This is a genomic window from Providencia sp. PROV116 (genome assembly GCF_028482485.1).
GTDB classification, from domain to species: domain Bacteria; phylum Pseudomonadota; class Gammaproteobacteria; order Enterobacterales; family Enterobacteriaceae; genus Providencia; species Providencia rettgeri.
This window is the reverse complement of the sequence record NZ_JAMPQO010000002.1, coordinates 173,015-288,357: the sequence shown is the minus strand read 5'-3', so window position 1 is coordinate 288,357 and position 115,343 is coordinate 173,015. Positions and strand designations below refer to the sequence as shown.

Genomic DNA, 115,343 nt, shown 5'->3' with positions numbered 1-115,343 from the left:
CTTTACTGACCAGTACTATTAAAATGGTAATTATGCCAACGGAATATTTTTTTCAAAGTGGTACTATTGGGGATGTCATTTATATGAGCTTATTATTTTTGAATTAAAAATACTGAGAGTGCCATTATAACGAGATTAACCCACGACAAATGAAGGAAGGGCTAGCTTCCTTCATAACGGTGAGTAATTTATGGTACTAATGAGCTAGCTTATCACATAATTTTTGTAATTCAGTTAAAAATTTACCAACATGGAAGCCATCGCAAACAAGCATGATGTACCTGTACTGCTAGAGGCAGCCATGTTTTATTGTTGTCATTATAGTATTTTCCCATAGTAAATATAGGGGTAAAGACATTAGTAATATCTGCAATATTTAGATTAAAACTGTCAAATGAAACCCAAGGTAAATATGACACATAGAATACATTCTCAATTTGCTGTGATTGAGGATGCAAACTGAGATTATCTTTATACAACGTTAATTGCTGGTGATAACTCTTGTCTAAGTCCTATATTTAACCCTTTCAATATAAAGCAAAATTTTTGTGATAGTACAATATATTCAGGCTCATGGTTGTGCGTTGACGTAGATATCAAATAATGTTTTGACATCTATATTGAGTATTTTAGATAGCATTACAAGGTGGTCAATAAATATTGAAAGAGTTCCATCTTCATATTTTATGTATGATTTTTCAGAAATAGATATTAGTTCAGCCATTTTTTTTGTCGTAATTTGACGTTCTATACGTTTTTGTTTAATAAATCCGCCTAATACAACATTACCAACATTATATTTATACATAATAACCTGTCAAAAATTTAATCTTAATTTTTTTATTATCTTAGATGAGAATTAATATTCAATGGGTAATAATCTGTAAATTTAATAAAAAACAAATCTAAGGTGGTTAAGTTAAACTAACTCTTATAAGAATAGAGTTAGTGCAATAAACGATAAAAAATAGCATTATTGTATTTTATAATCAAAAGGTGAGAATTGGCTAATATTAAATTCTATTTAATAGTGCAAAATGTGATTTTTAACTAGATGATATGTCAATTTTGCTACCATTATTTAACAGAAACTATCTTAACAATAATTATTGAAGACAGCGTCTGTTATTAGATAATAATGATTAAGCAGATAGCGCAACTTCAATTGTTTTTTGTGCATGAATGGCGGTGGTATCAAATATGTTTACTGTAGTATCATGTTGATTAACAAGTAATGTTATTTCAGTGCATCCTAAAATGATACCTTCAGCACCTTTTTCTACCAGAGATGTCATTATACGTTGATATTCCTTTTTAGATTCTTTGTTTATTTTTCCTAAGCATAGTTCATTATAAATAATATTATGAATTATTTTTCTATCTTGGGCGCTAGGTACTAGAACATCCAAATTAAACTTATCAATCAACCTTTGTTTATAGAAGGGCTGCTCCATCGTAAACGCAGTTCCTAAGAGTCCAATTGTTTTTATGCCTGACTGTGTTATCCGTTCACCTGTTGCATCAGCTATATGTAATAATGGAAGACCGGTTTGAGATTCAATTAGTGGTGCTACTTTATGCATAGTATTGGTGCAAAGAACCAGAAAATCAGCGCCTGCAAGCTTTAAACTCTCTCCTGCATCTGCTAAACATTGTGCTGCCAAATCCCATTGCCCATTGGACTGATACTGTTCTATTTCAGCGAAATCGACGCTATATAAAACAATTTTAGCAGAATGTAGGCCACCTAACTGCTGTTTCACTCCTTCATTAAGTTGTTGGTAGTATAGTAATGTAGATTCCCAGCTCATACCGCCAATGAGGCCTATTGTTTTCATTTTTCAACTTCCTATTATCATGTAGTGTTATTATTTTCTTACTATACTGATTGTTTACAGAGGATCACAATAGAAACGGGAAATTTTCTAGGGGATTAAGAGTAAAAAACAGTTGTAATATTAAACTCAACTTAACATTACACACAATAAGGTTTTAATGTTGAACTTATTTAAATAACAAAATGATAAATATAAGAATATTTACGTTTTAAAGATGGATTTTAATTGATATCTGGTTATCATCATAATGAACATTATTTCAATAAATTTGGTCATATATGGCGAGAATAAAAATGAATTTTTTTAAAGTAATCATTGCGATACTTATTTTTGGTGCTGCATTTCTGTTAGGGGCACTATATATGAAACCAACTCAATTGAGTTTAGTTGAGCAAGTAAAAAAGAATGTTTATGATGTTTTAGCGTACCCACAAGCAGCAAAATTTAGAAATATTGAATATCATTTTTCTCGCTACACTGCGGATAATGGTAAGGTTGGTTATGTTTGTGGGGAGGTGTATCGATATAAAAATGATAAGCCTGACGGATTTAAGCGTTTTATTGTTAAATCTTATACCAATGATGAAGGCCGCATGGATATTTCTATTCCGTTTATTGACGGAGGACATGAAATATTATTGCCTGAACAGGTTAACCAAATTTGGAAAGATAAGTGCTCAAGTCCTGCTTCACCGCTCGAATAAGGAACTACGTGTGCTAAAATTTTGTAGCACACGCTTTTAGGTTATTTGTTATGCGGTCTGTTGGTTTATACATTTTAATGCTGCAGGGCGATTTATCATTTTTTTATAATAGTCAAGTAAAAATGGTGTGTTAGGGCGTTTTATCGGGGTTAATAGCCAACGTTGGATTGATAATGTGATAACGATATCCGCTAGAGAAAAATGGTTTCCATAGAGATAGTTCTGATGATTTTTTTGGGGCTGATTTTTTGATAACACAGATTCAATTATTTGCATTTTTTCATTCCATAAATGGATGCTTTTTTCCACGATTTCAGGTTGTTGTAGAAAAAAAGAATCCTGTCTTACTAGTGCCATAAATGCAGCTCGCCATGCTGGGTTGAGCTCTGAGATTTGCCAATCCATCCATTTTTCTATTTCAGCCCTAGCAAGTGGCTCTTCGGGTAATAAATCCGTCCGTTGGGATTTTGCCACTAGATACCGACAAATTGTGTTGCTCTCCCATAATGAGCCTTGTTCATGAACAAGGACTGGAATAAGCGCATTGGGGTTTAATTTTAAAAAATCGACTTGAATTAAATTCTCATGATTTCCCCAGTGATCTTCATGAATAAATTTAAGATCAAGCTCATGTGCAGTCCATAATACTTTTCGGACATTAATTGACGAAGTGCGGCCTAATATTTTTAACATTTACACCTCTGCTTAGTCGCATGAAATAACCCAATAACATGTTTTTTATTAAAATAGCCTTTCAAGCAAACCGAATATAATTTTAACGTAAAATATATAGTAACTATTGGGAACTAATAAATAAAACTGGATTATATATTACTAGTTTAGTGTTATACTGATTAAGTTACACTTTGTTTTGTTATTATTATGAAACAAAAAAGCCTTTGTGGTCAACGATGACTATGTTTTTTGATGTTCATTTTTTTAATGAATTTTTAATTTAGTAGTTTAAGGAGTCGATAATGGTTAGTAATAATAATGCACGTCGTTTGTTAGGTATGCCTTATAAATTAAGTCGTTCTAAGAAAAACATACGTGTTTCGCTAAGTTCTAAAGATAATGCCGCAGTTGCAGTACAAAAGAATAAAGCGACAGAAAAGAAAACATATCATTCAGTAACTGTTTTTTACCCAGAATATGTTATTAGTTAATTGAATGAATGTAACCCTCTAGTATTCACTAGGGGGTTGATGCTATTTAATTAAAATTGGATTTTTCTTATTAACTTACATTAACTCACTTCAATATACACCATTCCTACGCGTAACATTCAGAGCCTCTTATTATAAAAATAAACGGTAGTCATAAAATAGATTAAAGGATATTATCTGCATTAATTAAAAACTAAAAAGAAAGATCACTATTGGGTGTTGTAGAATGAAATTTTATTGTTGCCTACTATTTTTATTTTGTTTTTCTCTTTCAGGGTGTTCTACTCAATTTAAATCAGATGAAGAAACTAATCGCTTAAAATTTAATATTCAACACGCAAATACGGTTCCTATTGAGGATTCCGTTGAACCGTTGGCAGTTTCTGATATGTTGCCCGGAGATATTCTTTTATCGTCTGCTACAGGGTTAAATTCATGGGGAATTCGGTTATTTAGTATTAGCGGAGTAAGCCATGCATCTATTTATCTAGGCTTGGGCGAAGTTGCTGAATCTGTGGGAAGTGGCGTTAGGATCATTACCTTAGACCAAGCAGTGAAAGATTCTAATAACATGGTGGTATTGAGACAAGCAGGCTTAACATCATTACATGCAGAAAAATTACGCGAATTTTCAGTTCAAAATAATGGAAACAAGTATAACTATAAAGGCATTGTGATGATTGCTCCTTGGATGATCACTAAAAGAGTATGTGAACTTCCGTTAATTGGTGAAACGATACGTAATTTTTGCTTAAAAACCTTAGCTAAAGTTCAGTTAGGCGATGATGTGGACCAAGCTAATGGTTTCTTTTGTTCGCAGTTTGTCCTAGATGCTTATAAGTATGCGGGTATTCCCTTATTTGAAGGTAATTCATCGTGGATAACACCTGCGGATATATTGCATATGCGAACCGGTGATGTGCCGACTTTCATGCCCACTCAACGCCTAGCATATGTTGGGCATTTGAAATCATGGAGTTTTAGTAGTGCAATACGCAGAAAATAATAGATTATTTTAAATAAAAAAAAGGCCAACATATGAAGTTGGCCTGCTAAACTGGAAGCAATGTGAGCAATGTCGTTTGTGATAAACTTGAGTGATTTACTCAAGTATTCACGAGGTAAAAGATAACCATTCTCATTTAAGAAATCAACCCTTTTTTTTATGCAGTTACTTATTCACTCTCCCTGTTTATTTTCATTTTTTGTTTATATAAAACAATCTATTGTGTATTTATTTCTCATCAAAATTGTTTTTTTAACAAAAAAAATTTTTTTAATTGATATTAATGAGATTATTCTTGCAGAGATTAACCATTAACAGGCGTGTTTACGATGCGAAAATTAAAGGTGGGTGTAGTTGGTTTAGGTTCTATTGCACAAAAAGCGTATTTACCAATTTTAACTAAAGAGGAAAACTGGGAGTTGGTTGGTGCTTTTTCTCCAAATCAATCAAAGGCAAAATTGGTGTGTGATAGTTATCGAATGCCCCTGTTTAGCAGTATTAACGCACTAGCACATCAATGTGATGCTATTTTTGTTCACAGTGCGACCAAAAGCCATTTTGAGGTAATCAAGCTGCTATTAGAGGCTGACGTTCATGTCTATGTTGATAAGCCATTGACTGAGTTAATTGAACAATCGGAGCAATTAATTCAGTTAGCAGCGCGACGTCAAAAAATGTTAATGGTTGGATTTAACCGCCGTTTCTCGCCGTTTTATTTGGCAATTAAACAAGATATTAAAAATATAGCGTCTATTCGTATGGATAAACACCGTATGGATAGCGTAGGGCCGAATGACTTCAGGTTTACGTTATTAGATGATTATTTGCATGTCATTGATACTATAATGTGGATTGCACAAAGTAATGCAAAACTGATCAGTGGTAGCATTCACAAAACAAATACTGATGAATTGTTTTATGCCGAGCACCATATGCAAGCTGGCCAATGTTGGCTAACAACATCGATGCATCGCAAAGCCGGAAGCCAACAAGAGCAACTTGTTGTCATTGCTGAGGACAGTATTTATCAAATAACCAATATGAACCATTGGTGGAGCGAAAATGCCGTTGGGATCAGCGAGAAAAAGCCAGCTAATTGGGACTCCATTTTGGTTCAACGCGGTTTTGATGGTGCAATTCGGCATTTTATTGATTCTGTTTCAAACCAAACTCAACCTTTGATCAGTGGAGAAGAGGGCTTGAAGGCTCAAAGAATGGTTGAAAAAATGATCTCTACAATGAATAAAGTCAGTGGTTAATTATCTTATTTTGTAAAAGTAATTATCGATTTTATTAAACGGTAAAATTTTAGTAGCTCATCACTTTATAGGAACACAGGATGATACCTTTCCAAGATAGCTCTGATGTATTATTTGTTGCAGGGTTTGGGCCGATAGTGACAGATTACAAAAAAAGTCATTCTTTTTATCTTGAGTTGTTAAAGTTACCTTTGAAGCCAATAGAAGAAGGAAGCCAATATTTAACTTGTGAGCAAGATGGGCTAGAAGGTGTTAAACATTTTGCACTTTGGCCTATAGAGCAAGCTGCCCAATCGTGTTTTAGTCAAAATGAGTGGCCTGAAAATATACTCACTCCGCAAAGTTGGATGGAGTTTGAGGTTTCAGACATCGAAAAGATCACGGATATTTGTCTGAAAGAAGGCTATGTCTTATTAGTTAATAATCGCATGGAGCCTTGGGGGCAAACCGTAACAAGGTTATTAAGCCCTGAAGGCATGTTAATTGGTTTAACTGTGACGCCATGGCTAAGAGAATAGTCTGCCTTTATTTGTAGTTAGAGATCTCATTTATCTTTGTGGATAAGAGACATTTATTAGTAATTGTTTATAATTTTGTTGTAGAACTTCATTTTAACTATTTTAGGAGGGGTTATGTATAAAACGATTCTGGTCCCTATCGATTTAACGGAAGATGAATTAACCAGTAAAGCCGTTCGTCATGCTGTTAATCTTGCAAAGCAATCTAGTGCTAAAATTCATCTTATTCATGTTTTGCCAATTTCTTCAGCAATTATTAATGCGTATGCTTTAGGTTACATGGAAATAAAAGACCGTGCGACGGTGAAAGCGGAAGAAGACATGAAAATGTTAATGGATTCAATTGATTTACCTCATGATGACGTTAGTTATACTATAACGTTTGGTTCTCCACGAGATGAAGTGATTAATACAGCAAAAGACATTAATGCCGATATTATTGTCATTGGCTCTCGTCGCCCAAATATTACAACTCATCTTTTAGGGTCAACAGCGGCGGGTATAGTACGTTACGCTGAAACATCAGTGCTGGTTGTACGTTAATAATTAGAGAAGAGCCTGCTCAATGGGTAGGTTCTTTTTTATTTCATTATTTGTATTGCCAATTCAATCAGTTTTAGCACTCAAGTTAATTGATCTTACTTATAACAAGGTGAATTTGAGTCAGTATGGAAAAGTTTTCACAAGAATTACTGCGTGTTGAACACTTTGTTCTGAGAGTTTTACGTTTTTATTTACTCGGGCTTTTGATTTTTTTTCTTGGGTTATTACCCGGTATAATCGGTTTTTATTTTATTGAAGGCCATTCAGCTGTTGAGTCAATGCTTAATGCGTTGTCTATGTTGAGTGGGCAAGCTATTGAGCCGGCTCCAATTACACGGGGAGGCCGTTTCTTTATCGCTATTTATGGTTTATTTTTACAAAGTGTTTTTATTATCAGTATTGGATTAATTGTAACTCCTTTTATTCATCGTATTTTGCATAAATGGCATTTAGAAGAATAATTTTTTGTTGTAATAGTAAGGGGCTTCACAGCTTTTTTAGTGCAGTAAGGCTATACTTCTAAAGACTAAAAAGGAAAATATTCACCCGCTACGCCTAATAACCAAGTTGTAAAAATACGCAACAATATAACTTGAATAAAAACGTCAACATAATTAATAAGGGGCATCATATGTATCAAACAATTTTGGTTCCCGTGGATATATCTGAAGATGTACTAACAGATAACGCATTAAAACATGCTATTTATTTAGCAAAAATTTCAGATGCGAAAATTCACTTATTTCACTCAGTTCCAGATGTTTCAAGATTTTCAATGAGTTATAGTTATCATTATGATTTACTGTCTTCATTTGCTAAAAAAGCACTTGAGCGCTCTGAAGAGCAGCTAAAAGAAATTATTGAAAAGATTGATTATCCGTCAGATAAAATCTCTTATAAGGTGGAGTTTGGTTCACCAAGAGATAAAGTTTTATCAGAAGCTGAGGCTATTGATGCTGACCTTATTGTTATCGGCTCACGCAATCCAAGTATTTCAACCCATTTATTAGGTTCAAATGCTTCTGGGATTGTTTCCTATGCGAAGATCTCGGTTCTCGTGGTTCGGTAAATAAAATAGCCTGCTGAGCAGGCTATTTTTTTGTCTATTAAAAGCGAACAATTCTAGGGTGTTTTTACCGCTTCTTTGGCTTGCTCAATTGCTTTAAGTGCTTGGCTGCAAGCTTGCTCTTGTGCATCATCTGGGTAGCTAGCAAGGGCTTTTTTCGCTTCCTCTAATTGTGACTTCATTAATGCAATTTGTTCACCTGCATTGGCTTCATCTTTATATTGTTCTTCAGCTTGCTTAACAAGGTCATTCATTTCTTTGAAATAAGTATCACAGGTTGCACCTGCATTTGCATTAAATGCAGTGAAAGCCATTAAAAGGCTAAACGCAATTGGAAGAGTTTTTTTCATCGTATTTTCGCTTTTAAAATTCATAATATCGTCAGAATAACATTCCATATTCAAAAACGCACCACTCGAACACGTGAATGTTTTTAACTAATAAACTTTTTCTGCATATTGAGAATATTCCTGTTAGTCACTGTCAGAAATAGCATAATTTGCAAAATACAAATGATAATCATTATTGACTATGGATGATACAAAAGTGTACATTCAAGTACACTTTAATTAATGATGACAACAGAGATGATTGTGATGAGTAAAAATATGATAAAAACAGAAAATTGGCCAATCTGCGAGATGAATATATTTCCATCAACTATGGATGAAACACGTTTATGGTTAGAGGAAATGGATATGTTATTGGCGAGAAGAAATGAATTTGTATTGATATATCCTCCAGTGGTTAAAAAAGAAAAACCATCATCAGAAGATATGCAAAGTATGAAATATGTGCGTCGTTGGTTGAAAGATGCAAAAGAAGCAATGGAACAGCATTGTCGCGCTCTAGTTGTTACGCTACAACCTGATGGCCGAGATAAAGAGGAGATGGAACGCATGGCTCCCATGTTGTCTGCGTTGTATGGCCCTCAAGTTTTAATCGCAATGGATGCAATAGCTGCAAAAGAGCAAGCCCAATCAGTTTTAGCTTAGTCGATTGTGGTTTTACTGATTTTACGGATATAACTGGCGATGATATCGACGGACATAGCAATTTGCTGTTGAATAAATTCATCGCTGGGTTTGAAATCGGCAACACAAAAAGTGGTGATAAACACATCCGCTTTTAGCATTTCTAGGTAGCGTGAAGAAATACTTAATAATGTTGTTTCATTTACTTTAACATCAGGAAGTAAAGCCAATTTCTGTGTTAACAAGCGATAGCTTTTTACAGGGCCTTGCTCAAAAAATGCATGGGTTATTTCAGGGAAACGGTTGTATTCACCTAAAATTAACCGGTATAACCCGATAGATTCAGGTTTAAGAACATTCAATAAAAATCGAGAACCATAAAAAGAAAGTATGGACTCAATCGTATTTAGTGAGGGTGTTTTTTCGTTAGGTTCTTGAAAAATATCATCAATCATAGATGCAATAACAGCGGCAAATAACCCTTCTTTATCACCAAAATTTTTATATAAAGTCGTTCGAGAGCCTCCAGCACGTTCAATAATCATATCCAGAGTTGCACCTTCAAACCCATATTGCAGAAAAATTTCAGTTGCGGCAGTGATCAAAGCCTGATGACGACGTCGGCCTTTTGGGGTTTTAGCTGTAAGCGTGCTACTCATGAATGGCTAATCCTACTCTTTGTCTTCAAATAAGAAAATAACATAACAAATTTTACCAAATAGTTTAAATCACGTTACCTCAATCACAGATTTACCTGAAAGAGATCATCATTTAAGCTGATATTTGTCTTTATGATATTTATAAAGATTAACATGTTTAGGATGATATCTGAATGGTTGTCACAATATTGGGGGCAAGATGGCAGAGCATGCATTGAATGAACAAAAAATAGACCAAAATGATCCTGTTGATCAGCAACGTGAGGTAACTCGGCTATGTATTGAGTGTGGCTTATTGTTATTGCAACATGGCGCTGAAAGTATGCTCGTTGAACAATTGACAACCCGTTTGGGCATTGCACTTGGAGCAAATCAAGTTGATAGTGCAATCTCATCTAACTCATTAGTTTTAACCACCATAATTGATGGCCGCTGCCTAACGTCAACACGGCGTATTATTGACCGTGGTATTAATATGCATGTTGTCACCGAAGTCCAGCATGCGGTCATTCTCGTCGAACATCATTTACTAGACCGAAAACAATTACACAAGAAATTATCATCGATTAAACCGTTGCGATATCCTCGATGGTTAATGGTTTTGATGGTGGCTTTATCTTGTGCTTGTTTCAGCAAGTTGAATGGAGGGGGATGGGAAAGTGCATTAATTACATTTTTAGCCAGTGGCTGTGCAATGTATGTGCGACAAGTGTTAACTTCTCATCAAATGAACCCATTGATTAATTTTTGTATCACGGCGTTTGTTGCGACAACGGTCTCTGGATTATTACTGAAAATACCGTATTTAGCAGTCACTGAAACGATTTCTATGGCTGCCAGCGTATTGCTTTTAGTTCCGGGCTTCCCATTAATTAATGCAGTCGCTGATATGTTTAAAGGGCATGTTAATACAGGTTTAGCGCGTTGGACAATGGCGAGTCTCCTTACTTTAGCTACCTGTATTGGGGTTGTATTAGCAATGACAATCTGGGGTTTAAAAGAATGGGCATAGAATTTCTGTTCTCCTTATGTGAGAAAATGCTACTAGCGGCTATACCAGCAGTCGGGTTTGCTATGGTATTTAATGTGCCTGTTAGGGCATTGAAATATTGCGCTTTATTAGGTGCTATTGGCTATGGCTTTAGAATGATATTGATGACACTAGGGCTGCAAATCGAGTGGGCGAGTTTTCTTGCAGCAATTTTAATCGGTATTATCGGTATTCAGTGGTCGCGCTGGTGGTTAGCTCATCCTAAAGTGTTTACTGTTGCTGCCGTGATCCCAATGTTTCCAGGTATTAGTGCCTATATTGCAATGATTTCAGTCGTTAAAATATCGCAATTTGGCTATGATCCTGAATTAGTTGAGGTTCTAGTGACTAATTTCTTAAAAGCGTCTTTCATTGTTGGAGCCTTGTCTATTGGTATTTCTTTACCTGGTTTATGGTTATATCGCAAAAGACCAAGCGTGTAATTTTTAAGGGATGGCTTGCTGGTATTCTTGCTATATCCGTAAGCCATACTTTTTTCTTTTACTAATAAGAGTTAGATATTCTATTAAAGCTGCATAAATTCTGATGTGGGTGTTAACCATAAAATTGAGTCATCGCTGATATCATTAATGCTACTATTTGATTAGAATATGTGATATTTCTTCTTATGCATTAATGTGTTAGAGGAAAAACTAACACATTCATTTCAATTCTTCGAATATATTCTTATTAGTGGTGTTATTTTGAAACAATTTAGCTTGTCCAAATATTATCAATTCGTTTTTTCGATTCTATTATTTATTTTTTCTGCTTTTTCATTTTCTGCACCAAGTTCATTTACTGAAGCCAAAGCACTGAGTAAAACTCAGGTTTATGCAGATCAAAATCACCAAGGTGAGGGAACAATATACTGTGGGTGCCAGTGGGAATGGGCAGGAAAAAGCGGAGGAAAAGTCGATTTAGCCTCTTGTGGTTATCAAGTGCGTAAACAACAGAACCGAGCCGAACGCATTGAATGGGAACATATTGTTCCTGCATGGGTGTTTGGTCATCAAAGACAATGTTGGCAACAAGGTGGGCGAAAAAACTGTGTGTCTAGTGACCCTATTTTTGGCCAAATGGAAGCCGATCTGCATAACTTAGCGCCTTCTATTGGTGAGGTGAATGGTGATAGAAGCAATTTTAGTTTTGGGCAATTACCCGCTAATACGCCATATCCATACGGAATGTGCCGCAGTCGAGTTGATTTTAAACAAAAAGTCTTTGAACCAAGAGATGAGGCCAAAGGGCAAGTAGCCCGAGTATATTTCTATATGCATGACCGCTATAACTTATCTATGTCACGTCAACAACAACAGTTACTGATGGCTTGGGATAATAAATATCCTCCAACCCCTTGGGAAACCCAGCGTGATAATCGAGTCGCTAAGGTGATGGGCCATCATAACCCATTTGTGACAGGGGAGAAAAAATGGAGTTTAAATCATAAAAATAGCGCAGATGGTGTTAATATTTCACCAGTTTTACCTTTAAATCAGCCTCAAGTAATAGAAAGTAAACCTATTGTGCCAAATACGGTTGAAATTAAAGGTAATCGTAATTCTAAAAAATATCATTTTTCACATTGTGCTAGCTTCAATACCATCGCTGATAAAAATGCCGTCATCTTCACTGACGAACAATCGGCTAAAGCCGCAGGTTTTGAGTTAGCGGGAAATTGTAAAATACGCTAATTATCCTTTAAAACCGCAATAGTTAACTAACTGATTATTGCGGTTTTATTTTTTTATTTTTATGTGTGATAACGAAAAATTTTAATAAACGCCCAAAATTTTGTTAGAAAAATGTTGCTTTATCAAAAAAAATGACGCTATATTTAAAGCAGATGAAAACTGCAATAAAAACATGGACTCATTGAGGCACTAAAAATATTGCTGCTTGTCATATTACTGTCATATAGATTCATTAGTTTAAAAGTATCGCTGTTACAGGAGAAACTAATGGGAAATAAGTGTTTATACACGCGAGTACAAAACCGGTTACCACTCCATCATGAAATTTCCATGGTGAGATTGGTAACCGGTTTTTTTATTAGCCGAGTTATTGCATGGAGTTACAGCCACATAATAGATGTTTGATATTAACTTTGAGCTTGAAGGGAGCTCACCTCTGTTTTGAATAGTCCGTCATTTGAATTGACATCACTGATACCTGGAAGGGTTAATACTATGAGTAGACAGAAAGCTGCAACAAAGGCACGTCGTGAAATGAAACGTTCATCACGCAAAGATCGCTCAGGTCGTTTTGATATCAATAACGTCGCATCATTTGCTGAATTTACTGGCATTGAAGCTATCGGTATGGCAAAAGAACGTCGTGATGAATCCCCTATATTGCCCAGAAATGAAGCTCAAAAACTCTATATTAATTCCATTAAACATAAGCAATTAATTTTTGCGAATGGCGAAGCGGGATGTGGTAAAACCTATATCAGCACTGCACTTGCAGCTGATGCGTTAATTCATAAAGATATCAATAAGATTATTGTGACAAGGCCCGTTCTTCAAGCGGAGGAAGATCTCGGTTTTTTACCGGGTGATATGTCAGAAAAGTTTGCGCCTTACTTTCGTCCTGTCTATGACGTATTGGTGAAAAGGCTCGGCGCATCCTTTTTGCAATATTGTTTGCGCCCCGAAATTGCTAAAGTGGAAATCGCGCCATTTGCTTATATGCGAGGTCGAACATTTGAAAATGCCGTCGTGATATTAGATGAAGCGCAGAATGTCACTGTCACGCAAATGAAAATGTTTTTAACTCGGCTTGGTGAAAATGTGACGGTGATTGTCAATGGTGATGTGACCCAGTGTGATTTGCCTGAAGGTGTGTCCTCAGGGTTAGCCGATGCATTACAACGTTTTAGCACTGATGAAATGGTTTCGATGGTGAATTTTACTATTGAGGACTGTGTGAGATCACAATTGTGCCATAAAGCCTTATTGGCTTATAACTATTAATTAGTCTTGTTATTAATGATATGCCCCGCGATTTGTTCGCGGGGCATAGGTTAAATCTTTATAGAGGCAATTGATTAGTGGTAGAGCATTTCATGTACGATTTGCTCATCTGTGAGGGTATATGGGTAATAGGTTGGCCAATTTTCTAGTTGGCTTAATAATTTTTCCTGAGATTCGTTTCCCATATACAGGTGGAAATGCCCCGAGGCCTGTGGCTCAATAATATGGTCACTAAACTGGATAAATTTGGGCGCTTTTGAGTTAGCATCTTTGCATTCAAACAAGTAACGGACGCCTTTTTTCCCTGAAGTGTAATGAAGAATTTTGTAACCGGCGTAGTCATATTTACAGCTGCTTACGGCACCGTTTTGGGTAAACTCAATAACATCATTTTCAATTCCAATGCTGTCAACATCGGTGGCATAGCCTTTTTTATAATATTCACGATACTGTTCAACCGTTTTATCTTTATTTTTCTTTGCTTTACTTTCTAAAACGTCATCGAGCTTTCCATTTAATAGTAATGGATTAACCGATTCCCAGATGCCTTGCCAATCGCTAAGAGACCTATCTTTGACGTCAGCATCTTCAAAAATCCCTTTTGAAGCTTGGAGTGCTTTCTCTGATTGTGGATGAGAGTGACTATGTGAGCCATGAGCAGCTGCTGTATAGCTAGTGAGAGCTAATGCGACATAAAGACTGGTTTTTAAAATTGCCATTTTGTACACAGTGGTTTTCCTATTTTTGTAGTGAATATAACGACCATAAAAACCATTATGTTATAACATAACAAATGTGAGAATGAAAAGTATTTTAGGAAGTTTATTGATGAGGAATGTAATGACTAAAAACGTGATGAAGGCAGATAGGAGCTCGCTTAGTCGAGTTTATAATCAATAAGCGAGCTAACTATTTGAACCGAAGTTAGTCGTCAGGGTTGTCCATCACGGCATGGCGTTCATGGTGATAACCTTCCTCATCATAACCATATCGCCAGTAAGGAATTGCATAGATATCATCACGACCAAAACCTTTTTCACGACGAATATAACGACGCAAATCACGAATAATTTGGTCTTCACCCGCAATCCAAAAAGCGCAATCATTGTTTGGAATGTCCCAAGACTTAAACGTGCTAATTAATTCAGCTGTTTTGGTGATATCACCACAGATCCAAATTACGTCAACCTGTTCAGGTTTTTTCAGTTCTCGCACGTCTTTTGGGCTATCTAACCGTAGTACGACTTTACCTTGGGCATTTGCTGGCATTTTTTCCAATAATGCGGCAATAGCGGGTAGAGAACTTGAATCACCGGCCATGAAGTAATGTTGTCTGGCAGGCAATAATGGGTCTGGGCCACCTGGATTGGTAATCCCCATCCAATTTCCTGGTTTTGCATCACGTGCAAATAGGTATGCAGGGCCAGTTGTGCCATCATGCATAGCAAATTCAATATCTATCTCGCTAACTTCAGGGCGGATGGCTCTGACGGTATAGGTACGAACAAATGGACGAGGTTTGTCTTCTGGCCAGCTACGACCTTCTTTACTTAGGATAGGGAGTGCGGGCTGGCTGATTAAATCAGGGGCTAAAAATATTTTCAGGTGCCCACCTTCACAATCAGTTGGGTATGTATTGAGTCTTTCGCCGGTGAAAGTAATGCTGCGAATAGATGGGCTGATATCGGTAATGGATTTGACTTGAATGAGCTGTGGTGGAGCCGGGCGGTAGATGTTTTTTTCAACGGGTTGTTCAGTGGCCACGGACGATCTCCTTCATTAATGATAATTTTATTATATGGTAATTATTATCATTATCATGAATAACTTTGTAAGTTGCAACCGCTAGTGAGTGATTGGAAGAGGATATTTATAAAGAGAGATTTTCAACAGTAGGGAGGCAATTTACAGTGATGAATTGTTGATTTTAATAAAAATGCCGTATGATTTTTAGCATACGGCATATCGAAAGGTAGATTACTTCACTTTCATTCCGGCTGCGGTCATCATCAATTTAAACACGGAAGAGAAGGCAAATAGCGCCAATACACTTCCGAACCAGATAATGGCCATCCAACCGAGTTTTTTCCACCAAGGGGAGGTTGCCACGTTATCAGTGGTAACCTTGTTCTGGGGTAATTTTTCCTCTGAAGACATAGTAACTCCAATAGGTATAAACCAAAATAACAGGAATAATGAATAACGCACCGACTAACATAAAGCCTAAACTTTCGGATGGGCCAGAGGCATCACGGAAACTGACTGCGGGTGGAATGAGCGTTGGCCAGATACTGATACCTAGGCCAGTAAACCCAAGGAAAATCAACATTAAAGCCGCTAAGAATGGCACGCTATCGAATCGTTGGCGCTTAGCACTTTTTAGGATCAACCAAGTACAGCCTAATACCAGTAACGGAACAGGTAAAAAGAAGAACAGGTTTGGCAGAGAGAACCAACGCTCAAAAACGGCCTCATTTAACATCGGAGTCCAGAGACTGATCACCGTAATTACCGCTAACATCAGTAATGTTAATGGCCGTAGAACACGATACATCGTGCTACGTAAGTGGCCCTCAGTTTTCATGATCAACCAACCACAAGCTAATAGTGCATAAGCCACAACAAGGCCAAATCCGCAAAATAGTGGGAAAGGCGCGAACCAATCGAAATAACCCCCCATGTAAACACGGTTTTCTACATGGAAGCCTTGGATAAAGGCACCAACGACCACTCCTTGAACAAAGGTGGCAAAAATTGAACCCCAAATAAAGGCGTGATCCCAATGGCGGCGGTGTGATTCATCCGCTCTAAAGCGAAACTCAAAGGCAACACCACGGAAAATCAAGGCCAATAACATGAAAGTTAATGGAATTGACAGGGCATCAAGGACAATCGCATAAGCGAGAGGAAAAGCACCAAATAAAGCGGCTCCACCTAAAACCAACCAAGTTTCATTGCCATCCCACACTGGGGCAACGCTGTTCATCATCAGATCACGGTCTTGGCTGTCTTTCAGCGCAGGGTAAAGGATCCCAATGCCTAAATCGAACCCATCCATGACAATATACATCAACATACTAAATACGATGATGACAAACCAAATGAGAGGTAAATCAATGCCCATGAGCTGCGTCCTCCGCGATACCTTTACGAATTAATTTCATCATGTACATATAGCCAATCCCGAAAACACCGCCATAAACGACAAAAAAGGCGATTAAACTGATGCTCATGTGCATTTCACCATGTGCACTGACCGCATCAGAGGTTCGTTGTAGCCCATAAACAACCCATGGCTGGCGGCCAATTTCTGTTGTAAACCAACCTGCAAGGATGGCTATCAGCCCAGAAGGTGCCATTAAAAACATAAAACGTAAGAATGTTTTCGACTCATAAAGGTTTTTACGGTAGCGAAGCCATAAACCCCAAACTCCAGCCGCTATCATTAATAAGCCGAGCCCGACCATTACGCGGAATGACCAAAACACCATAAACACGTTAGGCCTATCTTCTGGGGCATATTCTTTTAGCGCGGGGACTTGTTTATCAATACTGTGTGTTAAAATCAGGCTTGCTAAATAAGGGATTTCGATAGCGAATTCTGTTTTTTCCTTTTCTTGGTTTGGAATACCAAACAAGATCAGCGGAGTGGCTTCTCCGGGTTTGTTTTCCCAGTGACCTTCCATTGCAGCCACTTTAACCGGTTGATGTTTAAGTGTGTTTAGGCCGTGAGCATCCCCGATTAAAGCTTGAACAGGGGCTAAAACTAAAATCAACCACAGGGACATGGAAAACATTTTTTTCATGGCACTGGACTTGTTGCCTTTGAGCAAGTGCCAAGCGGCGGAAGCCCCAATAAAAAATGCTGCAGCAAGGAAAGCTGCTGTAGTCATATGCAGTAATCGATAAGGGAAAGAGGGGTTGAAAATAACGGCAAACCAATCAACGGGAACAATGCGTCCATCAATAATTTCAAAGCCTTGTGGTGTTTGCATAAAGCTGTTGGAGGCCAAAATCCAGAATGTGGAAATAATCGTTCCTAGCGCAACCATGCAAGTAGCGAAGAAATGCAATTTTTCACCTACACGGTTCATCCCAAACAACATAACACCGAGGAAACCAGCTTCTAAGAAGAAGGCCGTAAGAACCTCATAAGTGAGTAATGGCCCTGTAATACCTCCCGCAAAATCTGAGAAAAAGCTCCAGTTAGTGCCGAATTGGTATGCCATGACCAAACCAGAAACAACACCCATTCCGAAATTAACCGCAAAAACTTTCGACCAAAAATGGAACAGTTTTATATAGTCTTCATCACGAGTTTTAAGCCATAAACCTTGTAGCACCGCAAGGTAACTTGCGAGCCCAATCGTAATGGCAGGAAAAATAATATGAAACGAGACCGTAAACGCAAATTGTATACGGGCAAGTTCCAGCGCAGTTAGTCCAAACATATTGACCCCTGAGTGGATATGTTAATGACACACAACATTCAACGTTTTGATGAGAGCAATTGAGGCGCTAATCCTTAGCAAAAGAGATTGCTCACACCTGAGTGCAAAATAATCGCCATCCAACGAAAAATGTTTTGTGCTTATAGTTAAAAAAAAGTCAGGTGAATGTGTGGATAAGTAGAACATGAGACGATAAACTATAATAGTAACAATTATTGAGATATTAACTATAACAGTTGAGGCGGCTATGACGAGATACGAACAATTAGCAGCGCAAATTCGTCAGCAAATTGAAGACAATATCTGGCAAGTGGGCGACAGATTACCTTCATTGAGGGAAAGTGTTAAACAGTCTGGTTTAAGTTTAATGACTGTTGTGCAAGCATATCAGTTGCTTGAAAGCCAAGGATGGGTCGTTGCTCGCCCGCAATCAGGGTATTACGTGGCAAACCGCAATAACGCATTTGCTGCCGCAAAAGGAGGTAAAGGGCTACATTTGAATGAAAATGTAGAGATTAACGCCTCTATTTTTGGTGTCTTACAAGCTTGTAAGGACCCGAATATTATCCCATTTGGCTCCGCATTTCCAGAGCCCGCCTTATTAGATGACCCAAAACTCGCGAAATCACTCGCGTCTGTCGCTAGGCGCTTATCGAAATTTAATACACCAGCTAATTTGCCGCCTGGTAATGAACAACTGCGTCGAAACATTGCTCAGCGTTATGCAACTCAAGGGATCCATGTTGCTCCTGATGAAATCGTGATTACAGCAGGAGCCATGGAATCTTTAGTTCTGAGCTTACAATCAGTCACTCAGCCCGGGGATTGGGTCGTTATCGAATCACCTGCATTCTATGGTTCACTTCAGGCAATTGAACGGTTAAAACTCAAGGCAATTGCTATTAAAACAGACCCGCTATTTGGTATTGATCTTGACGCGCTAGAGGATATTGCAAGCAAATATCCAATTAAAGCCTGTTGGCTGATGACACATTATCAAAATCCATTAGGCGGTACGATGCCGCAAACGAACAAAAAACGATTGGTCGATATCCTGAATAAGCAGCAAATTGCATTAATTGAAGACGATGTCTATGGGGAACTTTATTTTGGTAACAAACAGCCAATACCCGCAAAGGCACTAGATACTAAAGGAAATTTCTTTCATTGCTCTTCGTTTTCGAAATGTTTAGCGCCAGGGTATCGAGTGGGTTGGGTTGCCGCGGGTCAACACGCGACAAAAATTCAACATTTACAAATGATGAGCACCGTTTCTGCTAGCGTTCCCACGCAATTAGCTATTGCTGAGTACTTATCATTAGGGGGATATGATAACCACCTTCGTAAACTGCGTTTAACGATGGAACAACGTCAGCACCAAATGTTGAGTGCAATAGCAAAATACATGCCTCAGTCAGTAAAAGTTAATACACCAAAAGGTGGGTATTTTTTATGGCTAGAATTTGAACCGCCATTTAATGCTATTCGTTTGTACCAACTCGCACTAAAAGAGGGGATCAGCATCGCACCGGGAAGTATGTTTTCCACCAGTGATCAGTTTAATCATGCATTTCGTCTTAATGCATCGTTTACATGGAGTGAAAGGGTTGAAGAAGCAATGAAAACTTTAGGCCGTTTATGTCACTTTTTAATCAATGAGAGGCGTGATTAGTCACATTATCATTGTTAATTCATTGCCTTGAAAGATTAACTTTGCCAATCTAAGTATAAATCTAAATGTGTTAGCAGCAATAAATGGGAGGTAATGTGAAAATAAAATGTTTTGACACAATGGAGTTACCTATCCTGGATTGGCATGATGGCGGGGGGGCCAGCCAAGAAGTATTTTGCTGGCCAGTAGCATCGGACTATTCACTACGCGCAAGTATTGCAACCATTGAGCAAGAGAGCTATTTAAAACGTTATGCGGAAGGAGAAAGGTTGGCAGTATTGTTGAATGACCAGCCGCTTCTGTTAACCGATACCAAAGCATTTGAGTGCCGATTAGAGCATGCAGGTGATCATGTCCAATTTTCAGCCCAGCAATTTTGTGTGGTAAAAGTCCCAAAGCCATCAGTTAAGTTAATGAATTTTATTTTTCTAGATGATAGGTGGGCGGTTAAAAACTACTTCATCACTGGAGATTGTAAATTACCAGCTAACCAAGCAGGGTTAGTCTATGTGCTCAATGGTGAATGGGAAATTTCAGGCGCAAATTGCCATCTTATGGCGCAAGGACAAGGAGCCTGGTGGCTACCTGATATCGGTGAAGGGGTGATAAAACCACTTAGCACCGATAGCAAGTTAATCTGGATTGAATTATTGCCTCGCTAACTAGTAGCTAAACCAATAGCAGCGAGTGTTAGCATACCGCCTGCAACCCCCTCGGTTATACGGCGTTTTTTATCATTATAAGTTCGCTTATTATGCATGGAAGCAAATAATGCACCTATCACACCATAGATTACGACACACGAAAGTATAAAAGCAGCTGAAAGTATCAAAGACTGAACTGCCACACTTTCTGTCAGCTTAATGAAATTCGGCAAAATAGCGAAGTACACCAATAACCCTTTAGGGTTAAGAAAGCTCGTCAGAAATGCTTTAGCTATTACTGCCTTTGTTGACACCGTTTGAATTTTTAAGTCTCCCGCTTTCATCGCAGATAACACCATGCGGATAGCAAGATAAGTGACATAAGTCACTCCAACCCATTTAATGGTGTGGAAAATCATAGGGGAAGCCGCAACAATCGCCGCTAAACCAAGTGCAGCCAGAATCGCATGCGCCATATAGCCCAGTATAATACCTAAATTAGCTTTCAAGGCAGCAGAGGTGCCTCCTGATAATCCTTGTGCGGAAATAAAAAGAATATCTGGGCCTGGTGTGCAGACTAAAGGGACTACGGTTGCGCTAAATAAGAGCAAGGTCTGTAACTCCATTTCAATTCCTCATTATTGTTTATTGTTATTTCACGCAACTGGCCAGTAGCAATAAAATTATAGCGATAATCCAGTGATATTGGATTTTTTTATTGCTTTAAAATAAACAATAATTGGTATTTAATATCAAAAATTAATATTAAATTGAGGTTGAGTACCAATGAAAGAAAATAGGCTAAAATTGGATGCCATTGATAGACGCATCTTACAGATTTTACAAAGAGATGGAAAAATTCAGAATATTGAATTAGCTAAAGAAGTGGGGCTTTCCCCGTCCCCTTGTCTGCGTCGTGTGAAATTGCTTGAAGAAGCCGGGGTTATCAAACGTTATGTGGCCGTATTGGATGGCAGTAAAATTGGAGCCGGTCTTTCTTTATTTGCACGTATTTGGTTTAAAACACAAGATGCCAAGACCATCAACCAATTCGTTGAAGACATTAAACAGATGCCTGAAGTCGTTGAATGCCATCTAATGGCAGGGGAATGTGATGCTTTGATCCGTATTGTAACGCAAGACTTAGCCTCTTATCGTCGATTTCATGCAGATCATTTAACGCAAATTAGCAGCATTCAGAGTATAAAGACGGAGGTGCCAATGGAAACGGTTAAGGTGACTTATGCTTTACCACTTTGACGATAATGACCAACCGCGTGATAGTGACGAGTTGGGAGTGTCTAACGATGAATTATAATTATATCTTTAATTATGATAAAAAGATAAATAATAACTATGCTGTATTTATTAGAGAGGTTTATAAAATAAAAGAAATTAAATATGATAAATATGAATAGCTGAACATTTTTTGAAGTTTAATTTTACAAATTGAAATATTATTTCCTCTCTTTTAATGTTGAAAGGTTAGTTTAATATTATTTTAGAATGCTATTAAATGAGGTATTTGAATTTTATATGGCGATTTTTAAAGAGATAATTCTCATATAATGAGAACATGATTGAGTAATAACCTAGCCATAACGACAGCGATAGCTAATTATTTGATATATAAATAATGAAAGGAAAGTTTTTTTGATCCTGCGCAACACCATACTACGTCACTTACCTATACTGATATTAATTAAAAATCAAAATAATATAATGCGAATGTTTCTTATTTAAAATTATTTTCAATTTGCTCGGTAATGATGTGAGTATTTATAAGCATATTTCTAATTGTTATTGGCATTATAATGACAGTCTATTAATTGATTATTTACATTCTGAACCTAATTGAAAATTCACTGAATAATAGGAACTGTTTGCTCATAAATTGAAGGGAAATTTATGATCTATCCTATTACTGATAGAACAATATCGACAGTAAATAATCAAAAATTTAAGCGCTACGCTATTCGCTATTTGGATATCGAACAGCAAACACAGCAGGCAATCATAGAATATGGCCTTAATTTTGAAGCCCCTTTTGCACAGCAACATGAAATTGAGAAACTCAAACTAATTATAAAGAATAATGGCGCAATTTTTGCCAATAATGGGAAGAGTATACATTGCAATTGGCTCTCGAGTGCTTGCGTGCAATGTCGTACGGGAGAAGGGAGTTATACGACATTTTTGTCATTAAAATGCCACCGCGATTGTTATTTTTGTTTTAACCCAAATCAAGAAAACTATCAGGGTTATCAACAAGAAATGCGTGATGCGATTGGGGAGGTTGATGCAATTGCAGAGCAAGGTTACCCTCTGACCCATATCGCACTAACAGGCGGGGAGCCTCTACTTTTTCGCCAAGAAAGTATCGAATTTTTCCAAGCTGTCCAACAGAAATTACCTCAGGCTCATAGCCGTTTATATACCGCTGGTGACCCATTAGACCGTAACACTGCATTAGCTTTAGCGAAGGCAGGTCTACAAGAAATCCGTTTTAGTATCAAAATTGATGATTCAAAAGAACGCATCACCAAAGTTTTGCACCGCATCGCGTTAGCTCGTGAAATTTTTCCAGCGGTTATGGTGGAAATGCCGGTGATCCCCGGTACAGAACAGCAAGTGTATCAGTTATTAACTCAGCTTGATGACATTGGTATAGATGGTATCAATTTATTAGAGTTTTGTTTCCCACTAACAAATAGTGAAGCGTATCAAGCTCGAGGCTTCGAACTTAAAAATCCACCTTATGAGGTGTATTACAACTATTGGTATGCTGGTGGATTGGCGGTTGCACAGAGTGAATTAGCTTGCCTTCGAGTGCTTAATTTTGCACTCGAAAATAAATTATCGCTTGGGGTGCATTATTGCTCTTTAGAAAATAAACATACGGGGCAAGTGTACCAAAGTAATGCTTTTTTTGAACACAATCAAAAAATATTAGGAAAACATTACTTCTTCTCTTCTCAAGATTATTTTTTTAAAAGCGCCAAAGTTTTTGGTGATGATTGTGAAAAGGTGGCGGTTTTACTGAAACAAACAGGCGTTTCTTATTATCAAGATTTGTTACATGGGTTTTTGCAATTTAACCCTGAAGCAATTTACTTATTAACCTCGCTAGACAAACTACCTATTGCGTTGACCTCTCACATTGTTGAGCCCGATGAACAGGGCAATCCTTTAATTAAAGAAGTGCAAATTGAACTCACTACACCCGCTGAATTTTTACTGACTGACCTGTAGGGATACATTTATGACTAATGACGACCAAATTTTAGATTTTCTGTATGCGCGTCAATTTGCTTATGACGTATTACGGCGTTTATTTATGGAAGAGCCAACGCCAGAGTTATTAAATTATTTGAGAGACTCAGGGTTGCTGTTATTTCCCTGTGATGAAGCATTACCCGCGATGAGAAATGCCATAAATGACATGCATAAAGACTTAAGCAATAGGCAGCTACAAGCCAATACTGAGAGTTTTGAAAACTTGCATTGGGATTTTACTCGCTTATTTATTGGCCCTGAAGCCCCGCCAGCAGCGCCATGGGAGTCAACTTATGTTTCCCGTGACAAACTGTTATTTCAAGAAAGTACCTCAGCAGTGAAATCCTTTTATGAACAGTATGGCGTTCATTTACCGGAAGGGGATAGGGAAGCCGCTGACCATATTGGTTATGAGTTGGATTTTATGTGGCATTTAAGCCTGCGTATTACTGAACTTATTGATAGCGAAAATGAAACCGTTGATTGGGTTAACGTAAACGCGTTGTTGCTCGGGTCTGCCACATTTTTAAATACCCATTTATTGGCGTTTATTACGCCATTTTGCCGCTCAATGCATAACCATGCAGACACATTATTCTATCGTCAATTAAGTTCATTAGTTGAGCTTTTCTTACGCAATGATATTAAAAAAATCAATGAATTAGTCAATTTATAATAATAAACAAAATGAAGAGGTAAGAGCAATGTCAGAAAGACAAAAAATAGCCTTGAGTCGCCGTTCATTTATAGCTTGGACATCGGCGGCATCAGTGATGGCTACGTTACCGCTGAGTAAGCAATTATATGCGGCAACACCTGAGGAAGAAAAAGCGGTTGAGCAAGCAACTGATGCGGTCACTCAAGGGAAATGGAAGCCCGTGGCCTGCTGGCATAACTGTGGTGGTCGCTGTGTTAATAAAGCATTGGTGGTTGATGGCGTAGTTGTTAGGCAAAAAACCGATGATGTGGTTGCGGACTCACCTGATTTCCCACAACAACGAGGTTGTTTACGTGGCCGTTCACAACGTAAACAAGTCTTTGGCGCAGATCGCTTAAAATATCCAATGAAGCGTAAAGGCTGGGCTCCCGGTGGTGGAGATAAAAGCTTGCGAGGCCGAGACCAATGGGTACGCATCAGTTGGGATGAAGCATTAGATATTGTGGCATCAGAATCGAAACGTATTAAAGAAAAATATGGGAATGAATCGATTTGGATCACTGGCGGTAATGGTGTTGATATCCAAAACGTTTATGCGAAAGCTGGGGGATTTGTTGGCGATTGGGGGACAACCTCATGGGGAGCATGGTTTGAAACACCAGCCCATTTAGGGTTGCTTGAAGGGTTTTATACGTTTGGTACCAATGATCGCTTTGATATGCGTAACTCCCAGCTAATTGTGATGTGGGGAGCAAACCCGGCGTGGAGTAGCCCTGGTAGCCCAACCTATAATTACTATCAAGCGAAAAAAGCGGGAGCGCGCTTTATTAGTATTGACCCAAGTTATACGACCACGGCAGAGTTAATGGATGCAGACTGGTACCCCATCAACCCCGGTACTGACCATGCTTTAGCTCTGGGTATCATGTCTGCGTTATTAGAAATGGATAGCCCTGACAACCCATTGATTGATTGGGATTTCTTACGTCGTTGCACGGTTGGTTTTGATGAAAATAATATGCCAGCTGGCGCTGATCCAAAAGGTAACTTCAAAGATTATCTGTTAGGCACCTACACGGGGGAGCCGAAAACACCAGAGTGGGCCTCTCATATTTGTGGTCTGTCAGCTAGCGATATTCGCAAGTTAGCGCGTGAAATCGGCGGCACTAACCGAGTCGCATTGCTTACCGGTTGGGCGCCTGCTCGGATCCATAACGGTGAAGGATGGGTGCAAGCATTCTCAACATTAGGCTTTATGACTGGCCATATGGGAAGGCCTGGTCGCATGACTGGGGTCAGCTGCCACTTCGCAGCTGGAAATAATGGCACGCGGCTCGTAATGGCCGGAGCAAGTGGGTTACCTTCAATCCCAAACCCGGTTAGCTTGAAAATTAATCACAATGAGCTTAACCGTGCATTATTAGAGAAAAGATTCCGCCAACGTGGTGTAGGGGATGTCGATGCAAATATCCAAATGATAATTCACCCGTTTAATGCGACACTGCAAACACGAGCTAATATTTCGCAAAGTGTTGAAGCTTATCGTAAAGATGTGGAACTGATTGTAACTGCAGCATATGTTCCACATACTTGTGCTAAATATTCGGATATTGTCTTACCCGTGACGACAGAGTGGGAACGAGAAGGAACCATATTAAATCCAAGTAACCGCGAAGTTATTATAGCTGCGGTGAATGTAACTCCGCCACTTTATGAGGCGAGAAGTGACCAGTGGATTGCCAAAGAAATAGGTAAACGTCTGGGGATTTATGTCGATGAGGTTTTTCCTGTTTCGGAAAAACAACAATTTTTTAATAAACTCAATGGCGCAACGATTATTGGTGAAGATGGTAAGACGACAGAGCCATTAATCACCATTACCCAAGCGGATATTGATGAATGGCAAGTAACAGGTAAGCCACAGCAAGGCCGAATTACCCTCAACGAATTTCTTACTGTTGGGAAATACCAAGTCAAGCGTACTTCTGGTGATAACTATGGTTATATTGCCTATGAAGATTTTATTCGCGACCCTCAAGCCAATCCACGACCAACACCGAGTGGTAAGTTCGAAATTTACTGCCAAACATTAGTCGAAAAAGCCGATGAATGTGGTTGGACGAAATTACCTCCAATTCCTGAATATATCCCATCCGCGAGCGGTTATGAGGCAAGTTTTAGCGACTTCTCGAAGAAGGAAAAAGGGGATTATCCATTCCAAATCTATAACCCACACTACTTACGTCGCTCTCACAGCACGCTTGATAACGTGCCTTGGTTGCGTGAACAGTGGCCAAGTCCAATTTATATCAATGCGTCTGATGCTAAACGTTTAGGTATTAAACACGGTGAAACTGTGTTGATAACGAGCCCACAGGGAAAAATTGTGCGTCCCGCATTGGTGACACAAACGATGAAGCCGGGTGTGGTGGCATTACCACATGGAAGTTGGACAAATGTTGATGAAAAAACAGGGATAGATATGGCGGGAGCCGACAATACGCTAACCATTCAAGTCCCTACAGGGCTTGGGACGTCAGGGTGGAACACGATGCTATGTAATATCGAAAAATGGCATGGGGACCAGCTAGTTCCAGATGCTGCAATTCCACAGCGTATTATTTTTTAGGGGGCAATAAGAAATGGATAAACAAGTTGGATTTTATATTAATGTTGCCACTTGCATTGGTTGTAAAACCTGTGTTGTTGCATGTAAAGACAAAAATGATCTTGAGGTCGGGCGCAACTTTCGTCGTGTGTATGATATTGAAGTAGGTGAATATCCACGTCCTCGGACTTGGCATTTGTCTATTGCCTGTAACCATTGTGATGACCCGCAATGCGTCAGCCATTGCCCTACCACCGCAATGCATAAACGAGAAGAAGATGGGGTTGTATTAGTCGACCATGATAAATGTGTGGGGTGCCGCTATTGCACATGGGCTTGTCCATACGAGGCACCTCAGTTCGATGCCAGTATTGGAATGATGACTAAGTGCGACACTTGTCTTGATCTTCGTGAAAAGGGCGGGAATCCAATGTGTGTTGATTCTTGTCCTATGCGTGCGATTGAATTCGGTCTAATTAGTGAGTTACGTAAAAAATATGGCTCGAATGCAGATATTGCAGGGTTACCTAGCTCAAGTATTACCAAACCGAACCTGGTTGTCGGTACAAAAGGATAAGGAGAATTATCATGCATGAATTTCCATTGGTGGTTTTCACCTTATTTATGCAAGCTTCTGTAGGGTGCTTGCTAGTTTCATTGGTGTGCTATTTTCGTGTACTTGAAGGCGGAAATAACCGACAAAGCGTCCAGTTTATTAAACTGCCTATTTTAGCAAGTTTTATTCTGGGCTGTGTTGGGTTGTTAGGCTCACTATTTCATATGGGGAACCCGCTACACATGTTTTACACCATGTTGCATGTGTCGACCTCATGGATGAGCCGTGAAGTGTGGGCGACGGCAATCTATATGGCGCTCTTGTTTTTCAGTATCGCACTGCTATTGCTTAAACAAAATGCGAATGCGTTGCTACTGCTGCTGAGTGCGTTAGCCGGTATTATCTATATGTATGCAATGTCAGCATTATACGCTAACACCTTGTTTAACCTCTGGAATGGTTTATTTACCTACGCCAGTTTCTTTGGCGCGGTGTTATTGCTTGGTGGTGTAGTTGCGGCATTATTACTGGTAGGTTCTTTACGTCGCCATGGCAAAGAAGCGCAATTAAAACGTGTGGTCAAAATTGCGCTAGGTATTGGTGTTATAGGAATTTTACTTATGTTACTGGGCGCATTATCTCTGCTAGGGAATATGGGAGAGCCGATTTATATGGGAATGACGCCACGTGAACTCCCTGATGGTTTAGTGAACTTAAGTATTGTTAGAATTATACTTATTGCATTAGGGGTATTGTTTGTTGGTCGTTTACTGTGTCAAAAAAATGGGCACAATGTGAATGCAACATTCGTGATGTCACTGGCAACACTCTGTATTTTTGTTGGCGAGGGAGTTGGTCGGGTAGTGTTTTTCTCACTAGGCGGTTAGTTCTTATTAGAAGCGAAATATTATCTGTTTTGCTTTTAACCATATGATGTCGTTAAGTAATATGCTCCGAGGGGAAATTTTCCCTCGGATTTTTTAGTTTTCTTCAGTTCTTTTCATTCTAAATCAAAAACAATAACCCTTTATATAATAAGGAATTAAGCTAGAGTAATTTCAAAATAAATAGTAAATTAAGTTGATTATCTGTAATAATTCTAATTATCATTATTACTCTTAATCTCCTTTGTTACGTATCCCTTATGAATTTAAAAACTAGCAAGTTACTCATACCATTAGCAATTTCAGCTGCATTAGCGCCTTATCATGTTTTCGCTGTTGATAATTCAAAAAATGATCAAATTACAGTTACAGGCAATTGGCTTGAAAATACTGAAGATGGTGAGGTGGTATTTAATCACCCAGGTGCTCGGACAGTAAGATCTCAACAGCAAATTAAAGAATTAGGCAGTGAAACCATTGGGGATGCTTTAAAAGGGATCCCAGGGGTGCAGGTACGCGAAAGTAATGGGACAGGGGGGAGCGATGTTTCCTTAAATGTAGGGGTACGAGGGTTAACCTCACGTCTTTCACCGCGTTCAACGATTTTACTCGATGGTATGCCATTAGCCGCTGCGCCTTATGGTCAACCTCAGTTGTCGATGTCACCATTATCACTAGGTAGTATTGAATCTATTGATGTGATCCGTGGAGGGGCTTCTGTGCGTTATGGGCCGCAAAATGTGGGTGGCGTAATTAACTTTGTGACTAAGCCTATCCCGAAAGACTTTTCTGGGGGTGTTTCGCTACAAACTCAAGGAGCTAAAACGGGAGGGCTAAAGACACTGGTGGATGCGTCCGTGGGAGGCTCAAAAGCGGATGATTCAGCGGGAGCGCTATTGCTGTATTCAGGGTTACACGGGCAAGGCTACCGTAAAAGCAACGATAATACTGATATTGATGACCTGATTTTAAAAACCCGTTATGCCATAACAGATAACGACGAACTACTGGCTAATTTTCATTACTATCATGCGATGTCAGGTATGCCTGGAGGGTTGACTCAAGCGCAATATAATGCGGACCCTTTCCAATCAACACGGTCTTATGACCGTTTTGAAGGCAATCGACAAGATATGTCATTGAAATACAAACATGAAGAAGATGACAAGCAATTTGAGTTAATGACATGGTTTAGTAAAAGTTATCGGGGTAGTTACATAGAAAGTGAGCATAAAGATAAAGCGAATGAAAGGCGTTTAGTTTCTTACCCTCGTCACTATACCGCTTATGCCATTGAACCGAGTTATTCGCAATTATTCCGTTTTAATGATATTTCACACGAAGTAACAGTGGGGTATCGCTATTTAAATGAGACCGCAGACGAAAAAGCTTACCGTTCAAATTGGTACCAAACGGGTACTCAAAGTTCGCGGCCGAGTACCAATGATTATTATCAACACACATCGGGTGGAACAGAAGCCCATGCGATTTATCTTGATGACACTATTGATGTTGGCAACTGGACAGTGATCCCCGGGATCCGCTATGAGAACATTAATATTCATTTAAATGATAGTTTTAAAAACCAAAATAGAAGTAAGCGCTATAGCGAACCACTTCCTGCGCTGGCCGTGATCTATCATATTGATGATGAATGGAAGCTATTTGCCAATGCGAGTACGTCATTCGGCAGTTTACAGTACTTTCAATTGAATACTAAAGGGGTTGGGAATTCCCCTGCGAATGGGTTAAGTGCAGAAAAAGCCCATAACTACGAAGTGGGGACTAAATACGATAATACCGCGCTATCCCTTGAGGCGACCTTATTCTATATCGATTTTGATGACCAACTGCTTTATGTTGAAAATACAACGGGTTGGACAAATTTGGGCGCCACAACTCACCAAGGTGTGGAATTGGCGGCAAGGTATAACCTGTCTGACCTGAGCGATAAATTGGATGGTATCAGTGTATACAGCACCTATACCTACACGAAAGCGGTTAGTAAAAAAGGTGACTTTGCCCATAAAGATTTACCGTTTTATTCACGACAGGTCTTTACCGCAGGTAGCCGTTATGAAACGGGGAATTGGGTATGGAACTTAAATACCTATGCGCAATCTACCCAAGAATCGCCAGGAACATCAAGCCATTATGTAACAAAACCCAGTGCGGATGGTCGATACGGAACAATCCCCGGTTATATGGTATGGGATGCACGAGGTGAGTACCATTTTGGTAAAAGTTTATCTGATTTAACGTTATCTGCTGGTATTAAAAATCTTTTTGATCAAACCTATTTTACACGTTCTACTGATAATAATTATGGTATCTATGTGGGGCAGCCAAGAACTTACTATGTTCAAGCATCCGTAAAATTTTAATAAATACAAGGCAAAACAATGATAATGAGAAAAATTATCAATATATTCGTGCTGATTCTTGGCGTAGTTAGCCTACTATTTTCGACTAGTAGCTTATCCGCACCTATCACGGTGACGGATATAGCGGGTAGGGACGTAACCGTCAATGCGCCGGTATCTCGAGTGATGCTGGCAGATAGCCGCGTTTTGGTTGCGCTGAATATATTACATCCACAAGATCCACTAAAAGGGATTATTGCTTGGGATGATGCGTTAATAAAAAAAGCGCCTGACCTGAGTGTGGCTTATAGTAAAAAATTCCCAGAATTAAGCAAGATCCCTGTTTTCCCAAACCCGTATACAACGGACTTTAGCGTTGAGAAAGCGTTGGTTGCACAGCCAGATTTACTCATTTTTGATATTGGCTTAAAGAGTAAGCTCACAGAAAATGGCACTTTATCATTATTGGAAAAAAGTGGCTTACCTGTCATTTTTATCGATTTCAGACAATATCCACTGAAAAACACTCTGCCGAGTATGACGTTATTGGGCCAAGTATTTGGTGAGGAACAACAAGCGCAAGCATTTAATCAGTTTTACCAGCAAAAGTTAGACTTAATCCGTTCAAGAGTGGCTAAACTTAGTCAAGAGCAACGCCCAAGTGTATTTATTGAACGGGCCGCTGGTATTCAAGGGGAAGATTATTGCTGTAAAACCTTTGGTAATGGCAATTTTGGTGAGTTTGTTGAAACGGCAGGGGGAAATAACCTCGGTTCGCAATGGTTTAGTATTGGCATGGGTGGGGAAATCAGTGAAGAACAACTGATTCACAGTAACCCTGATTATTATTTAATGACTGCCGCTGATTGGGACAGTACTCGCAAAGGTAGCGCCTCTGTGCCATTAGGTTATACGGGGGATAAACAAAGGTCTTTAGCCCGCTTGAATAAGCTAATGGATCGCCCTAAATTTCGTTCATTATCGGCTTTCAAAAACAAGCAAGTATTGGCGCTCTATCAGCAATATTACGATACGCCATTCAATATTATTGCAGTGGAAGCGATTGCAAAATTCATCCATCCGGAACTTTTTGCAGACCTTGACCCGCAAGCGGATAGCGATTACTTACATAAAACGTTCACTGCCTTAGAAGGTGATGGTGTGTTTTGGGTTCAAGCGGAATAATTATCTTCTCATGTAGCCCGCTTTAGCGCTGTTGGCAGCTAAAGTGGGCAAATAGTTTATTAGCTAATAATAGTTTAAGCCTCGTTGATCACCGGCAAAATAATTTTTGACGGGTGCTCACTAGAAAAATGTAGGCTATTACAGGCTATTTTCCATGTTCTGTCACCTGCGATAGTTTTACCTGTATTTGTATTGAAGTCATACTTAGGGAAGTTGCTACTAGAAATATCTAATCGGATACGGTGCCCTTTTGCGAAACGATTTGCACAGGCAAAGGGCTTAATTTTCACTTCGACAATTTCATTTGGTGTTAATAATTCCTTTTTCTCATATCCATGCCGAAAACGGCAACGAATAATGCCATCTGTAATATTCATGGCATAACCTTGTGGGTAATCGGCACTAGGTGGGTAAACATCAATAAGCTTTGCAGTAAAATCTGTATCTAAAGCATCACTACTGATCCAAAGTGACACCTCTATTTCACCGGCTAAACAGACATCTGTTTGCAATTCTTCCGTTTCGAAAACTAAGACATCACAACGGGCAGAAAGAGGTAGGTTATTTTGTTTGCTACCAAAAAATTGCGGTAATTCACGTTGGTTAAAAGCTCCTCCCCAAAATATCGGTTGGCCTGAAGTTAAGGCTCCGCCAATGGTAGGGACTGGGTGCTTAGGGTCATAACAATAGGATATTGAGGCTGTTTTAGTGTAGGGGTGAAGATATAATGTGTTATCTGGCCACAGATAATATGCAGTTTTTTCAGTATTTGCTAAAGGCCATTGATGGCAGTTAAGCCATTTTCCACCATGCTCTATACGCCCTTGTTGGTTACGTTTACCGCTTCCACCACCCATCATAAATATTGTTACATCTTCATGATTGTTTTTGGAGTTTTCATCTTTTAAGTGAGCTTCAAACCAGTTCAACCGGCAAGAAAGCCAACTTTCACTGACATTGTTATCAAATGCGGCGATATAACCGAACTCTGCGTCACCACTATGAGTGATATTGCGGTCACCATGGAGCCAAGGGCCCATGATTAATTTTTGAGGTGATTGTTTTTTAGTAACAAATGCATGATAGTTATCTAATGTTGAACTGACATAGGCATCATACCAACTGGACATGAATAATACTGGGATATCAGGTATTTGGTCATAATATCCTTCAGCATAGATGCCGATTTTCTGCCAATAATCGGAAAAACACTCTTCTTCCCATTGTTCAAATAAATACGATTCATATTCAGGGACGTGTTTAAGCAATGTTTGTCCTTGATACCATGGCATTGTTGTGAACCATTCATGGATATTTTCTTGTTCGAGTGCAGCTAAAATATCGGGAGATTGCTGGGCGACTGGGCTTAGTTTAGCTTGTTTAAATGCCCAAGTAGCTTGTTTGAGTTCAAAAGCGCCTCCTTGACGGATCCCACATTGATAGGCGTTGGCAAATCCACCGGAATCCAGCACCATCGTGTGTAAACCTGGAGGGTTTAGACACGCCATGGCTAATTGTGTATGAGCGGCATAAGAGAGGCCCATTGAACCTATTTTGCCATTACACCAGGGTTTTTCCATAATCCATTGTAATGTATCAAAACCATCCTCGGCTTCATTAATATATTTTGTGAACTTTCCTTCGGACTCATAGCGTCCACGGCAATCCTGATACACAACAATAAAACCATACTCATTGAAGTATTTCGCCATTTCTTGGCGTGTTATTTGCTGGCCTGATACCGTTTTTTCCGAACGAGAAGGTGCGCTTTTATCATAGGGGGTTCGCTCGATAATAACGGGAAAAGACGTAGTTGATTGAGTTTGTGGAAAATAAACATCAGTAGATAGCATTATTCCATCACGCATTTTTATCCGGTAATTCTTCATATCCATTTTATTAATACCCTATGGTCACGGCGATAGTCAGTAAGCCGATACTGATTGCCATAAAAATTAAAAATAGCGGTAAAATATACTTCGCCCAAGTAGTCCAACTTACGCCTGCCGTAGCTAAGAAGATTAATAACCCACTGGATGTTGGTGTGATCATGTTAGTCAGCCCATTACCCATTAAAAATGCAAAAACGGTTGTTTGAGGAGAAACACCAGAAATTTCACCAACGGGGCCTAAAATTGGCATTGTGACAGCGGCTTGCCCAGAAGTTGATGGAATGGCAATGTCTAATAATAGTTGAGAAATAAACATGCTATATGATGAAACATAAGGACCGTGATTACCGACTAGTCCAACTAATTGATGAATAATGGTATCGAGAATTTTACCTTGAGAAAGAATAATTTCGACCGCTGTCGCTAACCCAATTAACACTCCTGCGATGAGGACTTTTTTCATTCCACTGACAAATGCGTTAGCGGCGGCACTTGCAGTTAAACCACTACAAAAAGTTAAAATGACACTTAAGAATAAATAGTAAGCAGATAAATCATTATTTTTCCAATGCCAGCGATTAGAGGCATAGACTAAAAATGCAACACCGATAGCTAAGACAATTAACATAAGTTTATGACGATGGGTTAATTGTGTGGTTTGATTATGTTCTTCAACCACATAGCTTGTGAGTGTCGTTTTACGAATGCTATAGAAAACAAATAAAATACCGAGTGTAATAAAAATAAGGTACGCTGCAATCCGCATACTTAAACCACTAAAAACCGGTAGACCAACAAGCGGTTGTGCGATAGAAAGTGCATATGGATTGGTGATGGAGGCGAGGTATCCTACCTTAACCGCAATCGCTACAATGGCAAGCCCAATAAGTTCATTCAACCCAACGCGTTTCACTAAGGCAATAACCATGGGAATAACCAAAAGGTACTCTTTGGCTAACCCCATAAAGGTACTTCCCATGGAAAATACAATCATTAAGAAAGGGATCAACAAATAGATATTGCCTCGGGTGACGTGAAGCAACCGTTCTAACCCTGATTCTATTGCCCCTGTTTTATTGAGAATTCCAAACATTCCTCCGATGAATAGAACCATATAAATAAGCGGTGATTGTTTAACAATTCCTTCGGGGATCGCTTTAAACAGTTGAGGTAAACTGACGGGAGCGGCAGTACCTTCTTCTGATTTTTCAGTACCTAATAATTGCTCTAACGTGATGTCTTTAGTGATAGTTTGGTAAGAGTCCGGAATGACTTTTTTACCATCGCGCTCATATTGGCCTGAATTAACAAAATAAGTCATTAAAAAGGCAATGATAACAATAGTTAACATTACTAAAACTGGATTCATTTGCCAGCCTGGTGGTGACGATGGAGTTTGTATAGTGTTGTTTGTTGGTTGCATGGTGTTGTCTCTTTTATTGTATTAATTATGAGTCGTAACCGAGCTGCCTTGATATGCGTAAAGCAGACAGAAGCAGTTGTTCAGTCATATCTTGTTCTTTTTCATCAGAAAAACGGCTTAGTGGTAAGCTAATGCTCAGTGAAGCAATGCATTCCCCGTGTTGTGAAAAGATAGGTGCGGCAATAGCACCGATACCTGCGGTTAATTCGCCTCGGGTAATGGCAAAACCTTGTGAGCGTATGGTGGCAATTGATTTTTCAATTGAGGGGTTCTTTTCAATAAAATGTGCTTGAACATCTTTAGGGGAGTAAGCCAATAGTACTCTGCCTGACGCTCCAGATCCTAACGGCCGGCGATTGCCAGCTTCACTGCGTACTTGAAGTGATTGCCCTGATGGCTTATGAAGAACTTGTAAAATTTCACCGTTGTCACGTATACGCATTTGAATGTTTTCATCAAAACGTTGACGGAGTTGCTCTGCTTCAACTTCTGCGACTTGGATATAGTTTATTTGCTGGCGAGCGCAATTCCCCAAGCTTAATAATTGATGGCCTAAATGATAGGTCACTGGGTTTTCATTTTTTTGCACGAAATGACGGTTTTCTAACGTGCATAATAAACGGTATACCTTGGATTTATTCATGCCAGATAAGCGTGCAAGTTCACTTAATCCAAGATTGTTTTTTTCACCTAATAGCATCAATAACAATAAAGCATCATCAACGGCAGTGACAATATTCTCTTTCATCTTAACCTCGGTTGGTTTATACAGTAAACCATTGGTTTATTTAATAAAATTAGCATGGAGAATAATAAAAAATGATTCAAGAGAGTTGTTAATAAATTGTGATGTGAGTTAGGGTTTTAAAAAGGTTTATGTCAGTGAAAAAAAAGAGAAATAAAATATTTATAAGATAAAACAATTGGTTATATAAAACGTGAAATGAGAAAGTTTTGCTTACAACGTGAATAGAAATTATTGTAAATGGGAAGCTAATCGTCATTTATGGCGGTTATTTGGTTCACCTAGTGAAATTGGTTAGTACACCAGCAATAAATAAAAGAACCTCCAGTGAAAAAATGCGTCGTTTTTATTGAATTTTTAAGGGGAAAATACGGAAATGGCAGAGGTTATCAAAAAGCATCGAAGGCATTTCTTAAATAATGAGCCTTATGGCAAAATGAAATTCACTTTTCTTAATGGATAATAGAGATGAAACTAGCGCTGGTCGGTTCTGGAAAAATAATCATGTCGGCTCTTGATGCTTTAATACAGGTGCAAGGGATAGAGCTAGTCGCACTGTGTGTTCGGGCGGAAAGTATTGAAAAGGGACAGGTTATTTGCCAACAATTCGGTATAGCAAAGTTGTATACTGATTATCAAAAGTTGTTACAAGACCCTGATGTTGAGGTGATATACATAGGTTTGCCAAATCATTTACATTATCAGTATACCTTTGATGCATTAATGGCTGACAAACATGTGGTATGCGAAAAACCGTTTACACCAAATTGGCAACAGTTGCAGGCGTTAATTTCCATTTCACAGACTAGGGGGCTTTTTTTGTTTGAAGCCATTACGTCTATTCATACCCCTGAATTTCACTTTATCAAGCAAAACATTGATAAAATAGGTGAAATCAAAGTGATTCACGGTAATTATTCCCAATATTCAAGTCGATACAATGACTATTTGCAAGGCCGTATTCATGCTGCTTTTGACCCACAGCAAGCAGGCGGTGCGCTCTATGATATTAATTTATATAACATTTATTTGTTATCAGCCTTGATGGGAGCACCCAATAGTAGCCACTATATTTGTAATAAAGGGTTTAATGGAATTGATACATCAGGGGTGCTAACGGCCCATTTTGAGCATTCAGTTGCATCGTGTGTGGGAGCGAAAGATTCGGCGAGCCCTGGCTACTTTATTATTCAAGGTACTAAAGGGCATATTTGTATCACGGGAGCCCCAAGCCTCTGCCAGTCAGTTGAGGTTTGTATTGATGGGGAAATATCCAACGTATCTCGGGATGCAACAATCAATCATATGGTCTATGAGTTTGCATTCTTTCGTGAGCAAATTGCTAGTAAAAACCATGCTAAATGCGATGAATTGCTTGAATTAGCATTAATTGTCTCAAAAATATTGCACCAATCACGAAACGATGTAGGGCTGGTATTTACATCATAAAGACATTGGCAGCGCAATGGCTGCCATAATTTGTCAATTTAAAATGAATATAAAGATGCTACTGATTTACCAAGTTTTTCTGCAAGCTCAGATGCGGCATATCTATCCATAACTACCTCAATATAGGCCGCATGGTTCGATAGTTCGGCCTGCTTAATCGCATTGTCTAATTCATTGCAGTTGGTTACACGCTGACAATACCAATCATTACAACCTAATGCGGCGGGGAGCTGTGCATAATTCCATTGGGGTAAGTCGTTGTAATAGGCTTCAGGATTTTTACACAGAAGTCGTTCAATTAAATAGCCATCATTATTTAGGACGAAAATAATCGGTTTTAAACCAAAGCGGGCAAACTGGCTAATCTCTTGGGCCGTGAGTTGGTGAGAACCTTCCCCAGTCACTAAAATAACTCGCTTCTGTGGCTCTGCAATTGCTGCACCAAAGGCTGCGGGAGTTGCCCAGCCGATAGATCCCCATAATGTTTGGTTGTGAAATTGTGCATTTTCAGGTAATAAAGCAAAACCTAACCCCATAGATGCTGTTCCCGTTTCTGCAATAATAATGTCGTCCTTACGGAACATTTTTTCTAGGCGAGGGTACAAATATGAGGCGGTAATTTGGCCATTTTCACCTTGCTGCGGTGATCCTAATCCTTGAGCTTTGAGCCCGGCATGGTTAAGTGAGGGCGCAAGTTCTTTTAATTTATCTAACACATCTTTCATCAATACATTCGGGTAGATAGCGGAACCCACTTTCACATGGTCAGAAAGAATGTTAATACAGCTTTCAGGGGCAATCGTTGCGGTAAAGCTGCCGGTGTTGAAGTCCGTTAATACTGCACCGATCCCCATAACACAGTCACAGCTCTCGACGAATTCTCGCACATCAGGGTTCATTAGTTTTCCATTATAAATCCCCATATATTGAGAGTTAGATTCGCTTAATACCCCTTTATCCATAAACATGGTGGCATAAGGTAGGCCAGTTTTCTGAATAATAGCCTCAACATCAGTCGTTAAGCCGAAACGAGCCGTTAAAATCCCAGGAATAATACAGGCTTTTGTACTCGATGTGAGTTTTTCAACAATAGCGGTAACTGCAGCTGATAATGACTTGCTATGACTTTTATTTATAGTGATAGTTTCAGGTGTTTCATCTGCTTTAATTGGCATAACAGCATAGTCAGAAGGGAAACCTAAATAAACGGGTCGAGATTCTTGTAAAGCGGTTGTAATTAAACGTTCTGTTTCGGCAATACAATTTTCAGGCGTTAAAATAGCGTGAGCACAGCTTAAATGTTGGCTCATTTGATAAAATACATCGAAATCACCATTTCCTAGGGTATGGTGAACTAAACGGTGGTTTTTTTGAACTCCGCTTGCTAGCATACCAACAAGATGAAAAACGGGAAGATGTTCGGCATAAGCGCCAGCAATACCATTTAAGGCACTGAGTTCGCCGACACCAAAAGTGGTTGATAACGCTGCGGCACCTTTCACACGGGCATAGCCATCCGCAGCATATGAGGCATTGAGTTCATTGCAGTTGCCAATCCAGCGCATATTTTCACTTTCACATACTGCATCTTCAATAGGGAATGCGTAGTCGCCAGCAACACCAAAAATATCGTGAATACCGATTTGGTAAATTCTATCTAATACGTATTCGATAACCGTCTTATTCATCATGCTGATCTCCATTAATCGTCTAGCTTATAGTTCTAAGTTGAATTATTTTTATCGTTTATTATGCTTTAAAGGAAATCACTTAAACTCATTCTATCTATAACTAAAAATTATAGGGGGCGAAATGGACATTCGTTCATTACGTTATTTTGTTGAAGTTGTGCAGCTCAATGGTTTTAGCCGCGCGGCAGAAAGTTTATTTGTAACGCAACCAGCGGTTAGCCGTAGTATTAAAAAATTAGAAGATGAACTTGGTTATACTTTGCTGATTAGGGAAGTCGATGGCGTTAAATTAACGGAGGAAGGGGATATTTTATTGGCTCATGCTAGACAAATTCTTTCACAATTTGGCAGTATGAAAAAAGCGTTACTGGAAAGGTCAGGCCCTATATCTGGAGTACTACCCGTGGGGCTACCACCCGTGATAGCATCGACCTATTTTGCTGATATTATTATGGCCTTTAGCCGACGTTATCCACAGGTGGAACTGAAAATTCTTGAGTTGGGTACACGCAAAATGCGAGAGGCAATGCTAAATGGTGAAGTTGAAACTGCCGCCGTGATGTTACCTTTTGCTGATGACCGCTTTGAAGTACACCCTTTTTCAACCGACCGATTAATGCTATTGGTTAGCAACCAACATCCACTTGCAATACGTGAATTTGTTAAATTTAGTGAAATAGCCGATGAGCCTTTTATTTTCTTTTCTGATGATTTTCTGATTAATGAACTTGTTGTTAGTGCTTGCGGTGTTTATAGTAAAAAACCCACTATTTCTGGGCGTAGTAGTCATTTAGATTTGGTGACAGCCATGGTAAGAGCTGGGGTAGGGATAACGCTACTTCCGGACAGTATGTGGCAGAACACCAGTTCAGTGGGGTTATCCGTTATTCCAGTTATTGAGCCAATATTGGCTTACGACATTGCTTTAGCGACAGTAAAAAATCACCATCAAAGCCGTCGTGCACAAGCATGGCATGATTTGGCTTTGGATATGTTAAGAATAAGGAAAGTGTGAGCGAGGCTAACATAAAATTTGATACCCAATCGGGTATTTTCTTATGCAGCCTTCACGTTTTGTCAGCCACTACGGATAAAATAGAATAAGCCCAAATACAGCAAAGATGGCAAGGTGCATCCAACCTTGAATGGGAGATGTTTTCTGACCATTAAATGAAAGCATAGTCAGTAACATGGTGATTGCGAATAAAACAATTTCCGCGTTAGAAATCCCCATAATGACTTGTTTACCGGTAATAATGCCGATAATTAATACTGCTGGCACAGTTAAACCTACCGTTGAGACAAATGCGCCTTGGCAAAGGTTTATCGCTCGTTGCATTTCATTATTCATTGCCGCTTTTACTGCTGTGATTGATTCAGGTGTAAATACGATAATGGCGATCAGGACACCACCGACTGCTGCTGGTGCTCCTAAGGCTTCAATTCCGTAATCAGTCACGATGGCTAAGTAATGCGCAAGTAACACAATAGGGAGTATCAGCCCAATTAACACACAAGAACGAATAATAATCGTTTTTTTGTTTGACTCAGCGTGGTTATCTTTCTTTTCGACATTATTGTCTGCCAAAGCATCGCTAGCTGAAATGTATTGTTCTGGGACATTCATCAGCCCTTTAGGCGGCTGGATAAAAAATCGGCGGTGACCTCGCATCTGCATCCACAAGAAAGCACCATAGATAAGTATAGTAATACCTGAAATACCAATGGCTTGCGTATGGGAATACTCCCCTTGGCTAGAGGTATAATTTGGTAGGACTAACGCTAAACCAGTCAGTAATACGATCATTGAAAGATAACTGTTGGTTCCTTGCGTATTATATTCTTGTTCACCATTTCTAGCTGAACCTGCGAGTAAGCAGATACCTACGACGAGGTTCATGATAATCATCATCACGGCGAATATGGAATCACGCCCAATAGTTGGAAAATCACCGGGACCTAGTAGAACAGAGGCAATAAGAATGACTTCAATTAAGACAATAGATAAAGTCAGGATCAGCGTTCCGTATGGCTCACCCAATTGTTCAGCAAGATGGTCAGCCTCTTTAACGACACCAAAGGAAGCGGTGAGAATTGTAATGAACAGCAGTAAAAAAATCCAAGTTGCACTAAATGCAGAAAGACTGTCATTAAGTAATGTTTCGCCACTTAAAATAAAGAAAATGACGACTAACCAAGAGCCGATTAACCGGCTCCAAGTTGTTAACGGGATGAGTGGACTATTGAAACAGAAGCGCCCCATATTGTTTTCCTTTAGAAGAAAGGGCCGTCCCTGTTGCTGATACGCACTTGAGGTCGTCCTCAAGCCGAAAGAATATTAATCGGTCATTACTATAGCATTCATCTATTATCTTGCAACTCCTGCATGGAAATAAGCTTTATAGTCGCTGATAACATCGAAGGGGATTGTGACTCGCTTAAACACGATAAAATAAGATATTTCTATATGACAGATTACTTATTAACTAGCTATAAACATTAATTTATTAATAAAGATTGGATTAGGTTTAAGTATTGACTTTGCTTAAAATTTTTCTTGAATAAACAATCTTTATTTAGAGCCAATAATAATTACATAAGAAATTATTTTTGATTTAAATCACATATGTGGAATATTGTTCATACATTAATGAATTAAAAGCGCTATTGTTAAAAAAATGAAAATAAATTGTTTATTTTATTTGACGGGGTGACAAATGAGCGCAGTAAAATATGATTATATTATTGTAGATGCGGGTTCTGCCGGTTGTGTTCTTGCTGCTCGGTTGATCCAAGAGACGCAATCCAAAGTATTACTTATTGAAGCGGGTGGTAGCGATAACCACTTGTTTATTCGTATGCCAGCTGGCGTGGCGAAAATTATTGCCCAAAAAAGTTGGCCTTATGAAACTGAGCCAGAGCCTCACGCGAATAACCGTAAAATGCAAATTGCCCAAGGGAAAGTGTTGGGGGGAAGTAGTTCTGTCAATGGAATGATTTATATCCGAGGCCAGAAACAAGATTATGATAATTGGGCTCTAAATTACGGCTGTGAAGGCTGGGGATACTCGGATGTATTGCCATGGTTTAAAAAGGCAGAGAGTAATGAAAGCCTGACAGGAGAATACCATGGAACAGAAGGCCCACTTCCTGTCAGTGAAAATAGATACCGGCACCCATTATCAATGGCATTTATTCGTGCAGCGCAAGAGCATGGTCTTCCTTATGTCAATGACCTTAATGGGGAAAGCCAGCAAGGAACAAGCTTTTACCAGACAACAACGCATAATGGAGAAAGAGCCAGTACATCAAGAACCTATTTAAAATCAGTGGAAAAGAGTGATAAGTTGACATTAAAGCTTGGCACTCAAGTGAACCGTATCATCATTCGCGATGGCCGCGCGATTGGTGTTGCCTATCAAGGGAAAAATGGCCATGAAGTTGAGGCATTTGCCAGTTGCGAAGTATTGGCCTGTTCGGGTGCGATGGGCTCTGCAAAATTATTGATGCTATCAGGTATCGGGCCAGAGGAGCACTTGTCTTCGTTGGGGATCCATACTCATGCGAATCTACCTGTTGGTAAAAATTTTCATGACCACCTACATATGTCAATTAACGTCACGACTAAGCAGCCAATAAGTTTATTCGGCGCAGACCAAGGTTTAAATGCAATTAAACACGGGGTCGAGTGGATGGCATTTCGCAGTGGACTGCTCACCTCTAACGTTTTAGAAGGCGCTGCATTTAAAGACAGCTGCAAGCAAGGCCGTCCTGATGTACAAATTCACTTTTTACCTATTTTAGATAGCTGGGATGATGTTCCTGGTGAGCCTCTGCCCGCAGCCCACGGCTTTTCATTAAAGGTCGGGTACTTACAACCTAAGTCCCGTGGTGAAGTTTTATTGCGCAGCACAGACCCACAAGCCCCACTAAAAATTCACGCTAATTATCTTGCCTCACCCGAAGATATGGAAGGTTGCAAGCGTGCGGTTAAGTTTGGCTTAGATGTATTGGACTCCCCTTCATTACAAGTGCTAAGCAAAGAGGTTCTAATGCCACCCGCTTCTGTACGTCATGATGACGCTCAACTTGAAGAGTTTGTCCGAAATTTTTGTAAAACGGTTTACCATCCTGTGGGAACTTGTCGTATGGGAACGGATACCACAACATCAGTGACTGATTTGCGGTTACGTGTACATGGTATTGAAAACTTACGTGTCGTGGACTGTTCTGTGATGCCTGAAATTCCAAGTGGCAATACCAACGCACCAACGATAATGATTGCAGAACGCGCCGCAGCGATGATTATGGAAGATAGAAACGCAAATTAACCTTGTGATAGGCTGATATAGAAAAAACAGCATAAAACCAAGGTAACACCTGAGCTTTATGCTGTTTCAATAAACTTAAGGTACGTTATAGACCAATTGTGGTACTACACATTAAACAAGAAGTTCAGCACATCGCCGTCTTTAACGATGTAATCTTTACCTTCTGCGCGCATTTTACCGGCTTCTTTTGCGCCTTGCTCACCACGGTACTGGATAAAATCATCGAATGCGATGGTTTGCGCACGAATAAAGCCTTTTTCGAAGTCAGTATGGATTTTACCTGCGGCTTGTGGTGCCGTTGCACCGACAGGGATAGTCCATGCACGCACTTCTTTAACCCCAGCAGTAAAATAAGTTTGCAGGTTTAATAACTGATAGCCGGCACGAATAACACGGTTAAGACCCGGTTCTTCAATACCTAAATCAGCCATAAACTCATCGCGCTCTTCGTCTTCAAGTTCTGCAATATCAGACTCAATCGCTGCACAGACGGGAACAACTACAGAGCCTTCGGCTTCTGCAATTTTATACACCACATCTAAGAATGGGTTATTTTCAAAACCATCTTCATTAACGTTAGCAATGTACATCGTTGGCTTTAATGTTAAGAAGCTCAAGTAGCGGATAGCGGCTTTATCTTCATTAGATAACTCTAATGTGCGCAACATACCGGCTTGCTCTAGGTGCGGCAAACATTTTTCTAATGCTTCTAATTCTGCTTTTGCGTCTTTATCGCCACCTTTTGCGCGTTTTTGGACACGATGGATAGCGCGCTCACAGGTATCAAGGTCAGCAAGTGCTAATTCAGTATTAATGACTTCAATATCTGCAGCAGGGTCAACTTGGCCTGCAACGTGAATGATATTGTCATTTTCAAAACAACGAACAACGTGACCAATGGCTTCGGTTTCACGGATATTCGTTAAAAATTGGTTACCTAGGCCTTCACCTTTAGATGCACCTTTTACTAAGCCCGCGATATCCACGAACTCCATCGTAGTTGGTAAAATACGCTGTGGCTTCACAATTTCAGCTAATTGATCAAGACGTGGGTCTGGCATTGGCACAACACCCGTGTTTGGTTCAATTGTACAGAAAGGGAAGTTGGCTGCTTCGATGCCGGCTTTGGTCAATGCATTAAACAGAGTGGATTTACCCACGTTAGGCAGACCAACGATACCGCATTTAAAACCCATATGTTTCTCACCTTAATAGCGAGGGGCAGACATACGCTGCACCCAATGTTTAGAAATTGGCGCTGATTATACACAAAAAGTCGATTCGGATGAAATGAACTCTTATGCAGTTGCTTTGAAGCCATGTAGACGATTGATGGCTTTGTCCATTCCGTCAGCTAGCAGAATATCTGTACACCTAGCCGCTTCATCAATCGCATCATCAATGAGTTTTTGCTCAGATAACGGTGGTTTACCCAAAACAAAGCCAACCACTTTGTTTTTATCACCTGGGTGGCCAATACCAATACGTAGACGATAAAAATTCGGGTTATTGGCGAATTTACTTTGAATATCTTTCAACCCATTGTGGCCGCCATTGCTGCCCCCCAATTTCATTTTAGCTACACCGGGGGGTAAATCGAGTTCATCATGGGCGACTAAAATTTCATCGAGATTGATGCGATAAAAATTGGCTATAGCGGCAACTGATTTACCACTTAGGTTCATAAATGTGGTTGGAACCAGCAGGCGGATGTCATTACCACCCATATTAATACGTGCGGTATAACCAAAAAACTTAGCTTCTTCTTTCAATGGCTGATTATGGCGCTCAGCCAGTAAATCAACATACCATGCACCTGCATTATGGCGCGTTTGTGCATATTCAGCACCCGGATTGGCAAGTCCAACAATTAACTTAATTTTGCTCACGGTGGTGATTTCACTATCAGTTATGAAAATAATGCCCTAGTTTACCTTGTGAAATGCAGGATGTACAAAATTGTGATGGATAAAGTAACTATGTTTATAATTGCTGAGTGAACTATTCGGGTTTACTGATTTCTTGATGAAAAGCATTTTTTGTACAGATATTCTTGCTAACTTCCTTCCTTGTGATGTCTATCGCAAAAAATTTTACTTAATGCACTATAATCATTACATAAATATAAAGTATGACCGAATTTATTTACACATGCTTGCTTATCAGTTTACTGGTACTGGAGGTATATATGAAACGGAAAAGCGCTCATCTTCTAGGTAATATCTTCATGGGAATCGGAATGGTGTTGATGATCGGGAGTATCGGTGTCAACTTATTCTCTCATATCGTTAACTTAGGCCTTTCAGAACTCATCACGAACGGTTCCTTATTCGGCATTTTTATCGGTGCGATGGTATGGTTAGTCGGTGCTAGGATCGGCGGCCGTGAAAAAGTTGCAGACCGTTACTGGCAATTGAAACAACAATATCATTCACGCAGAGATAATCACCGCTATCCATAAATAGCCTAGAGCAATTAATTGCTGATAATGGTGAATGAGTTTGATAATTAGGCATTAAGAAGAGTAAAATTTCAAAGAATTTTGCTCTTTTGTCGTTTCATAACGTGAAGTCGCCACTATGATCGGCGATAAAATATAAAAATAAGCACCTGTGGCTTTTTTCCTGCCAAAATCATAAAGCCCCTGCAAATGACATTGCAGGGGCTTATATTTTTTATTGTGACTTTTTCATCACGGTTGAACGCTAAAACCCAATATTGGAGGATTAGTGCTCAAACATTGCTGAAATTGACTCTTCGTTGCTAATACGACGGATAGCTTCAGCTAACATACCTGAAAGCGTTAAGGTGCGAACATTGCTCAGCGCTTTGATTTCAGGAGAAAGAGGAATTGTGTCACAAACAATGACTTCATCAATGACTGAATTTTTGATGTTGTCTACAGCATTACCTGAGAAAATCGGGTGTGTTGCGTATGCGAATACACGTTTCGCACCACGTTCTTTCAGTGCTTCAGCTGCTTTACACAGCGTACCACCGGTATCAATCATATCGTCCACTAAGATGCAATCACGACCTGAAACATCACCAATGATATGCATGACTTGAGAAACGTTCGCACGTGGGCGGCGTTTGTCAATAATGGCCATATCGGTGTCATTCAGGAGTTTTGCGATAGCTCTAGCACGTACCACGCCGCCGATGTCTGGAGATACAACGATTGGGTTTTCCAAATTCTTCTGTAACATATCTTCCAGAAGAATAGGGCTACCAAATACATTATCCACAGGAACATCAAAGAAGCCCTGGATCTGCTCTGCGTGTAAATCGACAGTGAGCACACGGTCTACACCTACACTTGACAGAAAATCGGCAACAACTTTAGCGGTGATTGGTACACGGGCAGAACGTACGCGACGATCCTGTCTTGCATAACCGAAGTAAGGGATAACAGCGGTAATACGACCAGCAGATGCACGGCGTAGGGCATCGACCATAACAACCAGTTCCATCAGGTTATCGTTGGTTGGTGCACAAGTTGACTGGATGATAAAAATATCACCACCGCGAACATTTTCATTAATTTGAACACTGACTTCGCCGTCGCTAAAACGACCAACAGCCGCGTCTCCAAGATTAGTGTAAAGGCGGTTAGCAACACGTTGTGCTAGTTCCGGTGTAGCGTTACCAGCAAAAAGCTTCATATCGGGCACGAGAAAAACCTCAGGCTTGCGTCCAGAGAGATATTGTTGACCAACAGCGACAAGGCTTATTGGTGCAATACACGGGTTATCCCAGCGCGGAACTTGTGCAGTGGGGAAACGTTAACGCCTTGAGCGACGAACCCTTGCACCCACGATGGGGCTTTATTTAACACCTGCAGGGCATCCGCTTGTGTTTCAAATTCAGAAAAAACACATGCGCCTGTTCCTGTAAGGCGAGACGGAGCATATTCTAACAGCCAAGAAACAAGCTGTTCAACCTCACGAAAACGTTTTCTTGCGATTGGTTCGCAGTCATTTGCGTACGGAGCCAGTAATAATGCGGCTAGGGAGCGTTTTGGAGAATTTCGATTTAATTGTGGATCTGTGAAGATCATCGGGGTTGATATTTCAATTCCGGGATGAGCCACCAAATACCATTTCTCTTTAGGGGAAGCTTTGGTTAAAATATCACCAACCCCTTCGGCAAAAGCTGCATGCCCACGAACAAACACAGGAACATCTGCTCCTAATGATGCGCCTAATTGCGCAAGGACTTCATCAGAAATCTGTGTTTTCCAGTGTTCGTTAAGCGCAATTAAGGTAGTTGCTGCGTTTGATGAGCCTCCACCAATACCACCGCCCATTGGTAATATTTTATGAATACGGACATCGGCACCTAGTGGGCCACTGTGTTGCAACGTATCGCGGCAATAGGATTGTAATAATCTAGCAGCCCGTAAAATTAGGTTTTTTTCGGGGGGAACCCCTTGCATATCCGTCAATAAATTCAACTGGTCGTCATCACGTGTTGTGATAGTGATTTCATCGCCATAATCGACAAATTGAAATAGAGTTTGTAACTCGTGATAGCCATCAGGGCGTTGGCCGGTGATGTACAAAAAAAGATTTAATTTTGCCGGAGAAGGCCATGTTAACGTCATTTTTTCAGTGTCCAACTATCCATTTTCAATTTGATAAGTCTATCCCCTTGGCGTAACTCGAGATAGTTTGGCAGCATTGGTGTTGTTTTGCTGTCATAGGAAATATAGTTGAGCTGCCATGTTTCACCATTGCTTTTAAACGTAACACTTTTTAGCAAGTGGTTTTCATCTAAGGTGAAATCTGTTGCACGTCCGGGCGAGCCAGTTAACCAAGCGGTTAGGTCATCAATTGGGATTTCCATACCAGTGAGCTGATAAATCAACTCGCTCGGCACGTCACTCATATGGGTTTGACCATCTTTGGTAGTTAATCGAGCTAAATCAGGTTCAACGGTAAGTTCAAGTTCGCGGCTACCTAATGGGTTGGTTAACAATAAACGGTATTTTTCCGGTGTATATTGTTGCCAGAAAAACTTAGCGTACGTTTTTGTTTCTCCTCCGTTATAGGCAAAGGAGCCCCGTGTTTGGTAGTCACGTAACTGACTTAATTCTTGTTGATGTGCTTTCCACTTAGCATCCGATGCGGAGCTGGTTCCTTTCGTGGTTGTTTGTGACGTTGTCACGCAAGCAGTTAGCAAGACGCATGAAAGTGGTAAGAGGCGAAAAAAGTGCTTATTTATGTGCATAAACGGTAAAGCTTGAGTTAATTGCATATCAAATCTCAAAGTTGTATTGGGCGCTGATAGCAGTCTCTATTGAGTTACTTGCATTTAAAGAGGTTTAGTTTAGCGCGATATGGCTATCTGAGTCATCTATTGCACTCGATGATATACCTAACCGATAAAAATCTGTAAGTGATTTACTGTTTGTATACAAATAACATAGTGCATTGACAGCGGGAATGGTTTTCTAAAGTGGCTATTAAACCAATCCAAGCTCGTCACCATTTGCTTTCTGTGCGAAATAATTGCATTCTCTATGCATCTTATCGCAGTTAATTTATCATTGTTAATAATGATATGGCTGATAATCAGTTTTATATAGTATAAATAAACGATAAAATTACGATCAGTTTTGACTGATAAAATCGCTATTACGTCTGTTATTTCGGTTTATTTTTTGGCATGGGTCATCTTTCTGAAGGATAGGCTTATGCAAACCGTAGAAAGAGAGACGCGGATCATCTACAATAGAACAATATAAATAACAGTATTGCAAAATTGGTAGGAAATACCCATCGAGCATGACTGAAAATAATTAGCACTGTAAGCAATGTGAGCAAGTCGTAAAGCACAATGACCTTATTAGCCTTAGGCATCAACCATAAAACAGCACCAGTAGCCCTGCGTGAGCGGGTAACGTTTGGTCCTGAAAAAATTGACCATGCACTTGAGGAACTTCTCAAACAGCCTCAAGTGAATGGTGGTGTTGTGCTGTCTACCTGTAATAGAACTGAGCTTTACTTGAGCCTTGAATCGCAAGAACAAGCTCAAGAACAGCTAGTAAAATGGCTGTGTGATTTTCATGGTATAACCCAAAAAGATTTACAACCGAGTCTCTATTGGCACCAAGACGACCGCGCGGTGAGTCACCTAATGCGTGTCGCTAGTGGCTTGGACTCACTTGTTTTGGGTGAACCACAAATATTAGGGCAAGTAAAAAAGGCGTTTGCGCTTTCACAAGGTAACCACTCGTTATCGAGCGAACTTGAGCGTCTTTTCCAGAAATCGTTTTCTGTTGCAAAACGTGTGCGCACAGAAACCGATATTGGCGCGAATGCAGTTTCTGTCGCATTTGCGGCTTGTACACTTGCCCGCCAAATATTTGAATCACTCAAACATTTAAACATCTTGTTAGTGGGTGCAGGGGAAACAATTGAACTTGTGGCGCGTCATTTACGTGAACATGGCGTACAAAAAATGATGATAGCTAACCGAACACGTGAACGGGCGGAGTTATTGGCCAATGAGGTTAATGCACAAGTCATTTCGTTATCGGATATTGATAACCGCTTAGCAGAAGCGGATATTGTCATTAGTTCAACGGCGAGTCCTTTACCCATCATAGGGAAAGGGATGGTCGAGCGAGCAATGAAAATACGTCGTAGTAAACCGATGTTATTAATTGATATTGCCGTTCCTCGAGATATCGAACAAGATGTTGAAAAATTAAGAGATGTTTATCTCTATACTGTGGATGATTTGGAATCTATCATTGCACAGAACCTTGCTCAGCGAAAAGCTGCAGCCGTTGAAGCTGAATATATTGTTGAGCAAGAAAGTAGCCACTTTATGGATTGGTTGCGCTCACAAGCGGCAGTGTCTACAATTCGCGATTATAGAGAACAAGCTGAGGCCATTCGGGCAAACATGACTGAAAAAGCGTTGACCGCTATCCGTCAAGGCGCAGACCCTGAGCAAGTGATCATGCAATTATCGCAACAATTAACCAACCGCCTTATTCACGCTCCAACCAAATCTTTGCAGCAAGCTGCAGGTAATGGGGATGTCGAGCGTCTAAATCTACTTAGGGACAGCCTAGGGCTGGACCATCAATAACCACATTTTAATCATAGGTCTTATATAACGAATGAAGCCTTCTATTGTCGCAAAACTAGAAGCATTACAAGAACGCTACGAAGAAATTGAAGCGCACCTTGCTGATGCAGGTGTAATTGCCGATCAAGACCGTTTTCGTGCTTTATCAAAAGAATATGCTCAATTGTCTGATGTCGCTAAATGCTTTAGCGCATGGCGCACAGTACAGGATGACATCGAAACAGCTGAAATGTTGTTAGACGATCCTGAAATGAAAGAAATGGCTCAAGAAGAGCTTAAAGAAGCCAAAGCGCGCAATGAAGAGCTCGAACAGCAATTACAATTGTTGCTGCTTCCGAAAGATCCTGATGATGAATATAACTGTTTCGTTGAAATCCGTGCGGGTGCTGGGGGAGACGAAGCGGCAATTTTTGCGGGTGATTTATTCCGTATGTATAGCCGTTATGCAGAAAACAACCGCTGGCGCGTTGAATTAATGAGCACGAGCGATGGCGAACATGGCGGTTTTAAAGAAGTCATCGCGAAAATTTCCGGTGATAGCGTTTATGGTCGCTTAAAATTTGAGTCAGGTGGTCATCGTGTTCAACGTGTTCCCGAAACGGAATCTCAAGGCCGTATTCATACATCCGCTTGTACTGTAGCGATTTTACCTGAGCTGCCAGAAGCTGAATTACCTGAAATCAGCCCTGCGGATTTACGTATTGATACTTTCCGCTCATCGGGTGCGGGTGGGCAGCACGTTAACACCACCGATTCCGCAATACGTATTACCCATATTCCGACAGGTATTGTTGTTGAGTGCCAAGATGAACGTTCACAGCATAAAAACAAAGCGAAAGCGATGTCTGTATTAGGTGCGCGTATTCGCCAAGCCGAAATGGATAAACGCCAAGCTGCAGAAGCATCTGAACGTCGTAATCTGCTAGGTTCTGGTGACCGTTCTGACCGTATTCGTACCTATAATTTTCCGCAAGGCCGAGTGACTGACCACCGTATTAACTTAACGTTATACCGTTTGGATGAAGTGATGGAAGGAAAATTGGATTCACTTATCCAACCTATCATCAATGAATACCAGGCAGACCAACTTTCTGCGTTGTCTGAGCAGGAATAATGCAGTATATCGAATGGATCAAGCAGGCAGTCAATCGGCTGTCTGCAAGTGACAGCGCGAAGCGAGATGCTGAGATTTTACTGGAGCATGTCACAGGTCGCAGCCGTACCTATCTTTTTGCATTTGGTGAGACAGAACTCAACGCTGAAGAATGCCAACAAGCTGAATGTCTTTTGCAACGCCGTGAGAAAGGTGAGCCTATTGCCTATATTATCGGTGAACGTGAGTTCTGGTCCCTTCCTCTTTACGTCTCTCCTGCGACATTAATACCTCGGCCAGATACCGAATGCATTGTTGAACAAGCCTTATCCAGGTTAACAGAGCAAAAAAATCAAATTTTAGATTTAGGTACTGGGACTGGGGCAATTGCACTAGCCTTGGCATCTGAAATGCCGCAAAGTCAGGTTATCGGTGTTGATTTTAACCCTGATGCAGTTGTTTTAGCACAACGAAATCAGCAGCGCTTGAATATTTCAAATGTCAATTTTAGACAAAGTAATTGGTTTGCTTCACTATCAATTCAACAATTTGATATGATTATCAGTAATCCACCCTATATTGATGAAAATGATACGCATCTCAGCGAAGGTGATGTGCGATTTGAGCCATTAACCGCTCTAGTGGCTAAGAATGAAGGCTTAGCTGATTTAATGCATATCATTCAAGAATCTAAAAAATATCTTAAAAATCAAGGGTGGTTGCTTCTTGAGCATGGCTGGACACAAGGTCTTGCAGTGCGTGATTTATTTGAAGTACATGGGTACACCAAAATTGAGACCTGTCTTGATTATGGTGGAAGAGAGCGAATTTCACTCGGTCAATGGAATGGTTAAGTGGCATAGCAGTGGGAATGTAATGAAAACCATAGCGAATATAGAATTTAATCAACTCCCTTTAAGTGAAGGGATCATGACTGTTTCACAATGTATCCGTCATGATTTCCCGCTGATGAAAGTGCAAGCTCAGTTAGATAGCTTAGTCTCATCAGCCAAGTCTCGTATCGATTTAACCGCTGATAACGAAACAAAAATTCAGCAATTGGCCTCACTTTTTTACCAAGAGTGGTCGTTTGGCGCAGCTGAAGGGATCTATTTGTTATCGGATATGCTGTGGCTAGACAAAGTATTGTCATCTAAACAAGGTACGCCTGTGACACTCGGTGCTATTTTTTTGTATATTGCCGAACGCCTTGATATTACGATTTATCCCGCTATTTTCCCTACTCAATTATTATTTATTAGTGAAAGAAATGATGGTAGCCAATGGGTAATTAACCCTGTTAATGGTGAGTCTTTATCAGTACACACGTTAAATTTGTGGCTCAAAGGAACCGTTGATCCTTTTTCTGAGTTTTACTACGACCAACTTGAGGCAGCAGAAAACAGCATTGTTATTCGTAAAATTTTTGACACGCTCAAAGCTGCATTAATGGAAGAAAAAAAGATGGAGTTAGCGTTACGGGTTTGTGAAACGCTTTTGACTCTTGATCCTGAAGACCCTTACGAAATTCGTGACAGAGGGTTAATTCTTGCACACTTAGATTGTAATCATGTGGCATTGAGCGATCTCAATTATTTTATTGAACATTGCCCAGAAGACCCTGTCTCTGAAATGATTAAAATACAAATTTATTCGCTGGATAACCATCCAGTCGTATTACATTAATTAACATACAGGCCGATTTCCCTGTTTCAATATTAAAGGTAAGAGTATGCAACAGAAAGTAGTCAATATTGGTGATATCAATGTCGCGAACGACTTGCCGTTTGTGTTATTTGGTGGGATGAATGTATTAGAATCTCGCGATATGGCGATGAAAGTGTGTGAGCATTATGTCACAGTGACACAAAAGTTGGGGATCCCTTACGTATTTAAAGCGTCATTTGATAAAGCTAACCGCTCATCAATTCACTCTTACCGTGGTCCAGGTCTTGAAGAAGGAATGAAAATATTCCAAGAGTTGAAACAAACATTTGGCGTAAAAATCATTACAGATGTTCATGAGCCAGCACAAGCAGCCCCTGTTGCCGAAGTCGTTGATGTCATTCAATTACCAGCGTTCTTAGCCCGTCAAACGGACTTAGTTGCAGCAATGGCTAAAACAGATGCGGTAATTAATATCAAAAAACCTCAGTTTATCAGCCCAGGACAAATGGGAAATATCGTTGAGAAATTTATCGAAGGTGGTAACGATAAAATTATTCTTTGCGACCGTGGCGCAAACTTTGGTTATGACAACCTAGTTGTTGATATGCTTGGCTTTAATGTCATGGTTCAAGCATCAAAAGGCTGTCCTGTCATTTTCGACGTAACCCATGCATTGCAATGCCGCGACCCATTTGGTGCCGCATCTGGTGGCCGTCGTGGTCAAGTTGCTGAGCTGGCAAGAGCGGGAATGGCGGTTGGGATCGCAGGGTTATTTCTTGAAGCCCATCCAGACCCAGACAACGCGCGTTGCGATGGCCCATCAGCATTACCATTAGATAAGCTAGAACCATTCTTAAAGCAAATGAAAGCAATCGACGAAGTTGTAAAAAGCTTCCCTGAGTTAGATACAAGTCGCTAAGTTAGACGGTTTATGCAGCTCACCGAAGTCGTTTCTATGTTCGGCGCTGATTTACAGCGCCGATATGGTGAAAAAATTTATAAAATTACCTTACATGGTGGTTTTAATTGCCCAAACCGTGATGGCACCCTTGGGCGAGGCGGCTGCACCTTTTGTAATGTGGCCTCTTTTGCTGATGAAAGCCAATCTTCTAAAACCATCAGTGAACAAATTCACCAACAGATTACCCGAATTTCCCGCGCAAAACGTTATTTAGCTTATTTCCAAGCCTATACCAGTACTTACGCAGAAGTGAGTCTGCTAAAACAGCTCTATGAAGATGCTTTACAACAGGCTGATATTATTGGTTTATGTGTTGGAACGCGCCCTGATTGTGTTCCTGACGCGGTATTATCTTTATTGAGTTGTTATCGGCAACAAGGTTATGAAATATGGCTTGAGCTAGGTTTACAAAGTGCTCATGATAAAACGCTACATCGTATTAATCGCGGCCATGGTTTTGATGCATACCAACAAACAACGCAAAAAGCGCGTAGCCTTGGATTAAAAGTTTGTACGCATTTGATTTGTGGGCTACCCGGTGAAAATGCCCAAATGAATATGCAAACATTGGATAAAGTACTTGAGTGTGGAACGGATGGCATCAAACTTCACCCGCTACATATTGTTGAAGGTAGTGTAATGGCAAAAAGTTGGCGAGCAGGGCGCTTGGCAACACTTTCTCTTGATGAATATACCCAAATTGCCGGTGAAATGGTGCGTCATACTCCAACTGACATTGTCTACCACCGTATTAGTGCCAGTGCCAGAAAACCGACGTTACTCGCCCCGAGCTGGTGTGAAAACCATTGGGTAGGAATGAATAACTTATATCAATACTTCTTAAAATGGGGAGGCCAAGGCTCTGCGCTTTGACTTCTTTAATGAGAACAATTATGAAACCAAACTTTTTTAAAGCTATTATCGTTTCATCCCTAATTACGTTTTCTTTTCAAGCTATTGCTCAACTTGATATTACCCCTGAAGATAAACAAAAATTTGTACAAACTCACCAAAAAGCAACGAAGAAAGATGCCCTTGCTCAGTATCAGCTGGCCCAAATGTATTTTTCCGGTTTAGGTGTTCTACAAAATCTTAATAGTGCGCGTTTATGGGCAAACGAATCCGCAAAAAATGGTAATGCAGATGGTTATGCGTTATTGGCGGATATCAATCTATTAAGTGATAGTTACTTTTCACAGGAATTGGTTGATGCACGTAAATACGCGATTAAAGCGGTTGAAATGGGCAGTACACGGGGAAAAATCAGTTTAGCAGAGTCATTGATAAACCCAATTGCAGGTAAAACGGATTATCAACAGTCTATAGAACTTCTAAAGGAAGTTAACGCGCTAAATAACCCAGACTTTTTTATTGCTCCAGTTTTGCTTGGCGTTATCTACCTAGATGGCCAAGGTGTCGCAAAAGATGAAAAGCAAGCACAACAATGGTTTGATAAGGCAAATGAGATGACTTATCCAGGGTATGCAGAATGGATGGCAGCATTTAGATTTTCTGAAGATAACACAGGAACGGTGGCTATCGACCCAGTAAAAGCAAAAAAATTAAGGGCAATAGCCTGCGAAAAAGGGAAAGAAGCGGGGAATGAGATGTTTTGCTTCAATGAGTAACAGTTAAACCGCCATGTAAAATAACATGGCGGTTTAGTTAAGGGACTTAATTAAGACGCTGTTGTTGCCTTTTCTGTGTCGATAGAACCCGCCTGTTCGATAGCCTTAACAGCTTCAAGTGCATGATCCATTGAATTATAAAAACTTAACACGCCTTCAATCGGTGTAACTTTTGCTCTTGCCAACGTTTTTAATGGCTGGAACGGAATGTCACAAACTAAGACATGGGTATCTTTGCGTACGGCATCGATGAATTTTTCGAAAGCTTCTAAGCCACCCGCATCTAAGACCGGTACTGCGTCCCATTGCATAATGATGGTTTCATAACCTGCGCTTTTGACACGTAATTCATCAAAAATACGCTCAGCAGCAGCGAAAAATAATGGGCCATTTATTCTTACGACTAAACGGCTTCGCTCTTCATCTGTTTCTGCTAATTGTGTTGAACGCGTCATATTGGCAATACGTCGCATAAACAATAATGACGCGAGAACAATCCCGACAGTAATAGCAATAACCATATCAAATAGAACAGTTAGAGACATACATAGCACTAATACAATAATGTCATCTTTTGGCGCGCGTTTAATCAGGTAAACGACTTTACCCGCCGCACTCATGTTCCAAGCTACAATCAATAATAATGCAGACATGGCGGCTAATGGCAAATAAGAGAGCATTGGAGCAAGAACTAATAATGTAAGTATCACCAATATTGAGTGAATAATCGCAGAAATGGGGGATGTTGCACCTGCGCGAACGTTAGCTGCAGAGCGGGCTATTGCAGCGGTTGCTGTGATCCCACCAAAAAAAGGCGCCGCAATGTTCCCCACACCTTGGCCAATAAGTTCACTATTGGAATGGTGTTTGGTTCCCGTCATGTTGTCCAATACTACGGCACATAGTAGTGATTCAATCGCACCAAGCACTGCCATAGAAAATGCAGCAGGCATTAATGCGGTGATCATCGCCCAGTTAATTGGCGCACTTCCGGGGAGCTCCCATGGCAAAATAAACTGCGGTAGGATAGGGGGAATGCCATTACCTTCAGAGCCATCAGGCAATAAATAGCTAAATTCAGAACCAATAGTCGCGACTTCCATGCCAAATAATGAAAGCACCCACATGACGAAAGTCCCGACAATCAGGGCAGGTAAATGGCCGGGAAATCTTAATTTTAATTTAGGCCAGAAGATAAGCACCAAAAGAGTTGAAAGCCCAATTAGTGTGTCGCTGTATTGAAACGTGGGGAATGTATTACCAATAGCAATTAGCTTATCAACATAGTTTTCTGGGACATGCACCATTTGCAAACCAAAGAAATCTTTAATTTGCATTGTGGCAATGGTGATGGCAATACCGGAAGTGAAGCCTAATGTAACAGATACAGGGATATATTCGATGAATTTACCGAACCGAGCAAAGCCCATCGCAAGCAGGATAACCCCTGACATCATTGTCGCAACCAGCAACCCGCTGAGCCCAAATTGCTGTGAAACAGGGTAGAGGATCACTACAAATGCAGCTGTGGGGCCAGAAACGCTATAGCGAGACCCACCTGTTATCGCAATGACGATCCCTGCAATAGCCGCGGTATATAGCCCATATTGCGGCGGAACACCACTTGCAATAGCCAAAGCCATTGCGAGCGGAATAGCGATAATACCCACGGTAATACCCGCAATTAAATCTTTAATAAAGCGAGTAGCTGTATATTTTTCTTTCCAACAAGAATCTATTAGCGCACTAAAAGGGCGCAACCTATTAATTTTTTTTGTACTCATTATACCCTACCAAATAACAGGGTGAAAAATAAACGAAAGATGTACCTATAAGGATACGCTTAGCAATCTGAAAAAAATCTGTTATGTATCAATGAATCTGCAATTATCATAACGTTTTCAGTAACAAAAGTAAAAAACCGTTATATTATAAAGAAAAACAATTAGAATACATTTTATATAGCTGCTTTTTAGTTTTAGGCTACATATATGTAATAGCAATTTTATTTTTTGAACGGTAAATATAAATAATAGTATTGACTAATACTTAATCAATCAACTTGCTATTATTGCTACCAATAACCCTATCCATTGCACGAGTATTAACCCAAGAGCATGAGTGAAAAGACGTTTAGTCCCTGACCACCTTTGCTGCATTGTGTGATGTTTGATTTTGTTTGGAAATAAAAAATTTAATGCATTATCAAAATGTTCTGTTTCATTATGTGTGTAGATAATTTTAAAAAAATGGTTATCGAGCCATAGGCGATATATATAATACTGGCAAGTTATAAATATAATTATATTGGCGAATAAAATATATTTAGGGTAATTAGAATGGAAATACAAAGCGAATTGACAAAATAATGCCAATACAGACCCAGTCGCAAAATAACGCCAACTATGAGTTAAAATAGTGATAACTTCACCTTGTTGTTTATTCATCAATGTATTCATTATTCACTCGACTTAGATGGTAATCGGCATACCAATTATTCAGTTGTTGTATCGTTGCTGCATTTAAAATCACTTGTGGGCGAGCTTGTTCAACTAATGCTACGGCTTCTTCTGTGTTTTTAGCATCGCCATGATGTACCAACCATGCAACAGCAACAGTCGCACTTCGTGAATAACCTAATTTGCAATGAATGTATACCGCCCCATGTTTTACCAGTGCATCCATAGTATGGACTGACTTTTCGATATCTTCCGCGCTTAGTGGTAACAAATCAATTTGCGGTTGGCTACAATATTTCAGCTCTTTGCTGTAAGAATTGCGAGGCCATTCGCAAGTCATATCTAACACAGCTTGAGTTTGCAAAGCGTAAAGTGGGCGCCCTCCCAAAACAATGTGTTTATTCACAATACTGGGTTGTGCGCAGTGCTTAGCAAAGTAATGATAGGTTCCCCAAGCAATCAGCCGGTATGGTAGTAATAAAATAGCGGCAGAAGGGAAAATATTCCCTTCCGGTGTTTTTTGGAAAACGCTAGCACCAGCGCCTAAATAACCAAGGGTAATAAAAAAGAGAGCGATAGCGGGCCATAACAGTAACCAAGCGAATCCTTGGAAGATAAACGCAAGAATAAAGCAAACAAGAGAACCTATGCCATAATTTTTGCTCATTTTAAAACTGCGAGGTGACCCCGTGTAATGCCATTGCCAGTGAGTTTGTATAGGAAGTAAATAACTAATTAATAAGCCAACGGCAAAGCCGGTGACGACATCAATAAAGTGGTGCTGCCAAGTCGTCAATACGGACAGGAGAATGAGTATCGACCAACTATGAAGCAACCAGCGCCATTTTGTTGGTGTATGTGCTCGAAAACGTAACCATAAGATCCACAATAAAATAATATGTAATGAAGGAGCTTGGTTAAAGGGGAGGTCAAATAGCTCTAGGCTGTCAAACATCCAGCCAAATAGGCCATCAGTACTTGGTCGAGGGAAACTAAACTTAAGTGGAAATAGCAAAAAACCAATACAAGCGACAATCGAAGCCGTGATGAGCCGTAAGCCATGGATCATTTGTTCTTTACGGGTTGTGCAAATAAATAAAGATAACCCATAAAAAAGATCAATGCTCCAATAGGGAATGATAGACCAAGGGAGAAATGGAATATGGGTTTCCCAAGAAAAAACGATAGAAGGAACCTGATTTAACGTTGCGGTATACGTATTGACTTGGCCATAAGTTAGGAAGAAAAAAGGTGCTAGAAAAACTAGCCATAGCAAACCAGAGCGTATTATTTGGCGTCGAGATACAGCCTGTTGAGGTTTGCGGGTTGCAGTTATCATCCTTTATCCTATTCCTTTAAATGGCAACGAACTGGCGGTGATATCAGTAAATGATTAGGGAAATAAATAACGCTAAGCAGCATAGGTGCTTTGCGGGCAATAAACAATGGCTATCACCTAAAGTTGAAGTTAGTGATTGATGTCAACAATGTGGCATCAATCACAATGCGAGATAAATAGACTAACGTCGTCTAGCTATGGATACGCTGAATATTCCCCAGTTATCAATTAATTGGTTTAGTTTTTCAAAGCCCGCTTCTTCAACTAAAGTATCCATTTCGCCTTGGCTACGACAACGCATAACCCATGCTTGGCCACCTTGGTGGCTTGGTAGTACCCGAGCAATCATTTCAACTTGAGGGTGCCATGGCTGGCAAGTATAAATTAATAGCCCGCCAGGAGGGATAGCTCGAGAAAGTCCATTTAATGAAGCGTTTATCATTTCATTACTGGGGAACAGTTCATACAAACCACTAACAATGCCAATTGTTGGAGAGGGTGAAACCGCGGCTAAATCATCGGCGTCAAAAGCATTACCTTCAGTAAATTGAATTTTATCTTCAAGATAACGTTCCTTAATATGTAATTGTCCTTGCTCAACATTGATAGGGCTATAGTCTCTTAATAGGACAGACTCAACTTTGCTATAATCATTAATTGCATCAAAGATATAACGACCTTGGCCTGCGGCAATATCCATAATTCGAACAGGGATACCTGTCTCCGTGAGGTCACGTATCGCTTGCCGAATAATATTTTCAATATTCACTTTGCGTTGGCGTATTCCTTGCCAGCCTATACTGTTGAGATATTGCCTATCAATCACACGGCCAAATAAGCCTTTACCTTGGGCTTTGTCGCGGTATACGTAATCGAGAGTTGAACCTGAATCAAACCCTTTGTCATAACCAATGCAAATACCTTCAGAAGCTTTACCTAGTGTACTCATTGATTTGCTCATAATTTTATAAGCAAGATTTTTAGGGCACCATTTAGGCAAAGGAGTCATGAGCGAACGATATTTTTCAGCACTGACACTCCAGATATCTTCATATTGATAATTATGTTGGTAGCGCGGTAAGGCGAATAATTTCCCAATAAAATCACGGATTTTTTCAATTGGGATATGGCGTTCTTTTTCACCTAATGTGTCGTGGTAAAAACCGGGTAATATATGTTTTTCTTTTATTGGGGTATTTAATCTTTCAAAAAACTGATGTTGAGGTCGATGGTGGACAACGTGGTCACTACCTGAAATAAATAATTGAGTTGGTAAGGTAATTGCACCTGCATCAGCCACTACACGTTCAGCTGTTTTATATAATTCAAGTAAAATATTGACGGCAATAGGGCGAGTGATCAATGGATCGCGATTAAACGAATCAATTCGTTGTTCATCATGAGTCAGAAATTTAGCTTTGACATAGGAATTCACATAGAACAAACCGCGAGCCTTTTGCATTAAAGCAAGCCCTGTCCGGGCAAATGGGACATACAATTTAACCTTAAATGCAGGAGAGGCGAGTACCATCCCACGAATTTTGGGGGCGTAATCATGAACCCAAGCGGAGACAAGGACGGCACCAACACTTTGTCCGATAACAATGATATTTTCTAAGGGAATATTATATTGGGAGGAAATGTGACGTACGAATTCATCGACATCATTGACAGATGTGCTTAGTGAAGGGCTATAACCTCGCGGGCCATCATTTTTACCATGACCACGGGCATCCCATGCAAACATCGCATAGTCAGGTAAATTGAGTTCATCGACTAAATGGGCGACACGGCCAGAATGTTCATGGCCACGATGAAATAAAATAATCGCTTTGTTGGTCGAAGTCTCTGTTGGCCAATGTCGATAAAAAAGAGAAGTATGGTCACTGGTGGTAAATTGGGACTCAATAACGGGACGTTGCGTCAGATAATCTGTCTGAGCGTTCATAATTCTTCCTTAATTATTATTCGCCGATGTAGATAATTCACAAAGTGCACGACGAATACGGTTATAGCAAGTATAAAACAGCAACAAAGTTAAAAGGATAAACAGATAACTTATCCAACTAGAAAATATGATTTGCGGGAAAATACTGACAAGCAGCCCTAACGCACCGAAAATAAAGGCTCGATCACTTTTACCAATAGGGCCATCATAGCGACGAGACGCACCAATTGCTTGAGTGATAACACCAATAAATTCAGTAAGTAGCGTAAGAAATAGAATGAATAAAATAAGCCAAAATACTTGAGGGAAAATAACCGCAAATGGTAGGTATAGTGCGATATCTGAAATAACATCACCAAGCTCATTCAGGATTGCACCAAGGTGGCTTTTTTGGTTGTGCTCCCTTGCTAACATGCCATCAATCGCATTGAGTGCCATACGAATAAACAGTACGAAAGGTAATAAAATAAACAGGTGTGGGTTTGGAATGAACAGTAATAGCATTCCGCAGATCACAGACAAAAGTAAAGCTGCCAAAGTGACTTGATTAGCCGTCACACCCGCACTAAATAGCTTACGAACAATTGGACGAAGAAGATCTTGAAATTTAGGTTTCAGATCGTAAATGGTCATTGAGTATTCCTTTCTCGTCACCGCACTTAGATGCAGCATTGGGATATATCAATACCCGATTGATGGATGTCTGCAATAAGAGCTATCTTAAGTTAGGAAATAACCAAGGGAAGTTATTTAGTAATTATATCGAAGGTACTGCGGTAATTATTTGAATAAACGGCCAAAAAGCACTTCATAAAATCTAAAGAGAATGAATTTATCGGTATTAAGGAAAAACGGGTTAACCAATATGATACTCAGTCAGGCCAATATCCTTTGTTTATCGATTTTTGAACGCATTCGTTTAAATTGGCTAGGTGTCATGGTGGTCATTTCTTTGAATTTTCGGCAGAAAGCGCTGTGATCAGCATAAGCACACTTACTGGAAATTTCAGTAATTGAAAAATCATCTTCGAGCAGTTCAATCGCATGTTCAAGCCGCATTTTTTGAATATATTGTTGAGGGGTTATCAAAAAAATAGCTTTAAACTGGCGGTTTAATTGAGAAAGCGAGAGGCCAGATATGTCAGCAAGAGTTGTCATTTTTATTGCGGTATCGAAATGCTCACTAATATAGCGTTCAACACGGCTAAGTTGGTTGTTTAGCTTAGGGCTGACCGATTTCACATCTTGTAAATCCACTGAAATACCTGCAACTCCAATAACTTGGTTACGTGTATTAAAAATAGGAACCTTAGTTGTTAAACACCATCCCAACAAACCCGCTTTATACAGGTGAAGTTCAAGTTTATTAATGACGCTAATTTTTTTCTCCATCACTAAATAATCTTGAGAACTATAGCTTTGGCCTAGTTCCGAATGAAAAATATCCTCAGCACATTTACCAACTAGATGATTAACGCTATCGATTTTACAACGGGTGGCTAAATTATCATTGGCCAAAACATACTTTGCATTATGGTCTTTCACAAAGAAAGTCACATTCGGCAAGGTATTAATGAGGGGCATCACTAAGCCTAAATGATTTAATAGAACATCAATATTATCAACAGGAAACAGCATATTTTCCTGACTAATCAATAACAATTTATTTAGATTGATCATGCTGCGCTCCGAAATATTAAATTAATTTTACTAATTCTGTTAAATATTTTTAGATTGTGCAGAAAAGCGCATAAGTTTGTTGGAAAGATATCAAGAGTTGTTAACAAAAATCAAGCATTCTATTAACAATGATAATAGATAGGATGCTAACCAATGCAATATCAATATACCAAAATTGAAGTTATCGACTCCCATACTGCAGGTGAGCCAACTCGGCTCGTTATCGACGGATTCCCTGATTTAGGGCAGCAAAGCATAGCATCAAGACTGGAGATATTACGCCATCAACATGATGTATGGCGTAAAACCACCATTTTAGAGCCACGAGGTAATGATATTTTAGTGGGGGCACTATTGTGTAAACCACAAAACCCAGCAGCAGCAGCCGGTGTGATTTTTTTTAACAATCAAGGTTACTTGGGAATGTGTGGCCATGGCACTATCGGTTTAGTGGCTTCATTGCGTTTTCTCGGTCATATCACTTTCGGTAAACATCTTATCGAAACCCCGGTAGGGGATGTTACGGCTCATTTGCATCAAGATGGCAGTGTGAGTATTCAGAATGTTTATTCATATCGTTATCGCAAAGCGGTACAAGTTAATGTTCCAGAACTCGGCACCATTACCGGGGATATTGCTTGGGGCGGAAATTGGTTCTTTCTTGTTGAGCAGTCACCAGTCGCTATTGATTACCAAAATATTAAATTACTGACAGAAGTCAGTTTAAAGATTAAGCAAGCCTTATCTGATCAAGGTATTTGCGGTAAAGATGGCCAAGAAATTGACCATATCGAATTATTCGGTACACACCCCGAAGCCAATAGCCAAAGTTTTGTGTTATGCCCCGGAGGCGCCTATGACCGCTCCCCTTGTGGAACAGGAACTAGTGCCAAACTTGCCTGTTTAGCCGCGGATAAAAAGCTGGCGGCAGGTGAAATCTGGCATCAAGCCAGTGTGATTGGCAGCCAATTTCAGGCCAGTTTTCAACAGGCTGATGAAAACGGCATTATTCCGACTATTCGCGGGCATGCCTATATCAGTGGGAAAAATACCTTATTGATAGATGAACAAGATCCATTTCGTTTTGGAATTTCAGTGGCATAGGGGAATGAAATGGAACGCAAATATCCAGTGATTGTAGTGGGTGGCGGCATTATTGGCTTGAGTATTGCACTGACAGTGCAAGCTAATGGCTCACAAGTGCTGTTGCTTGATAAACATGAAATTGGCCAAGGAGCCTCATTTGGCAATGCAGGGCATATTGCGACAGAACAGGTTTTTCCGATTGCGGATCCGAGCGTTTTAAAATCAATTCCGAAAATGTTACTTGACCCATTGGGCCCTCTGCGCCTGGATTGGCGTTATTTATTACCGCTAACACCTTGGTTAATAAAATTGTTGGGTAACATGCGCCATAAGCCTTTTACCCATATTCATCACACATTGATGACACTAAATAGTGCCGCTTTCGATTCATGGCAAGCATTTATTCAGAAATGGCAATTAAATGACCTTGTCAAAATGAAGGGGTCACTATTGGTGGCAGAGAAAAAAGAGACGCTCGATAAGCTAAGCCAGCACAGTGAGTATCTACAAAGTATTGGTGTGACTAATCAATTGATTGATCAAGATGCGCTATTAACGCGCGAACCTGCTTTATCTGAAAGCCAAATTGGTGGCATTTTTTACCCCGATACAGGCCATGTTGTGGATTTATGTGCGTTACACAAAAAACTGACAGAAGCTTTTATCGCTGCGGGTGGGCAAGTATTAACCCACTGTGAAGTAACAGAAATTACATCAACGTCGAATCAACAAGCGATATTGACAACCACTCAAGGGCAGTTTACAGGACAAAAAATAGTGATTGCAGGGGGCGCATTCTCTAAATCATTAGTCAAAATGGTGAGTCGTATCAAAGTGCCACTTGAAACTGAGCGTGGTTATCATTTGATGTTGCCCCATGAGTTAGGTCGATTATCGATACCGGTATCAAGTATGGATAGGCGTTTTATTATGACGCCAATGTCTCAAGGGTTACGCCTCGCAGGAACCGTAGAATATGCAGGGTTAAAACGTCCTGCAAATATGCAGCGAGCTCAACATTTTTTCCCATTAGCGCAACCCATGCTAAAGAAAACATTAAATAGCCAACAATCTACATCATGGATGGGGTTTCGCCCATCTACGTCTGATTCATTGCCAGTCTTAGACCATAAAGGCCCCTATATTTTTGCATTTGGTCACCAACACTTGGGATTAACCCAAGCGGCGATCACCGCAGATATTGTGAATAGTTTTATCCATCATCAGCCGACAAGTATCGACTGTACCCCTTTTTCCATTGAACGATTTCTTTAATTTTGAGGAGAATTCAAATGAATTTCCATGGCATTCTTGTTCCGTTAGTGACTCCATTTCATGATGATTTAACATTAAATATCAGTGCACTTGCTGAATTAACTGAAAAACTTATTGAGCGGGGTGTGACGGGGTTAGTGGTTTGTGGGACAACAGGGGAGTATTACGCATTAAACGAAGATGAACGTAGGACCGTGCTGTCAACCGTTTGCAAAATTGCCAAAGGACGAGTGACATTAATTGCGGGTATTAATGATTTATCAACCGAGGGGGCAATTGCACGTGCGAAACAAGCTCAAGAACTCGGTTATGAAGGGTTAATGCTGTCGCCACCGCCATATAGTTTGCCGGACCAGCAAGGGGTATATGCCCACTATGAAAAAGTCGCAAAATCAACACCATTACCCATTATTATGTACAATTTCCCAGCTCGGATTGGTATTGAAATTGACATTGAAACGGTCATTAAGCTAGCCGAAATTGACAATATTGTCGCTATCAAAGAAAGCAGTGGGAACTTTAGTCGAGCACTGCATTTATTACAAACACCATTCAAAAATTTTGAGGTCATTTGTGGTTGCGATGATCAACCAGTGGATTTCTTCTTTTGGGGTTCCAAAAGTTGGATTGCGGGAGCGGGTAATGTATTTCCAGCAGAGCAAGTTGCTATTTTTAATGCTGCACAAGCGGGTGACTGGCAACAAGCCAAGCAGATTATGAATGAAATTTACCCTGCAATTTACTCAATGGAATCAGGGGACTATAACCAAAAAGCCAAGGCGGGTTGCTTGAATGGCACATTCAATGTCGGCCCGGTTCGTTTGCCTCTGTCAAATATAGCGTCTAAAGAACGCGATGACTTTATTAAATTAATTAAGCGCTAGGGGGAAATATGACTCTTACCCAGCAGCAGGTATTTGAACGCGCAAAACAAGGAAAACTGTGGGCAGGCAATTTAATTGCAGGGCACCCAGAACAGCAAAATAGATTAGAAAACCGTACCCCAATCGACAACAGCATTATTGGTTTTATTGCAGATGGTGATGAGGGCGATATTAATGCCGCGGTACAGGTGGCGCGTGGCACGTTTAATCAAGGTGAATGGCGCGGGTTATCGCCGCAAGAACGTAAAGCTATCATGCTTAAATGGGCTAATCTGATTGAAAAACATAGTGAAGAACTTGCGGCGCTAGACTGTATTGATGCAGGTAAGCCTATCACCGAATGCTTAAATACCGATTTGCCCGCAACGATTGACACCTTTTATTGGTATGCCGAAGCGATTGATAAACTGTTTGGCAAAATTGCACCAACCAGTCATCAAGAGTTGGGGTTAATAGTGCATGAGCCTATTGGTGTGGTGGGGGCGGTATTACCGTGGAATTTCCCTGCTCAAATGTTTGCGTGGAAAGTAGCTCCAGCTCTTGCTGTAGGCAATTCGGTGATTGTGAAACCTGCCGAACTAACCTCATTAAGCGCGCATCGTATGGTGGAACTGGCCTATGAGGCCGGTATTCCTAAAGGCGCTTTAAGTCTCGTTTGTGGATTAGGTGAAAAAGTCGGGGAAGCGCTTGGCCGCCATCATGATGTTGATATGGTGTCATTTACTGGTTCAACAGATGTGGGACGCTTATTTTTAAAATATTCCGCCGAAAGTAACTTAAAAGAAATTGTACTCGAATGTGGCGGTAAAAGTCCTCAAGTAGTGTTTGAAGATGCGAATATTGAGGCGGCAATTCCACATATTATGGCGGCGGCTTTCTGGAATATGAGTGAAAATTGTAGCTGTGGTTCTCGCTTAATTGTGCACGAAAGCATCAAAAAAATACTATTAGAGAAGCTTGCCGTCGCCATTAAAGAATGGAAAGTCGGAGACCCAAGGCAAGCAGATATTTCAATTGGGCCAATGGTCGAACAGGCTCATTTTGAGAAAGTAAAATCCTTTTTAGATATCACGTTAAAAGAGGGAGGAAAATTAGTTGCGGGTGGAAAAATTCATCATGAATTGGGGGCTGGATGGTATATCGAACCGACAATTTTTGATGAAGTCACGCCTGAAATGTCGCTATTTAAGCATGAAGTTTTTGGCCCTATTTTATCCGTCACATCGTTTAAAACTGATGATGAAGCGGTTGCTTTAGCTAATGACACTCAATATGGCTTAGCGGCTTCATTTTATAGCCAAAATATTCACCGAGCCATGCAAATTGCACAGCGTATTAATGCGGGTACTGTTTCAGTCAATGGCTTTAGTGAGGGCAATATTACAACGCCGTTTGGTGGTTTTCGTCAATCAGGTTTTGGCGGTAAAGACAACGGGTTAGAGGCATTTGAACAATATACTCAAACGAAGGTTATCTGGTTTATCCATCAGTAAAACGTTGGCCTGAGCCCCCTAGTGGACTCAGGTTTTTTTTTACCCTGCAAATACAAATAAACAATTACAATAACGAAGGAGTACAAAATGGAAGCCATCGTTAATACAATCGTTGGTTACATCTGGGGTAATGCATTAGTAGTATTATCGCTAGGTGTTGGGCTCTATTTTACATTAGCAACTCGTGGTGTGCAGTTTCGCTATCTTATTAAAATGGTCTGTTTGTTAAAGGAAAATAAAGCGTCAAAAGAAGGAATTTCCTCCTTCCAAGCATTCTGTTTAGCATTATCAGGACGAGTTGGGGTGGGGAATATCGCCGGTGTAGCGACAGCTATTGCTGCGGGTGGTCCTGGCGCGATTTTCTGGATGGTTGTCATGGGGTTATTAGGCGGAGCAAGTGCGTTTATCGAATCAACACTCGCTCAAATATACAAGCAGCGCTCTGATGGTCAATACCGTGGCGGTTCGCCTTACTATATCGAGAAAGGGTTAAAATTGAAGCCATTTGCCATTATGGTAGCTGCTGTTATTTGCCTATCTTATGGTGTACTAGTTCCGGGTATTCAAGCCAATACCATAGCTGACTCCTTTCAAACTTCATTCAACTTACCCCCAATTGCGACAGGCGGCATTGTGACAGTGCTGATGGCATGGCTAATCTTTGGCGGTGTAAAACGTATTGCGAGTGCTGCGGATAAAATCGTGCCAATTATGGCGTTAGCGTATATCGTCATGATGGTGATCATCTTAGGTAGCCATTACGAACAAGTGCCGGGAATGTTCAGTTTAATTTTCCGCAGCGCGATGGGAATGGATGCCGTATTCGGCGGTATTGTTGGTACGGCTGTTTCATGGGGTGTACGCCGTGCGGTTTTTTCCAACGTAGCAGGGGCGGGTGAAGCTACATTTAGCTCTGCGGCAGCCGAGGTAAGCCATCCTGTAAAACAAGGGTTAATTCAAGCATTTTCAATTTACATTGATACTGTTGTTGTGTGTACAGCATCAGGTCTAATGATCCTTGTCACGAATATGTATAACGTTTTTCCAGACGGTTCGGCAACGGCCTTAGTTGAGTACGTTCCAGGGGTTGCTGCGGGAACCGCATGGACACAAATGGCGGTATCAACAGTCTTTACTTCCGCAGGGTCGGGATTCGTCTCAATCGCCGTATTTTTATTCGCATTCACAACATTGATGGCCTATTACTATATTGCAGAAACCACAATTGTTTACCTTGATAGAAAATTACGTTACCCCATTCTAAAACTGATACTGAAATTTGTATTTTTGATTATTGTTTTTATGGGAAGTGTTCAGTCTGTCAGTTTAATGTGGAGCCTTGGCGATATTGGGTTCGGTAGTATGAGTTATCTTAATCTTATCGCCATTGTCTTCTTGTCAAAACCGGCGCTACGGGCACTTCGTGACTTTGAACGGCAGGAAAAATTAGGTGTTGATCCAGTGTTTGACCCGAAAGTGGCTGGAATAGAAAATGCAGAACTTTGGGAAGATATTAGCCGTGAATACCATGCGCAAGGAATAGGTATAGAACCGAAAGAGAAACAAAATAAAGGGATGGTATATCAAGAAGAAGAAGGTAAAAACTAGAAGAAAAATGGCGGTGAGGGAGGGATTCGAACCCTCGATACGTTGCCGTATACACACTTTCCAGGCGTGCTCCTTCAGCCTCTCGGACACCTCACCGTTTTTCTAAATCTGTTGTGGAGTAGGGAATAAAAACCTGCTCTGCAACGGGGCGCTACTATAGGGAAAATAGCGTCTTACGTCAACTCCCTATTTATCCTTTTTCCGACTTTTGTTGCTGTTTAGCTAAATAAAAAACAATTTGATTATTATCCAATCTCAAATGTTATCGGCTAAGGTAAATAATACTTTTAATGTTAATTTAAAACGGCAAGTAACAGAAGTAAAAACCGTTAGCTAGTTAACAAAATTCTGATTGTTTACAGTGTATCGGCTTGATTAACTTGAAAAGAAATCCCATTCGGCACACTCTGTTAGAAACCAAAGAGGAGTTGCCATGAATATTTTATTTTACCATCCATTTTTTGATTCAAAACAGTGGATTGACGGCATGAAAGCACGCTTACCACAAGTGAATATTCGCCAATGGGAAAAAGGGGATAACCAAAGTGCGGATTACGCCATGGTTTGGTTACCGCCTTATGAATGTCTCGCTGGCCGCAGTGATTTAAAAGGAATTTTCGCTTTAGGCGCAGGTGTGGATGCTATTTTAAAACAAGAACAAGATAAGCCTGGAACCCTACCAGCAGGGGTTCCCGTAATGCGTCTGGAAGACACGGGCATGGCGATTCAAATGGAAGAATACGCTTGTGCAAAAGTGTTAAGTTACTTTCGTCGTATGGATGAATATCGCCAATTACAATCACAGCGCCAATGGAAGCAGTTACCGGCCTACCAACACGAAGATTTTGTCATTGGTGTGATGGGCGCAGGGGCATTAGGACAAGCAGTTGCAAAGCGCTTAGTAAGTTTCGGTTTTCATGTAAGAACATGGAGCCGCTCTGAAAAACACCTTGATAACGTAAAAAGTTATTTTGGCCATGACCAACTAGCTAATTTCCTTTCTGGTACTCGTGTAATTATTAATCTGTTACCAAGTACTCCAGAAACGGTGGGAATTTTAAACCAGCAACTATTTAGCCAGTTAGAGCAAGGGGCATATGTTATCAACTTAGCACGTGGCGCCCATCTGATTGAACAGGATTTGCTTTTAGCCCTTGAATCAGGACAAGTTACAGGTGCTGCACTTGATGTATTTGCGAGTGAGCCGTTGTCGCAAATGCACCCGTTCTGGACGCATCCCCGCATCGCTATCACACCCCATGTTGCCGCCTTTACAAAACCGAAAGAAGCGATGGATATGATTGTCAGTAACATCCAACGCATCGAAGCAGGGCAAGTGCCTGTTGGTGTCGTTGATATGCAACGCGGTTATTAGTAATTTCTATATTGCGAGGGGTCTTTGTGATCACTCGCAATCATCAACCCTAATATCTTTCCTATTTTTTCGATATACTGAAAGTAACTGCTTTGGTCACGAGGTGTGACTACTGAATCTGTAAAATAGGATAATATATGAACGAATTTTCAATCGTCTGCCGTATTTTGGGGACACTATTTCAACGTAGTCCCTCTGATAGCCTCGTAAAACCGCTTATTGATATGATTGCTCAAGATAAATTAAAAGCATCATGGCCATTAGAACAAGATGAGTTGTGGTCACGCATGGCAAAAGACCTCGACGTCAATGCAGTTAATGCGGATTACCAAGCCCTATTTGCAGGGGAATCTCCTGCAGTTTCAATGCTAGCGAATGATTACGATTCTGAAATTACAGAAGCAGAAGTTCGCGAATTTTTAACCGTTAGAGGAATGTCCCTGACGAACGCGCCTGCTGACGCTTTTGGCGCGTTGCTACTCGCGGCTTCTTGGTTAGAAGACCAAGCGGCAGAAGATGAAACCGCCGCTCAAGAAGAATTATTTGATAGCTATATCCTTAGTTGGTATGGCAGCTTTTTAGGTAAAGTTGAAGCGCATGCAACCACCACCTTTTACCGGACTTTAGCCCAAATTACGCGTGATGCAGTCATTGCTCTGCGTGATGAACTTGACTCAGAAACTGAATAATTGTGACGTTGTCACTTTTTTGTGGCGATGTTACTGATGTTTTAGTTAGCGGTATTGATTAATAATTTTGATTGAATAAAAAAGGCAACAGATTTTCCTGTTGCCTTTAATGCTTTTATCAATCGAAATTACTTATGGTTAAAATTAATCAACTAATGGAATGACCAATTTACCCGGTTTGATTTCAAGCCCTTTAGCAAGTTTCTTCGCGGTTGCTTCAGCCGCGCCATTATCAGGATTTAACACATAAACAGGTTGGGTTTCAAAGAAAGTTTCAAGGGAACTATTCAAGTAAGGAATAACTGCTGACATCGCTGTATCCATATTTTCTGGCATCACTTTGTAACTGCTAATATTCAATTCTTTTAAGTAAATTGAACCTGTTTTGGCATCAAAATAAGGGCGAGCAGTGAGTGTCAGGTTAATTTGCGCTTCTGCTTTACCAATCAGCGAGTCTAATTTAACGGTTGCATCCCCCGTTAACGCAACTTTTCCTGGTTCACTGCGGCCAATTTCTGATTTTAAATTAGCGAGCTGAATATCCGCATCAGCGAAACCCGTAATACCGACCTTATGGTCATATTTTACTTTATTAGCAAGGTAATTATTAATTTGTGACTCACTAATACTAAACTCAGATAATTGACTACAACCCGATAAGAGAGTGAGAAAGCCTACCATAGCGGCGATTAAAAACTTCTTCATAGAGACTCCTTTTACAGTAATACCGCTAGTTTAGCGCATTACTGCCCACTCAACATGACTGTTTCAATTTTTTTACGGTTAAATTGCTTATGCAGCGCCCATAAAGTGATAAAACCGATGAGTCCTAATAAGAACCAAGGAAGTTGAGGCAGGTTCCATTGGTGACCAATATCGTACATCCAGCCGCCACCGGTATAACCGACTGCTCCACCTAAAGCAAGGCCTAAGCGACTAAAACCCATATAGCTGCCTCGTGCTCGAGGGTCAGCAAGAGATGCACTTAATGTTTCTCTCGCTGGGTCTGCAGTTACCGTACCTAAATAAAATAGGCAAATAAGGGCGAATAGCGTATTGAGTGAGGTTGTCATGCCAATCGGAAACATGCTGAGACTCATTAAAAATAGCCCGGCCATGAGCCGTTGTTCAAGGCGAAAATGTTTTTCGCTCCAACGTGCAATGGGATAAAGCAATGTTAAAGATATCGCTGCTTCAATCGCATACATCCATTTGACGGCAGTGGGTGTGCCAGCTAATTCATTGACAACAATAGGAAACATAAGCATTACTTGTACTGACAACATAAAATAGCCTGCCAATGTGACCACATAAGTCACAAAGCGTTTATCTTTCAGTACGCGTCCCATGCCTTCTTTAATGGGGGTTCTGACGGTTGAGATTCGATAAGCAGGTAATAACCAAGCATTGCAGATAGCAGCAATAATAAACACCGCAGCGCCAACCCAGCAGACATAATGGAAGTCATACTGTAGTAGCCAACTACCAATCAAAGCACCGATAACTGCACCAGCACTGTCCTGCATTAACAGCAAAGAATAAAAACGGCCACGTTCATACGGGCGAGTTAATTTAATGACTAATGCAGTTCGAGGGGGATCAAATAAGGTTCCACCCAGTGCCGAAAGTACGCAGGATAGCCATAAAACCCAAGGGTCATGGGCCACCGCCATGACTGCAAAACCACTGGCACGTAATAGCATTCCAATGACAATCATGGGCTTCGCGCCAAACCGGTCAGCGATAGCACCGCCAAATATACCTAAACCCTGTTGAACAAACTGACGAAGCCCTAAGGCAAAACCAACCACTACGGCGGCCCAACCCAGTTGATCAACAAAACGAATAGAAATAAGCGGAAAAACGACAAAAAAGCCTAAGACAACCAACATGTTGTCAAGCAAAAGGAAATACTTGCCAAGGCTTCTTGCCCGTGACACTTGCGCCATGAGAGACACCATTAGAAAAATAGCAAAGGGGGAAAGTTTCTTAAAATCAGTTACCAATAATATCAGTATAATAGGGTTCAATAGATGATATTTTTTTATCATAGTAACGTGAGGTATCGATGATTTATTTTTATCAATAAATATTCGTCATACTTCACTCTGTGACGGTGTTGACTGCGTTCGGCTAGTTGGGTCACATACGAGTGTATGCTCCCCAAGCTATCCTCGCTGGTCGCCTAGTCACAGCGCGAATTATTTAGAATATTGATAATTGATAGAGGTCATACTTCACTCTGTGACGGTGTTGATTGTGCTTGCTGGCCTTAACGATGTATTTTAATTTTCAGAACATATTTTTCGTCAGCGCATTGTAAGCTACACTTTAACTTTCTAAGTTATTGGCTTGGAACTAGAGAAAATATCTGGCTTTTTATTAATTAAGGGTTAACGATGTTTGGTTATCGTTCAAATGTACCGAAAGTGCGCCTTGTCACTGATAGAATGGTTATTCGTTTGACTTATGAGCGTGATAATTATCGACTAGCTGATTATTACAGCCTGAATAAAGACTTTTTAATTCCGTGGGAACCCATCAGGGATAACTCACATTACCAGCCTGCGGGTTGGCAGAATCGGTTACAAGTCATGAATGAAATGCATCGAGAAGGAAGCGCTTTCCATTTCTTACTATTAGACAAAGAAGAAAATGAAGTCATGGGGGTAGCGAACTTTAGTAATGTATTACGTGGCTCATTTCATGCATGCTATCTAGGTTATTCATTGGGTCAAAAATGGCAAGGCCAAGGCCTAATGCATGAGGCGTTAACCCAAGCAATCCGTTATATGCAGCAACACCAAAAAATGCACCGAATTATGGCAAATTATATGCCTCATAATATGCGTAGTGGTAATTTATTGACTAAGCTTGGCTTTGAACGGGAAGGTTATGCAAAGCAATACTTACAAATCAACGGTGAGTGGCGTGACCATGTATTAACGGCACTGACAGATAACACTTGGGCGCTGAATAAAGCCTAAATTCCTAATTTACTTTTCAATCGTAGTCAGTTGCAGTGCACACTGTTAAACTGATGCGATTGTATTCTTTTAGTCTATCAATCATGAATTTATTAAAATCATTGGCGGCAGTAAGCTCCATGACCATGATGTCTCGTGTGCTTGGCTTTATTCGTGATGCCATTATCGCTCGAGTTTTTGGTGCAGGAGCGGCTGCAGACGCCTTTTTTGTCGCATTTAAATTACCGAATCTTTTACGCCGAATTTTTGCCGAGGGGGCATTTTCACAAGCGTTTGTCCCTATACTAGCGGAATATAAAAACCAACAGGGAGAGGAAGCCACCCGTACATTTGTCGCTTATATTGCTGGGATGCTAACCCTTGCTTTGGCAATTGTGACTATCCTTGGCATGGTTGCGGCCCCTTGGATCATTTATGTCACTGCACCTGGATTTACTGACGATGCTGATAAATTTGCGCTGACTACTGACCTTTTACGGGTCACATTCCCTTATATTTTTCTGATCTCACTGGTTTCCCTCGCTGGGGCAATTCTCAATACTTGGAACCGTTTTTCGGTTCCTGCATTTGCGCCGACATTGCTCAATGTCAGTATGATCATTTTTGCCGCTTTTGCAGCCCCATACTTTAATCCACCCATTATGTCATTGGCATGGGCGGTGCTGGTTGGTGGTGTCTTACAGCTAGTCTATCAGCTCCCATATCTTAAAAAGGTGGGCATGTTAGTGTTACCACGCTTGTCATTTCGTGATAGCGGGGTTTGGCGTGTAATGAAAATGATGGGGCCTGCAATTATCGGGGTATCTGTCGCTCAAATTTCTTTAATTATCAATACGATATTCGCCTCTTTTTTGCAATCTGGTTCAGTGTCATGGATGTATTACGCCGATAGGCTGATGGAATTGCCATCCGGAGTACTTGGTGTGGCTCTCGGAACGATTTTATTGCCTTCTCTCGCGAAAAGCTTCACGAGCGGTAATCAAAATGAGTATCGCCAATTGATGGATTGGGGGTTGCGCCTTTGTTTGTTATTAGCCTTGCCATGTGCGTTAGGGTTGGCAATACTCTCTGAAGCATTAACGGTGTCTTTATTCCAATACGGTAATTTTACCGCGCATGACTCATTAATGACGCAATATGCTTTAATTGCCTATTGTGTCGGTTTAACGGGGATGATTTTGGTGAAAATTTTGGCACCGGGCTTTTATTCACGCCAAGATATTCGTACGCCAGTAAAAATTGCGATTGTCACTTTAATATTAACACAATTGATGAACTTAGCCTTTATTGGCCCATTGCAACATGCAGGCTTAGCCTTATCCATTGGGTTAGCAGCTTGTTTTAATGCAGGGGTTCTCTATTGGCAATTGCGCAAGCAAGATATTTTTCAGCCTTTAGCGGGTTGGAAAGGGTTTATATTTAAATTATTGATAGCCTTAATTGTAATGGGAGCCGTGCTATTTGGTGTCTTACATTTTATGCCATCTTGGCAAGAAGGTAATATGCTGATGCGTATGCTACGTTTGATAGGCGTCGTAATTGTTGGAGCGGGAAGTTATTTCGTTGCTTTATACGTGCTTGGGTTCCGCCCTCGTGACTTTATGAAACGTAGTATTGCCTAATTAATAAGAAGGTCAATGACCTTAAAAGCCCAATTTTAATGAGGAAATCTCATAAAATTGGGCTTTTTTATCTCTGCAATCTATGTAGTTAAGGTGCCAGCAGGCATAGATTCTTTCCCTTCAATTTCTAATTATCTACGCAAATTTATTCTCTTTATAACTGAATTATTAATTTCAAAATCATTTCATGAAATTTCAATTAATTGTTTTCATTGATAAAAGCAATAGCTAACTCTATTTTTGGAGTATATTTACTGGGTTGTTGTGACAACAACTAATTTCAGGGAAATATTCAATTTATTGGATATTATTTGTTGACTATTGTCAACGCAATGGCTATGTTATGCGGAGGTTGATGAAAAAGCACCCAAATAAGCATGTTCAGGCTGCTATTGAATATGCGATAGAAAATGGCTGGGTCTGGGTTACAGCAGGAAACTCATCACATACTTTTTGCAAGTTACGTTGTGGTAACGCAGTGGGTGAACACAAAACACATATGATGAGTGTCTGGTCAACGCCAAAAGTTATGGAAGTGCATGCTAAACAGATAATACGTAAAGTGAACCACTGTATTGCTCTTTTAGGTTAATCCAAGCGGCTTAGGCCGCTTATTTATGTAAGATGGGGAAATTATGGCGCTATTTACTTTCACATTAACACTATCGGGTGTGACTGCTGATACGGAAGGCTTAGTTGATACCATATTTGCCGCAGGCTGTGGCGATGCATTGGTGTGCTTCTATGGTAAATCGGTTTATTTAGAATTTGATAGGGAAGCGGAATCTTTTGATCGTGCAATTGAAACTGCGATTACAGATATTGAAAGTACATCAATGAGTATAAAAGTGGAATCTATTGATTCCGCTTTGGTTGGGCTAAGTGATATTGCAGAATTGACAGGACTAACCCGTCAAGCAGTGGCTTTGCTGAAAGATGGGGCTCGAGGTAAAGGTCATTTCCCTGCGCCCGTACAACGTTTGAGAGGGGCATCTCCGTTATGGGACTGGGCGAGTGTTGCTGATTGGCTACAACAGAATAACCGGTTGTCGCATAACCCTGAACTTTATGAACAAGCAAAAATACTTTGTAAATGGAACTTAGTACTCCGTAATTGCGCGAATGAATATATCGATGAATTGCAAAAACTAACAACAAAGCTAGCGAAACAACGCAAACAAAAACGGCTCACCGAAGTGAACCGTTAATAGACAACCTATAGATTTGAATTACATTCTTTCAACGGTTTCAATACCTAGTGTGTCTAAGCCGGTTTTTAACGTTCTTTGGGTTAATGCAGCCAATTTCAAGCGGCTTTGGCGCTGTGCTTCGTTATCAGCTGACAAGATAGGGCAGTGCTCATAGAAACCAGAGAACAAACCTGCTAATTCATATAAATAAGCACACATAACATGAGGAGTACCATCACGAGCGACAGTTAGAATGGTTTCTTCAAACTGTAATAAACGTGTCGCAAGTGCAATTTCACGTGGGTCTTGTAATGAAATAGGCAGAGTTAAGTCTGCATGGGTTAAATTGGCTTTCTTGAAAATAGAAGCCACACGGGTATACGCATATTGCATATACGGAGCGGTATTTCCTTCGAAAGCTAACATGTTGTCCCAATCAAAAATATAATCCGTCGTTCTGTTTTTGGATAAGTCAGCGTACTTAACCGCACCAATACCGACCACATTCGCGACGTTAAGTAATTCATCTTCAGGCATATCCGGGTTTTTCTCACGGATCAATGCTTGAGCGCGTTCAACTGCTTCATCAAGCAAGTCAGATAAACGGACAGTACCACCGGTACGAGTCTTAAATGGCTTACCATCTTTACCTAGCATCATACCGAACATATGGTGCTCAAGCGCCATTGATTCAGGGATATAACCTGCTTTACGGACGATGGTCCATGCTTGCATCAAATGTTGATGTTGGCGTGAGTCAATATAGTACAGTGAGCGGTCAGCGTGCAGGGTTTCATAACGGTATTTAGCACAGGCAATATCGGTTGTTGTATACAAGAAGCCACCATCTTTTTTCTGGACGATCACGCCCATAGGTTCGCCTTCTTTATTTTTAAATTCATCAAGGAAAACAACCGTCGCGCCTTCACTCTCAACAGCTAAACCTTTAGCTTTTAAATCTGCAACAATACCTGGTAGCATGCTGTTATATAAACTTTCGCCCATCACGTCATCTTCAGTTAAGGTGACGTTTAAGCGCCGGTAGGTTTCTTGGTTTTGTTGCATGGTGATATCAACTAATTTACGCCACATTTGGCGGCAATACTCATCACCGGATTGCAATTTCACAACATAACCACGTGCGCGTACCGCGAACTCTTCATCTTCGTCGTAGTGCTTTTTGGCTTCGCGATAAAATTCTTCGAGGTCTGCAAGTGCCATATCTGTGGCATCTTCATTTTGTACTTTTTCAAGATAGGCAATTAACATACCAAATTGCGTACCCCAATCACCGACGTGATTGGCTCGAATGACTTTATGACCAATAAATTCCTGGGTACGTGCCGCAGCATCACCAATGATGGTTGAACGCAAGTGACCCACGTGCATCTGTTTTGCGACATTAGGCGCTGAATAGTCAATAACAATCGTTTCAGACTTGACTGGTGCGATACCTAAGCGCTGTGAAGCTAATGCTTCTTCAACATGCTTTTCAACCCAAGTTGGCTCAAGGAAGATATTAATAAAGCCAGGACCTGCAATTTCAACTTTGCTGGCAATCCCTTCCAAATCTAAGTGATTAACAAGCTGTTCAGCCAGTTGTCGCGGAGCCATCCCCATCTTTTTAGCCGCGCCCATCACTCCATTAGCTTGGTAGTCACCAAACTGAGCTTTAGCGGACTGACGCACAAGTGCATCACTGCCTTCTGGAGCACCCGCTGCTAACATCGCAGCACTAATTTTATCTGAAAGAATCGCCTGAATATTCACCGAATTACCTTAAATTACGAACATAGTTACCGCATTGTGCCATCACATGCGCATAACTAAAAGGTGGAAGAGAAAAATCGGCAGGTTTTATACCACATTTTGGGGCTCTCATGCTACAGTCTGCGCCATTGTTTGGCAGATAAGTTTTTGTAAAGGGGGGCTTTAAGTGCCACAGTTTAGCAAAATTTCGCAATTACAAGATTTATGGGATGACCTACCTGTATTTATTAGTAAATTACAACAGATGGCGCAGGAGATAAACCTATCATTGTCATCCTTTCCGATAGACCACATTTCAGTGCGTTGTCATCATCTTGCAACTGCAGAACGTTGGCACCAAGGGTTACTGCAATGTGCGCAACTTTTATCTGACAATGTAATTAATGGTCGGCCGATTCGTTTATATGAGCTAAGCGAACCGTTAAACATCGTAGGCCAAGATGTGTTTATGATTGAATTACCTTTCCCAAAAGACAAAATTTACCCGAAAGAAAGCTGGGAACATATTGAAATGGTAATTGATGTTGAGCCAAGTGAGCTAGAAACTTCGGCATTCCAGTTGCTACCTGACCCTTTACCCCAAGGGTACCGAATGAAGATGAGTCAGCCTAAAGGGCAGCAAGAAAGGTTGCCAAATCCAACATTAGCAGTATCAAATGGTGAAGTAACCGTTAAATACCATCCATTTCCGCTAAAAAAGATAATTGAAAGTGAAAAATAAGTGATGTAATTAACGTTATTGATCAATAATTCTCATTAACTTTTGGCGGTGTGATATCCATCCGATAACATTTTTTAATAAATGGCATTATTAGCCGAATTGTTAACGTTTAACATTAAATCTTTTCATTATTTTTGGGGCACATAAAGCAGGTGTTTTATTGCTCTATTTCGGAGGTTGTGATGGCAAAACTGGAAATCTGTTGTTTTGGAATTGAATGCGCCCAAGTGGCCCAAGAGTATGGTGCAGATCGTATCGAGCTTTGCTCTGGCGCCGCTGATGGTGGCTTAACACCCAGTTATGGCTACCTGAAACTGGCAAAAGAAAAACTACATATTCCAGTTCATCCTATTATTCGTCCTCGTGGTGGTGATTTTTGCTATAACATCAGTGAATTTGACGTGATCCGTGAAGATTTAATTATGATTAAGGAAATGGGTTTTTCAGGCGCAGTTATCGGTATATTGGACAATGAAGGGCGCATTGATATCAATAGGATGCACACGTTGATGGAAATAGCACAGGGGATGAATATTACCTTCCACCGTGCATTTGATATGTGTATTAACCCATTGTTAGCTTTAGAACAATTAAAGGAACTTGGCGTAGCTCGCATTTTAACCTCTGGGCAGCAACAAAGCGCGGAGTTAGGTTTACCGCTCTTGAAAGAGCTACATGAAAAAAGCCAGCAAATTAATGGCCCACAAATAATGGCAGGTGCGGGCGTACGTTTGGCCAATTTAAGTAAATTTATGGAAATCGGCTTATCTGAGGTGCACAGTTCCGCGGGGAAAACGGTACCATCAACCATGAGTTACCGCAAAGTGGGCGTGACAATGGCCTCTAATAGTGAATCAGATGAATTTACTCATTATTGTGTGGATGGTCCTACGGTCGAAGCGATGAAGGACTTTATTTCTATTACAGAAAAAGTTTCTGTTTAATTGCTGCCGGACTCAATACACAGCTTTGATATAGAAATTTTACATAGCTTGTTATTCTTTAAGGAAAATCAATTCGTTGGTTTTCCTTATTGTTTTTTAGTCATCAACTAGTTTAATGTCATTAAAATAGCCAATAAGAAGACTAAAAATATGATTTATTTATCATTAATGGTTTAATTATTGCTTGTGTTGATACATGTCAATTAACCCTTGTTTTTATAAGGCTACTATCTAATTACTATAAGAATACTAAGTAATTCAATTTATAATAATTAATAAGGTAGCAATGTAATGATCAATAAAATCAGGGAAAAAGCGCTGAGCCGGCGACAGTTTATTCAAGCCTCTGCCTCTGTCGCTACGACAACGTCTATTATCAGCTCCATCTCTCTCCCTTTTTCCGCTCAAGCAACACCAACCATCACAATCCAACCCGATGAAGTCAGCGAAAAAATTAAATACAGCGCATGCTTAGTCAATTGTGGCAGTCGCTGCCCGCTCAAAGTACATGTAAAAGATGACGTCATTACTCGTATATCGAATGAAACCATGTATGACGACACGCAATTTGGTTTACATCAAATACGTCCTTGCTTGAGAGGGCGTTCTGTTCGCTGGAAAACCTATAACCCAGACCGCTTGAAATACCCGTTATTGCGTACAGGTAAACGGGGAGAAGGAAAATTTAAACGGATCAGTTGGGATGAAGCAACGACGATTGTGGCGCAAAAATTGCGCTCAACCATTGATACATATGGCAATGAAGCGATTTACTATCAGTATGGTTCAGGATCTACTGGTGCTAATTTACAAGGGCGTAATGCCTGTAAGCGGTTACTAAGCCAACTCGGTGGGTTTCTTGATCAACATGGAACCTACTCAACTGCACAAATAAACGGCGTTATTCCGTATGTTTATGGCAAGTTGGATGATTCACTGTTGTCTGAAATAGCCAATAGCGATTTAGTTGTGATGTTTGGTCATAATATTGCGGAAACACGGATGTCCGGTGGCGGCCAATTCTACGAAACCCTAAAAGCATTAGAAAAAAGCCAAGCTAAAGTCATTATTATTGACCCGCGCCGTACCGATAGCGTGACAACGCTAGGCGCTGAATGGATCCCAATTTATCCGGGGACAGATGGTGCACTTGTGGCTGCGATTATCCATACATTGATTAAAGAACAATTAACGGATGAGGCTTTTTTAGCGAAATATTGTGTGGGTTGGGATAGCCAGACACTTCCTGAGTCTGCACCCAAAAATGGCTCATATAAGGATTATATTTTAGGGCTCGGTGATGATGGCATTGAAAAAACACCGCAGTGGGCTAGCCAAATTACAGGCGTCTCACCAGTTCGTATTATTCAACTGGCTCGTGAGTTAGGTAATGCGAAAGCCGCGTGGATTTCTCAAGGCTGGGGATTGCAAAGGACGGCATCGGGTGAACAAGCAGCACGGGCAGTGATGATGTTACCGATTGTCACGGGGCATATTGGGCGTCCAGGGACGAATGCCGGAGGATGGGGAGGAAACGTGGCGTATTCGGTGCCAGGTTTTGCTATTCCAAATCCAGTTAAAACCAAGATCCCGTGTTTTATGTGGACAAATGCGATTGCGCGCGGAACCGAAATGACGGCGACAAATTCAACACTGCTTGGTAAAGAGCGTCTTGAAACGAATGTGAAATTTTTATGGCACTATGCGAGTAATGTCACGGGTAATCAACATTCTGACTTAAACAAAACCCACAAAATTCTAACAGATGAGTCTTTATGCGAATTTATTTTGGTGTGGGATACGCATATGACGCCATCGACTAAATATGCGGATTTAATTTTACCCGATGTGACCAGCGTTGAATCAAATGATTTAATTAATAACTCGTATGCCAGCGGTGCTTATCACTACGCTATTCGCCTACAAAATGCGATTACCCCATTATGGGAGTGTCGCCAATCTTATGATGTTTTAACTGATATTGCTGAAAAACTGGGTATTAAAGACCAATTTACTGAAGGTCGTACTCATGAGCAGTGGATAGAACATTGCTATAACCTGATGCGAGAAAAAAATCCACACTTGCCAACGTTCGAAGAAACGAATGATATGGGGATCGTGGATAGAAAATTGGCAAACAGTGCAGATTATATTGCATTAAAACCATTCAGAGACTCACCTGAAACCGCGCCATTACCCACACCATCGGGTAAAATTGAAATTTATTCAGAAAGGCTCGCTAAGATAGCGAAAGAGTGGGAATACCCAACTGACCAGCGAATACCTGCTGTACCTGAATATTGTGTAAATACTGAAGGCGTTGAAAACAAGCAAGCTAAACAAAAATATCCACTGCAAATGACAGGCTATCACGATAAAGGCCATGCGCATTCTTCATATTTTAATATTGCGATGTTACGCGAAGCCGTTCCTCACCAGTATTGGATTAACCCAATTGATGCATCAGCTCGTGGTATTCAGGATGGTGATATTACTGAAATTTTCAATGACCGTGGACGTATGCATATTAAAGCAAAAGTGACGGAGCGCGTATTACCCGGTGTGATTGCAGTCCCGCAAGGTGCTTGGCGAGAAGTCAATGAGGAGGGGGTCGATATTGGCGGTTGTATCAATACACTAACGACACAACAACCTTCCGCCCTTGTTAAAGGGAATCCACAACATACTAACTTAGTTGACGTGAAACGTGCATAAGGGGCGATGAATGAAACAGTATGGTTTTTATTTTGACTCAACAAAATGCACTGGGTGTAAAACGTGTCAGGTGAGTTGTAAGGATGAAAAAGACCTTGATTTAGGGCCTAAATTTCGTCGGGTATACGAGTTTGGTGGTGGAACATGGCAGCAACAAGAGGGGATATGGCAACAGAATGTTTATAGCTACTATCTATCAATATCCTGTAATCATTGTTCTAACCCAACCTGTGTTGCAGGATGTCCAACTGGCGCTATGCACAAACGTGAGCAAGACGGACTAGTGGTGGTCGACCAAACAATTTGTGTTGGATGTCGCTACTGCGAGTTACGTTGCCCATACGGCGCACCACAGTATGATGAAAAGAAAAAATTGATGAGTAAATGCGATGGATGCTATGAACGCGTCGAAAAAGGGATGAAGCCTGTTTGTGTTGAATCTTGCCCACAACGCGCATTGGACTTTGATGATATCAACATCCTTCGCGAGCGACATGGCAATATTAGTGGGGTAGCCCCCATGCCAAACCCTTCTCTTACTAATCCTAATATTGTCATTAAGCCGCATAAAGATGCTAAACCTTGTGGTGACAAAAGCGGGAAATTACAAAACCCAGCAGAGGTATAACATGCACGAACTTCCACTCGTTTTTTTCACCGTATTGGGGCAGTCGGCAGCAGGTTTATATTTATTGGCGTATGCGAGCCGAAAACTGGGGATGTTGGGCGAAAACCAATTACGTCATGCCAATATAGCGGCATTTGTCATCATGATCATTGCGCTAGTCATTGGAGGATTACACGTTGGGCAGCCTCTACGCTTCTTTAATATGCTTTTAGGCGTAGGCCGCTCACCAATGAGTAATGAAGCTTTACTCAGTGGTATTTTTGTCGCTTTTGGGGCCGCAACTTTATTATTCACCTTATTGATTAAAAATAAAGCGCTAAGTGAACTGTGTAATATTGCCACGGTTATTTTTGGTTTGACATTCGTATGGTCAATTCCTCAAGTTTATAATATTGCCACAGTAGCCAATTGGTTTACTGTTTTCACGACATTACAAATGTGGATGACACTATTAGTCGCTGGTGGCGCGTTAGCTATCCTATTTGGCGCTCAGCGGTTAGGGGCGATGGTATTTTTGATTGGTTCAATTATTATTTTTGCTACTCGCGCGGCTTATGTGTCATTTTTAGGCGAGACAGGGCCAGAGATTAGTGCCGAGCAAGCTGGTTTTTGGAGCTTCCAGTTAGTCGTCTTAGCGGTGATGTTATTTGTTTACCCGGCGCTGTTATATCGCGGAAGAAATTCATCCGTACTATTAAGCCTATGTGCGCTAGCGGTTATTTTAGCAGAGTTATCTGGCCGAATTGCCTTCTATAATCTATGGCAAATAACAATGTAATCGCTTCTTAACCACTATGACAATAAATGCCTATGACTTGATTGCCATAGGCATTTTATCTTTATGGCTTACGGGCAACTAAAATTGCACGTAGTGGTGCGGGGTAACCTTCGATAGTTTTAGTTTTATCATTGGGGTCTAAAAATTCAGCCAGTGAATCTGTTTTCATCCATTGTGTGCGGCGTTGCTCTTCCAAAGAGGTTACTTCTTGGTCAACAATTCGGACATCGACAAAACCACATTTCTCTAGCCAAACTTTGAGCATTTTAGCGGAAGGTATAAAATAGACATTACGCATTTGGGCATAGCGCTCACCGGGGATTAAACACTGAAACTCATCCCCCTCAATAACCAGGCTCTCTAAAACCAATTCTCCTTCGCTGACTAATTGATTCTTAAGTTGCCACAAATGGTCGAGTGGTGAACGGCGGTGGTAAAGTACACCCATTGAGAACACAGTATCAAATGCTTTCAACTCAGGCAGTTGTTCAATACCTAAAGGCAACAAGTGAGCGCGTTGATCATCGCCTAATAGCTTTCTTACTGCTTCAAATTGGCATAGAAATAATTCCGTTGGGTCAATCCCAACGACAAATTTGGCATCTTGTCCTAACATACGCCACATATGATAACCGCTGCCGCAACCGACATCTAAGACATAACGGTCTTTTAGTGATGAAATATGGGGTAATACGCGATCCCATTTCCAATCGGAGCGCCATTCCGTATCAATATTGACACCATAGAGAGAAAATGGGCCTTTGCGCCATGGCATTAATTGTTGAAGAATATTATTTAGGCGGCGAGTCTCGCCTGCAGTGAGCTCGGGTTCCCGTGTCGCTGTCACGCTATGCTGTAAATCCAAATCAGTAGGAACCATGATTGGCAGGTTATCTAGCATTTTTTCCCATGAAGAAAAACCACCGTGTAACCCTTGTTTTTTCCATTCTGAAAGTTGTGCTGGAAGCGTTTCAAGCCAATGACTTAGCGGGCCAACGGCAATTTGTTGGTAAAAACGACCAAAATCAATCATGCCTAGACCTCTTTGATGGCTAACAGTGAACCAAAATTAAAGCACTGGAACCAAACTTCACAGTGAGTAAAACCGGCATTTTTTAAACGCGCTTTATGTGCATCAACAGAATCTGTGAGCATCACATTTTCTAGCATGCTACGTTTTTGGCTGATTTCTAATTCGCTATAGCCATTTGCCCGCTTGAAATCGTGGTGCATATTGAATAATAACTCACCGATTTCTTTGTCTTCGAAGTTAAACTTCTCGGAAAGGACTAAAATACCGCCGGGTTGTAGCCCTTGATATATTTTACTGAGTAATAATTGGCGATCTTCTGGGTTGAGAAACTGTAAAGTAAAATTGAGCACAACCATGGAAGCATTTTCGATATTTACATCACGAATATCACCTTCTATAACGTCAACCGGTGTATCCGCTCGATAGGCATCAATATGGCGGCGGCAACGTTCAACCATAGCCGGAGAGTTATCAACAGCAATAATTTTGCTTTTTTCTACTGTAATATTACGCCTTATTGATAAGGTTGCTGCACCTAAAGAGCAGCCTAAATCGTAAACATGGCTGTGGGGTTTGACAAAACGACCCGCAAGCATGCCAATCATCGTAATAATATTAGAGTACCCTGGCACGGAGCGTTGGATCATATCAGGGAATACTTCAGCAACTTTTTCATCGAATTGCCAGTCACCAAGGTTAGCGATAGGCGCAGAGAAAAGGCGATCTTTTGAGGTTGGATCTGAGTTTGACATAAGTTCTGTATTAAGCAAAAACAAAAGTAGTAAAGGATTGTATCAGAAAGGCTGTCTACTGAAAATCAATCCATAAGCAATGAAATAATGAGCGGCACATTAATAACTTGTGCCGTTACAGAGAGTAAAAACTAAAGATTAAATGAAACGATTTGCAGCCAAGGTAGGTAATAAGTATTGGCGATAACCATCAGTGCCATTGCAAGGTAAGTTGCTACCATGCCTGAACGGCGATATGAGTAATCGTGATTTTTCAAACCATAAGAGTGCAGTATTCGACCGGCAATTAAGATCAGGCCACAAATATGAATCATCCACACTTGTGCGCCATTCATTTCCATTAAAAGCAATAAAATTAATGAGATGGGAATGTATTCGATGGCATTACCATGAACGCGGATTGCGGTTTGCAACTCATAAAAACCGCCATCACCATAAGCTATACGGTATTGATTACGCAGCTTCACAACATTTAAGGATAATCTAAGCAGCAGTAAGGCACCCAGTACAGCGTACAAAGAGCTGACCATTTTTTACTCCACCATAAAACGAATCAAACTATGAAAACACCTAAAAATATAAGTTATAGTAATGGGTATTAACAATATTTTGTGAATTGTAAATCCTAAAAAGCCGTTAGACAAATGAAATCACAACTTTTTTGGGTAGTCCTCATGCTCTAGTTGATCAAACCTTCTTTCTTTAAGCGAGTTAAAATAGTCACCGCCGTGGTTGAGCAGCGCGGTAAATCGTCAATGCTGAACCAATCTAGCTCAGCAATCTCAGCAGCAGGGTGTGGCTCGCCTTGATAGTCTGCAAAGTAGCAACGAATACGGACTTGCGTTCCATCTGTTTTTCCATCAGCAGGGCCAATAAACTCACCATAAAACCGGATAGAAGCGGCATCTAGCTCAAGTTTTAATTCTTCGCTAATCTCACGGCAGAGCGCTTGTTCATCAGTCTCGCCTTGTTCGCGTTTTCCGCCGGGGATGTAAAACAAACTTTTATTATGGGAACGTACCATCGCAATTTTGTGATCTGATAAGGTGATTAACCCAAGCTTATCAATGATTTTAGCACTCATAATATGGCCACTCTGTTATTTAACGATGATAAGAGAATTATTGCTGTAAGTGAGTCATTAAGTAAAATGATAAAATTACTTAATGACTTAAATTATATTGTTTAAAAATTATTTTTTCTCAACGATTTTTACCAATTCATAACGAATACTTGGTGCATCAGCAGGTGGGTTTGGTACATCAAATTGCTTAACTTGCAAGGTATAAGAGAAGCCTGGTTGGTACTCGAAGCCTTGAATTGAACTATAAAAAAGTTGCCAGTCATCACTTGGGTTTTCTTTCACTTTCATGCACTTCATTGGGACAACTCCCATACAATCAGCAAGTGAAGAATCGATGTAAAAAGTTTTTGTATTATCAGTCTCTGCGGGTTTCATGTTTTGGCATCCAGCGAGTAGTACAAACATGGAAGTGGCAAGTAACAATTTTTTCATGGGCAATCCTTAAACTGCAGATGGTGATTAATTCAGCGTTATATCTGTCTGTTGTGATTATAGCAAACTGAAAAAGGTAACGATTCTGAAATAGAAAGATTAATGATTAAAGAAGTATTTATTAATCAATAGTTGAATTGGAAAACATTAAGTGATGTTACTTTGCTCAAAAAGACATCGAACTAACAAAATAAACCTCTGCTGCAATATGTACATGGTGCGGATAGTCCCTTAAAATCGATAGGATCATCATGATAGGCGTCTATCTCGCCATTCAATCTTGTTATTGTTGATTAGCCACAACAATAATTGATGAAAATATGATTAAAAACAAAATGGTTTACGTGTTATGTAGAATACGTAACTATTTGTCTAACAGAATTTCCTGTATAATGTCTGCCTTTTTGACATTCTGAATTTTCAGCTCAATGTTCAGCAAAATGCCAAATTTCCGCAGCAAGCAAATGCACAACAAGCTGAGTAAAAGGATATTGTATGCGTACTAATTATTGTGGGCAGTTAAACATCGCTCACGAAGGCCAAAAGGTCACTCTTAGTGGATGGGTAAACCGCCGTCGCGATCTAGGTGGTTTGATTTTTATCGATATGCGTGACCGTGAAGGTATCGTGCAAGTTTTCTTCGATCCCGATCGTAAAGACATATTTGAAAAAGCGTCAGAGCTGCGTAATGAGTTCTGTATCCAAATCACAGGGACAGTACGCGCACGTCCAGATAGCCAAAAAAATAAAGACATGGCAACGGGCGAGATTGAAGTATTTGCTGAAGAACTGAATGTTTTTAATAAGTCAGAGCCGTTGCCATTAGATAGCAACCAAACGAATACAGAAGAGCGTCGTTTAAAATATCGTTATTTAGATTTACGCCGCCCAGAGATGTCTGAGCGTCTGCGCACGCGCGCCAAAATCACCAGCTTTGTTCGTAATTTTATGGATAACGAAGGGTTCTTGGACGTTGAGACACCAATGTTAACCAAAGCAACACCAGAAGGTGCTCGTGACTATTTAGTACCAAGCCGTGTTCATAAAGGTAAATTTTATGCATTACCGCAATCACCTCAGTTGTTTAAACAATTGCTGATGATGTCTGGTATTGACCGTTATTACCAAATCGTAAAATGCTTCCGTGATGAAGACTTACGAGCAGATCGTCAACCTGAATTTACCCAAATCGATGTTGAAACCTCGTTTATGACCGCAGAGCAAGTGCGTGAAATTATGGAACGTATGATCCGTAATTTATGGTTAGAGGTAAAAGGGGTTGATTTAGGTAACTTCCCAATCATGACCTTTGCAGAAGCTATGCGTCGTTATGGCTCAGATAAACCAGACCTACGTAACCCAATGGAGTTAGTGGACGTCGCGGATATCGTAAAAGGTGTTGAATTTGCGGTGTTCTCAGGTCCAGCAAACGACCCGAAAGGCCGTGTTGCGGCTCTGAAAGTCCCAGGTGGCGCTGCTATGACGCGTAAGCAAATCGACGAATATGGTCAATTTGTCGGTATTTATGGTGCGAAAGGCTTGGCTTGGATGAAAGTTAACGAACGAGCTCAAGGCCTTGAAGGTATTCAAAGCCCAGTCGCAAAATTCTTGAATGAAGATGTGATTAACCAGTTACTAGACCGCACAGGCGCAGTTGATGGCGATATCTTGTTATTCGGTGCGGGTGCAAAAAATGTCGTAACCGATTCAATGGGCGCGCTACGTTTGAAAGTCGGTCGTGACTTTGAATTAACCGATTTAAATAGCTGGCAGCCACTGTGGGTGATTGATTTCCCAATGTTTGAAGATAATGGTGAGGGCGGGTTAACTGCGATGCACCATCCATTTACTTCTCCTAAAGATTTCTCACCTGAAGAATTGGCCAGTAAACCCGAAGAAGCCGTTGCTAATGCGTATGATATGGTCATCAATGGTTACGAAGTTGGCGGTGGTTCAGTACGTATTCACCGCAATGAAATGCAACAAACGGTATTTAGTATTTTAGGCATTAATGAAGAAGACCAACGCGAAAAATTTGGCTTCTTATTAGATGCATTGAAATATGGCACGCCACCACACGCAGGATTAGCCTTTGGTCTTGACCGTTTAGTGATGCTGTTAACAGGAACCGATAATATTCGTGATGTTATTGCTTTCCCGAAAACAACAGCGGCAGCATGTTTAATGACGAATGCTCCAAGCCATGCGAATCCTGATGCATTGACGGAGCTCGCTATCGCCGTGGTTGCGAAAGACGAAGAGTAAGTTCAATGAAAAAATATAAGCGCCCGGAATCGATATTAGTCATTATTGTGGCTCAAAGTAGTGGACGGGTGCTTATGTTACGACGTAAAGACGACCCAGACTTCTGGCAATCAGTGACCGGAAGTTTGGAGCCTGATGAAACGCCGTATGAAACGGCGTGTCGTGAAATTAAAGAAGAAACGGGTTTTGAGGTTGAACAAAACCAGCTGCAAGATTTGTCGCACAGTATCATCTTTGAAATTTTCCCACATTTCAGGCATCGTTATGCACCTGATGTTACGCATTGCAAAGAACATTGGTTTAAAATGGTGCAAAGTGAAGAAAAAATGCCATTACTGACGGAACACAGCGAATATCGTTGGCTAGCCCCTGATGAAGCGGCGAGCTTAACGAAATCCTGGAGCAATAGTCAGGCTATTTTAGAATTTGCTGTTTAATTATTTATTGACGTTTTTTGGAGATATTTCATGGCAGGTCATAGTAAATGGGCCAACACCAAACACCGTAAAGCGGCACAAGATGCTAAGCGCGGTAAAATTTTCACTAAAATTATCCGTGAATTAGTCACAGCAGCCCGCTTAGGTGGTGGTGATCCCGCAACAAACCCACGTTTACGTGCAGCGGTGGATAAAGCATTATCGAACAACATGACTCGTGACACCTTAAACCGTGCTATCGCACGTGGTGTTGGTAATGATGATAACGATAATATGGAAACCATCATTTATGAAGGTTATGGCCCGGGCGGGACAGCAGTTATGGTTGAATGCTTAAGTGATAACCGTAACCGTACTGTTTCAGAAGTGCGCCATGCATTCACTAAAACAGGTGGTAACTTGGGTACAGACGGCTCCGTTTCTTACTTATTTACTAAACGCGGCGTGATCACTTATGCACCGGGCGTTGATGAAGATGCCATAATGGAAGCGGCATTAGAAGCGGGTGCTGATGATGTTGAAACTTATGATGATGGTGCAATCGATGTTTACACAACGCCAGAAACTTTTGGTGAAGTGAAAGACGCATTAGATGCTGCGGGTTTTACCAGTGAAGCTGCAGAAGTATCAATGATCCCGTCGACCAAAGCAGAGCTGGATGCTGAAACGGCGCCTAAATTGTTACGTCTTATTGATATGTTAGAAGATTCAGACGATGTACAGGAAGTTTACCACAATGGTGATATTTCTGACGAAGTCGCTGCCACACTGTAATTTGTGAGGCACTAAATGGCGGCATAGTCATTTAGCATAATCCGCGTAGAGAAAGCGGGCTGGCGCAGCCTGTTTTCTCTAACGCCTTCTACTCTTTCCTTTCCCTTATCCGCTATACTTTCTTCTATATCAACGAGCTAACTCGCTTTTAGTTTTTATCAGCTATTCAAATAGCTATTTAGTTGAAATTGATAGTATTATGAAGCTTATTAGAACAACATGATTAATATAAAGAGGTATAAGTAAATTTATATGGCGATTATTTTAGGTATTGACCCCGGTTCTCGTGTTACGGGATACGGTGTTATTCGCCAGCAAGGCCGGCAACTACTGTATTTAGGTAGTGGGTGTATCCGTACACAAGTTGATGATTTACCAAGTCGTCTGCAACGAATTTACGCGGGTGTCTCGGAAATTATCACACAATATCAACCGGATGTACTATCCATTGAACAAGTTTTTATGGCGAAGAATGCGGACTCCGCATTAAAACTTGGGCAAGCGAGAGGCGTGGCCATTGTTGCTGCTGCAAACATGAATATACCCGTATTTGAATATGCAGCTCGTCAGGTCAAACAAACAGTTGTAGGTACGGGAGCCGCAGAAAAAAGCCAAGTACAGCATATGGTTAAATCAATTCTAAAATTGTCAGCGAGCCCACAGTCTGACGCAGCAGATGCTTTGGCAATTGCGATTACACATTGCCATTTCAATCAAAATCTTTTAAAAGTTGGCGACCCACGGTTAGTTTTAACTCGTGGACGTTTAAGATAGCGAGTTTATCTTAAACAGAATTGCTTATTAATAAATAGCGTGTAGCTGGATATGCATCCAGCATTTTTTGTGGTATAAACAACAGTATTAATGATAATAAACCAACCTGCTCAAGGTTTAGTTAGTAATAGAGGGCTTCAATGTGATAGGTCGTTTACGTGGTATTGTTTTAGAAAAGCAACCTCCAATCGTATTATTAGAACTACAAGGTGTCGGTTATGAAGTCCATATGCCAATGACTTGTTTCTATGAACTGCCCGATATTGGTCAGGAAGCTATTGTTTTTACTCACTTTGTTGTTCGTGAAGATGCCCAGTTGCTCTATGGTTTTAACGATAAGCAAGAAAGGGCATTATTTAAAGAGCTGATCAAAGTAAATGGTGTTGGCCCCAAATTAGCCCTCGCGATTTTATCCGGTATGTCTGCTCAACAATTTGTTTCCGCTATCGAACAAGAAGCTATTGCATCACTGGTTAAATTACCTGGAATTGGTAAGAAAACCGCAGAACGTTTAGTGGTCGAAATGAAAGACCGCTTCAAAGGCCTCAATGGGGATTTATTTAATCCAAATAGCGACATTAATCTGCCAAATGTAAACAGTAAAGTTCCCAATATGGCGGATATCGAAGCAGAAGCTGCCGCCGCATTGATTGCTTTAGGGTATAAACCACAAGAAGCAAGTCGAATGGTGAGTAAAGTTGCAAAACCGGATAGCGATTCTGAAACATTGATCCGTGATGCCCTTCGTGCCGCACTTTGATTGAGAGAATTTTAATATGATTGAAGCTGATCGCCTAATAACTGCTGAAGTATTACAGTCAGATGAAGAAGCTATTGACCGTGCGATCAGGCCAAAGCTATTGAATGAGTATATTGGTCAGCCTCAGGTTAAAGATCAAATGGAAATATTTATTCAAGCAGCGAAAATGCGAGGCGATGCGCTTGACCATCTGCTCATCTTTGGCCCTCCAGGGTTAGGAAAAACAACTCTAGCAGGGATTGTTGCAAATGAACTCGGTGTTAATCTGCGTACAACTTCAGGGCCCGTATTAGAAAAAGCAGGCGATTTAGCTGCCATGCTAACTAATTTAGAGCCCCATGATGTCCTATTTATTGATGAAATCCATCGATTATCCCCAGTTGTTGAGGAAATACTTTATCCCGCAATGGAAGATTACCAACTCGATATCATGATAGGTGAAGGGCCTGCAGCGCGCTCGATTAAAATTGATCTTCCGCCTTTCACATTAATTGGTGCAACGACTCGGGCAGGGTCGCTCACATCACCATTACGTGATCGCTTTGGTATTGTGCAACGGCTAGAATTTTATCAAGTTGATGATTTACAACATATTGTCAAGCGTAGTGCCCAATATATGGGGTTAGATATCACCGAAGAAGGTGCGCTACAAGTTGCGATGCGTTCAAGGGGAACTCCACGTATCACTAACCGTTTGTTACGTCGTGTGCGGGATTTTGCTCAAGTGAAAGGTGATGGTTCGATTGATGGGCTAATTGCTAACCAAGCTTTGGACATGTTAAATGTCGATGCTGCAGGTTTTGATTATTTAGATAGAAAGCTTCTAGTTGCTATCATTGATAAATTTATGGGTGGTCCTGTTGGTGTTGATAACCTCGCAGCAGCCATTGGGGAGGAGCGTGAAACCATAGAGGATGTTTTAGAGCCTTATCTTATCCAGCAAGGTTTTATTCAGCGTACCCCTAGAGGTCGAATGGCGACGGTTCATGCGTATAACCACTTTGGTTTAACGCCTAAAGAAATTTAATTATATTAAATGAATAAATATGGCCCCAACATTGTTTTCAATGTTGGGGCCATTTGCATTAAAAATAGTATGTAATGACTGGAATTATGTAGCTTAAAGCTTAAATTAATTTTTCGCTTTTATTGCTAAGCTTAGTACAAATAGAATAGCCGATACCAACACGACTGAAGGCCCAGCAGGGGTATCGTAGAAAGCAGAGAGAGTTAGTCCCCCGGTTACAGCAATCATACCAATTAAGACAGCGATGAAGGCCATTTGCTCAGGTGTTCGAGCAAAACGCCGAGCCGTTGCCGCAGGAATAATCAATAAAGACGTAATAATTAACGCCCCAACAAATTTCATAGCGATACCAATTGTTAATGCGGTAACTAACATCAGTAATAAACGCAGTCTTTGAATATTAATGCCATCAACAAAAGCAAGCTCAGGGCTAACCGTTATGGACAAAAGTGCCCGCCAACGATAAAAAAGCAACCCACAAACGACAATAACGCCAATAAAAATCGTTATAATATCTTCATAGCTTACTGAGAGTAAGTCACCAAATAAGTAAGCCATTAGGTCAACTCGGACATTAGCCATTAAGCTAACAACGACTAAACCTAAAGACAGTGAACTGTGTGCCATAATACCCAGTAAAGTATCAACGGCAAGTTGTGGGCGTTTTTCTAGCCAAACTAAAATTAAGGCTAATAGTAAAGTTACAGCAATAACGGCATAGAATGGGTTGATATTTAATAGAAGCCCAAATGCGACCCCTAACAATGAAGCATGAGCTAGCGTATCGCCAAAATAGGACATTCGGCGCCACACAACAAAAGAGCCTAGAGGACCTGCCGCAATGGCAAGTAGCATGCCTGCTATCCAGCCAGGTAATAGTAACTCAATCATGTTTGCAGTCCTTGCTGTGTTGGTGACCAACAATAATATTGCCTTCTAAATCATGTTGATGATTATGCTGATGGCGGTATACACCAAGTTGTTGAGCACCGCGATAACCAAACATAGCGACAAATTCTGGATGGTTTGAAACAACATCGGGCGCCCCAGAACAGCAAATATGGCCGTTAATGCAAAGTACTTTATCTGTTTTTGCCATCACGAGATGCAAGTCATGGGAAACCATTAATACAGCGCAGTTAAGCTCAGTTCTTAATTGGTTGATTAAGTCATATAGTGCAACTTGACCTGTGATATCAACACCTTGAGCTGGCTCATCAAGTACGAGGAGATCCGGTTTATTGAGTAGGGCACGAGCCAGTAAAACACGTTGTGTTTCACCGCCTGATAACTTTTGCATCGGTTGTTCGAGTAAATGCGTTGCTTTGACTCTTTCGAGTGCAGGCAATAAATGCTCTTTACGAACACCAAGTTTTAATAACATAAAACGTTTAACAGTAAGGGGTAGCGTCGTATCCAAATGAAGTTTTTGTGGAACATAGCCAATAGCGAGAGAAGAAGGACGCGTAATAGTACCTGATGTAGGGGCAAGTAGCCCGAGTACAACACGTACAATTGTTGATTTTCCAGCTCCATTCGGGCCTAAAAGGGTTACGATATCACCTTTATTCAGTTCAAAGGTAACATCATTGAGAACCTGTTTTTCGCCAAATGAAACAGAAATCTTATTTAAAGTCAGTAATGGTTGCATGTGAAAAACATCTTGCAGAATTCATGTTGTGTTATATTATAACATTTCAAAATCAAAATCACGGAAAAAGACTGCTATGATACATAAATCGAAAAACATTGCCTGCAAATTTCTTTTTGGAGCAGTGGCGAGCTCCGTATTAAGTGCAACAATGGTATCAGCTGCGAATGCTGATGTTGTGGCCTCAATACGCCCACTGGCCTTTATTGCCGCGGGAATTGCAGATGGTGTCACTGAGACACAAGTTTTATTACCAGACGGTGCTTCGCCCCATGATTATGCACTTAAACCTTCTGATTTGAAAAAAATTAAACAGGCTGATTTATTCGTATGGGTTGGTCCTGATATGGAGATGTTTTTACAGAAGCCAATCAATACATTACCACAGAATAAACGCCTAGCACTGGCTGAACAGAAAAATATTAAGCCACTTCTTATGGCAGAGTCCCATGAAGATGAACACGACCATGAACATGGAGATGAAGCTAATCATGACAAGGATCACGAACATCATCACCACGGTGAGTATAATATGCACATCTGGTTGTCTCCAGAAATTGCAAATTTTGCTGCGCAAGACATTTATGAGCGTTTAGTAGAGCTTTATCCTGAACAAAAAGATAAGCTAGACGTAAACCTTCGTAAATTCAAAGAAAATATGACGCAAAATGATCAGAAAATTGCTAGTATTTTGCAGCCAGCTAAAAACAAGGGTTATTTTGTTTTTCACGACGCTTATGGCTACTTTGAAAAACACTATCAATTAGCTCCATTGGGGCACTTTACGATAAACCCAGAAATACAACCTGGCGCGCAGAAATTACATCAAATACGAACACAATTGGTTGAGCATAAAGCGCAATGTGTTTTTGCTGAGCCTCAATTCAGGCCTGCTGTGATTGAAAGTGTAGCACGTAATACGGGGGTGAAAATGGGAACTCTCGACCCACTAGGAATTGGGCTGGCAATAGGGCCGGATAGCTACATGCAGTTTTTGACTCAATTATCAGAGCAATACGCCAGCTGCCTGGATTAAAAATAGAAGGAATTGTTTAAGTGCAGCAAATGGCCAAAAGTCTGGCTCAGGTATACGGTAGCCTGTCTAGAACACACAAAATTGTATTAAGTACGCTCACTGTAGCGACTATGGCCGTCGCAATTTGGCGGCCAGTTCATGTACCAACAACAGCTGAATATGATGGTACACCGGATACCATCATTCCGCTTTCATTATTACCTGCAAGTGATGCTACCGACGATATAATTCAAGACAGTAGTGAACAGCTACCAGATGAAGGCCTCGCTGATACTGAAGCAGAAGCCGTAGAGACGGGAGGAGTGGCTGCGCCTCTCGTCCATGAATATGTTGTTGCAAGTGGTGATAACTTAACGACTATTTTAACTCAATTCGGTATTGAAGCTGGTGACGTTGCAACACTATCTAACCAACATAAATCACTGAGAAATCTGAAGATAGGCCAGTCATTAAATTGGTCGTTAACTGATCAGGGTGAGTTAGAGTCATTAACATGGGAAGTTTCTCGCCGTGAGACCCGTGTATTTACCCGTGTTGGGACGACAAACAAATTTGAAGAAGCTAAGCAGATTCGCGAAGGTGAATGGACTAACAGTGTTTTAAACGGTACGGTTGACGGCACATTTGCGCAAAGTACAAATAAAGCGGGCTTAACGCGTAATGAAGGCCGTGAGGTAATTAAAGCTTTACAATGGCAGGTTGATTTCAAAAAATTGAAAAAAGGCGATAAGTTCAGTGTATTAATGAGCAGGGAAATGCTTAATGGTCGCAGTGAACAGAGCCAACTTATTGGTGTTCGCCTACAAACGAATGGAAAAAGCTATTATGCTTTTCGCGCTGAAGATGGACGCTATTATGACAGTGAAGGGAATGGTTTAGAACGTGGTTTCTTACGTTTTCCAACTGCTAAGCAGTTTAGAGTCTCTTCACAATTCAACCCTCGGCGAGTTAACCCAGTTACTGGGCGCGTAGCACCGCATAAAGGTGTGGATTTCGCAATGCCTGTTGGCACACCAGTACTTGCTGTTGGCGATGGCGAAGTGATTGTTTCAAAATACAGCGGCGCTGCAGGTAACTTTATTGCAATCCGTCATGGCCGCCAATATACAACTCGTTATATGCACTTACGTCAATTATTAGTTAAGCCAGGCCAGAAAGTTAAGCGAGGTGATCGTATTGCGTTATCAGGCAATACAGGGCGTTCGACTGGTCCTCATCTACATTTTGAAATGTGGGTAAATCAACAAGCGGTAAATCCACTCACCGCAAAATTACCGAGTTCTGGTGGTTTAACAGGAAAAGAGCGTAAAGAATATTTAGCGCTTGTGAAAGAAACGAAACCACAACTCAAGCTACAGTAATTTAAGTTTCTATTTTTATCACTGGCAGGTACTTGTATCTGCCAGTTTTCTTTGTAATGCTCCCGTAAACTATTATTATAAGCTATAGAAAGATGGCTATTATTCACTTGAGTACAGCATGAATAAAGATCAAGACACTGATAGTAAAAAAGGCTATGTGCCAACTTTTCACCGTTCTTACCTATTACCTAAATATTGGGGGGTGTGGCTAGGGGCTGGTGTTTTAGCGGGATTGGCTTTCATTCCTGTTAAGATCCGTGACCCTTTACTTGCTAAAATAGGAAAATGGGTTGGGCGGCTTGCTAAAAGTGGCCGTCGTCGTGCCAAAATTAACTTACTTTATTGTTTTCCGGAATTGACCGAACATCAACGAGAAGAGTTAGTTGATCGCATGTTTGAAACCGCACCACAGTCTTTTGTCATGTTGGCAGAGTTATGTCTTCGTGGTGCGAGTAAAACGCTAGCGAGGACACATTGGCATAATCAAGAAATTATAGAGCGCTTAAAACAGCAGCAAAGTAATGTTATTTTTATGGTTCCTCATGGCTGGGCTGTTGATGCGCCAGCCATGTTATTAGCAGCAAAAGGCCAACAAATGGCTGCAATGTTTCATCACCAAAAGAACCCTGTTGCCGATTACTTATGGAATAAAGCGAGATACCATTTTGGGGGGCGTCTGCACTCAAGAGAGGCGGGGATTAAGCCTTTTATCGCTTCTGTTAGGCAAGGTTATTGGGGTTTTTATCTTCCTGACCAAGATCATGGTGAAGAGCATAGTGAATTTGTTGATTTTTTTGGTACATATAAGGCAACATTACCTGCTATCGGCAGGCTAATGAAAGTTTGCAAGGCGAAAGTTGTACCGCTATTTCCCGTTTATGATCATAAAACGCACCAATTGCATATTTATATCCGTGAGCCAATGGATGATATCGATGGAAAGGACGATAAGTACATCGCACGAAGAATGAATGAGGAGCTGGAATATCTGGTTGCTCCAAACTTAGAACAATACACATGGATATTAAAGCTATTAAAAACGCGAAAAGAGGGAGAGATAGAACCTTATCAGCGAAAAGATCTCTACCGTTAGTGTTTAGTTTTACAGAATAATGTTTTAAGCCATTACTTTTAAGTAATGGCTTTTTTTATTTAAAAGAGTGTATTTATAGAATGAACGAGGGTTCATATTATTACTTGCCTAAAATCATATAAACTAGAACTAATAAATATCAAACCGTATCGTTTTAAGTAATTATTATGCTGATAATATTATAACTGGCAGTAATTAGCCTGTGTTACATTAATCATGAAATTAGATCTTAGTATATATACTGAAGCAGCTTTATTTCAATGTTTGTATTGTGATATTCTTTTTTATTTATCTAATGTAAAGCCCAACTATGTAGTAGATAATATTATTAAATCATCATTAAATGACTAGCCAGTTATGGTTATTATTTTTATGCTTTACAATAATTATAATTGAGTATTGTTTTTTCTTCTAAAATTAATTTTTTTTCATCTTTATGAAATTATTATTTTTTTAATTTAAAATTGAAATTATTTATTGGCTATTTCTATCCATAATGTAGTAAGTATAAAAAACATATTTCACATATAAAATGAATCTTCATATTAAAAATTATTCCTTACATACTAAAAAAAAGAGATTAAATAATTTTAAACATATGAGTAAATACTAAGAATTATGTATAATCACTTATTAACGATATATAAAATATATTGCTATATTTTAATTATATAATAAAAATGACTCCCAGATTAATACTTGGAGACTCGATGGAAAAAACTCGAACAACGTTAGATCAATGGATAACTCTACAGGCAGTGGTTGACTACGGTGGTTTTGCTCAAGCAGCTGAAATTTTGCATAGGACACAATCATCAATTAGCTACACCATTAGTAAATTAGAGCAAACATTGGAAATTGAAATATTTTCTTTAGAAAAACGTCGTGCAGTATTAACTAAACAAGGAGAGCAGCTATTAGCGCTATCGAGAGAGGTAACAAATAAAGCAATTTCATTAGAAGAGGTTGCTAAGTCATTAAATTATGAAGAAAATAATAAAATTAATATTGTTATTGATTCACTATATCAAAGTGATGAAATACTGAAAAAAATTGGGGATTTAAGTCGCTCCAGAAAAGATTATGATATTGATTTAAAACGTGTTTTATTAAAAAAATCAGATATTTTTGGAGTTGAAAATTATGATTTATTAATTACTCACCATTATGTTGAGTCGTTAAACCCTATATATCTCGAGCAAGTTGAGGCGGTGTTTGTAACCAATCCAAATCATAAGCTTCAACATTGTCATGCTGATAATGTATTAAAATTAATGGAAAAAACAACATTGATTGCTTTGGGATCTACAGAGATGGATGGTATAAAAAGCATCCAAACTATTCATGTTCCTAATGTGGATTTGGCAATTCAATTAACAGAGAATTCGATTGGGCATTTATGGTTACCAAAAAATTTAGTCCAGAAGGAATTGAATAATAATTCATTAAAAGAGCTGAAAACAGCAAATAAAAAATCATTCTATAATTTTTACATGTATATGAATAAAAATTCAATGGCTAATAAAATTTTAAGATATTACCTAATTGATAATGAAAAATTTAAATGAATGAGCCAATTAATGAATAATCAAAATCAAACATAAATATTTTAGATGTCATTTTAAAAAATTCAATGTATCCATTAGTTAACTTAACTAAAGGTAAATGGTATATTTCTTTCGCACACCCAATATGAGTAATTGATTTATTCATATAGTAGTAATTAATAATTAAAAATTTATATTATAGGAACTATTATGAGTATTCTAAAAAAATCCCTAGCAGTAATAGGGGTTGCTTTAGCTGTAACATCTGCGCCAACTGTTTTTGCTTCAGGTACAATTAATTTTAGCGGGGAAATAACTGATATTGCTTGTACAGTTGATAGTAACTCAAAAAATTTAAATGTTGACCTTGGAAAGGTATCAGCTAAAAGTTTAGCTGCACAGGGTGAAGTTGCAGGATTGAAAGACTTCACGATTAAGCTTGTTGATTGTCCAGCAAACTCTAAAATAACCGTACGCTTTGGTGGTACACGTGATACTGCAGACCGCGATATTCTTGCCATTAACCAAGGTATAGGTGTTGCAAATAATGTCGGTATTGCTTTATTTGAAAAAGACGCAACAACACAAATCAAATTATTTGATGATTCAAAACTAATTGAATTTGATGGTGCAACAGTAGATTTAGATTATGTAGCTCGTTATAAAGCAACAGGCGTAGCAACTGCAGGCCCTGCTAATAGTAGTGCAGTATATAACATTCAATATCATTAATTAGTTGTAGGGCGACAATGGTTGCCCTCTTTTCCACATCAATATCATGGCTGTTTTATGAAAAAAATATTTTTTTCAATCTGTATATGTTTATTTTCTATTTCTAACATCTCTCAAGCGTCAGGTATTAGTGTAGGTGGAACTCGTTTTGTCTATGAAGAAAACAAACGTGAAATTGATATCCCGATTTTTAATAGTGATAAAGAAAAACCATTTTTAATCCAAAGTTGGGTTTCTCCATTGAATGGTGAGGGTAAAGCACCATTTATTGCTACACCACCATTATTCCGAATTGAACCAGATACAAATGGTTCAGCAAGGATCTCATACATAGGTGAACCTATAAATTCAAATGAAGAAAAAATCTATTTGCTTAATATTAAATCAATACCACCGAAAGATAATAGTATTGAAAATGAGCTACAGATAATTATAAACTCACAATTTAAATTATTTTTAAGGTCGAAAGATATTGAACCTTTTGATTTTGAAAAGGTTCATTTAGTTGAAAAATCAGATGAAGTTATGATTGATAACCAAACACCATATCATTTATCAATCAAAAATATCCTTATCAATGGCGAGGTCGTTGATGGCGCTAGCTTAATATACCCATTTAAAAATGACTACATTCTTAAGAAAAAAACAAATAATGATGATTCAATAGTTGTTCAGTTTATTAATGACTATGGCGCTATCATAGAGAAAAAAAACAAGTAAGAGTATCTAAGATGTCAGTTCTCTATACCAAAAATAGACTTATGTATTCTAAAGTTTTTACTACGATCAGCTTGATATTGTATGCCAATAATACAATTGCTGAAGATATATTTGATATCAATGCCATCAACACTGGAATTGAAAGTCAAGTTGCCGATGTGAATAGCTTGGGCTACTTGTCATCCGCAGGTGGGCAATTACCAGGTGACTATTTTGTTGATATTTATATTAATGATCAACGGGTGGACAATAAGAATATTACATTTTTATTTGATGATAAAACTAAAAATCTACTCCCTAAAATAACAAAAAAAATGCTACTAGAGTGGGGGGTAAAAAACTCAGCAAGCGAAAAGTTCTCAGTAATTGAAGATGATGAATATTTGAACGATATTGCTCAAATTATTCCTAGCGCTAATTATCAATACAAATTCGAAATCCAACAGCTACAAGTTAGTATTCCTCAAATTGGATTAGAAAATACTAGCCGAGGTTACGTTGAACCGAAAGAATGGGACGATGGAATTAATGCGGCATTTGTTAATTACACTGCAAGATTTAATAAGCATTGGTACCAAAATAGAGATAACAGAGATAATACATTTTTAGGTTTAAGAAGCGGTATTAATATAAATGCTTGGCGTTTGCGTAGCTATAGCACATATAGTAATACAACAAATGAAACAAATTGGAATAACTTACAAACCTATATAGAGCGAGATATCAGAAGTTTAAAAAGTCGATTAACGATTGGTGAAACATCCTCTGATAATGGTGTGATGGAAAGCAACCCTTATCGTGGGATAAGGTTAGCTTCCGATGAAAGTATGTTGCCTCAAAGTGAAAGAGGTTTTGCACCGACAGTCACAGGAATTGCACAATCAAATGCGATTGTTACTATTAGGCAAAATGGTAATGTGATTTATCAAACAACTGTACCCCCCGGTGAGTTTTCAATTAATGATTTATATCCAACTTCATACAGTGGTGACCTTGAGGTCTCCATTGAAGAAGCTAATGGAACAATCCGATCTTTTATTCAGCCGTTTTCAGCGGTACCAATGATGCAAAGGGCAGGTGCATTAAAATATAGTGTAGATATTGGTAAATATAATGTTGATAGTGCACGGCGTAAACCAAATTTTGCGCAAGCATCAGCAATTTATGGGTTACCATATAACTTATCCGCTTATGGAGGTTTTTTAGTTTCCCAAGGCTATCAAGCTTACACAATAGGTACTGGAGTAAACTTAGGTAATATTGGTGCGATATCGACAGATATTACACAAGCATCGGCACGATTGATTGATAAAAAGAAGGCAGAAGGGCAATCATACCGAATTCAGTATTCAAAATATATTCCAGATACAGGCACTTCTTTTTCTTTAGCATCATATCGCTATTCAACAAAGAATTATTATGATTTCTCTGATTCGAATAATTACTTTTATAACATCGGTCGGAAAAAACAACAGTTTCAAGCATCAGTATCCCAATCACTTAACGGAATAGGTTATTTATCAGTGAATGGTTACCAGCAATATTATTGGGATAAAAGTGGTTCAGATAAAAATCTAACCATGAGTTTTAGTTCTAATTATAATTCGATGAATTACAGTGTTGCTTATTCTTATACAAAGCAAGATTATTTGAATACTAATGACCAAATGCTGTCATTAAATTTGAGTATTCCTTTTGATTTAGGGTGGAGAAATAATTGGATCAATTATAGCTATAATACCAGTAAAAAAGGCGACTCTATTAGCTCATTGAGTTTTAATAGTACGCAATTAGAAGATAATAATTTGCAGTATGACCTCACACAAAGATACCACCATAGTCATGATGAATATAGTAATTCCATTAGTGTAAACTATATCGTTTCATCAGGGGAATACAGTGCAGGCTATAATTATGCTCCTAAATATCATTCTGTTGATCTCGGTGCAACAGGAGCATTATTACTCCATTCTGGAGGGCTAACGACATCACGTACTATTTATGATTCTGCAGTGCTCGTAAAAGCTGAAGATATTGATAATTTAAAAGTGAATAATGCGCAGTCGCTCTATACGAACTCTTCAGGCTTTGCCGTAATTCCTACGGTTACACGCTATGAACGAAATAAAATTAGTGTCGATACTGCAACATTAAGTGGTAATAATGATGTTGCTATTAATACAGCAACTGTTGTTCCTACTCAAGGCGCTATTGTATTAGCTAATTTTCAAGCAAAACGCGGCGCTAGAGTATTATTAAAACTGCAGCATGCAGGCAAACCCATTGCATTTGGCACACAAGTTTCTGTTATAGAAAATGAAGAGCAAGTGACTGGAGGTATTGTTGCAAATGATGGGGAAGTGTATTTAAGTGGTGTTCCAGATCAAAGTATCATTATTGTGAAATGGGGGAATAGTCATAACCAACAATGTACAGTTCCACTTTCATTATCGTTAGAAAATGAAAAAATTCAGTTTATAGAACGAACTTGTGAATAGGAGTTGTCATGAATAATTTAGGATTAAAAATCGGCATTCCGTTACTTTTATATTCACAACTTGGTGTTGCAGAATTTAGGGCTGAATTTACTAACCAACTTGTTAATTCGAATAAAACACTTTATGTCTCACGCACATTACCGGTAGGTACTTTTATTGGCTCAGTTGATTTAGGTACTCATTCCCCTTGGGTGTGGTGGAATGTAACTGGTAATACAGAAGTTGGCATATATTTACCAAGCGGATCTGGGAATTCAATGTACATTTCTGGTGTAGGTTATGTGAGAGAAGTTAATAATTCAGGTGTTGGTTATGCTTTGCATGGAACAGTGATGAGCCCTTGCTCTGGTTTTGTGTATGTTGATGGGGTAAATACGAAAGATGGAAATATCAATAATAGACTAATATGTGGCTCTAATGCATCTTCAGCAACTTATACTGTAAAGTTAAGAGCAGATTTTTATAAAGTTGGTAATAATGTTAAAAACCAAACTTTGCCAACAACTTATGCTGCGATGTTAATTTTGTTCAATAATGGTTTTATTGCTTCAGATTTATATGGAAGAATTGAACCAAAAGTGACTATGGGGCCAATTAATGTTATTTCGAGTGGTTGTGAAGTTAAAAATAAGTCAATAAATATACCATTTGGTAAAGTCAGCAAATCGTCATTTACTGGTGTTGGCTCAATGAGTCCAGAGAGTAAGAAAAGCTTTCAAATTCAATTAGACTGCGACCCTATATCACCGATAAAAATTACGTTTATTGGATCGCAAGACACAAGCCAAACACCGGGGGCAATTGCACTCAATAATTTAACTGATGAAAATACAGCGAAGGGCTATGCAATCCAAGTAAAATATAACGGAGCACCAATTAAGCTTAATCAGTTAATGCCTATCGTTGAACAAAATAATGTAGGCCAATATAACATTCCGTTGGAAGCTGCTTATATCCAAACTCAATCTATAACAACTGCTGGGAAAGCAAACGGTACGCTACAATTTAATCTACAATATCACTAAGTTCTATTTGCTCTGCACGTAACAGGAGTGAACTGCAGAGTTTTACTGTTTTGTATTACTATTATTTAGCCATCATTTTGCACTTTATCTTAATTCATCACTAACCTGAAGTAAGTTATAGTTAGCTTTTATTGATGAATAAGTTGAGGGCGACTATGGCATTTGATCGTATGGATTGGCATTACGGTGGTGATTATCCATCAGACTTACCAAATGAGAATGGAGGCACCCATATTGGCTTTTATTTAACATGGATTATTCATAATAATTTAGTAGGAGAATTTCATACTGAAGAATCAGGGGAAGAACTCGCATTAGTTAAAGCTCGAAAGTTGGATGGACGTGAATTTTTGATGACAATGTGTGATGAAAAATTTATAGCTGAAGATTTAAGTGATGAAGGTAATACTTTTACTCAGTTTTACTATGCAGCGGAAGAGAAGGGCTATTTTGACGATTATGAACGTGTCCTTAAAGGCCATTTACCAACAATTTACCATATAGAAAATTCATGGGAAAATTATGATAAAATTGCCTCTGTAATTAGCGAAGCATATGCCAAATGGAAACAAGCTCAAGGTTAGATAGAGCATCAATATAAAAGACAGCCCCCACCTATAGGCGAGGGCTAAAAGATTATTCGACTTCTAGAATACGACAAGTATTCGTGCTACCTACGGTGCCCATTAAGTCACCCTGAGTGACAAGAACCACGTCACCACTCATTAAATAGCCGTTATCACGTAAACGCGTCACCGCTTCATTAGCAGCCGCAATACCATCTGTGTGGGTGCTACAGAAAACTGGGGTAACACCACGGTATAGAGAACATTGGTTGAGCGTTTTTTCATGACGAGACATTGCAAAAATAGGCAAGCCAGAACTGATACGAGACATCATACGTGCAGTACGACCAGACTCAGTCATTGCAATGATAGCTTTAACCCCTTTAAGGTGGTTAGCTGCATACATTGTTGACATAGCAATTGCTTCTTCTGGGCTGCTAAATTCTGCATCTAAACGGTGTTTAGATACATTCAGGCCAGGCATTTTTTCTGCACCAAAGCAAACTTGTGCCATTGCAGCTACCGTTTCTGCAGGGTACTGGCCTGCGGCAGTTTCAGCGGAAAGCATAACGGCATCGGTACCATCCAACACCGCATTCGCGACGTCCATGACTTCGGCCCGCGTTGGCATTGGGTTAGTGATCATCGATTCCATCATTTGTGTTGCAGTTATTACAACGCGATTTAATTGACGTGAACGGCGGATTAATTTTTTCTGAACTGCGACTAATTCAGGATCGCCAATTTCTACACCGAGGTCACCACGAGCAACCATAACGACATCAGAAGCGAGAATAACTTCATCCATGACTTCATCATTGGCAACGGCTTCGGCACGTTCGACTTTAGCAACAATTTGGCATTCACAACCCGCATCACGAGCCAAACGGCGCGCATAATCTAAATCTTCACCTGAGCGAGGGAATGAAACGGCTAAATAGTCGACATTAATTTTTGCTGCAGTTTTTATATCTTCTTTATCTTTATCTGTTAATGCTTCAGCAGAAAGACCGCCACCAAGTTTATTAATACCTTTATTGTTAGATAATTGGCCACCAACAGTAACTTCCGTAAATACTTGTAACCCTCTGACTTCACGAACTTTTAATTGAACTCGACCGTCATCAAGAAGTAAAATATCGCCAGGAACCACATCGGCAGGTAAACCTTTATAGTCGATACCCACTTTTTCTTGGCAACCTTCACCTTTACCTAAATTGGCATCAAGAATGAATTTATCACCAATATTGAGGAAAACTTTACCATCTTTAAACGTAGATACACGAATTTTAGGGCCTTGTAAATCACCTAGGATCGCAACGTGACGTCCTAAACGAGCGGCGATCTCACGTACTTTATTAGCACGTAATAGATGGTCTTCTGGAGTTCCGTGGGAGAAGTTAAGGCGAACAACGTTGGCGCCAGCATTGATAATTTTTTCAAGATTATTATCGCGATCGGTAGCTGGACCAAGAGTTGTAACAATTTTAGTTCTTCTAAGCCGTCTAGACATGTATTACTCCGTTGACCTGTAATGGTGTTGATAAAAGAGTGAAACCATTTCACTCCATTTCGAAACCTGTTTACTGCAAATAGGGATGCTGACACGAGCACAGCTATTATATACAGCCAATTTCTTAATGCTATCAGGTCTGTAAAACTATTAAAGCCTGAAAAGCATTTATACTGTCAGTTTATTGCCTTTAGATGCTATCAAACCGCGAATCACGTAATGCTTCTTTGACGCGCTTCAAGTTATCTCTAAATTTTTCACCTCTTCTTAACGTAAAACCCGTTGTTAATACGTCAATGACTGCGAGCTGAGCCATTCTTGATACCATCGGCATGTAGATATCTGTATCTTCAGGCACATCAATAATGATAGGTAGGGTAGCGGTTTGGGATAGTGGAGAGTTTTCTGAGGTAATTGCTATGACGGTGGCATCGTTTTCCCGTGCTAAACGTGCCATGTCAACTAATGCCTTAGTTCTTCCCGTATGGGAAATGAGCACAATAACGTCTCCCTCAGCACTATTGATACAGCTCATACGTTGCATGACAATATCATCGAAGTATATGACAGGAATATTAAAGCGGAAAAATTTATTCATTGCGTCGTGGGCGACGGCAGCAGAGGCACCAAAGCCAAAAAAACTGATTTTTCGTGCTTGGGTTAATAAATCAACAGCACGGTTAATTGCACTAATATCGAGCGTGTGTTTCACATTATCTAATCCGGCCATAGCCGATTCAAAAATTTTGTGGGTATAGGTATTTACTGTGTCAGTTTCTTCTATATGGCGATTGATGTAAGGGGTTCCATTGGCTAAGTTTTGTGCTAATCGTAATTTAAAATCAGGGAATCCTTTCGTGCCCATTTTCCGACAAAAGCGGTTTACTGTTGGTTCGCTAACATCTGCTAATCGCGCTAGAGTGGCGATACTGAGATGAATGGCATTTTGTGGCATACCTAAAATAACTTCAGCCACCTTTTTTTCCGATTTACTTAAAAAATCGAGACTTGTTTTCATTTGTTCTAAAATATTCATATAGCAAAAGCGCCTATTTCATCGAAAGGAGAAATTTGTGAGTCATCACGTTATCCTATTGTTGATTTTTAATTTCTTGTCGTGATGCTGTAATAGAGAGTGAAAATATACTATGTAAGATATGTAAGCTATCTGAATGCAGGTGATAACTAGCAGCTTTTTGTGAAACTTTGACCCGTATCTAATTTTCAGATTAGTAAACATCCTACATATTTTGTTATTTTTTTACGGAAGCTGTCTCCATTCAGTTAAATCGCATCTTTTTAATACACTAAAAATTATTCAGTGTGTAACATAAGAGCAAACAGAGAATATGTTGTTTTTTTCATCATAAAAACTGTGATCGGTATCATGAAGATTTACTGGGCACTAGCAACAGGGTACATTAGCGGAATTAGGGCTAATTTTAACAAAATTACAATAAGGCCTATCCTAGTTAGGTCTTACATTCCGCAAATTGAGGAGAACCAATATGGCGGTACATAATGCTGCTCAAGCTTGTGACTTAATTATTTTTGGCACCAAGGGAGACCTCGCTCGTCGTAAGCTGTTGCCATCGCTTTATCAGTTAGAGAAAGCAGGTTACATTCATCCAGACACGCGTATTATTGGTGTCGGTCGAGCTGAATGGAGTCAAGATGATTATGTCCACTTTGTCAAAGAAGCGTTAGATAAGTTCTTAAAAGAAGATCTCGATTCAGCATTGTGGGAAAAATTGAGCTCTCGCTTGGATTTTTGTAACTTAGACGTTAACCAGACTGAAAGTTTTGTGCGTTTAGCTGAAATGTTAAAACAAGATGCACAACCGGCTATCCATTACTTTGCCATGCCACCGAGCACCTTTGGTGCAATGTGCCAAGGACTGGGTCATGCTAAATTAAATAAAAAGCCAAATCGTGTTGTCATGGAAAAACCACTGGGAACGGATTTAGCGTCGTCACAAGAAATTAATAATGAAGTGGCCAAGTATTTTGATGAAAGCCAAGTTTATCGTATTGACCACTATCTTGGTAAAGAAACAGTTTTAAATTTACTCGCACTGCGTTTTGCAAACTCGTTATTTATCAATAACTGGGACAACCGCACTATCGACCATGTCCAGATCACGGTTGCGGAAGAAGTGGGAATCGAAGGGCGTTGGGGTTATTTCGACCAAGCTGGTCAAATGCGCGATATGGTGCAAAACCATTTATTGCAGATCTTAACGATGATTGCGATGTCACCACCGGCAGATTTAACTACTGACCGTATTCGTGATGAAAAAGTAAAAGTCCTGCGTTCTTTACGTCGTATTGACCATACTAATGTGCGTGAAAAGGCAGTACGTGGGCAATATACCTCTGGTTTTGTTCAGGGCAAAAAAGTCCCTGGATATCTAGAGGAGGAGGGGGCGAATAAGCAAAGTATGACTGAGTCATTCGTTGCTTTGCGTGTTGATATTGATGACTGGCGTTGGGCGGGCGTGCCTTTCTATTTACGTACAGGGAAACGCCTACCGGCTAAATGTTCAGAAGTTGTGGTTTATTTTAAAAAGCCCGCGTTGAATATTTTCTCGGAAAGTTATCAAGATCTGCCTCAGAATAAATTAACCATTCGTTTGCAGCCAGACGAAGGGATCGATATTGAAATTATGAATAAGGCACCAGGCCTTGATCATAAACACCGTTTACAAACCACTAAATTGGATTTAAGTTTCTCCGAAACTTTCAACCAAACTCACCTTGCTGACGCCTATGAACGTTTATTGCTTGAAGCAATGCGCGGCATTCAAGCACTGTTTGTTCGCCGTGATGAAGTAGAAGAAGCATGGAAATTTGTTGATTCTATTATAGATGCATGGGCAATGGACAATGAAGCGCCTAAACCATACCAGGCAGGGACTTGGGGGCCGATCGCTTCTGTCGCGATGATTGCTCGTGATGGTCGTTCGTGGAATGAGTTCGAATAAAATTATCAATACTTGAAATATTAGACGGTGTATTGACTAAAATGGCGGGATAATCCCGCCATTTCTCTATGCTTGTTATATCGTGGTTTAAAGAATCAATTCACTACGTCCTGTAGCGGCCATGTGAATAATCGCTTGTTCGATGCGTAAACACGCCATTTTAGCGGCATCAGGAACGGACAGCCCAGCTAATAATTGTGCGGTGAGTTCTGCACCAAATAAATCCCCCGTTCCTTTTGGCGTGACAGGGTAACGCTTGTGGCGGATCACGGCGACGTCATCTTTGGTAACACAGACCACTTCGATATTATCATCATCAGGCTGGAAAGCACTTGTGATGATTACCCACTGGGTATTTCCTTTTAATAAGCTGCGGGCTGCAGCTGTTGCATCATCCAAATTATTAACTTGTTTGCCACTTAAGGTCATGAGCTCGAATTTGTTTGGAATAATTCCTGTTGCTAAAGGTATGACTTTATCACGGTAGACCTCGGCAATTTCAGGGGGAATATAAAAACCACTGTCCTCATCCCCCATGACTGGGTCAACAATAACCGGCAGTGCTGCTCGTTCTTTGCGGACGAGGGTTAACCAGTCAGCTAAGTCTTGAGCTTTTTCTGGGGAGCCTAGATAACCAGTCAAAATAGCTCTTACAGAATCTAAACTACCACGTTCAACAAAACCGTTTAAATAACCACGAAACCACTCTCCAGGTAACTCCCCACCATAGCAAGTGGTGTAATGAGGAGTATTACTCAGTACTACGGTAGGGACTGCAGCTACTCGTAAACCTTGTTTTGTCAACGCTGGAACGGCAATGCTATTCCCAACGCTGCCATAAATAACTTGCGACTGAATTGATACGACATCATAAGGTAATGGTGTTGCATCTGCGGCATTTTGGAAACTATTGGAGGTAAGGCTAAAGGTATTCATGGCTCTCTCTTCGGCATATTACAATCATATGGCTACTATAAGAAGCTTGTTCAATCAGGTTGTCAATGTTAAAAATCGAATAGTATATTTTAGGTGTGATGAGAGTATAAAAAGTGGAATAAAGAGATTTTTTTATAAAATAATTCCAATGAAAAATTTATCGTTGCCGCTTGTTTATTCGTATAATTGTTGATAGTTCAAGGGTTGATTAGCATATTAATGAATAGTTATGCATATTTTTATTCAATGCAAAAAATGTTTATATTCATTGACTTAATAAATTTGGCATGCTAAAAATAAGCTGAAATTAACTATCAACATGAGGGTTCGGAGTAAATTGGGTAGATGTCTACCTGATGAAAAGAATAAGATATCATGCTTAGCTCAACTAGCGGCAAGATCAGCAAGTCCCAAAAAAGAACGACACACAGGCTTTTCCTTTCAGCTATCCTTTCCAGTGAACACTACTGGTGTGGTGCATTATAGCGTCTCTCTCGATTATTCATTTCGCTGAATAAACTCAGCAACACGTTGTTATTTATTTGAATTTTCAACAATCGCGCAATAGTAATTTGTCTATTTGTTCTGTACAAAAAACAGGCTATTACGTGGCTGTACATAGAGAGATATTATAATGATTTACTGGATATTTTTAGTATTAGCTATCGTTGCCGAGGTTATCGGTACATTATCAATGAAACATGCCAGCGTTAGTGGTGATTTCACCGGTATGGTGGTGATGTATGTCATGATAGCAACATCATACATTTTACTTGCCATTGCAGTTAAAAAAGTGGCATTAGGTGTCGCCTATGCACTCTGGGAAGGGATCGGTATTCTTTTTATCACAACATTTAGTGTCATGTGGTTTGGAGAATCACTATCACCGATGAAAATAGGTGGATTAGTATTACTGATCACCGGTATTGGGTTGATTAAATCAGGCACCAAAAAAGCCACCGTTCGTCAATCTGCACAGAAAGTAAAACAAGTTACACAAAACGCGGTCAATGCTGCCAAAACAAATGCTTTAGTTGGACGCGAAGCTAAGTCGGAGGCGTAATATGGCGAGTCATTTTGAATGGTGGCATGCTGCGTTTTTGATCCTAGCCGTAATATTAGAAATCGCAGCCAACATTTTGTTAAAAATGTCGAATGGATTTAAACGATATTGGGTAGGTATTCTCTCCCTAATTGCGGTACTTGGAGCCTTCAGTGCATTAGCACAAGCTGTAAAAGGAATCGAACTTTCAATTGCTTATGCATTATGGGGAGCATTCGGTATTATCGCGACAGTAGCAGCAGGTTGGATTCTTTTCAATCAACGGCTAAATTATAAAGGCTGGGGGGGAATTGTGTTACTGTTGCTGGGGATGGTGCTTATTAAGATGTCATAATGCTCGTCATATTTTGCGTTGTCGCGTTGTTGGCTGCATTCGTTAACCCTAGTCACATACTTTTGTATGCCCCAAGGGATTAACTCACTTGCCGCCTAGCGACATCACAAACTATTTAGAGCATGGATGGGCGCTAATAATTGGCGCCCATTTTTATGCAAAGCAAAACCTGTCTAATCAATCAATTGCTGCAACAATCTTAATTTCAACTTTATATTCTGGCTTCATCAACAATGCTTGGACAGTACAGCGGACAGGCGCACTTCCAGCAACAACCCAAGCATCCCATGCTTGGTTCATACCAGCAAAATCGGCTTTATCAGCAAGAAAAATGGTGGCATCAAGAATTTTACTTTTGTCTGAACCAACACGTTCAAGCATGACATCAATTGCCGCGAGCGTGTTTGCTGTTTGAGCAACAATATCAGCGTCAAGGTTTTCAGGTACACTGGTGTAGTAAATTACATTATTGTGAATAACAGCTTCAGACCAACGATTATCCGGGTCAATACGTTTGATAGTCATAATTATTCCTTATTATACATGTGGCTCAAGAATAACAGTTTGTAGGCTGGATGAAAATCAGTTGTTCAAGGGGATAATAATTACCTCAGCAGGGTTAATAAACTCATGGTAAAGTGTGCCCTCATTATTACTAATAAATAGGTCTTGTAGTGCACGACGATTTTTCTGCGGATGGCTTTTTAGCCAGAACAATTCCCGGTTTTCAGCCTCGAGAAGCACAAGTTACGATGTCTAACGCAGTAACTGAGTCGATTGAGCAGCAGCATGTGCTAGTGGCGGAAGCCGGTACTGGAACAGGAAAAACTTATGCTTATTTAGTTCCTGCATTGCGTAGTGGAAAAAAAGTCATTGTTTCTACGGGGTCAAAAGCCTTACAAGATCAACTGTATCACCGGGACTTACCGACAATTATTGATGCCATGGGTTACACTGGGCGTACAGCCTTGTTAAAGGGGCGATCAAATTATTTATGCTTAGAGCGATTAGACCAACAGTCCCTCGGTGGTGGTAGCCTTGAACCTGAAATATTGTCAGCGGTAGTGAGGTTACGTAGTTGGTCAATCGAATCTGAGTTAGGTGATACGAGTACCTGCCATGATATTGCTGAAGACAGCCCAGTTTGGCCGTTAGTGACGAGTACCAATGATAATTGTCTCGGCAGCGACTGCCCACGTTACCAAGACTGTTTTGTCTTAAAAGCGCGTCGTAAAGCCTTAGAAGCGGATATTGTTGTTGTAAATCACCATTTATTTATGGCTGATAGAGTCGTGAAAGACACAGGTTTTGGTGAGCTAATTCCCCAAGCAGAAGTCATGATTTTTGATGAAGCGCACCAAATTCCAGATATCGCCAGCCAATATTTTGGTCAGCAACTTAGCAGTCGTCAGCTGCTTGATCTTGCACGCGATATGATTATGGCCTATCGAACTGAGTTAAAAGACCAAGTGCAACTACAAAAAAGTGCAGATAGGCTCACGCAAAGTACACTGGATTTCCGGCTCAATTTGGGGGAAAACAGTTTTCGTGGTAATTTACGTGATTTACTAAAACGCCCTGAAGTGCAAAGAGCATTGACATTACTTGATGATTCTCTTGAACTTTGTTACGAAGTGATTAAAACCACTTTAGGCCGATCACAGAGCTTAGACTCAATTTTTGAGCGCGTCACTATTTACCGAAATCGTTTGAATCGTTTAAAAGATGTGACGAT

The 115,343-nt window shown here is 40.1% G+C and carries 111 protein-coding genes and 1 tRNA gene (2 of these 112 running past the window's edge); 70 read left to right on the top strand and 42 right to left on the bottom strand.

What is annotated here, in order from left to right:
• On the top strand, window positions 1–107 hold the 3' portion of the coding sequence (locus PSE72_RS02910; RefSeq protein WP_217007734.1) for a hypothetical protein. 34 nt of this gene lie to the left of the window's left edge; only the last 107 of its 141 coding nucleotides appear in the window; its start codon lies beyond the left edge, outside the window; the stop codon is at window positions 105–107.
• Window positions 108–242: 135 nt separating this feature from the next.
• Here PSE72_RS02910 and PSE72_RS19915 read toward each other — a convergent pair whose 3' ends face one another.
• The 3 genes from PSE72_RS19915 to PSE72_RS02900 form a co-directional block, all read right to left on the bottom strand.
• Complete coding sequence (locus PSE72_RS19915) at window positions 243–458, bottom strand: CatA-like O-acetyltransferase (RefSeq protein WP_371021251.1); 216 nt, start codon at window positions 456–458, stop codon at window positions 243–245.
• A gap of 113 nt (window positions 459–571) precedes the next feature.
• Window positions 572–808, bottom strand: coding sequence for a helix-turn-helix domain-containing protein (locus PSE72_RS02905; protein WP_217007733.1), 237 nt, complete (start codon window positions 806–808; stop codon window positions 572–574).
• Between the two features lie 334 nt (window positions 809–1,142).
• Window positions 1,143–1,838 (bottom strand): aspartate/glutamate racemase family protein, encoded by a 696-nt coding sequence (locus tag PSE72_RS02900; protein ID WP_115167344.1) that lies wholly within the window; start codon window positions 1,836–1,838, stop codon window positions 1,143–1,145.
• A 362-nt stretch (window positions 1,839–2,200) separates the two neighbouring features.
• On the opposite strand from PSE72_RS02900, the gene PSE72_RS02895 reads away from it, so the two are divergent.
• Window positions 2,201–2,542 carry a hypothetical protein gene (locus tag PSE72_RS02895; protein WP_181937006.1) on the top strand — a complete coding sequence of 114 codons (342 nt, stop codon included), beginning with the start codon at window positions 2,201–2,203 and terminating at the stop codon, window positions 2,540–2,542.
• A 48-nt stretch (window positions 2,543–2,590) separates the two neighbouring features.
• Here the strand turns inward: PSE72_RS02895 and PSE72_RS02890 are convergent, their stop codons facing one another.
• Entirely contained in the window at window positions 2,591–3,235 is a 645-nt protein-coding gene (locus tag PSE72_RS02890) for a glutathione S-transferase family protein (protein ID WP_004910501.1), read from the bottom strand.
• 284 nt (window positions 3,236–3,519) lie between these two features.
• Between PSE72_RS02890 and sra the strand changes: the two genes are divergently transcribed.
• From sra to PSE72_RS02855, 7 genes are all read left to right on the top strand, one after another.
• Complete coding sequence (gene sra / locus PSE72_RS02885; RefSeq protein ID WP_004910503.1) at window positions 3,520–3,708, top strand: stationary-phase-induced ribosome-associated protein; 189 nt, start codon at window positions 3,520–3,522, stop codon at window positions 3,706–3,708.
• Window positions 3,709–3,934: 226 nt separating this feature from the next.
• Window positions 3,935–4,714 (top strand): YaeF family permuted papain-like enzyme, encoded by a 780-nt coding sequence (locus tag PSE72_RS02880; protein ID WP_109911282.1) that lies wholly within the window; start codon window positions 3,935–3,937, stop codon window positions 4,712–4,714.
• 329 nt (window positions 4,715–5,043) lie between these two features.
• Window positions 5,044–5,973, top strand: coding sequence for a Gfo/Idh/MocA family protein (locus PSE72_RS02875; RefSeq protein WP_217007732.1), 930 nt, complete (start codon window positions 5,044–5,046; stop codon window positions 5,971–5,973).
• Window positions 5,974–6,053: 80 nt separating this feature from the next.
• The gene (locus PSE72_RS02870) at window positions 6,054–6,491 is read left to right on the top strand and encodes a hypothetical protein (protein ID WP_004910509.1); all 438 of its coding nucleotides are present in this window, start codon (window positions 6,054–6,056) and stop codon (window positions 6,489–6,491) included.
• 114 nt (window positions 6,492–6,605) lie between these two features.
• Window positions 6,606–7,034: a universal stress protein gene (locus tag PSE72_RS02865; protein ID WP_004910510.1), complete on the top strand. Its 429-nt coding sequence runs from the start codon at window positions 6,606–6,608 to the stop codon at window positions 7,032–7,034.
• 125 nt (window positions 7,035–7,159) lie between these two features.
• Window positions 7,160–7,495 carry a hypothetical protein gene (locus PSE72_RS02860; RefSeq protein WP_004910512.1) on the top strand — a complete coding sequence of 112 codons (336 nt, stop codon included), beginning with the start codon at window positions 7,160–7,162 and terminating at the stop codon, window positions 7,493–7,495.
• Between the two features lie 170 nt (window positions 7,496–7,665).
• The gene (locus tag PSE72_RS02855; protein WP_004910514.1) at window positions 7,666–8,103 is read left to right on the top strand and encodes a universal stress protein; all 438 of its coding nucleotides are present in this window, start codon (window positions 7,666–7,668) and stop codon (window positions 8,101–8,103) included.
• Window positions 8,104–8,156: 53 nt separating this feature from the next.
• Here the strand turns inward: PSE72_RS02855 and PSE72_RS02850 are convergent, their stop codons facing one another.
• On the bottom strand, window positions 8,157–8,450 hold the full coding sequence (locus PSE72_RS02850; protein WP_036958707.1) for a DUF5339 family protein: 294 nt from the start codon (window positions 8,448–8,450) through the stop codon (window positions 8,157–8,159).
• Between the two features lie 246 nt (window positions 8,451–8,696).
• Here PSE72_RS02850 and PSE72_RS02845 point away from each other — a divergent pair, with 246 nt between their 5' ends.
• Window positions 8,697–9,095, top strand: coding sequence for a hypothetical protein (locus PSE72_RS02845; RefSeq protein ID WP_232800757.1), 399 nt, complete (start codon window positions 8,697–8,699; stop codon window positions 9,093–9,095).
• Here PSE72_RS02845 and PSE72_RS02840 read toward each other — a convergent pair.
• The gene (locus tag PSE72_RS02840; RefSeq protein ID WP_004910519.1) at window positions 9,092–9,733 is read right to left on the bottom strand and encodes a TetR/AcrR family transcriptional regulator; all 642 of its coding nucleotides are present in this window, start codon (window positions 9,731–9,733) and stop codon (window positions 9,092–9,094) included. The two genes, PSE72_RS02845 and PSE72_RS02840, sit on opposite strands and share 4 nt — an antisense overlap.
• 199 nt (window positions 9,734–9,932) lie before the next feature.
• On the opposite strand from PSE72_RS02840, the gene PSE72_RS02835 reads away from it, so the two are divergent.
• The 4 genes from PSE72_RS02835 (at window position 9,933) to phoH (ending at window position 13,738) form a co-directional block, all read left to right on the top strand.
• Window positions 9,933–10,745, top strand: coding sequence for a threonine/serine ThrE exporter family protein (locus PSE72_RS02835; RefSeq protein WP_004910522.1), 813 nt, complete (start codon window positions 9,933–9,935; stop codon window positions 10,743–10,745).
• A complete protein-coding gene (locus PSE72_RS02830; protein WP_004910523.1) occupies window positions 10,736–11,206 on the top strand; it encodes a threonine/serine exporter in 471 nt (156 codons plus the stop codon). Before PSE72_RS02835 ends, PSE72_RS02830 begins: the two co-directional genes overlap by 10 nt.
• A 276-nt stretch (window positions 11,207–11,482) precedes the next feature.
• On the top strand, window positions 11,483–12,457 hold the full coding sequence (locus tag PSE72_RS02825; protein WP_371021250.1) for an endonuclease: 975 nt from the start codon (window positions 11,483–11,485) through the stop codon (window positions 12,455–12,457).
• A 495-nt stretch (window positions 12,458–12,952) separates the two neighbouring features.
• Window positions 12,953–13,738, top strand: coding sequence for a phosphate starvation-inducible protein PhoH (gene phoH, locus PSE72_RS02820; RefSeq protein ID WP_115167340.1), 786 nt, complete (start codon window positions 12,953–12,955; stop codon window positions 13,736–13,738).
• 74 nt (window positions 13,739–13,812) lie between these two features.
• On the opposite strand, the gene zinT is transcribed toward phoH, so the two are convergent.
• From zinT to PSE72_RS02795, 5 genes are all read right to left on the bottom strand, one after another.
• A complete protein-coding gene (gene zinT / locus PSE72_RS02815; RefSeq protein WP_272690882.1) occupies window positions 13,813–14,457 on the bottom strand; it encodes a metal-binding protein ZinT in 645 nt (214 codons plus the stop codon).
• 205 nt (window positions 14,458–14,662) lie between these two features.
• Complete coding sequence (locus tag PSE72_RS02810) at window positions 14,663–15,502, bottom strand: siderophore-interacting protein (RefSeq protein WP_115167339.1); 840 nt, start codon at window positions 15,500–15,502, stop codon at window positions 14,663–14,665.
• A gap of 213 nt (window positions 15,503–15,715) precedes the next feature.
• Entirely contained in the window at window positions 15,716–15,811 is a 96-nt protein-coding gene (locus PSE72_RS02805) for a DUF2474 domain-containing protein (RefSeq protein ID WP_371021249.1), read from the bottom strand.
• 40 nt (window positions 15,812–15,851) lie between these two features.
• Window positions 15,852–16,862, bottom strand: a complete 1,011-nt coding sequence (gene cydB / locus PSE72_RS02800) for a cytochrome d ubiquinol oxidase subunit II (RefSeq protein ID WP_115167337.1) — start codon at window positions 16,860–16,862, stop codon at window positions 15,852–15,854.
• A complete protein-coding gene (locus PSE72_RS02795; RefSeq protein ID WP_004910539.1) occupies window positions 16,852–18,189 on the bottom strand; it encodes a cytochrome ubiquinol oxidase subunit I in 1,338 nt (445 codons plus the stop codon). The genes cydB and PSE72_RS02795 overlap by 11 nt, the downstream gene beginning before the upstream one ends.
• A 247-nt stretch (window positions 18,190–18,436) precedes the next feature.
• Between PSE72_RS02795 and PSE72_RS02790 the strand changes: the two genes are divergently transcribed.
• Window positions 18,437–19,861, top strand: a complete 1,425-nt coding sequence (locus PSE72_RS02790) for an aminotransferase-like domain-containing protein (protein WP_004910542.1) — start codon at window positions 18,437–18,439, stop codon at window positions 19,859–19,861.
• A gap of 95 nt (window positions 19,862–19,956) precedes the next feature.
• Window positions 19,957–20,523, top strand: a complete 567-nt coding sequence (locus PSE72_RS02785; RefSeq protein WP_238563142.1) for a HutD/Ves family protein — start codon at window positions 19,957–19,959, stop codon at window positions 20,521–20,523.
• Here the strand turns inward: PSE72_RS02785 and PSE72_RS02780 are convergent.
• Window positions 20,520–21,131, bottom strand: a complete 612-nt coding sequence (locus tag PSE72_RS02780) for a LysE family translocator (RefSeq protein ID WP_115167335.1) — start codon at window positions 21,129–21,131, stop codon at window positions 20,520–20,522. The genes PSE72_RS02785 and PSE72_RS02780 overlap by 4 nt on opposite strands.
• A gap of 160 nt (window positions 21,132–21,291) precedes the next feature.
• Here PSE72_RS02780 and PSE72_RS02775 point away from each other — a divergent pair, with 160 nt between their 5' ends.
• From PSE72_RS02775 to PSE72_RS02740, 8 genes are all read left to right on the top strand, one after another.
• Window positions 21,292–21,765: an Lrp/AsnC family transcriptional regulator gene (locus tag PSE72_RS02775; RefSeq protein ID WP_115167334.1), complete on the top strand. Its 474-nt coding sequence runs from the start codon at window positions 21,292–21,294 to the stop codon at window positions 21,763–21,765.
• A 648-nt stretch (window positions 21,766–22,413) separates the two neighbouring features.
• Window positions 22,414–23,757, top strand: coding sequence for a radical SAM protein (locus PSE72_RS02770; RefSeq protein WP_115167333.1), 1,344 nt, complete (start codon window positions 22,414–22,416; stop codon window positions 23,755–23,757).
• Window positions 23,758–23,767: 10 nt separating this feature from the next.
• Entirely contained in the window at window positions 23,768–24,457 is a 690-nt protein-coding gene (locus tag PSE72_RS02765; protein ID WP_115167332.1) for a TorD/DmsD family molecular chaperone, read from the top strand.
• A gap of 28 nt (window positions 24,458–24,485) precedes the next feature.
• Window positions 24,486–27,068, top strand: a complete 2,583-nt coding sequence (locus PSE72_RS02760) for a molybdopterin-dependent oxidoreductase (protein WP_267689671.1) — start codon at window positions 24,486–24,488, stop codon at window positions 27,066–27,068.
• 13 nt (window positions 27,069–27,081) lie between these two features.
• Complete coding sequence (locus PSE72_RS02755) at window positions 27,082–27,624, top strand: DMSO/selenate family reductase complex B subunit (RefSeq protein WP_004264054.1); 543 nt, start codon at window positions 27,082–27,084, stop codon at window positions 27,622–27,624.
• A gap of 11 nt (window positions 27,625–27,635) precedes the next feature.
• Window positions 27,636–28,490, top strand: a complete 855-nt coding sequence (locus tag PSE72_RS02750) for a dimethyl sulfoxide reductase anchor subunit family protein (protein WP_198641197.1) — start codon at window positions 27,636–27,638, stop codon at window positions 28,488–28,490.
• A gap of 257 nt (window positions 28,491–28,747) precedes the next feature.
• On the top strand, window positions 28,748–30,871 hold the full coding sequence (locus PSE72_RS02745; RefSeq protein WP_217007730.1) for a TonB-dependent receptor family protein: 2,124 nt from the start codon (window positions 28,748–28,750) through the stop codon (window positions 30,869–30,871).
• A gap of 18 nt (window positions 30,872–30,889) precedes the next feature.
• Complete coding sequence (locus tag PSE72_RS02740; protein ID WP_115167330.1) at window positions 30,890–32,035, top strand: ABC transporter substrate-binding protein; 1,146 nt, start codon at window positions 30,890–30,892, stop codon at window positions 32,033–32,035.
• A gap of 74 nt (window positions 32,036–32,109) precedes the next feature.
• On the opposite strand, the gene PSE72_RS02735 is transcribed toward PSE72_RS02740, so the two are convergent.
• The 3 genes from PSE72_RS02735 to PSE72_RS02725 are packed head-to-tail and all read right to left on the bottom strand — an operon-like array spanning window position 32,110 to window position 36,098.
• A complete protein-coding gene (locus PSE72_RS02735; protein WP_217007729.1) occupies window positions 32,110–33,930 on the bottom strand; it encodes a CocE/NonD family hydrolase in 1,821 nt (606 codons plus the stop codon).
• Between the two features lie 4 nt (window positions 33,931–33,934).
• Window positions 33,935–35,350 carry a YfcC family protein gene (locus tag PSE72_RS02730; protein ID WP_254178853.1) on the bottom strand — a complete coding sequence of 472 codons (1,416 nt, stop codon included), beginning with the start codon at window positions 35,348–35,350 and terminating at the stop codon, window positions 33,935–33,937.
• A gap of 25 nt (window positions 35,351–35,375) precedes the next feature.
• Window positions 35,376–36,098, bottom strand: coding sequence for an IclR family transcriptional regulator (locus PSE72_RS02725; protein WP_004910559.1), 723 nt, complete (start codon window positions 36,096–36,098; stop codon window positions 35,376–35,378).
• A 465-nt stretch (window positions 36,099–36,563) separates the two neighbouring features.
• Between PSE72_RS02725 and PSE72_RS02720 the strand changes: the two genes are divergently transcribed.
• The gene (locus tag PSE72_RS02720; protein WP_272690881.1) at window positions 36,564–37,544 is read left to right on the top strand and encodes a Gfo/Idh/MocA family protein; all 981 of its coding nucleotides are present in this window, start codon (window positions 36,564–36,566) and stop codon (window positions 37,542–37,544) included.
• Window positions 37,545–37,582: 38 nt separating this feature from the next.
• On the opposite strand, the gene PSE72_RS02715 is transcribed toward PSE72_RS02720, so the two are convergent.
• A complete protein-coding gene (locus tag PSE72_RS02715) occupies window positions 37,583–39,232 on the bottom strand; it encodes an alpha-keto acid decarboxylase family protein (RefSeq protein ID WP_217007943.1) in 1,650 nt (549 codons plus the stop codon).
• A 124-nt stretch (window positions 39,233–39,356) separates the two neighbouring features.
• Here PSE72_RS02715 and PSE72_RS02710 point away from each other — a divergent pair, with 124 nt between their 5' ends.
• The gene (locus PSE72_RS02710; RefSeq protein ID WP_115167328.1) at window positions 39,357–40,250 is read left to right on the top strand and encodes a LysR family transcriptional regulator; all 894 of its coding nucleotides are present in this window, start codon (window positions 39,357–39,359) and stop codon (window positions 40,248–40,250) included.
• Window positions 40,251–40,319: 69 nt separating this feature from the next.
• Here the strand turns inward: PSE72_RS02710 and PSE72_RS02705 are convergent, their stop codons facing one another.
• Complete coding sequence (locus PSE72_RS02705; RefSeq protein ID WP_115167327.1) at window positions 40,320–41,498, bottom strand: calcium:proton antiporter; 1,179 nt, start codon at window positions 41,496–41,498, stop codon at window positions 40,320–40,322.
• A gap of 454 nt (window positions 41,499–41,952) precedes the next feature.
• Here PSE72_RS02705 and PSE72_RS02700 point away from each other — a divergent pair, with 454 nt between their 5' ends.
• A complete protein-coding gene (locus PSE72_RS02700) occupies window positions 41,953–43,566 on the top strand; it encodes a GMC family oxidoreductase (RefSeq protein ID WP_272690880.1) in 1,614 nt (537 codons plus the stop codon).
• A gap of 104 nt (window positions 43,567–43,670) precedes the next feature.
• Here the strand turns inward: PSE72_RS02700 and ychF are convergent, their stop codons facing one another.
• Together ychF and pth are read right to left on the bottom strand one after the other, a co-directional pair.
• Window positions 43,671–44,762 carry a redox-regulated ATPase YchF gene (gene ychF / locus PSE72_RS02695; RefSeq protein ID WP_004910600.1) on the bottom strand — a complete coding sequence of 364 codons (1,092 nt, stop codon included), beginning with the start codon at window positions 44,760–44,762 and terminating at the stop codon, window positions 43,671–43,673.
• A 102-nt stretch (window positions 44,763–44,864) separates the two neighbouring features.
• Window positions 44,865–45,455 (bottom strand): aminoacyl-tRNA hydrolase, encoded by a 591-nt coding sequence (pth, locus tag PSE72_RS02690; RefSeq protein WP_004910601.1) that lies wholly within the window; start codon window positions 45,453–45,455, stop codon window positions 44,865–44,867.
• A 299-nt stretch (window positions 45,456–45,754) separates the two neighbouring features.
• Here pth and ychH point away from each other — a divergent pair, with 299 nt between their 5' ends.
• Window positions 45,755–46,027 carry a stress-induced protein YchH gene (ychH, locus tag PSE72_RS02685; protein ID WP_115167325.1) on the top strand — a complete coding sequence of 91 codons (273 nt, stop codon included), beginning with the start codon at window positions 45,755–45,757 and terminating at the stop codon, window positions 46,025–46,027.
• Between the two features lie 265 nt (window positions 46,028–46,292).
• On the opposite strand, the gene prs is transcribed toward ychH, so the two are convergent.
• From prs to lolB, 3 genes are read right to left on the bottom strand one after another with little or no spacing between them, the layout of a single operon-like run.
• Window positions 46,293–47,240 carry a ribose-phosphate diphosphokinase gene (gene prs / locus PSE72_RS02680; RefSeq protein ID WP_004910604.1) on the bottom strand — a complete coding sequence of 316 codons (948 nt, stop codon included), beginning with the start codon at window positions 47,238–47,240 and terminating at the stop codon, window positions 46,293–46,295.
• Window positions 47,241–47,296: 56 nt separating this feature from the next.
• Entirely contained in the window at window positions 47,297–48,172 is an 876-nt protein-coding gene (gene ispE, locus PSE72_RS02675; protein ID WP_109911298.1) for a 4-(cytidine 5'-diphospho)-2-C-methyl-D-erythritol kinase, read from the bottom strand.
• Complete coding sequence (lolB, locus tag PSE72_RS02670; protein ID WP_004910605.1) at window positions 48,169–48,825, bottom strand: lipoprotein insertase outer membrane protein LolB; 657 nt, start codon at window positions 48,823–48,825, stop codon at window positions 48,169–48,171. The genes ispE and lolB overlap by 4 nt, the downstream gene beginning before the upstream one ends.
• A 582-nt stretch (window positions 48,826–49,407) precedes the next feature.
• Between lolB and hemA the strand changes: the two genes are divergently transcribed.
• The 7 genes from hemA to PSE72_RS02635 are packed head-to-tail and all read left to right on the top strand — an operon-like array spanning window position 49,408 to window position 56,020.
• Window positions 49,408–50,670 (top strand): glutamyl-tRNA reductase, encoded by a 1,263-nt coding sequence (gene hemA / locus PSE72_RS02665; RefSeq protein WP_004910608.1) that lies wholly within the window; start codon window positions 49,408–49,410, stop codon window positions 50,668–50,670.
• A gap of 31 nt (window positions 50,671–50,701) precedes the next feature.
• A complete protein-coding gene (gene prfA / locus PSE72_RS02660; protein ID WP_004264135.1) occupies window positions 50,702–51,784 on the top strand; it encodes a peptide chain release factor 1 in 1,083 nt (360 codons plus the stop codon).
• Window positions 51,784–52,617 (top strand): peptide chain release factor N(5)-glutamine methyltransferase, encoded by an 834-nt coding sequence (prmC, locus tag PSE72_RS02655; RefSeq protein ID WP_115167323.1) that lies wholly within the window; start codon window positions 51,784–51,786, stop codon window positions 52,615–52,617. The genes prfA and prmC overlap by 1 nt, the downstream gene beginning before the upstream one ends.
• Before the next feature lie 22 nt (window positions 52,618–52,639).
• Window positions 52,640–53,449, top strand: a complete 810-nt coding sequence (gene sirB1, locus PSE72_RS02650; RefSeq protein WP_198641190.1) for an invasion regulator SirB1 — start codon at window positions 52,640–52,642, stop codon at window positions 53,447–53,449.
• 46 nt (window positions 53,450–53,495) lie between these two features.
• Complete coding sequence (kdsA, locus tag PSE72_RS02645) at window positions 53,496–54,350, top strand: 3-deoxy-8-phosphooctulonate synthase (protein WP_004255137.1); 855 nt, start codon at window positions 53,496–53,498, stop codon at window positions 54,348–54,350.
• Between the two features lie 12 nt (window positions 54,351–54,362).
• Entirely contained in the window at window positions 54,363–55,265 is a 903-nt protein-coding gene (locus PSE72_RS02640; protein WP_115167321.1) for a TIGR01212 family radical SAM protein, read from the top strand.
• Window positions 55,266–55,285: 20 nt separating this feature from the next.
• A complete protein-coding gene (locus PSE72_RS02635) occupies window positions 55,286–56,020 on the top strand; it encodes a tetratricopeptide repeat protein (RefSeq protein WP_217007728.1) in 735 nt (244 codons plus the stop codon).
• Between the two features lie 50 nt (window positions 56,021–56,070).
• On the opposite strand, the gene dauA is transcribed toward PSE72_RS02635, so the two are convergent.
• The 5 genes from dauA to PSE72_RS02610 form a co-directional block, all read right to left on the bottom strand.
• A complete protein-coding gene (gene dauA, locus PSE72_RS02630; RefSeq protein WP_115167319.1) occupies window positions 56,071–57,804 on the bottom strand; it encodes a C4-dicarboxylic acid transporter DauA in 1,734 nt (577 codons plus the stop codon).
• 655 nt (window positions 57,805–58,459) lie between these two features.
• A complete protein-coding gene (locus PSE72_RS02625; protein WP_272690879.1) occupies window positions 58,460–59,818 on the bottom strand; it encodes a phosphatase PAP2/dual specificity phosphatase family protein in 1,359 nt (452 codons plus the stop codon).
• A gap of 181 nt (window positions 59,819–59,999) precedes the next feature.
• On the bottom strand, window positions 60,000–61,766 hold the full coding sequence (locus PSE72_RS02620) for a bifunctional alpha/beta hydrolase/class I SAM-dependent methyltransferase (protein WP_109911305.1): 1,767 nt from the start codon (window positions 61,764–61,766) through the stop codon (window positions 60,000–60,002).
• Window positions 61,767–61,775: 9 nt separating this feature from the next.
• Window positions 61,776–62,399 (bottom strand): CDP-alcohol phosphatidyltransferase family protein, encoded by a 624-nt coding sequence (locus PSE72_RS02615; protein WP_110731898.1) that lies wholly within the window; start codon window positions 62,397–62,399, stop codon window positions 61,776–61,778.
• A gap of 243 nt (window positions 62,400–62,642) precedes the next feature.
• Window positions 62,643–63,446 carry a helix-turn-helix domain-containing protein gene (locus tag PSE72_RS02610; protein ID WP_042851586.1) on the bottom strand — a complete coding sequence of 268 codons (804 nt, stop codon included), beginning with the start codon at window positions 63,444–63,446 and terminating at the stop codon, window positions 62,643–62,645.
• Between the two features lie 153 nt (window positions 63,447–63,599).
• Between PSE72_RS02610 and PSE72_RS02605 the strand changes: the two genes are divergently transcribed.
• From PSE72_RS02605 to PSE72_RS02585, 5 genes are all read left to right on the top strand, one after another.
• Window positions 63,600–64,550, top strand: coding sequence for a 4-hydroxyproline epimerase (locus PSE72_RS02605; protein ID WP_115167317.1), 951 nt, complete (start codon window positions 63,600–63,602; stop codon window positions 64,548–64,550).
• A gap of 9 nt (window positions 64,551–64,559) precedes the next feature.
• Entirely contained in the window at window positions 64,560–65,807 is a 1,248-nt protein-coding gene (locus PSE72_RS02600; protein ID WP_115167316.1) for an NAD(P)/FAD-dependent oxidoreductase, read from the top strand.
• A gap of 17 nt (window positions 65,808–65,824) precedes the next feature.
• A complete protein-coding gene (gene dapA, locus PSE72_RS02595) occupies window positions 65,825–66,691 on the top strand; it encodes a 4-hydroxy-tetrahydrodipicolinate synthase (protein WP_115167315.1) in 867 nt (288 codons plus the stop codon).
• An 8-nt stretch (window positions 66,692–66,699) separates the two neighbouring features.
• Window positions 66,700–68,184 carry an aldehyde dehydrogenase gene (locus tag PSE72_RS02590; protein ID WP_115167314.1) on the top strand — a complete coding sequence of 495 codons (1,485 nt, stop codon included), beginning with the start codon at window positions 66,700–66,702 and terminating at the stop codon, window positions 68,182–68,184.
• An 87-nt stretch (window positions 68,185–68,271) separates the two neighbouring features.
• On the top strand, window positions 68,272–69,792 hold the full coding sequence (locus tag PSE72_RS02585; protein ID WP_109911311.1) for an alanine/glycine:cation symporter family protein: 1,521 nt from the start codon (window positions 68,272–68,274) through the stop codon (window positions 69,790–69,792).
• Window positions 69,793–69,800: 8 nt separating this feature from the next.
• Here PSE72_RS02585 and PSE72_RS02580 read toward each other — a convergent pair.
• Window positions 69,801–69,888: transfer RNA gene (locus tag PSE72_RS02580), tRNA-Ser, on the bottom strand.
• Window positions 69,889–70,225: 337 nt separating this feature from the next.
• Here PSE72_RS02580 and ghrA point away from each other — a divergent pair.
• Complete coding sequence (gene ghrA / locus PSE72_RS02575) at window positions 70,226–71,167, top strand: glyoxylate/hydroxypyruvate reductase GhrA (protein WP_217007726.1); 942 nt, start codon at window positions 70,226–70,228, stop codon at window positions 71,165–71,167.
• Between the two features lie 137 nt (window positions 71,168–71,304).
• Window positions 71,305–71,856: a TorD/DmsD family molecular chaperone gene (locus PSE72_RS02570; protein ID WP_115167313.1), complete on the top strand. Its 552-nt coding sequence runs from the start codon at window positions 71,305–71,307 to the stop codon at window positions 71,854–71,856.
• 144 nt (window positions 71,857–72,000) lie between these two features.
• Here the strand turns inward: PSE72_RS02570 and PSE72_RS02565 are convergent, their stop codons facing one another.
• Together PSE72_RS02565 and mdtH are read right to left on the bottom strand one after the other, a co-directional pair.
• A complete protein-coding gene (locus PSE72_RS02565; protein ID WP_115167312.1) occupies window positions 72,001–72,561 on the bottom strand; it encodes a lipoprotein in 561 nt (186 codons plus the stop codon).
• Window positions 72,562–72,599: 38 nt separating this feature from the next.
• Window positions 72,600–73,805, bottom strand: coding sequence for a multidrug efflux MFS transporter MdtH (gene mdtH, locus PSE72_RS02560; protein ID WP_115167311.1), 1,206 nt, complete (start codon window positions 73,803–73,805; stop codon window positions 72,600–72,602).
• A gap of 450 nt (window positions 73,806–74,255) precedes the next feature.
• Between mdtH and rimJ the strand changes: the two genes are divergently transcribed.
• The 4 genes from rimJ (at window position 74,256) to PSE72_RS02540 (ending at window position 77,673) form a co-directional block, all read left to right on the top strand.
• Window positions 74,256–74,843 (top strand): ribosomal protein S5-alanine N-acetyltransferase, encoded by a 588-nt coding sequence (rimJ, locus tag PSE72_RS02555; protein ID WP_109911314.1) that lies wholly within the window; start codon window positions 74,256–74,258, stop codon window positions 74,841–74,843.
• A gap of 83 nt (window positions 74,844–74,926) precedes the next feature.
• Window positions 74,927–76,465, top strand: a complete 1,539-nt coding sequence (gene murJ / locus PSE72_RS02550; protein WP_109911315.1) for a murein biosynthesis integral membrane protein MurJ — start codon at window positions 74,927–74,929, stop codon at window positions 76,463–76,465.
• A 355-nt stretch (window positions 76,466–76,820) separates the two neighbouring features.
• Entirely contained in the window at window positions 76,821–77,057 is a 237-nt protein-coding gene (locus PSE72_RS02545) for a hypothetical protein (protein ID WP_004255083.1), read from the top strand.
• A gap of 43 nt (window positions 77,058–77,100) precedes the next feature.
• Window positions 77,101–77,673 (top strand): helix-turn-helix transcriptional regulator, encoded by a 573-nt coding sequence (locus PSE72_RS02540; protein WP_004910661.1) that lies wholly within the window; start codon window positions 77,101–77,103, stop codon window positions 77,671–77,673.
• Window positions 77,674–77,694: 21 nt separating this feature from the next.
• On the opposite strand, the gene argS is transcribed toward PSE72_RS02540, so the two are convergent.
• Window positions 77,695–79,425 carry an arginine--tRNA ligase gene (argS, locus tag PSE72_RS02535; protein WP_115167310.1) on the bottom strand — a complete coding sequence of 577 codons (1,731 nt, stop codon included), beginning with the start codon at window positions 79,423–79,425 and terminating at the stop codon, window positions 77,695–77,697.
• A 166-nt stretch (window positions 79,426–79,591) separates the two neighbouring features.
• Here argS and PSE72_RS02530 point away from each other — a divergent pair, with 166 nt between their 5' ends.
• The 5 genes from PSE72_RS02530 to PSE72_RS02510 all read left to right on the top strand — a co-directional run bounded on the left by PSE72_RS02530 (window position 79,592) and on the right by PSE72_RS02510 (window position 85,211).
• Window positions 79,592–80,146: a VOC family protein gene (locus tag PSE72_RS02530; RefSeq protein WP_004910664.1), complete on the top strand. Its 555-nt coding sequence runs from the start codon at window positions 79,592–79,594 to the stop codon at window positions 80,144–80,146.
• A 182-nt stretch (window positions 80,147–80,328) separates the two neighbouring features.
• On the top strand, window positions 80,329–81,090 hold the full coding sequence (cutC, locus tag PSE72_RS02525; protein WP_198641184.1) for a copper homeostasis protein CutC: 762 nt from the start codon (window positions 80,329–80,331) through the stop codon (window positions 81,088–81,090).
• A 291-nt stretch (window positions 81,091–81,381) separates the two neighbouring features.
• Window positions 81,382–83,805 (top strand): DMSO/selenate family reductase complex A subunit, encoded by a 2,424-nt coding sequence (locus PSE72_RS02520; RefSeq protein WP_198641183.1) that lies wholly within the window; start codon window positions 81,382–81,384, stop codon window positions 83,803–83,805.
• Window positions 83,806–83,815: 10 nt separating this feature from the next.
• Window positions 83,816–84,433 (top strand): DMSO/selenate family reductase complex B subunit, encoded by a 618-nt coding sequence (locus PSE72_RS02515; protein ID WP_004910671.1) that lies wholly within the window; start codon window positions 83,816–83,818, stop codon window positions 84,431–84,433.
• Window position 84,434: 1 nt separating this feature from the next.
• Window positions 84,435–85,211: a dimethyl sulfoxide reductase anchor subunit family protein gene (locus tag PSE72_RS02510; RefSeq protein ID WP_115167309.1), complete on the top strand. Its 777-nt coding sequence runs from the start codon at window positions 84,435–84,437 to the stop codon at window positions 85,209–85,211.
• Between the two features lie 61 nt (window positions 85,212–85,272).
• Here PSE72_RS02510 and cmoB read toward each other — a convergent pair whose 3' ends face one another.
• From cmoB to PSE72_RS02485, 5 genes are all read right to left on the bottom strand, one after another.
• Complete coding sequence (cmoB, locus tag PSE72_RS02505) at window positions 85,273–86,244, bottom strand: tRNA 5-methoxyuridine(34)/uridine 5-oxyacetic acid(34) synthase CmoB (protein WP_115167308.1); 972 nt, start codon at window positions 86,242–86,244, stop codon at window positions 85,273–85,275.
• 2 nt (window positions 86,245–86,246) lie between these two features.
• The gene (gene cmoA, locus PSE72_RS02500; RefSeq protein ID WP_004910674.1) at window positions 86,247–86,996 is read right to left on the bottom strand and encodes a carboxy-S-adenosyl-L-methionine synthase CmoA; all 750 of its coding nucleotides are present in this window, start codon (window positions 86,994–86,996) and stop codon (window positions 86,247–86,249) included.
• A 131-nt stretch (window positions 86,997–87,127) separates the two neighbouring features.
• A complete protein-coding gene (locus tag PSE72_RS02495; RefSeq protein ID WP_004255048.1) occupies window positions 87,128–87,526 on the bottom strand; it encodes an MAPEG family protein in 399 nt (132 codons plus the stop codon).
• A gap of 149 nt (window positions 87,527–87,675) precedes the next feature.
• A complete protein-coding gene (locus PSE72_RS02490) occupies window positions 87,676–88,080 on the bottom strand; it encodes an NUDIX hydrolase (protein ID WP_004910675.1) in 405 nt (134 codons plus the stop codon).
• Window positions 88,081–88,188: 108 nt separating this feature from the next.
• Window positions 88,189–88,512: a DUF4377 domain-containing protein gene (locus PSE72_RS02485; protein WP_198641182.1), complete on the bottom strand. Its 324-nt coding sequence runs from the start codon at window positions 88,510–88,512 to the stop codon at window positions 88,189–88,191.
• Between the two features lie 495 nt (window positions 88,513–89,007).
• Here PSE72_RS02485 and aspS point away from each other — a divergent pair, with 495 nt between their 5' ends.
• The 6 genes from aspS (at window position 89,008) to ruvB (ending at window position 94,549) form a co-directional block, all read left to right on the top strand.
• Window positions 89,008–90,777 (top strand): aspartate--tRNA ligase, encoded by a 1,770-nt coding sequence (gene aspS, locus PSE72_RS02480; protein WP_123382002.1) that lies wholly within the window; start codon window positions 89,008–89,010, stop codon window positions 90,775–90,777.
• A 5-nt stretch (window positions 90,778–90,782) separates the two neighbouring features.
• Window positions 90,783–91,214, top strand: coding sequence for a dihydroneopterin triphosphate diphosphatase (nudB, locus tag PSE72_RS02475; RefSeq protein WP_004910680.1), 432 nt, complete (start codon window positions 90,783–90,785; stop codon window positions 91,212–91,214).
• Window positions 91,215–91,244: 30 nt separating this feature from the next.
• A complete protein-coding gene (locus PSE72_RS02470) occupies window positions 91,245–91,988 on the top strand; it encodes a YebC/PmpR family DNA-binding transcriptional regulator (protein ID WP_004255032.1) in 744 nt (247 codons plus the stop codon).
• Between the two features lie 252 nt (window positions 91,989–92,240).
• Window positions 92,241–92,762: a crossover junction endodeoxyribonuclease RuvC gene (gene ruvC / locus PSE72_RS02465; protein ID WP_004910683.1), complete on the top strand. Its 522-nt coding sequence runs from the start codon at window positions 92,241–92,243 to the stop codon at window positions 92,760–92,762.
• A gap of 142 nt (window positions 92,763–92,904) precedes the next feature.
• Window positions 92,905–93,522 (top strand): Holliday junction branch migration protein RuvA, encoded by a 618-nt coding sequence (gene ruvA / locus PSE72_RS02460; protein WP_004910685.1) that lies wholly within the window; start codon window positions 92,905–92,907, stop codon window positions 93,520–93,522.
• 16 nt (window positions 93,523–93,538) lie between these two features.
• Complete coding sequence (ruvB, locus tag PSE72_RS02455; protein ID WP_004255021.1) at window positions 93,539–94,549, top strand: Holliday junction branch migration DNA helicase RuvB; 1,011 nt, start codon at window positions 93,539–93,541, stop codon at window positions 94,547–94,549.
• A gap of 105 nt (window positions 94,550–94,654) precedes the next feature.
• Here ruvB and znuB read toward each other — a convergent pair whose 3' ends face one another.
• On the bottom strand, window positions 94,655–95,440 hold the full coding sequence (znuB, locus tag PSE72_RS02450; RefSeq protein WP_115167306.1) for a zinc ABC transporter permease subunit ZnuB: 786 nt from the start codon (window positions 95,438–95,440) through the stop codon (window positions 94,655–94,657).
• Complete coding sequence (gene znuC, locus PSE72_RS02445) at window positions 95,433–96,200, bottom strand: zinc ABC transporter ATP-binding protein ZnuC (RefSeq protein ID WP_004910688.1); 768 nt, start codon at window positions 96,198–96,200, stop codon at window positions 95,433–95,435. Before znuC ends, znuB begins: the two co-directional genes overlap by 8 nt.
• Window positions 96,201–96,276: 76 nt before the next feature.
• Here znuC and znuA point away from each other — a divergent pair, with 76 nt between their 5' ends.
• The 9 genes from znuA to PSE72_RS02400 all read left to right on the top strand — a co-directional run bounded on the left by znuA (window position 96,277) and on the right by PSE72_RS02400 (window position 106,796).
• On the top strand, window positions 96,277–97,236 hold the full coding sequence (znuA, locus tag PSE72_RS02440) for a zinc ABC transporter substrate-binding protein ZnuA (protein WP_004910690.1): 960 nt from the start codon (window positions 96,277–96,279) through the stop codon (window positions 97,234–97,236).
• Between the two features lie 20 nt (window positions 97,237–97,256).
• Complete coding sequence (gene mepM, locus PSE72_RS02435; RefSeq protein ID WP_004910692.1) at window positions 97,257–98,597, top strand: murein DD-endopeptidase MepM; 1,341 nt, start codon at window positions 97,257–97,259, stop codon at window positions 98,595–98,597.
• Window positions 98,598–98,715: 118 nt separating this feature from the next.
• Window positions 98,716–99,690 carry a lauroyl-Kdo(2)-lipid IV(A) myristoyltransferase gene (gene lpxM / locus PSE72_RS02430; RefSeq protein WP_115167304.1) on the top strand — a complete coding sequence of 325 codons (975 nt, stop codon included), beginning with the start codon at window positions 98,716–98,718 and terminating at the stop codon, window positions 99,688–99,690.
• A gap of 710 nt (window positions 99,691–100,400) precedes the next feature.
• Window positions 100,401–101,258 carry a LysR family transcriptional regulator gene (locus PSE72_RS02425; protein ID WP_217007725.1) on the top strand — a complete coding sequence of 286 codons (858 nt, stop codon included), beginning with the start codon at window positions 100,401–100,403 and terminating at the stop codon, window positions 101,256–101,258.
• A 189-nt stretch (window positions 101,259–101,447) separates the two neighbouring features.
• Window positions 101,448–101,969, top strand: coding sequence for a fimbrial protein (locus PSE72_RS02420; RefSeq protein WP_115167302.1), 522 nt, complete (start codon window positions 101,448–101,450; stop codon window positions 101,967–101,969).
• Window positions 101,970–102,026: 57 nt separating this feature from the next.
• Window positions 102,027–102,689 (top strand): fimbrial biogenesis chaperone, encoded by a 663-nt coding sequence (locus PSE72_RS02415; protein WP_115167301.1) that lies wholly within the window; start codon window positions 102,027–102,029, stop codon window positions 102,687–102,689.
• Between the two features lie 11 nt (window positions 102,690–102,700).
• A complete protein-coding gene (locus PSE72_RS02410; RefSeq protein WP_217007724.1) occupies window positions 102,701–105,187 on the top strand; it encodes a fimbria/pilus outer membrane usher protein in 2,487 nt (828 codons plus the stop codon).
• Between the two features lie 8 nt (window positions 105,188–105,195).
• Window positions 105,196–106,212 (top strand): fimbrial protein, encoded by a 1,017-nt coding sequence (locus PSE72_RS02405; RefSeq protein ID WP_115167300.1) that lies wholly within the window; start codon window positions 105,196–105,198, stop codon window positions 106,210–106,212.
• 155 nt (window positions 106,213–106,367) lie between these two features.
• A complete protein-coding gene (locus PSE72_RS02400) occupies window positions 106,368–106,796 on the top strand; it encodes a DUF7832 domain-containing protein (protein WP_115167299.1) in 429 nt (142 codons plus the stop codon).
• A gap of 52 nt (window positions 106,797–106,848) precedes the next feature.
• Here PSE72_RS02400 and pyk read toward each other — a convergent pair whose 3' ends face one another.
• Both pyk and PSE72_RS02390 read right to left on the bottom strand, forming a co-directional pair.
• Window positions 106,849–108,291 carry a pyruvate kinase gene (gene pyk, locus PSE72_RS02395; protein WP_115167298.1) on the bottom strand — a complete coding sequence of 481 codons (1,443 nt, stop codon included), beginning with the start codon at window positions 108,289–108,291 and terminating at the stop codon, window positions 106,849–106,851.
• A gap of 190 nt (window positions 108,292–108,481) precedes the next feature.
• Window positions 108,482–109,327 carry a MurR/RpiR family transcriptional regulator gene (locus PSE72_RS02390; RefSeq protein WP_115167297.1) on the bottom strand — a complete coding sequence of 282 codons (846 nt, stop codon included), beginning with the start codon at window positions 109,325–109,327 and terminating at the stop codon, window positions 108,482–108,484.
• Window positions 109,328–109,799: 472 nt separating this feature from the next.
• Here PSE72_RS02390 and zwf point away from each other — a divergent pair, with 472 nt between their 5' ends.
• Window positions 109,800–111,275 (top strand): glucose-6-phosphate dehydrogenase, encoded by a 1,476-nt coding sequence (gene zwf / locus PSE72_RS02385; RefSeq protein WP_004910705.1) that lies wholly within the window; start codon window positions 109,800–109,802, stop codon window positions 111,273–111,275.
• 87 nt (window positions 111,276–111,362) lie between these two features.
• Here the strand turns inward: zwf and pdxK are convergent, their stop codons facing one another.
• Complete coding sequence (gene pdxK / locus PSE72_RS02380; protein WP_115167296.1) at window positions 111,363–112,211, bottom strand: pyridoxine/pyridoxal/pyridoxamine kinase; 849 nt, start codon at window positions 112,209–112,211, stop codon at window positions 111,363–111,365.
• Between the two features lie 634 nt (window positions 112,212–112,845).
• Here pdxK and mdtJ point away from each other — a divergent pair.
• Together mdtJ and mdtI are read left to right on the top strand one after the other, a co-directional pair.
• The gene (gene mdtJ, locus PSE72_RS02375; RefSeq protein WP_004910709.1) at window positions 112,846–113,274 is read left to right on the top strand and encodes a multidrug/spermidine efflux SMR transporter subunit MdtJ; all 429 of its coding nucleotides are present in this window, start codon (window positions 112,846–112,848) and stop codon (window positions 113,272–113,274) included.
• A 1-nt stretch (window position 113,275) separates the two neighbouring features.
• The gene (gene mdtI / locus PSE72_RS02370; protein ID WP_198641174.1) at window positions 113,276–113,608 is read left to right on the top strand and encodes a multidrug/spermidine efflux SMR transporter subunit MdtI; all 333 of its coding nucleotides are present in this window, start codon (window positions 113,276–113,278) and stop codon (window positions 113,606–113,608) included.
• A 177-nt stretch (window positions 113,609–113,785) separates the two neighbouring features.
• On the opposite strand, the gene PSE72_RS02365 is transcribed toward mdtI, so the two are convergent.
• On the bottom strand, window positions 113,786–114,133 hold the full coding sequence (locus PSE72_RS02365) for a RidA family protein (RefSeq protein ID WP_004254978.1): 348 nt from the start codon (window positions 114,131–114,133) through the stop codon (window positions 113,786–113,788).
• A gap of 149 nt (window positions 114,134–114,282) precedes the next feature.
• Here PSE72_RS02365 and PSE72_RS02360 point away from each other — a divergent pair, with 149 nt between their 5' ends.
• Window positions 114,283–115,343 carry the 5' portion of an ATP-dependent DNA helicase gene (locus PSE72_RS02360; RefSeq protein ID WP_115167295.1) on the top strand. 865 nt of this gene lie beyond the right edge of the window, so 1,061 of the gene's 1,926 nt are visible here — the first part of the coding sequence; the start codon lies at window positions 114,283–114,285; its stop codon lies off the right edge, out of view.

Bases quoted from the DNA above. Each gene is read 5' to 3' on its own strand.
- PSE72_RS02905 (WP_217007733.1), bottom strand. From the start codon at position 808: ATGTATAAATATAATGTTGGTAATGTTGTATTAGGCGGATTTATTAAA.
- PSE72_RS02900 (WP_115167344.1), bottom strand. From the start codon at position 1,838: ATGAAAACAATAGGCCTCATTGGCGGTATGAGCTGGGAATCTACATTA.
- PSE72_RS02895 (WP_181937006.1), top strand. From the start codon at position 2,201: ATGAAACCAACTCAATTGAGTTTAGTTGAGCAAGTAAAAAAGAATGTT.
- PSE72_RS02890 (WP_004910501.1), bottom strand. From the start codon at position 3,235: ATGTTAAAAATATTAGGCCGCACTTCGTCAATTAATGTCCGAAAAGTA.
- sra (WP_004910503.1), top strand. From the start codon at position 3,520: ATGGTTAGTAATAATAATGCACGTCGTTTGTTAGGTATGCCTTATAAA.
- PSE72_RS02880 (WP_109911282.1), top strand. From the start codon at position 3,935: ATGAAATTTTATTGTTGCCTACTATTTTTATTTTGTTTTTCTCTTTCA.
- PSE72_RS02875 (WP_217007732.1), top strand. From the start codon at position 5,044: ATGCGAAAATTAAAGGTGGGTGTAGTTGGTTTAGGTTCTATTGCACAA.
- PSE72_RS02870 (WP_004910509.1), top strand. From the start codon at position 6,054: ATGATACCTTTCCAAGATAGCTCTGATGTATTATTTGTTGCAGGGTTT.
- PSE72_RS02865 (WP_004910510.1), top strand. From the start codon at position 6,606: ATGTATAAAACGATTCTGGTCCCTATCGATTTAACGGAAGATGAATTA.
- PSE72_RS02860 (WP_004910512.1), top strand. From the start codon at position 7,160: ATGGAAAAGTTTTCACAAGAATTACTGCGTGTTGAACACTTTGTTCTG.
- PSE72_RS02855 (WP_004910514.1), top strand. From the start codon at position 7,666: ATGTATCAAACAATTTTGGTTCCCGTGGATATATCTGAAGATGTACTA.
- PSE72_RS02850 (WP_036958707.1), bottom strand. From the start codon at position 8,450: ATGAAAAAAACTCTTCCAATTGCGTTTAGCCTTTTAATGGCTTTCACT.
- PSE72_RS02845 (WP_232800757.1), top strand. From the start codon at position 8,697: ATGAGTAAAAATATGATAAAAACAGAAAATTGGCCAATCTGCGAGATG.
- PSE72_RS02840 (WP_004910519.1), bottom strand. From the start codon at position 9,733: ATGAGTAGCACGCTTACAGCTAAAACCCCAAAAGGCCGACGTCGTCAT.
- PSE72_RS02835 (WP_004910522.1), top strand. From the start codon at position 9,933: ATGGCAGAGCATGCATTGAATGAACAAAAAATAGACCAAAATGATCCT.
- PSE72_RS02830 (WP_004910523.1), top strand. From the start codon at position 10,736: ATGGGCATAGAATTTCTGTTCTCCTTATGTGAGAAAATGCTACTAGCG.
- phoH (WP_115167340.1), top strand. From the start codon at position 12,953: ATGAGTAGACAGAAAGCTGCAACAAAGGCACGTCGTGAAATGAAACGT.
- zinT (WP_272690882.1), bottom strand. From the start codon at position 14,457: ATGGCAATTTTAAAAACCAGTCTTTATGTCGCATTAGCTCTCACTAGC.
- PSE72_RS02805 (WP_371021249.1), bottom strand. From the start codon at position 15,811: ATGGCCATTATCTGGTTCGGAAGTGTATTGGCGCTATTTGCCTTCTCT.
- cydB (WP_115167337.1), bottom strand. From the start codon at position 16,862: ATGGGCATTGATTTACCTCTCATTTGGTTTGTCATCATCGTATTTAGT.
- PSE72_RS02795 (WP_004910539.1), bottom strand. From the start codon at position 18,189: ATGTTTGGACTAACTGCGCTGGAACTTGCCCGTATACAATTTGCGTTT.
- PSE72_RS02790 (WP_004910542.1), top strand. From the start codon at position 18,437: ATGACGAGATACGAACAATTAGCAGCGCAAATTCGTCAGCAAATTGAA.
- PSE72_RS02780 (WP_115167335.1), bottom strand. From the start codon at position 21,131: ATGGAGTTACAGACCTTGCTCTTATTTAGCGCAACCGTAGTCCCTTTA.
- PSE72_RS02775 (WP_115167334.1), top strand. From the start codon at position 21,292: ATGAAAGAAAATAGGCTAAAATTGGATGCCATTGATAGACGCATCTTA.
- PSE72_RS02770 (WP_115167333.1), top strand. From the start codon at position 22,414: ATGATCTATCCTATTACTGATAGAACAATATCGACAGTAAATAATCAA.
- PSE72_RS02765 (WP_115167332.1), top strand. From the start codon at position 23,768: ATGACTAATGACGACCAAATTTTAGATTTTCTGTATGCGCGTCAATTT.
- PSE72_RS02760 (WP_267689671.1), top strand. From the start codon at position 24,486: ATGTCAGAAAGACAAAAAATAGCCTTGAGTCGCCGTTCATTTATAGCT.
- PSE72_RS02755 (WP_004264054.1), top strand. From the start codon at position 27,082: ATGGATAAACAAGTTGGATTTTATATTAATGTTGCCACTTGCATTGGT.
- PSE72_RS02750 (WP_198641197.1), top strand. From the start codon at position 27,636: ATGCATGAATTTCCATTGGTGGTTTTCACCTTATTTATGCAAGCTTCT.
- PSE72_RS02745 (WP_217007730.1), top strand. From the start codon at position 28,748: ATGAATTTAAAAACTAGCAAGTTACTCATACCATTAGCAATTTCAGCT.
- PSE72_RS02740 (WP_115167330.1), top strand. From the start codon at position 30,890: ATGATAATGAGAAAAATTATCAATATATTCGTGCTGATTCTTGGCGTA.
- PSE72_RS02735 (WP_217007729.1), bottom strand. From the start codon at position 33,930: ATGGATATGAAGAATTACCGGATAAAAATGCGTGATGGAATAATGCTA.
- PSE72_RS02730 (WP_254178853.1), bottom strand. From the start codon at position 35,350: ATGCAACCAACAAACAACACTATACAAACTCCATCGTCACCACCAGGC.
- PSE72_RS02725 (WP_004910559.1), bottom strand. From the start codon at position 36,098: ATGAAAGAGAATATTGTCACTGCCGTTGATGATGCTTTATTGTTATTG.
- PSE72_RS02720 (WP_272690881.1), top strand. From the start codon at position 36,564: ATGAAACTAGCGCTGGTCGGTTCTGGAAAAATAATCATGTCGGCTCTT.
- PSE72_RS02715 (WP_217007943.1), bottom strand. From the start codon at position 39,232: ATGAATAAGACGGTTATCGAATACGTATTAGATAGAATTTACCAAATC.
- PSE72_RS02710 (WP_115167328.1), top strand. From the start codon at position 39,357: ATGGACATTCGTTCATTACGTTATTTTGTTGAAGTTGTGCAGCTCAAT.
- PSE72_RS02705 (WP_115167327.1), bottom strand. From the start codon at position 41,498: ATGGGGCGCTTCTGTTTCAATAGTCCACTCATCCCGTTAACAACTTGG.
- PSE72_RS02700 (WP_272690880.1), top strand. From the start codon at position 41,953: ATGAGCGCAGTAAAATATGATTATATTATTGTAGATGCGGGTTCTGCC.
- ychF (WP_004910600.1), bottom strand. From the start codon at position 44,762: ATGGGTTTTAAATGCGGTATCGTTGGTCTGCCTAACGTGGGTAAATCC.
- ychH (WP_115167325.1), top strand. From the start codon at position 45,755: ATGAAACGGAAAAGCGCTCATCTTCTAGGTAATATCTTCATGGGAATC.
- ispE (WP_109911298.1), bottom strand. From the start codon at position 48,172: ATGACGTTAACATGGCCTTCTCCGGCAAAATTAAATCTTTTTTTGTAC.
- lolB (WP_004910605.1), bottom strand. From the start codon at position 48,825: ATGCAATTAACTCAAGCTTTACCGTTTATGCACATAAATAAGCACTTT.
- hemA (WP_004910608.1), top strand. From the start codon at position 49,408: ATGACCTTATTAGCCTTAGGCATCAACCATAAAACAGCACCAGTAGCC.
- prfA (WP_004264135.1), top strand. From the start codon at position 50,702: ATGAAGCCTTCTATTGTCGCAAAACTAGAAGCATTACAAGAACGCTAC.
- prmC (WP_115167323.1), top strand. From the start codon at position 51,784: ATGCAGTATATCGAATGGATCAAGCAGGCAGTCAATCGGCTGTCTGCA.
- sirB1 (WP_198641190.1), top strand. From the start codon at position 52,640: ATGAAAACCATAGCGAATATAGAATTTAATCAACTCCCTTTAAGTGAA.
- kdsA (WP_004255137.1), top strand. From the start codon at position 53,496: ATGCAACAGAAAGTAGTCAATATTGGTGATATCAATGTCGCGAACGAC.
- PSE72_RS02640 (WP_115167321.1), top strand. From the start codon at position 54,363: ATGCAGCTCACCGAAGTCGTTTCTATGTTCGGCGCTGATTTACAGCGC.
- PSE72_RS02635 (WP_217007728.1), top strand. From the start codon at position 55,286: ATGAAACCAAACTTTTTTAAAGCTATTATCGTTTCATCCCTAATTACG.
- dauA (WP_115167319.1), bottom strand. From the start codon at position 57,804: ATGAGTACAAAAAAAATTAATAGGTTGCGCCCTTTTAGTGCGCTAATA.
- PSE72_RS02625 (WP_272690879.1), bottom strand. From the start codon at position 59,818: ATGATAACTGCAACCCGCAAACCTCAACAGGCTGTATCTCGACGCCAA.
- PSE72_RS02620 (WP_109911305.1), bottom strand. From the start codon at position 61,766: ATGAACGCTCAGACAGATTATCTGACGCAACGTCCCGTTATTGAGTCC.
- PSE72_RS02615 (WP_110731898.1), bottom strand. From the start codon at position 62,399: ATGACCATTTACGATCTGAAACCTAAATTTCAAGATCTTCTTCGTCCA.
- PSE72_RS02610 (WP_042851586.1), bottom strand. From the start codon at position 63,446: ATGATCAATCTAAATAAATTGTTATTGATTAGTCAGGAAAATATGCTG.
- PSE72_RS02605 (WP_115167317.1), top strand. From the start codon at position 63,600: ATGCAATATCAATATACCAAAATTGAAGTTATCGACTCCCATACTGCA.
- PSE72_RS02600 (WP_115167316.1), top strand. From the start codon at position 64,560: ATGGAACGCAAATATCCAGTGATTGTAGTGGGTGGCGGCATTATTGGC.
- dapA (WP_115167315.1), top strand. From the start codon at position 65,825: ATGAATTTCCATGGCATTCTTGTTCCGTTAGTGACTCCATTTCATGAT.
- PSE72_RS02590 (WP_115167314.1), top strand. From the start codon at position 66,700: ATGACTCTTACCCAGCAGCAGGTATTTGAACGCGCAAAACAAGGAAAA.
- PSE72_RS02585 (WP_109911311.1), top strand. From the start codon at position 68,272: ATGGAAGCCATCGTTAATACAATCGTTGGTTACATCTGGGGTAATGCA.
- ghrA (WP_217007726.1), top strand. From the start codon at position 70,226: ATGAATATTTTATTTTACCATCCATTTTTTGATTCAAAACAGTGGATT.
- PSE72_RS02570 (WP_115167313.1), top strand. From the start codon at position 71,305: ATGAACGAATTTTCAATCGTCTGCCGTATTTTGGGGACACTATTTCAA.
- PSE72_RS02565 (WP_115167312.1), bottom strand. From the start codon at position 72,561: ATGAAGAAGTTTTTAATCGCCGCTATGGTAGGCTTTCTCACTCTCTTA.
- mdtH (WP_115167311.1), bottom strand. From the start codon at position 73,805: ATGGCGCAAGTGTCACGGGCAAGAAGCCTTGGCAAGTATTTCCTTTTG.
- rimJ (WP_109911314.1), top strand. From the start codon at position 74,256: ATGTTTGGTTATCGTTCAAATGTACCGAAAGTGCGCCTTGTCACTGAT.
- murJ (WP_109911315.1), top strand. From the start codon at position 74,927: ATGAATTTATTAAAATCATTGGCGGCAGTAAGCTCCATGACCATGATG.
- PSE72_RS02545 (WP_004255083.1), top strand. From the start codon at position 76,821: ATGAAAAAGCACCCAAATAAGCATGTTCAGGCTGCTATTGAATATGCG.
- PSE72_RS02540 (WP_004910661.1), top strand. From the start codon at position 77,101: ATGGCGCTATTTACTTTCACATTAACACTATCGGGTGTGACTGCTGAT.
- cutC (WP_198641184.1), top strand. From the start codon at position 80,329: ATGGCAAAACTGGAAATCTGTTGTTTTGGAATTGAATGCGCCCAAGTG.
- PSE72_RS02520 (WP_198641183.1), top strand. From the start codon at position 81,382: ATGATCAATAAAATCAGGGAAAAAGCGCTGAGCCGGCGACAGTTTATT.
- PSE72_RS02515 (WP_004910671.1), top strand. From the start codon at position 83,816: ATGAAACAGTATGGTTTTTATTTTGACTCAACAAAATGCACTGGGTGT.
- PSE72_RS02510 (WP_115167309.1), top strand. From the start codon at position 84,435: ATGCACGAACTTCCACTCGTTTTTTTCACCGTATTGGGGCAGTCGGCA.
- cmoB (WP_115167308.1), bottom strand. From the start codon at position 86,244: ATGATTGATTTTGGTCGTTTTTACCAACAAATTGCCGTTGGCCCGCTA.
- cmoA (WP_004910674.1), bottom strand. From the start codon at position 86,996: ATGTCAAACTCAGATCCAACCTCAAAAGATCGCCTTTTCTCTGCGCCT.
- PSE72_RS02495 (WP_004255048.1), bottom strand. From the start codon at position 87,526: ATGGTCAGCTCTTTGTACGCTGTACTGGGTGCCTTACTGCTGCTTAGA.
- PSE72_RS02490 (WP_004910675.1), bottom strand. From the start codon at position 88,080: ATGAGTGCTAAAATCATTGATAAGCTTGGGTTAATCACCTTATCAGAT.
- PSE72_RS02485 (WP_198641182.1), bottom strand. From the start codon at position 88,512: ATGAAAAAATTGTTACTTGCCACTTCCATGTTTGTACTACTCGCTGGA.
- aspS (WP_123382002.1), top strand. From the start codon at position 89,008: ATGCGTACTAATTATTGTGGGCAGTTAAACATCGCTCACGAAGGCCAA.
- nudB (WP_004910680.1), top strand. From the start codon at position 90,783: ATGAAAAAATATAAGCGCCCGGAATCGATATTAGTCATTATTGTGGCT.
- PSE72_RS02470 (WP_004255032.1), top strand. From the start codon at position 91,245: ATGGCAGGTCATAGTAAATGGGCCAACACCAAACACCGTAAAGCGGCA.
- ruvC (WP_004910683.1), top strand. From the start codon at position 92,241: ATGGCGATTATTTTAGGTATTGACCCCGGTTCTCGTGTTACGGGATAC.
- ruvB (WP_004255021.1), top strand. From the start codon at position 93,539: ATGATTGAAGCTGATCGCCTAATAACTGCTGAAGTATTACAGTCAGAT.
- znuB (WP_115167306.1), bottom strand. From the start codon at position 95,440: ATGATTGAGTTACTATTACCTGGCTGGATAGCAGGCATGCTACTTGCC.
- znuC (WP_004910688.1), bottom strand. From the start codon at position 96,200: ATGCAACCATTACTGACTTTAAATAAGATTTCTGTTTCATTTGGCGAA.
- znuA (WP_004910690.1), top strand. From the start codon at position 96,277: ATGATACATAAATCGAAAAACATTGCCTGCAAATTTCTTTTTGGAGCA.
- lpxM (WP_115167304.1), top strand. From the start codon at position 98,716: ATGAATAAAGATCAAGACACTGATAGTAAAAAAGGCTATGTGCCAACT.
- PSE72_RS02425 (WP_217007725.1), top strand. From the start codon at position 100,401: ATGGAAAAAACTCGAACAACGTTAGATCAATGGATAACTCTACAGGCA.
- PSE72_RS02420 (WP_115167302.1), top strand. From the start codon at position 101,448: ATGAGTATTCTAAAAAAATCCCTAGCAGTAATAGGGGTTGCTTTAGCT.
- PSE72_RS02415 (WP_115167301.1), top strand. From the start codon at position 102,027: ATGAAAAAAATATTTTTTTCAATCTGTATATGTTTATTTTCTATTTCT.
- PSE72_RS02410 (WP_217007724.1), top strand. From the start codon at position 102,701: ATGTCAGTTCTCTATACCAAAAATAGACTTATGTATTCTAAAGTTTTT.
- PSE72_RS02405 (WP_115167300.1), top strand. From the start codon at position 105,196: ATGAATAATTTAGGATTAAAAATCGGCATTCCGTTACTTTTATATTCA.
- PSE72_RS02400 (WP_115167299.1), top strand. From the start codon at position 106,368: ATGGCATTTGATCGTATGGATTGGCATTACGGTGGTGATTATCCATCA.
- pyk (WP_115167298.1), bottom strand. From the start codon at position 108,291: ATGTCTAGACGGCTTAGAAGAACTAAAATTGTTACAACTCTTGGTCCA.
- PSE72_RS02390 (WP_115167297.1), bottom strand. From the start codon at position 109,327: ATGAATATTTTAGAACAAATGAAAACAAGTCTCGATTTTTTAAGTAAA.
- zwf (WP_004910705.1), top strand. From the start codon at position 109,800: ATGGCGGTACATAATGCTGCTCAAGCTTGTGACTTAATTATTTTTGGC.
- pdxK (WP_115167296.1), bottom strand. From the start codon at position 112,211: ATGAATACCTTTAGCCTTACCTCCAATAGTTTCCAAAATGCCGCAGAT.
- mdtJ (WP_004910709.1), top strand. From the start codon at position 112,846: ATGATTTACTGGATATTTTTAGTATTAGCTATCGTTGCCGAGGTTATC.
- mdtI (WP_198641174.1), top strand. From the start codon at position 113,276: ATGGCGAGTCATTTTGAATGGTGGCATGCTGCGTTTTTGATCCTAGCC.
- PSE72_RS02365 (WP_004254978.1), bottom strand. From the start codon at position 114,133: ATGACTATCAAACGTATTGACCCGGATAATCGTTGGTCTGAAGCTGTT.